Below are 107656 nucleotides of genomic sequence, written 5' to 3' on the forward strand. Positions count from 1 at the left end.
CAGGCAGCTGCTGACCGTCGTCGTGCTGCTTGTCGTCTAACGCCATGCTCATAGATTGTCCTCTCACTGATGAGCACCGGACTTACACAGACCATCTGACACCCCCCGGGAACCACTCGCCGCGGTATTCAAGCTGCGCCCTGGACCTGACGACACGCTGACGTGGACACTGCGCGCTGCACGCGACGGCGAACGACCACCCACCGATCGCGCAGCTCCGGACCTCGTAGCGAAGATCGCCCAACTGGACCCCCCTCCCAAGTCGGCCAACGACGCCGCGAACCGTATTGGCGGCAATCGACAGTCGGCGCTGGCGGCATACGGCGAGTGGAAGAGCGCGGGTGGTTCCGGTTCCGACACCGGTACTCAGAACCAGTACCGGTTGCCCAACGGCCCCGATTCAACACTTTCCACAGATTCAACGCCCTCCTGCCCCACGTGCCGATTCCCCATGTCCTTCCCGGCCGACCTCGCCGCCGGCCAACACATCACCTGCTGCAAGGAGAACTGAACCATGACCGACGACGAAATCCTCGCGAAGGCCAACGACATCGCGAAGCAGCACGACGCCGACCTCGATCTGATCGAGTCGGGAGCGGCGGCCGCCCGACAACTCCTCGCCGACCTCGAGCGGCACCGTGACGAGCAACCCGACAAGCTCGCCGAGATGCGGTCTCAGGCCGACACCGAACGGGACTGGGCCCGCATCAACGAACCGTGGTCATCGACCCTCGGAGCGATCCCCAGCTACCGTGTCGACGGCGAGACAGCCGAACTGCACGGCGTCCTGTCGATGCCCTCGATCGCGGCCAAGGAGATCTGGGGGGGCCGGCTCGCGTTCGACGTCGCCTCGTCCGACCGGCCCGCCAACGACATCGTCCAGGAATACTTCGGCGACATCCGCGACACCGACCATCTGATGTTGGTGTTCGCCGCGGCGATCGACACCCTCGCCGATCACGTCATCAAACCGATGCTCCAGGTCGTCGAGGAACGCGGCGGTGACTATGAGATGCGGGTGCGTCTCGCGGACGCCGCCCGCAATGCCTGGGCAACCCGAATCGGGACGGTGAGCGAATGAGCGCGCACTACGGCCGGTCCGGGAGTCCGTGGCCCACCCACCGTGCGAAGCAACGGGCACAACGACGCCAGCGCAACGCAATCGGCCGAGCCAACCCGCGACCGGAGGGCCGCAGAATCTGGGCGACTGCAGAGTTGAACTCCACGGTTGCCGATACCGGCGAACGCAGGCCGGAATGAGCCGCGCAACCGGCGGCCGTCGAGACGGCGGCGAGCTCGGTCTGCTGGCCGCGATCCTGCGGGGGATGCCGAACCTCCGCGGAGCGGCGTGCGTCGGGTCGCCAGCCCTGTTCGACCCGCGCGACCCGAACGAGGACCCCACCGACACCGCGTACCGGCACCAAGCCGCGGCCCGCATTTGTCTCGGCTGCCCAGCCCTCGACGCGTGCCGTGAGTGGTCGAGTTCTCAGCGTGGTCAGGAGTCGGCGGTCGTCGCCGCCCGGACACCGAAAGGCCCTGGACGACCAGGGTCGAGCATTCGGTGCGCGTGATGGTGACCCTGACCGCCGCGCAGGCGCAAACCGCGTTGTGGGCCATCGAAGAGCTACGTCGGCGGCGGCGACTGGTCGGGCAACCGGTTCCGCCGGCACTCGCCAACCTTCACCACCACCTCGCCATGTCCGCACACGGACCTTCACCCGAACTGGCTGCACCACAATCGAAGTCAAGACCCATCGAGGGGATCGACGCCCAGGAGGCGGCGACCATCCTCGGCATCACACCCCGGCACGCACGCCGCTTGGCAGCCGACCTCGACGCCCAACGCATCGCCGGCCGATGGGTCTACAACCGACACACCGTCACCGAATACGCCGAAGGAAGACACCACCAATGACTGCACCCGCACCCGCACCGCGCAAGGACCCACTATCCGCTCTCGTCGCCGGAGTCGAACAGATGCTCTCCGAACTCGACGACGACGCCTGGCAGCAACTCGTCGCCCGCGTCCGCCCACCCGCCGACACCGAACCGAAGACCACCGAACCGAAAGCCGCCGCCACCGACTACCCGGCATCCTGGGGCTACGGCGCGAAGGGCACCAAATGACCGCCACCGCAGCCGCCGGCGACATCGCCAACCTCGTCGAGCAGACCACCGCCCTCGGCGGCACCATCCCCACCGAACTCGTCGACATCATCGCCACCATCGACGCCGTCAACCACTGGAACCCACCCCAGCCCGCAGACCTCGCCTCCCTCTGCCGCCGCGGCGACCTCACCGCCGACAACGCCACCACAATTCTCGACGCCGCCCTCGTCCAACCCAACCGGCAACCCGGCGACCTCAAGATCACCGCCAAACACGAACTCACCCAACGGTTCGCACACGTCCTCGCCGGTCCTGCAGGAGACAAACTCGTCGAATCACTGCAACCGGCGTTTCAACAGGCGTGCACTGCAGTGGCCGACGCCACCAACCTCATCGCACCGGGCGACCGGGTCGACATCCTCACCGACGCCGACGACGACACCATCCATGCGTGGCGAACCATCGGCGAACACAAGGTGACCCTCGACCGAATCTCCGCGGTCATCGACATCCTCACCGACCGGTTCGAAGTCCTCGGAGTCCCGCAACCCTGGCACGTCGGCAACGCCATCCGCGCAGCCATGTACACCCCCAACGCCGACCACCTCGCCCTCGTAGCTCGAGCACTGCTGACGCCCAACGGGACCGGAGGTGCACGCGCCGGCCGATGGCACTCCGTCGCAGCCGCCCTCACCCTCAACACCCCCAGCACGGCCCGCGCAATCCTCGACACCGCACACCACGCTCACCTTGAACAGGTTGCCGCGGAACGCAACACCGTCCAGACGAACGAGGCAGCGACCCGACCCGGTCGCACCGCCGCCTGAAAGGACACCCGATGCCCAACGAATCGAAACCGCTGTTTCGGCCCGCCGCCGCCATCACCGCCCGAGCCACCGCCGCAGTCACCGGCAGCCGCCTCGTCGCACCCAGCGGCACCTACGACGGCAACTTCCCCGTGACCCACTGCGGCGACGGAGCCTCACCACTCGGAGTCGCGTCCGCCGACATCCCGTCCGGGCAACTCGGAACCCTCCTGCGCGAGGGCATCGTGCCCGTCACCGCAGGCGCCACCGTCACCGCCGGACAGTCCCTCCAATCCGACGCCCAAGGCCGCGTCATCCCACGCACCACCGGCCGAACAGTCGGCCTCGCAATCGCCAACGGCACCACCGGACTACCCACCTACGTCGCCCTCAGCATCACCTAGACCCCATCGGCATCGTGGCGTCAACCCGACCCAACGTCGGCAAGGCGCAGCCACGACCGCAACCGCGTTTCAGCGCGAGCCGCGACCTGCGCCACGATGCCGACCCTCAACACACAGGAGAACCACAATGCCGAAACCACACGGCAAGAACAACGACTCGAACATGCACATCACCGACGACAGCCGCGGCAAGTCCACAGCGTTCCCGGACACCTCAGCAGGTGACGAACCACCGTTGACGTGGGCGGCGCGGACGATGGGCGTACCAGAGTTCGCCGTCGGCGCAATGAACAAAGCGGTCAACGCAGCTGTCTCAGCCCTACCCGGGTTCGCCGACGGCGGGTACGTCGACCACATGCCCCGATCTCTCGGACTGCTCGCCGCCCCCACCCGACCACGAATGGCACACGAGTCCGCACCCGGTATTCCGTGCGCAAGCTGCGCCGCCGGGTACACCTACCCAATCCGGTAGCGCCATGCCCACCCACCACTGGGGCAACGGCTCTAGCCGACGCACCAGCACCAGCGACCACCGCAACCGCCGCCAGCGAGTCCTCAACCGCGACAACCATCAATGCCAAATCCGCACAGAACATTGCATCAACACCGCGACGATCTGCGACCACATCCGCAACGTCGCCAGCTTCGCCAACCCGGCCGACGCCGAAACCGACGACAACTGCCAAGCAGCGTGCGTGCCCTGCCACAACGTCAAGACACTCCAGGAAAGCGCCGCAGCCAAAGCCCGCAGACGAGCCCAACTCCGACTCCCCACCGAACCCCACCCCGGAGCCACACCATGACCACCCCAGGGGGATGGCCCAGCACCACCCACACGCCACAGCCGTGGAACTTAGCAATCCCGGGTGGCCGCATGCATGATGCCCAGCCCCAGACCCTAGGGCCTGTTGGCGCAGGTGGGAGGCGGTTGTGACCCCGCGGAAGACGCCCGGTTCGCGCCTGGTTGAGTCCCTGCGCGGCCTCCTCGAGGACGGCTACGAGTTCGACGAGGCCGAAGAGCATCTGCTATCGATGATCGAGTCTGAGGCTGATCGGGTGGCGGCGTTGCGTGCGGTCCTGGCCGACGAGCTCGCCAAGGATCAGGTGTCGACGCGTCGGGTGACGGAGCTGTCCGCGGAGATCCGACTCCTCGAAAAGCAGGTCGGTCAGTGGTGTGCGTCGTTGCGGCCGAAGCAGGCCGCGGATAAGTCGTGGACGCATCAGAAGGCGGCGAACGCGCGGTGGCGGGTGATCTCGTGAGCGACGACTACCCCGACCTGTGGAAGCCGGTAGCGGAACGTCGGCCTGAGCCGGCGCGGAGAGAGGTGTGGGCATCGACTGGGTCCGGACACCGATTCCCTCTTGTGACGGAACCTGGTCCCGGCTACCCGGCGTCGTGGGGTCACTCCCCGGGGCGTCAGGTCATCGACGGCGTCCTCGATGTCGATCAGGACGGTCACTGATGCCGCGGCGTGCGGGCGGCTCGTCGGAGCTACGCGATCTCCTCGCGGCGCATCATGCGTTCGAGCGTGAGCGGTGGGATGAGGCGGCGTTGCGGAACTGGGAGCGTCACCAGGGTTCACGGCCGCGCCCGGACCCTCGCGGTGTCAGTGAGTTCGAGCGGGCCCTTGCTGCCGGCGAGAATGTGGCGGTGTCGTCGGGCCAGTTGTTTCGCGCTTTGCTCTGGGCCGGGCGTACAGCGGAAGCGCGACGCTACGGGTGGAACGGACCAGGCTTCGGTGCCCAGTTCGTGGTGCGCGGCGCGCAGCTTGTCGACATTCCGGCGGACTGACGGATTTCAGGGGATGATCGCTCGGAGCAATCCGGTACCTCACGGCGGGAGCCCTTATGAGCGACGACAGTGCAGAGGTTCGGCGAGCACGCGTCGGCGCTGCGACGCAAGCTCTCGTGAACGCCGCCGTCAACGCATCCTCGGATGAGGACCACGCCCTGTTGGTCGGGTTGGAAGCCGGTGACCTGACTCGGGACGAACTCGTGATGGTTATCGCCCAGATGTCAGGAGTACTCAACCGGGTAGTTCGTGAATCTGGCTGGAAGGGCGACGGGTAGTCGCAACTGCGGGCAGGGAGTAGGACTCAAGCTGTCGTTGCTCGGAGGTCGGCAGGGTTGACGATGAACTCGGTCTCGCCCAGCCCTGTGCCGTCGCCTGTGCGGACACCGTCGTAGTAGGCCAGCAAGTCGCCGCCTCGCACCGTCGCTGTCCACAAGGTGCCGTTGCAGCGGTCACGAAACCACTCCGCGAGGGAACGGTCTGCGGTCCATGCCATGCGGTCGGCATCGAGTCCACCGCGGTAGAGGACGATCTCGACGGGCGGTATCGCGCGCTCGAGGTTGTGCCGGTATCCGACGGACTCGAACATGTCGATCCACTCCTCGCGGTCGAGGTAGTCCTCGGGATGCTCGGCCGAGACCCACGCATCGCGAAGCGCGGCTGCGAGTTCGGTGGTCGTCATCGACCAGGCGACTTCGCTGAGTATCGCCGGCAGATGGTTACGGCCGACTCTCTGCGTCAGTGTCTCCCAGTCGGTTTCGCCTTCGCTGATGGCTGCGAGGGCGTCGTCGTAGGTCAGGATCATTCTGGTTGCCTCCACTGCCTGGTTTGGAACACCCTACGGGCGTGCTGTGCGCGTTGCCCTCCACCCTTAGCTCCCGATCGACCATGACCCGATAGACCCTCTCGGCCACGACTTGTAGCACCAGGCCGAGTGGCGAGGTGTTTGGGTCATGGCACCCGTGGTCGCGATCCGTGGGTGGCGTACCCGTCAGGGGTACGACTGGGTTACTGACGGCAGGCTGGTTTTCGTCGGGCTCTGCGATGACGACGGGCACGCGGTCGAAGTCGGTTGCGTGCGTCGTGCCCTGGCCGGGAGTCGAACCCGGCACCCACGGTGATGAGCACCGCGGTTGACCGTCAGGGCTGGTGGGGTGTGCGCCAGACTCACCCCCTTGTGATGGGGGTGTTCCAGAAACCCGCTGTCAGTCGCGGTGGTAGCGGCAGTTCGCCAGATTGCGACATGGTCTGCCCGAGCGGGTCATCCGACCACACCGGGCCCGACGCACCTTCACCTGAAACTCGACGGGCAGCTTGCCGAGGTTCTCGTGTGCGGGCGTGGTGTATCCGGGGCACCTGTCGTCGTCATGGTCGGTGTCGAACAGCCACAGTCTTTGACTGCCACGAGTGCCGATCAGGGTGTGGAGTTCCCATCTGTTATCCATCGCCTCAGTGCGCGATTCGTCGAGGATGGTGTGGTCCTCGCCGTCGGCGTACTCGATCGGGAGACACTTCGGGCAGCATCGCCAGTAGTTCGGTGTGTCGAACACCTGGCCGCAATGCCGGCACCAGCGCCGGAGGATGAAGGCGAGTTGGTTGCGGTAACCGCGCTCGAAATCGTCGTTGTCGCGGAGAGTCATCGTGCTCAACATCTGTTCGGCGACGCGGGTCTTGTCGTCGCCTGATGCGGCCTGACGCTCTGCGAGTTCCTGCCGTGCGGCTCGGGCACCGGAGTCGTAGGCGCTCACCGGTCGAACCCCAGCCATGTCGCCACCGACGGCATGGGGGCGAGAAGATCGTCGACCTCGTCGCTCGTCGCGATGGACAGGGACTGAACGACGCAGCGGGCTAGTTGCTCGACGTCGTCACGGTCGTAGTCGACGGCTTCCTCGAGCTGCCACACCGCGTGACGCAGACTGTCGGCGCCGTCGCACTCCGGGTCTTGCTCATAGAGGTCCCATGCATGCCGGATCAGGGTCTCGGCGGGGACGGTCGTCGGCGCGGTCATGCGTGCCAACCAAGTTCGATGCACACCGCCATGAGACCGAGCGGGACGAAGTAGAAGGCCAGCGCCACAACTGCGGTGACGCAGGCGGATAAGGTGTGGGAACGGTTCACGGCGACCTCCGTGGATCGAGGCCCCGGCGGTGCTACGAACACCGAGCGGGGCCGACTTGTATGTCGGCGACCCGCTCGGACATTCCGCACGTATTCCGCACGAAACAAGAAAGGCCCGGTGGAAACCGGGCCTGACCTGCTATTTCTCTGCTCCCCCAACTGGACTCGAAGCAGTTGGGCGCGGACCGCATCATCGCGATGAGTCGCCACGCGGACCGCCAGGCGCTCGCGCGCGACTTCGGGGCGACCGACATCGTGGCCGAACGTGGCGACGAGGGCGTGGCGCGGATCAAGGAACTCACCGACGGTCTCGGCGCGCATTCGGTCATCGAAGCCGTCGGCACGCAGGAGTCGATGATGCAGGCCATCCGGTCGACCCGGCCCGGTGGCCATGTGGGCTACGTCGGTGTCTCGCACGACGTCGAACTCCCCGGCCTGGAGCTGTTCTTCTCCGGCGTCCACCTGCACGGCGGGCCCGCCCCGGTCCGACGCTTCCTCCCCGACCTGATCGACCTGATCTGGAAACGAGAGATCGATCCCGGCAAGGTCTTCGACCTCACCCTCCCGCTCGACGACGCCGCCGAGGGATACCGCGCCATGGACGAGCGCCGCGCGACCAAGGTACTGCTCACCGTCTGACCTCGGTCGGTACCCACGGCAAACGAAAGGTGTTCAGCATGAAGATCACTCGCAGTTCCATCGACACCGTCAAAGGACCCGCAGACTGGTTCACCGGCGACGTCTACATCGATGCGGCGGCCGCCTCGCCACCGCCGTCCCGGGTGTCGGCAAGCCTCGTCCATTTCATGCCGGGGGCGCGGACGCACTGGCACCGGCACCCGCTCAGCCAGACGGTCTTCGTCACCGAGGGAATCGGCCTGTGCCAGCGGCGCGGTGGCCCCATCGAGGTCATCCGCCCCGGCGATCGCGTCCTCTTCGAAGCCGACGAGGAGCACTGGCACGGAGCCGCCCCCACCCGCCTGATGGTCCACCTCGCGATCAACGAGGGCGACGACGACCACGATGTCGTGCAGTGGCTGCAACCGGTCACCGACGAGGAGTGCTCGCAGGCGCCGGATCTCGGGATCTGATCAGTCGAACTCGATGACGACCGGGCCCTTCGGGGTCGCCTGACACGTCAGCAGGTAGCCCTCGTCGATGTCCTCGGGTTCCAACGCGATGCCGTTGCCGTGGTCGACGTCGCCTGCGGTCAGGCGGGCCACACACGACCCGCAGTCACCTTCCCGGCAGGAGTACGGCGCGTCGACGTCGGCGGCGAGCAGTGCGTCGAGCAGCACGGTGTCCGAACCGCAGCGGACCGCGCGGACGTCACCGTCGATGTGCACGGTGACCTCGTGGGCGTCGGGCTCGTCGTCGTGTGTCGTGAGGGTGAACGGGTCGCCGGTCAACGACACGTACCTCTCGACATGAATCGCCTCGTGCTGCAGTCCACGCTCGCCGAGGGTGTGCTCGACGAGGTCCATGAACGGCGCCGGACCGCAGATGAAGGCCTCGCAGTCACCGACGCCGGCGACCACGTCGCCGATCGCGTCCGTGGTGGGTAACCCCCGGTCGGCCTCCAGCCAGTGATGCACCCTCAACCGCCCGGGATGACGCTCGGCCAGCCCGTCGATCGCCTCGGCGAAGATCGTCGACTCGCGGTCGCGGTTGGCGTAGAACAGGGTCACCGTCGTGTCGTGGGATTCGAGGGCCGAGCGCAGGATCGACATCACCGGCGTCACGCCGCTGCCGGCCGCGAACAGGTACAACGGGTGCGCCCAGGAGTGCGGCGTGAAAACCCCCGATGGCGGGATGACGTGCAGGGTCAGGCCGGGTTCGGCGTTGTCGCACAACCAGTTCGATCCATAGCCATCTCGGGTTCGCTTGACGGTGATCGCCGGGGCGGCGTCCACCCCCGGCGCGGTCGACAGCGAATAGCTGCGCGCAACGGAGCCGGTGCGCTCGCTCGGGATGCGCACGGTGACGAACTGTCCGGGCCGATAGTCGGTGCCCGCGGGGAAGTCCAGCACGATCGTGCGTGCCTCCGACGTCTCGTCGCGCACCGCGGTGACGGTCACGTCGACCCCGAGGGTGCGCTCGACGGTCGAGGTGACGGAGCGGGTCATGCCGTGGTCCTGGAGGTGAGCGGGAGAACGCGGTACCAGAGTTCGCCGAGCGCGGTGCCGAGTGCCTCGAGGCGTTCGCGTCGCGGTGTGCTGGCCGGCAGGCCGACGTGGATGTAGGCCATCTGTTCGGTGGCGCAACCCAGGGTCTCGGCGAGCAGCTCGGTGTCGCAGGCCTCGATGGTGCCGTTGGCGACGAGCCGGTCGAGCCAGCGTTCGGTGCGCCGCACGAAGTCGCCCCGCAGATTGAGCCAGAGCTGCTGGAATCCCCGGTTCTCGCTGGCCGCCGCCGCCTCACGGAGCAGTCGCAGCATGTGTCGGCTGCGGGCATAGGCCTGCAGATAGGTGGTGTTGACCTCGATCAGCGACTGCAATTCGCCCTGGGCGCGATCGGGACGCAGTCGTGCGTTCGCCAGTTCCAGCAGGGACGGTCGGAGCGCGGCGAGGAAGATGTCGTCGAGGCTGACGAAATGACGATAGAAGTTGCCCTGGGAGATCTCGGCGCGGTGCGTGATGTCGGAGATCCGGGTGCGGGTGTATCCGTACTCGGTGAAGCACTCGGTGGCTGCCTTGACCAGTTTGTCGCGCGTCTGCTCACCGCGCTTGTTCGCCCGTTTGGCCGGGGCCGCGGTGTGGTCGAGCAAACCGGCCGCCGAGTAGGCCGCGTCGATCCCGTCGTGCGTGTGTGCGTCCGGTCCGGTGTCGGTGCTCATCAGGCCCCCTGCAGAGATCGTGCGGTCATCAGCTGGGCCAGTGGATGCTCGGCCGGGAGCGCCTCGGGCAGATACGACAGCAGCTCCTCGACGTGCTCGTCGACGGACTGCTCGGCACCGAGAGCGTTACCGGCGTAGATCTTTCCGGTCGACCCGTCGACGGTGACAGTCTGCCCGGCGAGGGTGCCGGTCAGCCCGGTGCCGCACCCGACCACGCACGGCACTCCGATCTCGCGGCAGACCAGGGCTGCGTGCGACGTGGTGCCGCCGACCTCGGTGACTACCGCCACGGAGTCGAACATCGCGGGCACATCGGCCGGCGACGTGGAGGGACGGACGAGGACGACGCGCTCGCCGCGGGTCGCGGCGGCACACGCGTCGTCGGTGTCGGTGTACACGACACCGACCGCGGCGCCGGGCCCGGCGCCCGTGCCGGTGGCGAGCACGTCGGCGGAGATGTCCGCCGAGTTGTTCTGCGACAACGACTTCGCCTGCTCGGCGCTGATACGCCCGATGGCGTCGTCCCGGCTGATGAGTCCCTCGCGGACGAGGTCGACGGCGATGCGGACCGCGGCACGCGCGGAGCGCTTCCCCGAGCGGCACTGCAGCATGTACAACGTGCCGCTCTCGACCGTGAACTCGATGTCGACGAGATCGCGGTGTTCGTTCTCGAGCGTTTTCGCGATGGTGGCGAGTTCGGCGTGCAGGTGGGGCGAGTGGGTCCGGAAGGAGTCGATGCTCTCGGGTGTCCGCTCGCCGGAGACGACGTCCTCGCCCTGTGCCCGGGCGAGCCATTCGCCGAACAGCTCGGGTGCGCCGGTGGCCGGGTCGCGGCTGAACACCACGCCGGTCCCGGACTGATCGTCACGGTTGCCGAACACCATGGCCTGGACGGTCACCGCGGTGCCGCCACCCTCACCCAGTCCGTGGTGACGCCGGTAGGCGGCGACGCGTTCGTTGCTCCACGAACCGAACACGGCACCGATCGCCTCGCGCAGCTGGTCATACGGATCGGCGGGTGGTGCCGCGGTGGCGTCGCCGAGCACGATCTCGCCGTACCCGGCGCAGAACCGCTCCCAGGTGTCGAGCGCCCAGTCGGGGTCGCCGGTCGCCTCGGCGAGCTGGGCGGTCAGCTCGCGGGTGAGACCGAGGTTGAGCACGGTGTCCATCATGCCGGGCATGCTCTGGGCAGCGCCCGAGCGCACCGATACGAGCAACGGAAACGGACCGGCGCCGAATAGCTTTCCGGTCTGCTGCTCCAAGACGCGGAGCTGGCCGAGTACCCCCTCCCAGACGTGAATGGGAAGCTGACCGCCTCCTTCGGTGAACTGGGCGCAGACGGGCGTGGTGATGGCGAAGGCCGGCGGGACCGGCAATCCCAGCGACCGCATGCGGTTCACGCTGTAGGCCTTGCCGCCGAGCAGCTCTCGATCGGCCGGCGCGGTTCCGTCCAGTGCGAGGACAGCGGGTGTGGTCATCAGTGGGCCTTTCACTCGGCGATGTCGACCCGGGCGCGGGGTCGAGAGAGGGGAAGGGGGATGGCTGCGGCGCGCAGTGCGGTGAGACCGCCCTCGACGGGCACGTCGATGCCGTTGACCCAGGCGGCATCCGGGCTGAGCAGGAAGTCAATCACCGACGCCGACTCGGCCGCCGTGCCGTGACGGCCGACCATCGACGCCGATCGCGCGATGGCCTCCGCGCCCATCGACTGTTCGAAATCCGACAGGATTGGGGTGTCGGTCGGGCCGGGACTGACCGACAGTGCCCGAATCCCTCGGGACTGCAACGACGCCGACAGTGCGACCGTCCAGTCGACGACCGCGCGCTTGGAGGTGTCGTAGGCCGCGGGGCCGTCGATCTGCACCCGGGACAGCCAGGCGCGCAGTTCTTCTCGATCCCGTACGGCGAGCAGGCCGACGATGTCGTCGTGTGTCAGCGTGTTCCGGTGCGCCGCGATCGAGGCGACGTTGACGACGGCGCCGCCCGCGGACATCCGCTCGAGTGCACGGAACGTCAGGGCCCGCAGACCCAGGGTGTTGACCGCCAGGACCGTCTCCGCCGGGGCGGTGCCGGGGACCCCGGCGACATTGGCCAGCGCGTCGATGTGGTCGGGCAGCTCAAGTGCTGCAACCGCTTCCAAGTCGGACAGGTCTGTGAGAACCGAGTGGGCGCGGGCGTCCGGGCAGCGGGCGATGTCGATGGCGACTACTCGCGTGCCGGGTGCCCGATCGAGAAGTCGTTGTACCAGCGCGAGGCCGATGCCCGAGGCGGCTCCGGTGACGGCCACGGTGCGTGCGGCGGGTGTCGGACGTGTCATGCCATCACCGCCTGGATCTCGGTGAACTCGGCGATGCCCGCACTGCCCAGCTCACGTCCGTAGCCCGAGTTTCTGAGTCCCCCGAAGGGCACGGCCGGCCGTTCGCGGGTGCGTACACCGTTGACCTTGACCTGGCCGACTTCCAACTGGGTTGCGACTTCCAGGGCATGATCTCGGTCGGCGGACCACACCTCGGCCGACAGGCCGTACTGGCTGTCGTTGGCCAGCGTGATCGCCTCGGTGACGTCGCGGTAGTACTGCACCACCAGTACGGGGCCGAAGATCTCCTCGCGGACCGCGGCGGCGGTGGGGTCGAGATCGCCGAAGACGATGGGGGAGACGAACGAACGGGAGTCGCCGATGCCGAGACGCTGTCCGGTACCGGCGATCACCCGGGCGCCGACCCGGCGTGCCTCATCGATGCGGTCGAGAACTCGTCGCGCGTGCGCCGCGGAGGCGAGCGGACCGTGAGTGGTGTCCAGCGCGGTCGGGTCGCCGAACACGAATCGTCCGAGTGCGGCGTCGATCAGGGGCTCGATGCGGTCGGCGTGTGCGGCGGGCACCACGAGCCTACTGGTGGCGTTGCACGCCTGGCCGGAATTGACCAACCCGGACGCCAAAATGCGCGGCACCACGGCGTCGAGGTCGGCGTCGGGTAGGACAACGGCGGGGGATTTGCCGCCGAGTTCGAGTGTGGTGCGTGCCAGCGACTCCGCGGCCGCTGCGGCGACAGCCTTGCCACCGCGGACGCTGCCGGTGAACGACACGTGGGCGATGTCCGGGTGCGCGGCGAGAGCCTGGCCGGTGACCGGTCCGGTGCCGTTGACGATGGCGAAGGCACCCGCGGGGAGGCCCGCGTCGATGAAGCACCCGCGGACGAGGGCGGCGTCGAAAGGGGTTGCCTCGGCGGGTTTGAGAACGACGGTGCAGCCCGCGGCGAGTGCGGCCGCGACCTTCGCGATGATCTGATGCACCGGCATGTTCCACGGGGTGATCGCCGCCACGACACCGCCGGCCACGCGGCGCACGATCGCCCCGTCGGCGACCTGCTCCCAGGGGAAGCTCTCGGCCGCGTCCGCGGTCGCCCGCAGCACCGTCGCCGGCAGCGCCTGCTGTGTCGCGGTGGAAAGCGTGGTGGGCATACCCATTTCGGCGGTCACCAGTGCCGCGATCCGGTCGCCGCGTCGATCGATGAGATCGGCGGTCGCCCGCAGGACGGCGGCTCGCTGCGCCGGCGGCATCTGTGCCCACGCCGGCAGGGCGTCCGCCGCGGCGGCCACCGCCTCGTCGACGATGTCCTTCCCGGCTTCACGGGTCGCACCGATCTCCTGGTCGGTGAACGGGTTGATCACCGGGATCGGGGCGCCGTCGGCGAGATCCCGGTCTCCGATCAGGGCGGCCGGCCCGGTCCCGAGGCCGGTGATCCCGGCCAGTTCGCCGATCGCGCTCATCGAGTGGCCTCGATTCGGACCGGAAGAGTCTTGATGCCACGGAAGAAGTTGCTCTGCAACCGGTTCGGCGCATCGAGGACGGTGATGCCGAGTCCGCGCTCGACGAGGCGGGTGAAGAACAGACGTGCCTCCAGGCGCGCGAGGTTGGAGCCGAGGCAGGCGTGCGCGCCCCATCCGAAGCCGAGGTGCTCGTTGGGGAACCGGTTGCCGATGAATGTCTCCGGGTCGTCGAAGGTGCGCTCGTCGCGGTTGGCCGAGCAGAACCACATCACGACCTTGTCCCCCTCGCGGATTGTCTTGCCGTGCATCTCGATGTCGCGGGTGGCGGTACGGCGCATCGACAGCACCGGCGAGACCCAGCGGACCATCTCCTCGACGACCACCCTGATCTTGGCGGGGTTCTCGCGCATGAACTCCCACCACTGCGGATTCTCGGCGAGGACGTTGACGCCGCCGGACAGCAGGTTCCGGGTTGTTTCGTTACCGGCGACCATCAGGATCAGGTAGTAGGCGTCGAGGTAACCGCGGGACAGGGGTACGCCGTCGAGCTCGGCCGCGGTCAGCACACTGATGAGATCGTCGGCGGGGCATTCGCGACGCAGCTTCTCCAGTCCGCGGAAATAGTCGAAGACCTCGTCCCGTGCTGCCACCGCGGTCTCCGGGCCCTCGGAGTAGTCGGGGTCCTCACTGGCCATCTGGTTGGTCCATCGCAGCAGATTGGGGCAGTCCTCGAGCGGTGCGCCGAGCAGCCGCCCGATCATCACCAACGGGAGCTGCGCGGCTATGGACGCGACGAAGTCGATGCCGCCTGCGCCGGTGTGAGCGTCGAGCAGCTCGTCGATGACTGCGACGATGTCGCCTTCGAGCGACTTGAGCTTGACCGGCCGCACGTGCGGGGTGACGATCCCGCGCAGTTTGCCGTGCTCGGGCGGATCGACGTGGTGGATGCTGCGAGCGCCCTCGCCCTCAGCGCGTCGGCTGGCGATCTGCGTGCCCTGTGTGACGGTGAAGTCCTCGGCGTTGGAGGCCACGGCCTTGACGTCCTCGTAGCGGGTCACCGACCAGAACCCCGGCCCGTCGGGTTCGGTGTTCCAGTGCAACGGGTCCTGGGTACGCAGCCGCGCGAACACGTCATGATCGACACCGGCCGCGAACGGGCGGAGATCCATCAGGTCGATGTCGTCAGCGATGGTCATGTCTTCTCCAATGGACTCTCGTTTGTGACTGCACTTTCACTAAACCATAGTCTATGGTGTGTTGTGAACCACAACAATACAAAAGTCGAAGATTGCCTACCTGCAGCAACTGGCGGTTGCGGCCCGAGAAGGCAATGCGACTATTAATTCGCAAACAGGAGTGATGTGTACCCACCGTCCACTGCGCGTGCGTACCCCGATGCCGTCGCCTATGTCATGGCGGGGTCGGGGGAGCGCATCACCTACGCCGAACTCGATCGCCGATCGAACCGACTCGCTCGATTCTGGTGGTCGCGCGGCGTTCGTCCGGGCGACTCGGTCGTGCTTGTCCTGGAGAACAGTCTGGCCTGGCCCGTGGCAGTCGCTGCCGGGATGCGCAGCGGTCTGTACGTGACGCCGGTGAACTGGCATCTCAAGCCGGCCGAGCTTGCCGCCCTCATCCGGGAGGACCGCCCGGCTGCCATCGTCACCAGCACGGCGCTCGCGGCGCAGGTCGTTGCCGCGGTCGGCGACAAGAACCTGGATCGGACCGTGATCGTGTGCGCCGACGGCCCGGCGGACGGGTGTGTCGCGTTGGCCGACGCGCTCGCCGACCAGTCGTCCGAGCCCTTGGAGCGGGAGTTGCTCGGCGCGCGGGTGCTCTACAGCGGCGGAACCACCGGACGGCCGAAGCGGTTCGCTCAGCCGCTGCTCGGCGTGCATCCCGCGGATGCCCCGCGCCGGCACTCGGGCCTCGTCGACGAGCTCGGCGTCGGAGCCGACTCGGTCCTACTGTCGCCCGCCCCGAACTATCACGCGGCGCCGTTCACCTTCCAGCTGATCACGCTGGCGGCCGGCGGCACCGTCGTGTGCATGGAGAAGTTCGACGCCGCGGTGGCGATGCGAGCGATCACCGAATACGGTGTGACGCACTCACAATGGGTGCCGACCATGCTGATCCGCCTGTTGAACCTGCCCGACCGGGAGTCGATCGCACTCTCCCCGCGGCATCGGGTGGCCTTCACCTCGGGCGCCCCTTGTCCGCCGCATGTCAAAGAAGCGATCTTCGACTGGTGGGGTCCGGTTCTCCACGAGTACTACGGCGCATCCGAGGGATACGGGCACACCTACATCTCGCCGACGGACGCCCGGTCGCATCCGGGGTCGGTCGGTCGGCCTTTGGGTACCGCACGGGTGCACATCACCGACTCAACGGGCGCCGACGTCGGGCCCGGCGTCGAGGGCACGGTGTGTTTCGAGGCCGCCGACGGCCACGACAGGCCGGCCGAGGCCTCACGACCGGCGTTGAAGCAGATGGGCGACATCGGGTATCTCGACGATGATGGATTCCTCTACCTCGTCGGCCGCCGAGGTTTCATGATCATCTCCGGCGGGGTCAACATCTATCCCGAGGAGATCGAATCGGCACTGCTGGCGCACCCGGCGGTCGCCGACGTGGCGGTGGTCGGGGTGCCGGACGCCGAGTTCGGCGAGTCGGTCAAGGCGGTCGTCGAGGTGCGCCCCGGCGCGTCGGTGAGTGAAGACGACCTGATCGCCCATGCGCGCGAACACCTGGCGCACTTCAAGGCGCCCCGGTCCGTCGAGTTCACCACCGACTTACCGCGCCTACCCACTGGCAAGCTCGACAAAAGGCGGCTCGTTGATCGGTTCGCCTCCCCCGGGGCCGCGGCCGATCCGCGAACCGAAACACCCACGGCACCGGAAACTTCGACGATGTCCGAAGATCCGTCACAGCAAGGAGAAAGAGTATGACGACCGAGACCTCCACCGCCCACTTCGACGTGCTGCATGCCCTCAAGGTGAAGGGGCTCGCGACCGACGACACCCTGACCGCGCTGACCGGGCTCGACGCGGACACGCGCGACGCAATCGTCGGGGAGCTCGCCGACGCCGGATTCGTGATGCGTCGCGAGGGCGGCCGGATCTCGGGGACCATGATCACCCCGGCCGGGAAGGCCGAGCACGGGCGCCTGTCCGCGGAGTTCCCGTTGAACGAATCCGAACGTGCTGCGGTGGACACCTTTCACGAGGGCTTCGGGCAGATCAACGGCGATTTCAAGAAGGTGTGCGCCTCGTGGCAGATCCGCCCGGACGAGACCCCCAACGATCACGCCGATGCCAACTACGACGCATCCGTCATCGCCGATCTGGACCGGATTCATCACCGGATCGCGCAGGCGCTCGACGAGGTCGGCGCCGAGATCCCGCGACTCGGCCGCTACCGGGGTCGGCTGTCGGCGGCGCTGGAGAAGGTCCACGGCGGGGACACCGCCGCATTCGCGCGCCCGATGTACGACAGCTACCACGACATCTGGATGGAACTACACCAGGATCTGCTGCTGACCTCGGGTCACCAGCGTGGCGCGGGTGACGAGTGAGGGCCTGGCAGGGTTCTTCGTAACATCACGACGCCAGAGCCGCCCGTCATCCGATGCCGGGCGGCTCGAACGTCTTTCGCGGTGAGTCGGCTTTCTGTCGCCGGTGGGTCAGCGCAGTTGCGCGAGCCCGACCTCGTCGTCCCGCGTGATCGCCTGTCGCAGTGCGGTTTCCGCGTCACCCAGGGAGTCGTTGTCCGCTACGACCCCGCGCAGAGTGGTCACCGAGACATACCCGTCCGCCACTGCGGCGCTGTCGGTGCCGTCGCGGAACCCGCTCTGCCGCTCCTCGCGATTGATCAGCAGGCCGCTCTCGGTGCGGGACAGCCGCAAGGTGAACATGCTCCGGCTCGCCAGTGCGGACACCCGGATGCCGCGCAGTGCGGTGAAGTTGACGTCGGGAACGTTGACGTTCAACGTCATCGGGGCGGCAGGGGTTTCGGCCATCCATCCGACGACGCGCTCGGTCACCGCTGCCGCGGTGTCATAGCGGTGGTGTGGGGCGAACCCGCAACTGACCGCGACGCCGCTGACACCCGCCACTCGCGCGGCCAGCACGGCGCCCACCGTGCTCGAGAACAGGATCGACCGCCCGGTGTTGTGGCCTTCGTTGATCCCGCTGACGACGAGCTCGGGCGGCGGCCCGAAGGCGCCGGCGCAGAAAGCCACCGCGGTCAACGCAGGCGGACAGTCGAGAGCGAAGACCGGGGTGTCGCCGAGATCGGGGAGGCGGTGTTCGGTCGTGGCGATCAGTGCGCCGTCCTCGATCGTGCCCAGGGAACTCCCGCTACCGCTCCGCTCGGAGCTCGGCGCGCCGACGACTACGTCGTGTCCGGCGGAGATCAGCGCCGTGGCCACCGCGATCAACCCATCGGCGTCGTAGCCGTCGTCGTTGGTGACCAGCACACGCATCTGAACTCTCCTCCCGACAGCCCGTCCGGTACCGCGCCGTCTTGATGAATAGTGACTCACCCATCACATATATGTCCAGCCACGGTCGCGCACTGGAGGTAAAAGACGTGCACAGAACCTTGTGTTCGCGACTCGAATGGTTGACAACGTGAGTGGGGTCACACAATAATGTGACGCAGCGTTCGCTAACCACGAACTTGTGGTTACGAGATGCGGAAGCGGGCCGAGGACTCGGCCGCTCGCTCATGACCAACTGGAAGGACGCCGGACATGACCGCCTGGCCGATCTCGAATGAGACCTCGAAACTGTTCCCCCTGTACTCCCGCGCCAACGTCGGCGAGATCTTCCCGGACCCGATCACCCCGTTGAACGCGTCCCTCGGGTTCCAGCACACGCTGGAACCCGGATGGCGCGACGCGTTCGTGGCGTGCGGCGTCTGGGACGACGACCTCTACGACGACGCAGTGGCCTTCAACATCCTCCCGGCCTTCGGCAGCTACCTCTACATCAACATGTCGTTGATGCGGCTGTTCGGCGTGCGCGTTCCCGGTATGAGCGCCGAGGCCGTCGATCTGCAGTACTTCGGGGACATGCCCGGCATCCCGAGTTACGAGAGCGAGAAGCGCGACTTCGACGAGAACGCCGAGTACGAGGCGAAAGCCGGTGCCTGGCTCAACGAGCAGGTGCTCGGCGCGACCGACCTGGCCGCATACGACGTCGATCGCGACGAGGTCGACGAGATCCGCCGCACGCGACCGGACCTGACACAGCTGTCGGACGGCGAACTCGTCGAGCGGATGAACTCGTTCGAGACCCTGCTTCGTCGGCTCTTCAAGCACCACATCGAGGCCAGCCTGAAGTGCGGTGTCGGACTCGGTGCCATCGCGCAGCTGGCGGAGGCGGTTGGCAAACCGGAACAGGCACTCACCCTGGTGGCCGGCCTGGGCAACGTCGACTCCGCAGGCCCCTCGCTGCGGATGTGGGAACTGAGCCGTCAGGCTCAGCATCCCGATGTCGCAGCCCTGTTCGATGCCGGCACCAAGGGGCTCTACGCCAAGCTCAAGGCCTCGGAGTCGCAGGCGGTCGGCGCCTTCACCGCGCAGTTGGATGCGTTCCTCGCCGACTGGGACTTCCGTGGACCTGCTGAGTGGGAGATCCGCGCGATCACATGGGGCGTCGACCCCGACCTCGCCCTCGCGACGATCGAGACGATGCGCGACGTTCCGGATGAGGAAGCGCCAGAGGCCAAGTCGGTACAGCGGTCCGCGCAGCGTGACGCCGCCGCGGCGGCGATCCGGGAGATGCTCGCCGGCGACGCCGAGACCGCAGGCCAGTTCGAGGCAGTGCTGAACGCGTCGGCACTGTGGATGCGCGGCCGCGAACGTGGTCGCACGACAGCGGCGATGCTGATTCACGAATTGCGCCTGCCCGCACTGGAACTCGGCCGTCGCTTCGCGGACCGGGGTGCGATTGACGCGCCACGTCAGATCTTCATGCTCTTCGCCGACGAGCTGGCGAGTTTCCTCGACGACCCGGCGTCGTACCGCGACACCCTCGTCGAACGCGAAAAGGGGTACCTGGACCTGTTCGACCGCACCCCGCCGTTCGTCGTCGACGGCACCCCGCCGCCGGTCTCGGAGTGGCCGCTGCGGTCGGAGTCCAACGTTTCCGCAGCCTCCGCCGGCGACACCATCACCGGTGTCCCCGCGTGTGGAGGTGTCGCGCGCGGAAGGGCGCGGGTGCTGACCGAGGCCGCCGACCCGTCGGCCCTCGAGCCCGGCGACATTCTCATCGCGCCGATCACCGATCCGTCGTGGACGCCGCTGTTCGTCACCGCGGCGGCGGTCGTCGTGGACGTGGGCGCTCCCTTCTCGCATGCCGCGATCGTGAGCCGCGAACTCGGCATCCCGTGCGTCGTGTCGGCCACCGAGGCAACACGGCGCATCACCGACGGCGCGACCGTCGAAGTCGACGGGACCGCAGGCACCGTCACCCTCATCTGAAGTCCCATCTCGCTTTTCGACTCGGCCGGCCCCGAGAGAGCCAATCCCCTCGGGGCCGGCCGCTCCACCCGTGCGCACCCGAGGAGAGCGATGCACGCCTCTGACATCTGTCCCACCTGGCTCGACACCGTGCTCACCACGACCGGTACCAAAGACGGCACGGTGGCGATCACCGACGTCGCCACCAGCCCCATCGGTACCGGCCAGGTCGCCGACAGCATCCGGACGACGGTCAGCTACGCCGCACCCACGTCCGCCCCGTCGTCGTTCGTCATCAAGGTCACCTCCGACAAGGAGCAGAGCCGTGCGGCCGGCCGGAGTGAACTGAACTACCTGCGCGAGGTGCGCTTCTATCAAGAGATCGCGCCGAACCTGCAGGTCCGCGTCCCGCGCTGCTTTCACGGTGAGATCGACTCCAACAACACCGAATTCGCGCTCGTACTCGAAGACCTGACCCCGGCTCGGCCCGGGAACCAGCTCGCCGGGTGCACCGTCGGCGAGGTGCGGCTCGCGGTCGAGCAGGCTGCGGGCATCCACGGACCGTACTGGGGATCGGCGCAACTCGCCGGCACGTCGTGGCTCGACATCTCCGACACCTACTGGGCCCGCTTCACCGAGATGATGCCCGAGTGGTGGGCCGGATTCGTCGCCCGGTACCGAAACCGGTTGTCCGCGGCCGACATCGAACTCGGAACGGCCTTTACCGAGCGTATCGCCGATTACTACTCCGCACTGCGTACGATGCCGTTCACGATTCAGCACGGTGACTACCGGCCGGACAATGTCCTCTTCGATGCGGCAGGTGGCGACGTGCCCCTCGCGGTTCTCGATTGGCAGACGGTGATCTTCGCGCCCGGCGTCGTCGATGTCGCCTACTTCATCGGCGGCGCGCTGGATCCGGCGACCCGCCGGGAATCCGAAAGCGAGTTGCTCGCGCACTACCACCGATGCCTCGTCGAACACGGCGTCACGGATTACTCACTGACCGAACTGATGCGGGACTATCCGGTCGGCACCTTCCAGAACCTGGTGATCGGCGTCGCCGCCGCCATGCTCGTCGCGCGATCCGATCGGGGTGACGACCTCTTCACGGCCATGGTGACCAACTCGCTGGCGCATGCCCGCGACCACGATGCGCTCGCGCGGATCATCGCGCTGAGCGAGCAAGGAGCAGTGCATGTCTGACACGGTCACGCACGAGCATCGACCGCCGACCGGCACACCCGCAATCGGTACCGAACGACTGGGGTTCTATACGCTCGGCGGGCACGTCGCCGACCCACGGGACATGCTGGGAGAACTCGAGCACGCCGAGCGTCTCGGTCTCGGGCAGGCATTCATCTCCGAGCGGCTCAACGTGAAAGAGGCGTGTGCCCTGTCCGGGGCTGCCGGCGCCGCGACCGACCGCATCGGGATCGCCACGGCGGCAACCAACATCAACACCCGCCACCCGGCGATCACTGCGGCCTTCGCGACCACCATGCATCGCCTCACCCGTGGTCGCTTCACCCTCGGCGTCGGTCGGGGCCTGCGTCCCCAGATCGCGGGTCTCGGCCTCTCGCACACGACCACCGCGCAACTCGAAGAGTTCGCTCATCTGATGCGTCGACTGTGGCGTGGCGAGACCGTGACCGACTACGACGGGGCGCTGGGCCGGTTCCCGGCGATCAAGCTCGATCCCACCTTCGACGAGGACATCAGGCTGGCCACGACGGCGTTCGGGCCCGAGACCCTCGCCATGGCCGGCCGAGCCTATGACCTGGTGGTGTTGCACACCTTCTTCTCCGATGAGACGACGGCCCGAGTCGTACGCACCGTCAAGGACGCCGCGGCTGCGGCGGGCCGCGACCCCGACTCGGTCGAGGTGTGGTCGTGCTATGCCACCGTTACCGATGAACTCGACGAACAGGTCATCCTGAAGAAGACCGTCGGCCGGATCGCCACCTACCTCCAGGTCTACGGGGACCTTCTGGTGTCCACCAACAGGTGGGATGTGGCCGCGCTGAACAGGTTCCGGGAATCCGAGGTGGTGCGCGAGCTACCGGGATGGGCCGATGCAGTCGGGGACACCGCGACCTTCGAGCGCCTTCGCGACGTGATCCCCGCCGAGTGGCTCGACTGCGCGGCCATGGGGACGCCGCGGCACTGCGCCGAGAAGGTCCGTGCCCAGTTCGACCTGGGGGTCGACGGCGTGATCATGCACGGTGCGACCCCGACCGAACTCGACAGCACGGTCTCCGAATTCGTCGCTCTCCACAGATGACCGGCAAATCCCACCAGGACATAGGAGGCGCGTACCCGACGGTGCGGTTCGGACTCATTCACGGCCAGGAGTTCAAGACCGACGCTGTCGTCGTTCTGATCGAGGTGCCGGCCCTCGCAACCGAGCAGCACCTCGACGGTGCCGAAGCGTGTCACTCCCCCGCGCAACGATGCCTTCAGCCACGGTTGGTGGAAGAAATTGGCCAGCGGGTCCCCGCATTCTTCGCTGGGCTCGGTCGGCGGTGTCAGGATCTGCCGTCCGTCCACGCCGATGAAGCGTGCGGTCACACCCATGTGCATGCGTGCGGTGACCTCGTCGTAGAGACGACGAGGTCGTAACCACGGACGTCAGTGCTGGGGTCGGGGCTCATGGTGCGTCTGCGTGTGCGGCGAGTGCGGGAAGCAGTGTGTAGACGGCGGCGATCGACTTGCCAGCGGCCATCACCGTGGCGTCCGGACGAACGATCGCTGCGTGGACGTGGTGGTCGAGTAACCATCGTCGAAGAGGGTGGTCGTCAGAGACGACGAGGGTCGATCCACCGCGGCGCTCGATTTCGAAGGCTTGTTCCGGCGTCGGGGCATCGACAGCCACGATCTCAAAGCCCGGTCGACGATCGTCGAGACGACGTCCGTCGCCTGTCGTGATGGCATTGGGCATGAGCATTCCGGCCGGGTTCGCGGCGGTGTCCAGGCGCGCCCACCGAGGCAGACACCCTCCGGCCGCGCCGGTACGGACGTACCACGAATGTCGGAGCGGCGCCGTCGAACTGTCGGTCAGTCGCCTGGTGAGTCGCGGTGCCCGAGCGAGCACGGGCGCAACGATACGACGGATCATGTCGCCGGCGCGGCCGCCGCCGGTCATCGCGGCGCCGGTCGCCGTGGCGATCCGGATGAGGCCGGTGACGTGCGGAATGCGTTCCTGCTCATACGAATCCAACGTCGACGACGAAGCACCGCCGGACAGGACAGCCGCCAGCTTCCAGCTGAGATTCGCCGCGTCACGGATGCCTGCGCCCATGCCCTGCCCGATGAACGGTGGCGTCAGATGAGCAGCGTCGCCGAGGAGGAACACCCGCCGATCCCGCCAGCGCCTGGCGATGCGCGCCCGAAAGGTGTACTCCGCGGAGCGGATCAGAGTCAGATCAGAGACGTCGACACCGTTGAGCCAGGGTTGCAGTAGCGGCCTGACGCCATCGATGGTGCTGTAGTCGGCGGCACTCTCGTGCCACAGGAGCTGGAACTCCCACCGATATCGGGTGTCACCGATTCGCATGTACGTGGCGGCGCGGTGGGCATCGCAGACCTGCGTCACCCCCTCCCACTGTCGCAGATCGGCAGACGTCTCGATGTCGACGACGAGCCATCGCTGGCTGAATCCCAGATCCCGCCATTCGGCCGAGATCGCCGAACGGGTGACGCTTGCGGCCCCGTCGCAGCCGAGCAGGTAGCCACCCGAGACGGGAACGATCGGTTCACCGGTCTGCCGATCGCGACCAGTGAGTGTCACTCCCGTGTCGGACTGGTCGATTCCCTCGACTTCGACTCCCGAACGCACGGTGATCATGGACGAGCGCCGGGCGACGGCGGCGCGGAGCAACTCCTCCAACCGCGGTTGATCGAACATCGACGCGGCCGGGAAGCCGTGCGGACCAGACCCGGGATCGCGTGGGAACTCGGCAAGGACGTGCAACGACGATGTCACGAGACGGAGTCCGAGCGCAGGCCGGGAAATTGCCGCGAATTCCGGGCCCAGGCCGAGGCGGGCGATGATCCGGTACACCTCGTCGTCGAGGTGTACCGCCCGCGGCTGCGGGTAGACCCCGTCCCAGCGCTCGACAACGATCGACCGCACACCCAGGTCGGCGAGCAACGCCGCGGCGGTGAGGCCGGTGGGCCCCGCGCCCACGATCACCACGGGATCACTGCACGGACTCATCGAGCTCGTACCCGGGCCACAAAGCCGGTCGCGGTGAACGCGGTGGCGACGCCGACGACGGCGGCCGGGGCCGCGGACAGCCAACGATCACCGGTGCGCAGGTGCGCTGTGCATGCCCCGATCATCACCGCGCACAGCGACGCGGCGGCAGCCGCACCGATACGCGGATTCCGCTCGCCGGCAACGAGTCCGGTCGCGCCGGCGAGTTCGGCGACACCGATTAGCCGGAACTCCGGCACTGAGAACCCCAGGTGATGTGCGCGCTCGATCATGGGCGCGAGAGCCAGTACTTTCGAGACGCCGGTGAGGGTCAGGCACGCAGCGGCGCCGCGACCGGCCAGGATGTGGAAGTCGTTCATGCTCTGGGTGTTTCGGTGCGATCGGACCACTGCCACTGGATGGCGTAGGCGTCGAGCACCCGCGCGGCGAGGGATTCCTCACGCGGTCGATCGACGTTCGCCACCACCACGCCGTCGGTGATCTGGGCCCGCACCTCGGACTCGATACCGGCTCCGGCGAGTGCGACGCTCAACGTGGCCTGCGTCGCCTGAGCGCGCAGCGCGAGCTTGTACGGTTTGCCCACATCGGTGACCGGCAAAGCATCCACGATCGTCACCGCCTTGGGTGCGGCGGCGGCTTCGGAGACGCGTTCGGTTGCCCAGGCCCGGAGACCGTCGCCGGTCACCGTGCCGTCCGCACGCACGGTCACGAACGCCACGGGCACCTCGCCCGAGTGCACGTCGGGACGCCCGACCACACCTGCGCCGGTCACCTCCGGGTGTTCGAGCAGCACATCCTCGACCGCGCGTGGATCGATGTTGTGCCCACCACGAATGATGAGATCTTTCGCCCGGCCGGTGAGCGTGACGAAACCGTCGGCGTCGACCGAGCCGAGGTCGCCGGTGTCCAGCCAGCCGTCGCGGATGGCGCCTCCATCGTCGAGGTGAAAACCCGCAGCGGTGCGACCACGAACGTAGCCGGCGAAGACAGTGGGACCGGTGACGAGCAACCGCCCGGTGGATCCAGTCGGGACGTCATCCCACTGGTCGTCGACGGCTCGGATGTGCTGGTACGGCATCCGCTGCCCGACCGACCCATCGGGTTGGCCCTGCAAGTAGCTACGCACACTGGCGCAGGTGGCCTCGGTGAGCCCGTACCCCTCGAGCAGGGGGACTCCGGTGTGCGACTCGAAATCGCTACGCACCGCCGGCGGGAGCATCGATGCCCCGACGAGACATGCACGGAGGCTGGAGATGTCAGCATCCACCGGACACTGCGCCAGGACGGCATACACCGTGGGGACGGCGCTCATGCCGGCGATCCGCTGAGCCTGGACGAGCTGCCAGAACACTCCATACAGCGCCACGTCGCGGTAACCCAACGGCCCCGCCCACACCACGGTCTGTCCGCGGAGCATCGGCGCGAGCACGGTGACGATCAGTGCGTTGACGTGGAACAGCGGCAACGCGGCGAAGACGACAGAGTCCTCGTCGAGCACCGTGTTCGCCGCGATCATCCACGCGTTGCTGATCTCGTTGCGGTGGGTGTGAGCGGCGAGTTTCGGCACTCCGGTGGTGCCGCCGGTGTGGAACAGGGCTGCCACGTCGTCGGCGGTGTGATCGTCGGTGACCTCGGTCCGGGGGTGGTCGTCGGCGTCGAGGTAGGCGACCGCGATTGCATGCGCAAGGTTCGGCGGCGCGGGAGGCGCACCGGCACCAGTCGGTGGCAGGAGGAACACGGTGTCGACGTCGGTCGCCGCGAGGATGTCGGCGAGTCCACCGAACATCGCGGGATCGAGATCGGGGCCGGCGGCGATGAGGACCCGCGAGCCGGACCGGCGGATCAGCTCACCGACGTGGCGGGCATCCATGGCAGGGTTGATCGGCGCCGCGATTCCGGCGCGCTGGGCCGCGAGGAACGCCTCGATCAGTCCGGCACAGTTGGGCGCCAGGAGGGTGACGGGATCCTGTGGTCCCACGTCGGCGGCGCGTAGCGTCGCCGCGTGCCGGTCGACCGTCGCCAGGAGTTGAGCGTAGGTTCGATCGGTGGTCTGCTGCCAGCCGGCGGCATCCGGCATGACGCGGATGGCGGTTCGTTCCGGCCACAGCTGCGCTGCCCGGTGCAGTGCCTGATAGGTCGTGTCGGGAAGTCCTCGTTCGGACAGAGGGGTCAGTTCGATGTCGGCGAGATCGGCGGGGGCGTCATAGACGGGCCAGAGCGCGGCCTCTGCACCGGTCGTGGTCGCCCTCATGCCTCACGCACCACGGTGCGCTGGGTGCCCAGGTCGAGCGTGCCATCTCCGGAACGGATGTCGGCTTCGACGATGTCCCCGTGTTTGAGGTACTTGGGGTTGTTGGCCTGCCGACGGAAGAACGCTTTCCACTTCACGTGTGGGGGCAGGAGTGCGCCGATCATCTCGATGGGTTTGGGCGGAGCGGTGAGCGCGGTTCCTCCCGGGGTTCCGGTGAGCAACAAGTCGCCGGCATCGACCCGCTGGAACCGGGTGAGGGCGCGCACCGCTTCGAGAGGGCTGTAGATCATGTCCGCGACGGAGCTGTTCTGACGGGTGACCCCATTGACCCGCAATTGCAGGGTCAGTGTGGGGAACTTCGCCCACTCGCCGGGTTCGAGGAGCAGCAGCACCGGGCCGACCGGTGTGAACGACGGGTAGGACTTCGCTTCGTAGAACTGAGTTTTGGGCAGTTGCACATCGCGGGCAGAGACGTCGTTGGTGATGACCAGACCGGCGACGAGTTCGGCCAGCGATTCATTGTCCACCGTCGACCCCACGGGGAGGGTCTGACCGAAGACGAGGCCGATCTCGACCTCGTAGTCCAGCAGCGAAACCTGGCCGGGTTTGACGATGTCAGCGGTCGGGCCGCTGATCGACCCCGAGGATTTGCGAAAGAACGTCAGCGGAACCTTGCCGGGGTCCATACCGGAATCACGAACGTGCGAAACATAATTGGTCATCTGTGCGATCACCCGGCACGGCGCGGTGACCGGTGAGAGCAGCTCGAGTTCGGACGGGTCGACTGTCGGACCGTCACCTGACACGGACCTGGGAACCGCCGACCGGTCGGCGATCAGTTCGGCGGTCGTGGTGGCGGAGGTATCGATCCGACGGGCGCCGGCGGGCACCCTCACCCACCACGCCTCGTCGGTACGAAGGACGGAAAAGCTCATGAGCGTGCAACTTTCATCAGGCCGAGTAGGCGTTGGACATCGAACTCGTTCTCCGACTCGCGCAGCGACGTCAGGATCGCGGTGAACTCGCGTAGCGCCGCGCGACCTGGTTTCACGCCGAGGAAGTCGGCCGTCGCCGGAGGTCCCCACTGGTTGAGACCCGAAGCGGTCATCGGTGCCCAACCGGTGGCGACCGTGTGATCGAAGTGGTCGCCGTCGGTGAAGTGTTCGACGAGGAAACCGTCGGGATCGCGCCAGTAGTCGAAGATCTGACTGCCCTGAATGTGGCGGCCGACTCCCCAGGAGTGGGCGTAGCCGCGATCGGTCAGGTACTCACCGCCCGCTGCGAGGGCGTCGAGGTCACAGACCTGGTACGCCGAGTGCACATACCGGTCGGCCGGACCCAGCGTGAGGGCGAGCGTGTGATGGTCTGCCGGTTCCGGACCCCGGTCGCAACGCATGAAACTCATGACCGGGCCGCGTTCACGCTGTCCCGGGTAGTAGAGGAAGTCGCTGACGATCATGCCCAGGTTGTGCAGATACCAGTTGAGAGACTCCAGATATCGCGTGGACTGCAACACCACGTGGCCGAGCCGTTCGACGACCGCGGGAGCGCGCGGAGGACGTTGCGGGGTGTTGGTGCGGGTCTTGCCGTGCTCGAAATTGAAGGATCCGCGCACGGTTTGCAGTGGCATCGCCGGCCATTCGGTGACTCCGGCGACCACTCGCACCCGACATCCGCTCGGGTCGCGCGTCGTCACCGCACAGCCTCCGAGGAGATCGCCGAGCGGTTCCACTGGACGTCCCCACTCGTCGGCGAGGACGTGGAGGTCGGACTCGTCGTTCGCGCGGAACGCGACACCGGTAAATGCCGTTCGCGATGCCTGCCGCACGATCACGCAGGGAGAGCCCGCCAGCGCCCCACGCAGGTGAAGCTCGCGCGGCGTCTGGACCGTCGGACTGAACCCGAAGTCCACGGCGAAGGCTGCGGTACGCGCCAGGTCGGGCTTGTCGAATTCCAGCCAGGCGATGTCGCGGACCTTCACCAGCGGTTGCCTGCGTCGCCCGGGATGCTCGCCGGGCCGGGCCCCCTCGTCGGCGTGCAGACCTTCGTGTACGTCGTGCTGCAGTGGCATCGCGACTCCAGATCTCATTGATTGACGATATCGTCATATACGACGCATGCGTCAGTCAAGTACTTCTGACGCTTTCGTCAGTGGTGGGTATGCGACCATTGGGCCTCCTGTGGAAAGGAGTGGCCGATGGCCGAGGATGACCCCGCCGTGGCGACACGCGCCCAGCGACGTAAGGCGCAGACGCGGCGGTCACTCATCCGCGCGGCCCAGCAGCTGTTGGCCGAGGGTCGGACATCGGCCTCGGTGCTCGACATCACCACTCTCGCCGATGTGGGCAACGGGTCCTTCTACAACCATTTCGCGACCAAAGACGAGTTGTTCGAGGCCGCGGTGGTGGCCATCGTGGACGATCACGGCGAGTTGCTCGACGGTTTCACCGACGGCATTGCCGACCCGGCCGAGGCTTTCACGCAGAGCTTTCGCCTGACCGGACGTCTGCATCGCCGGTTTCCGGAGTTGAGCAAAGTCGTTGTCAACTACGGCTTGTCGATGCTGACCGCCTCCGATGCCGGTTTGCTTCCGCGGGCACGACGCGACATCGAGGCCGCGGTCGCCGGCGGACGGTTCGTCGCCCCCGATGTCGACCTCGCGCTGACCGTGGTCTCCGGGGCGACTCTGTCGCTGGCGTTGCTCCTCCTCGAACAACCCGAGCGTGACGACACGGTCGCAACCGACGCGGTCGCGGCTCACGTCCTTCGGGCCCTGGGCGTCCGCGAGGCCGACGTCCGCACGCTCATCGCGCTACCGCTACCGAGTTGGGACTGATCGCGACAGTCGACGGGTCGTCGTGGACGCCAGGTCGCGTGCACGAAGACAACATCAGGCGAAAGAGGCGCGGAAGCTCTCGAACCCCTGAAGACAGTTGTTGCGCAACGGCACCGGGTTCCTGACGGCGATGGTGTCGACTCGCTCGACCATGGCCCGCAGCAAGGTCTGCATCTCGAGTTTGGCCAATTGCATACCGACACAGGTGTGCACACCGTGGCCCCATCCGACGCTACTGCCACGCCGCAGCAGGGAGAAACGCTCGGGGTGATGGAAGTGCCGTTCGTCGCTGTTGGCTGCGGCGAACACCACGGCGACGCGGTCCCGGGGTCGCAGGCGTACTCCGCCGATCTGGGTGGGAACGGCCACCGATCGGGTGAAGACCCGGACCGGCGATGCCATCCGTACGGCTTCGACCACCGCGGTCGGAATCAGTTCCGGTTCTGCCCGCAGCTGTTGCCAGACTTCGGGATTGGTCCCCAGATTCCACAGCAACTGGCCGGTCGAGAGGATCGTGGTGTCCAGGCTCGGCGCGACGAAGTCGATGATCATGTTCTTCGCCTCGATGCGGCTGATCTCGCCGCGGTCGGCGGCATCGAGCACGGTCGCCGCCCACCCATCGGGTGTCACATGACGACGTCCGATCGCCACGGTGTAGAGAAACAGGCCCAGCGAGCCACGCAGAGACCGGAGTGCTCGCCGGTTCGTCGGACCCAGGCCATCGAACGTGGCCCGTCCCCACGTCAGCATCTGCTCCGGAGACACCTTCACCCGACCAATTCAGCCACCGCCTGAACAGGAAGGCGCGTCGCGAAATCGGCTATCCCGTCGAAGCTCTCGCGGGCCAGGAGCCTGTCGACGACCGCAGCCGCCTCCCGCTCGAGCGTAGGTAGCGACGGGCGAATGGCCCGCGAGGTCAGCGACTGCATCAGGATCATGCGACGGGTCATGTGCGTGTCGTCGTCACTGGCCAGCGTCGTGTAGTGCCCCAGAGTGTTGGCCACGGGGTTCGCCGCGACACCCCGCCCGCTGCGGAACGACGAGTCGTCGCGCAACGCCATTCGAACATCATCGAACCGCCCGATCGCGAGCACGCGATAGCGAGGAAGCCACACCACCGGCCCAGCGTCCCGGACGCGCTGGTACACCCCGTGCGGATCGTCGACAGCCTCATCGCCGTACAGATCGACATCAACGACCGGAGCCCCGCGATGAGTTTCCGTCGGCGACGAAGCACGCTGTCCCGTCATCTGCCCGCCTAAGTCGAGAACCGCGGCCGGCTGGCCTGCGTTATGGCCAAGTTCGTCATAGCTGACGAAATCATCATCTAGGTGAGGGCCGAGGTCAAGTCGTCTTCTCGCTGTAGGCGGGTACACCCACAGGCGGACCCGCCTACATCTGAACGACGACCGGCGGCCGACCTCGGATGGTGCTGTTCCGGGCCGACCACGTCACGAGAATCAACCACCGGGGCCGCTCGACGACCGCCACGAGACGGGCCGCATCGACATCGCACCGAGCGCGGCGCGAGGACTTGTCCGCAGTCCGAATCGCGTGGTTCCGCGCACCCCCGTGACGCGCCGTACTCGCGCGTAGCGATTTGACTCGTAAGAATCACACCGTCGAACCACCCCGCGCGTCCCGGATCGCCACTGAGCTGGGTCGGCGCGCTGTACCGTACCTGCGGACCTTCAACCGCACGACGACGACGTGAATGGAGCCGGTGTTGTTTTCTCGTATCGCCATCGTGAACCGAGGTGAGGCCGCGATGCGGCTCATCCACGCCGTTCGGGGCCTGTCGGAAGAGACCCGGCAGCCCATCGAGGTCATCGCCCTGCACACCGATGTGGATCGCAACGCCACGTTCGTGCGCGAAGCGGACGTCGCTTACGACCTCGGACCGGCGGCATCGAGGCCGTACCTGAACATGAAGGTGCTCGAACACGCCCTGCTGGAGACCGGTGCCGACGCGGCATGGGTCGGCTGGGGCTTCGTGGCCGAGGACCCGCTGTTCGCCGAACTGTGCGACCGCATCGGCGTCACGTTCGTCGGGCCGTCGGCCGAGGCGATGCGCAAGCTCGGCGACAAGATCGGCGCCAAGCTGATCGCCGAAGAGGTGGGCGTCCCAGTGGCGGCGTGGAGCCGCGGCGGTGTGGACACCCTCGACGAGGCGGTGGCCGCGGCAGCCGAGATCGGCTACCCGTTGATGCTGAAGGCGACCGCGGGCGGTGGCGGCCGCGGCATCCGGAAGGTCACCAGCGACGCCGATCTCCGCGACGCCTACACCCGCACCCGCGAGGAGGCCGAGCGTGCCTTCGGCAGCGGCGTGGTGTTCCTGGAACGGCTCGTGACCGGTGCGCGTCACGTCGAGGTCCAGGTCATCGCCGACGGTCAGGGCACCGCGTGGGCCCTGGGCGTGCGTGACTGCTCGGTCCAGCGCCGCAACCAGAAGATCATCGAGGAATCGGCGTCGCCGGTCCTCCCCGCGGACCGGGTCGCCGAGCTCAAGGCCTCGGCGGAGCGGCTCGCCGTCGCCGTGGGTTACCGGGGCGCGGCCACCGTCGAGTTCCTCTACCACCCGGGCGAGAATCTCCTCGCGTTCCTCGAGGTCAACACCCGTTTGCAGGTGGAGCACCCGATCACCGAGGCGACCACCGGCTTCGACCTGGTGCGCGCGCAGCTGCACGTCGCCTCCGGCGGACGGCTCGAGGGTGCGGCGCCGAGCGAGCGCGGACACGCCATCGAAGCCCGCCTCAACGCCGAGGATCCCGACCGCGACTTCGCGCCCGCACCGGGCCGCATCGACCTGCTCGAGCTGCCCGCGGGACCGGGTATCCGCGTCGACACCGGTGTGAGCGAGGGCGACACCATCCCCGCCGACTTCGACTCGATGATCGCCAAGATCATCGCCTACGGCCGCGATCGCGACGAGGCGCTCGGCCGTCTGCGCCGCGCGATCCGCGAGACCCGCGTCATCATCGCCGGCGGAGCGACGAACAAGAGCTTCGTGCTCGAGTTGTTGGATCAGCCGCAGGTGATCGACGGCAGCGCGGACACCGGCTGGATCGACCGCGTGCGCGCCGAGGGCGGCCTCGTCGCCAACCGGCACTCGGCCATCGCTCTCATCGCCGCCGCTATCGACGCCTACGAGGAAGAGGAACTCGTCGAACGGCAGCGCCTGATGTCGACGGCCTCCGGTGGCCGCCCGCAGGTGCAGCACGAGAGCGGGCGCCCGCTCGACCTCAAGCTGCGCGGCGTCGCCTACCGCGTGCGTGTCGCCGCCATCGGTGCTCATCGCTTCCGGGTCGTCATCGAGACGCCGGGGGAGACCCGCACCGCCGACGTCGACCTGGAGCGTTTCGACGACCACGCCGCGCAGCTCGTGGTGAACCGGGTCCGCTACCGCCTGCTCACCGACACCCATGGACCGATCCACCTCGTCGACGTCGACGGGGTCACCCACCGCGTCAGTCGCGACGAGGGTGGTGTGGTGCGCTCGCCCGCGCCGGCGCTCGTCGTCGCGACGCCGCTGCAGGCCGGTGACGAGGTCGACGCGGGCGCCCCCATCCTGGTGCTCGAGAGCATGAAGATGGAGACGGTGCTGCGCGCCCCGGTGCGCTCGCGGATCAAGGAATGCGCGGTGTCGGTCGGTACGCAGGTCGAGACCGGCGCCACCCTGATGCGACTCGAGCCGCTCGCCGACGACGCGGACGAGGCCGAAGAAGAAGTCGGCGCGACCGTCGACCTCGAACTGCCGGAGGAGCCCCAGGTCGACCCGACCGAACGCACCACCCGCAGTCAGGAAGACCTGCGCAGCCAGCTGCTCGGCTTCGACGTCGACCCCAACCACCGGACGCGACTGCTCGACGAATACCTCGCGGTCCGCCGGGCCGCCATCGACAGCGGACGTCGTCCGCTCGCCGACGAACTCGAACTCGTGACGGTGTTCGCCGACCTCGCCGAGCTGAGCCAGAACCGGCCGTCGCGGCACGAGGTCGGGGTCGAGCACGTGCACAGCGCGCGGGAGAACTTTCACACCTACCTGCAGAGTCTCGACGTCGAGCGCGACGGACTCCCCGCGGCGTTCCACGATCAACTGAGCCGCGCGCTCAGCCACTACGGCGTCACCGATCTCGAGCGCACCCCGGAGCTCGAGGCCGCGGTGTTCCGGATCTTCCTCGCGCTGCAGAACCCGAACGACTCGGCCGCGGTGATCAGCTCGCTGCTCCTGGAATGGCTCGACGAGCCGACCCCGCGCGACGAACTGCGCGACGCGGTGGGCACCGCCCTCGACCGCCTCGTCGCCGCCACCCAGGTCCGCTTCCCGGCCGTCGCCGACCTCGCCCGCGGCGTCATCTACGCCTGGTACGGCCAGCCGCTGCTGCTGCGCGACCGCGCCCGTGTCTACAGCAATGTGCGCAAGCAGCTCAAGTACCTCGACGAGAACCCCGACGCCGCCGACCGCACGAGCCGCATCGACGACATGGTGCGCAGCACCGAACCGCTCGTCCGGCTTCTCGGTCAGCGCATCGAGCGGCACGCCGACAACACGGTGATGCTCGAGGTGCTGACCCGGCGTTACTACGGCAACCGCGGCCTCGCCGACATCCGGATCCGGGAGGCCGGCGGGGCGACATTCGTGGTCGCCCAGCGAGATGCCGGTGACATCGCTTCGGCCGCAGTCGGTTTCGACGCCCTGCCGGCGACGATCGGCGGACTCGCCGAACTCGCCCGCGACACCGCCGCGGTCGATGCCGACATCTACCTGGCGTGGGAGCAGCAACCCGACGACTTCGACGTGCTCGCCGGGACACTGCACGACATCGTCGCCACCAGTTCGCTTCCGCCGCAGGTGCACCGCGTCACCATCACGGTCGCCGGCAGTGCCGATGCGCGGATGCATCACCACGTGACCTTCCGGCCGTCGGCGACGGGTATGGCCGAGGAACGCCTGATCCGCGGACTGCACCCCTACATCGCGCAACGCATGCAGATGGAACGGCTCCGCAAGTTCGACCTCACCCGACTGCCGTCGTCGGACGACGAAGAGGTCTACCTCTTCCGTTGTGTCGCACGGGAGAACGCGTCGGATCGCCGTCTCGTCGCCTTCGCGCAGGTCCGCGACCTGACCGCACTGCGCGACCAGGACGGCCGCCTGCTGACGCTGCCGACCGCCGAGGCGGCGCTCGCGTCGTGCGTCGACTCGATCCGGCGCGCGCAGCGCGGTTCCACCAACCTGTCCAGCGCCAACCGGATCATCATGTACGTGTGGCCGCCGATCGACGTCGACGCTGACGTCCTCGACGCGATCGCCGACCACATCCGCGGCACGACACAGGGAGTGGGGCTCGAAGAGGTCCAGCTCATCGCGCGTCGCCGCGACCGCGACACCGGCGAGCTGAGCAAGGTCTCGGTCCATTTCTCGGTCAACCCGACCGGCGGGTTCGACGTCCGGGTCGTCGACCCGACCGACGAGCCGATCGAACCGGTCGACGAGTACCGCCAGAAGGTGCTGCGGGCAGCCAAGCGCAACACGGTCTACCCGTACGAATTGGCAGCCATTCTGGGCGATTTCACCGAGTACGACCTCGACGCCGAGCAGCGTCTGGTGCCGGTCGACCGGGCCAAGGGTCGCAACTCGGCGGCGATCGTCGCCGGTGTGGTCACCACCCCGACCGAGAAGTACCCGCGCGGCGTCACCCGCGTGGTCCTGCTCGGCGACCCGACGAAATCGCTGGGCGCGCTGGCAGAACCGGAGTGCAGCCGGCTGGTCGCGGCGCTCGACCTCGCCGAGCAGATGCAGGTCCCGCTCGAGTGGTACGCACTGTCGTCGGGCGCGCGGATCTCCATGGATTCCGGCACGGAGAACATGGACTGGATCGCCCGGGCACTGAAGCGCATCGTCGAGTTCACGCAGGCCGGCGGTGAGATCAACATCGTCGTGGCCGGGATCAACGTGGGCGGGCAGCCGTACTGGAACGCCGAGGCGACGATGCTCATGCACACCAAGGGCATCCTGGTGATGACCCCGGAGTCGGCGATGGTGCTCACCGGCAAGCAGTCGCTGGACTTCTCCGGAGGCGTGTCGGCCGAGGACAACTTCGGCATCGGCGGATACGACCGCGTCATGGGCCCCAACGGCCAGGCGCAGTACTGGGCACCGAACCTCGGTGCGGCACGGGACCTCCTGATGGCTCACTACGAGCACACCTACGTGCTGCCGGGCGAGCAGACGCCGCGCCGCGCGATCACGAGCGACCCCGTCGACCGTGACATCTCCGACTACCCGCACGTCCTCGCGGGCAGCGATTTCACCACCGTCGGGCAGATCTTCTCGGCGGCCACCAACCCGGATCGCAAGAAGCCGTTCGACATCCGCACCGTGATCCGCGCCGTCGCCGACCAGGATCACCCGGTGCTCGAGCGCTGGGCGGGCATGGCCGACGCGGAGACCGCGGTGGTCACTGATCTGCACATGGGTGGAATCCCGTTGTGTCTCTTGGGTATCGAGTCACGGGAGGTGCCGCGCCGGGGATACACCCCCACGGACGGTCCCGACACCTACACCGCCGGCACGCTGTTCCCGCAATCGTCGAAGAAGGCGGCGCGCGCGATCAACGTGGCCAGCGGCAACCGACCACTCGTGGTGCTGGCGAACCTGTCCGGGTTCGACGGATCGCCGGAGTCGCTGCGCAAGCTGCAGTTGGAGTACGGCGCGGAGATCGGCCGGGCCATCGTGAACTTCAAGGGCCCCATCGTGTTCTGCGTGATCTCGCGCTACCACGGTGGCGCATTCGTGGTGTTCTCGAAGGCGTTGAACCCCAACATGACCGTGCTCGCCATCGACGGTTCGTTCGCATCCGTGCTGGGTGGTGCGCCGGCGGCCGCGGTCGTCTTCGCCGGCGATGTGGCCAAGCGGGTCAGTGCCGACGCGCGGGTGCGCGAACTCGAGGCCGAGACCGCACAGGCCACCGGTCCGGACCGCTCGCGGCTCAACGCCGAACTGGCCGACCTTCGACAGTCGGTGCGCGCGGAGAAGATCAGTGAGATCGCCGCCGAGTTCGACTCGGTGCACAGCATCCGCCGTGCCGTCGAGGTCGGCTCGGTCGACGCGGTCATCCAGGCCGACGAGCTCCGGCCCCAGATCATCGGTGCGATCGAGAAGTCGCCGGCGTGGGGTCGGCAGGACTCGCAGGTGGCCAGCTCCTAGAAGTCCTCTGCTTCCTGAGGTGCGCGAATGCCGCGCACCTCAGGAAGCAGGATCACCCGCGCTCGGCGATCTCCTTGATGGCGGCGAGGGTGGCCGGGATGCCCGCCAGCGCGGCGTCGCGACGCTGTTCGAGTTGATGCGATGCGTCGTCGCCGAAGCGTTCGGCGAACAGCTCGAACCCGGCCGGCTGCACGGCCCACGATTCGGTCAGCGTCGTCCCGTCGTCGTCGGGTTCGATCGTGTACGACCACCGCACGGCGTCGCCGTTGACCATCCAGGCGAACTCGACGGGCTCCTGTGCGGCGACCACCCGCGACTGGGTCTCCCACACCCGCTCGGGTGTCTCGTTGCGGCCGAAGAACCACGCGCCCACCTCCGGTCCGGTCGCGGGCTCCTTCCACCAGCACGCCTTGCAGATCGGGCTCCACTCGCCGGTGCGAGCGATGTCGGTCACCAGATCCCAGACCTGCTGCGGCGTGGCGTCGATGTGGATGGACTCGGAACGGGTGAATCGAGCACTGCGGTCGATGTCGCTGGTCGTCATGGGCCCTTCCTGCGGTCGCGTACCGACCATCCTAGGGAGGGCGCCGCTCAGGGCGCGATGGTCCGGTACCGGGACGGGCTGACCCCGAAGGTCCGGCTGAACGCACGACTGAAGTGCGACGGGTCGCGGAACCCGACCTGTGCGCAGATGTCGGCGACGCCCAGATCGCTCTGGACGAGCAGGTTACGGGCCCGGTCGAGCCGCCGGGCGTAGAGCCACGCCCGAGGTGTGGTGCCGGTCGTGCTGAACAGCTTGTGGACGTAGCGCACCGACATCCCGAGCTCTGCGGCCACCAGTGCGATGGTGTGGTCAGGATCGTGGAGGTGATCGGCCATCGCGTTCTGGACCGCGCGGAGGTCGGCGGCGTGTATCCGGTCGGTCGCGGTGCGAGGTGAGACCTGCTCGGTCATCGCGCCGGCGACCATGTCGAGGACCGCGCTCGCCACCGTGCTCGACGACGGCACGGAGACGCCCTGGACCTGGGCCGCGACATCGACCAGGAAGTTCGACACCAGCCGTCCGATGCCCGAGTCGACCGCGATCGCGCGGCCCGTCGCGTCGTCGACGACGTCGTGGGTTGCCCGCGCGATGAGCTGTTCCCGCGGGGCGCGCACGACGATCTGCTCGAACTCGGTTGCGCCACTGACGACGAAAGGTGCAGTGGCGTCGATGATCCCGAAGGCGCCGTGTTCCAGCAATCCGGTGCGCTCACCCTGTGAGATCGTCGCGGCCCCCTGGGTGATGAGGCACAGCAGATAGTCGTCGGCCGGATCGGATTCGATCATCGCCGGCGTGCGCACGACGGTGTGCGGATCGGCGCGGACCACGCTGACCGACAGGGCGCCGACGGGTCGGGCGACGATCTGTGCGGTGAACGGGCGTCGGTCCTGGGGCCAGTCGATGTCCATCTCGCAGAAGGTGGCGTCGAGGGCCTCGGCCCACCGCACCCGGCCCTCGGCACTCGCAAGCTCGCGGGTGCTCAGTTCCACGGATCCGGCGGTGCGCGCGGAGTCATCCATCGGTGCATTCGCAGTCATTCTCTCCCACCACCTCCACCCATAGTGTTCCAGATCACAAGACATCGCCGACGTGGCCGGCGGCATGACCGAACGAGCCGGCCCCAGACAACAGATATCCGGAACGACAACGGAGAGTCACATGACCGCAGTACAGCCCTCCCACGAGGTCACCCCGAAGTTCGTCGAAGAGATCACGATGGCCGAGCTGGAGGCCGATCCGTACCCCTTCTACGAGCGGCTCCGAAAGGAGGCGCCGGTGGCGTTCGTGCCGTCACTCGGGATGTACATCGTCTCGACCCGCGAACTCTGCATGCAGATCGCGAAGGACTCGGACACCTGGCCTGCGGTGATCTCCCCGGCCGGCGGACGCACGTTCGGCCACGGTGCGCTGCTCAACTCGAACGGCCCCGAGCATCGCGACCTGCGCGACATGGTCGAGCCGCATCTGCAACCGTCGGCTGTCGACGACTACATCGACGATCTGGTGCGTCCGTTCGCACGCGAACTGCTGGAGCGGATCGAGGACAACGGTTCGGCCGACATCGTCGCCGAGTACTGCGAACCGGTCAGTGTCCGTGCCCTCGGCGACCTGCTGGGCCTCGGAGATGTGAGCACGGACAAACTGCGGGAGTGGTTCCACAAGCTCAGCGGCTCGTTCACCAACTCCGCGATGACGCCCGACGGCGAGTTCGCCAATCCCGACGGCTTCGTCCCGGGGGACGAGGCGAAGGCCGAGATCATCGCGCACGTCGACCCCAAGATCGACGAGTGGATCGTCAACCCGGATCACAGCGCGATCTCGCACTGGCTCCACGACGGGATGCCGGAAGGCCAGACGCGCAGCCGCGACGTCATCTATCCCAACCTGTATGTGTTCCTTCTCGGGGCGATGCAGGAGCCGGGACATGCGATGGCGACCACACTCGCCGGTCTGTTCAGCCGGCCGGAACAGCTGGAGCGGGTCGTCGACGATCCCGGCCTCATCCCCAGGGCGGTCGGTGAGGGTATGCGGTGGGTCGCGCCGATCTGGTCGGCGGCCGCGAAGATCGCCACCGACGAGGTCGTCGTCGGCGGTGTGACGATCCCGCAGAACTCCGTGGTGATGCTGTCCTACGGGTCGGCGAATCAGGACGAGAACGCCTACGACGCCCCGACCGCCTACGACCTCGACCGGGCCGTGATCCCGAACATGACCTTCGGTGGCGGCGTCCATGCCTGTGCCGGAACCTATTTCGCGAACAACGTGATCCGGATCGCGCTCGAGGAACTGCTGGAGACGATCCCGAACATCGAGCGAGACACCGACCACGAGGTCAACTTCTGGGGCTGGGGCTTCCGCGGTCCCAAGGAGCTCCACGTGAAGTGGGAGGTCTGAGCCGTGACCAGCACACATCGGGTCCGTATCCAGGGCTCGGACACCCCGTTCGAGGTCGCCGACGACCAGTCGGTTCTCGACGCGGTCCTGCGTGCCGGGGAGTGGCTCCCGCACTCCTGCACGCAGGGAACATGCGGGACCTGCAAGGTGCGGGTACTCGACGGCCAGGTGGCGCACAATGATTCGCCCGCGTACACGCTGACGCCGGCCGAACGGTGTGCCGGCCTGGCGCTGGGCTGTCTGGCCACGCCGTGCTCCGACCTGGTCGTCGAACCACTGGGCACCGCGTCGGACGATGGCGCACCACGGCATCCACTGCGCGATTTCGACGGCACCGTCGTCGCCCTGGACGACATCGCCACCGACACGCGGCGACTCGTCGTCGAACTGGACGAACCGATGTCGTTCAACGCCGGTCAGTACGCGGAACTGCAGATCCCCGGTACCGGTCTCGGACGTCAGTATTCGATGGCCAACCCGCCGTCGGAACCGAAGCGCCTGGAGTTCCACATCAAGCGCACCGTCGGTGGAAGGGCAACGGACGGTTGGATCTTCAGCGCGCTGTCGGTGGGGGAGCGGGTGGAACTCCGTGGACCGCTGGGCCAGTTCCACCTCGTCCGCGAACAGAGCGAACCGGCCATCCTCATCGGTGGGGGCACCGGACTCGCCCCGCTCAAGTCGATCGCCCGTCATGTGCTCGATCACGGTCTGGTCCCCGAGTTGTACCTCTACCACGGTGGCCGACGCCGCGACGACCTCTACGACGTCGACTTCTTCCGCGACCTCGAGGCCGAGCACGGCAACTTCCACTACCGGCCCGTCCTGAGCGAGGAGCAATGGGATGGGTCGACCGGGATGGTCACCGACGCGGTCGTCGAGGACTTCCGGAGCTGTAAAGGGCTGAGCGCGTACCTGTGTGGCCCACCGGCCATGATCGAGGCCGGAGTCCGGGCGCTCAAACGTCGCCGGATGGCGCCCCGTCTCATCTTCCGCGAGGAATTCACCGTGGCGGCACCCGTGGCGACCACTGCAGCGTCGTGACATCCCGCTCGAACCCGAAAGGCAAGCCATGTACCGACTCACCGTGATCTACGGACACCCGCTCGACCCGGCAGCCTTCGACCGGCACTACGAGAACGAGCATGCCGAGCTGGTTCGCCGCATCCCCGGACTGCGGCGGTTCGCCGCAGGCAAATGCGAGTCCCTCGACGGCACCGAACCCGCCTCGTACAGTGTGGCCGAGCTGTACTTCGATTCGAAAGAGTCTCTTGGGCAGGCACTCGGCTCGCCCGAGGGGCAAACCGCGGCCGGCGATGTCGCGAACTTCGCCACCGGCGGTGCCACCATGTTGTTCAGTGACGAGTCGACGGTGGGGCCCTGAGATGGCCGCGTTGCAGACCGTCCAGAAGATCGGCCCGGTCCTGGATCTGTTCACCGTCGAACGTCCGGAGTGGGGTGTGTCGGAGGTCGCGGGTGAGCTCGGCGTCCCCCGGTCGAGCGCGCACGCGCTGCTGGCCTCACTGGTCGACATCGGCCTGCTCCAGTGCCGCGCCCGCGGCCGCTACCGCATCGGCTGGCGGGTCGTCGAGCTGAACCAGGCGTTGCAGGGCACGGTCGACGTCAAATCCTGTGCCGCACCGGCTTTGCAGGTGCTGTCGGAGAAGTTCGGCGAGACAACCCATCTCGCGGTCATGGAACGCTACCGGGTGATATACGTCGACAAGGTGCTCGGCAATCACGTCATCAACGTGTCCGGCGCCCGGATCGGCGCCCAACTCGACGCGCACTGCAGCGCGGTCGGCAAAGTACTCCTCGCGCACTGCGACCCGGCTCAGCTGGCCCGCAACGTGACCGACAAGCAGCTCCGGCGGTACACGTCGTCGACCGTCACGGACCCGGACGAACTGGCGGCCGAACTGAAGGGTGTGCTGCGTCGGGGTTGCGCCTTCGACCTGGCCGAAGCCGTTCCCGACGTGCACTGCGTCGCGGCTCCGATCCGCGACGAGATGGGGGTGGTCGTGGCGGCGATGTCGATCACCGCGCCCGCGACCAGATTCGTCCCGGCACAACACGAATTCCGGCGTGCGGTCATCGCGGCCGCCGCCGACGCGTCCCGCGCGCTGAGCACCTCGTCCGGCGACGAGTCCACGCCCATCCGCCTGCCCGAGCGCGAGGTCTCCGTCCTGCACGCGGTGGCGGGATGACCCCGCGATCGCCGTTCCTCAGCCCAGAAAGATCGTGCCTTCCATGACCGACCATGCCGACGACGCCGACCTCGTCCGCACCGCCGCCGAGGCACTCCTCGACGCCTACCGCCACCACACCACGATCGAACCCCTGGCCTCGCGGTTCGCGGGCCACCCACTGTCGACCGCGTACGAGATCGCGCTCGCGCAGGTTCAGGACTGGGAGAAGAACGGCGATGTGGTGAAGGGCCACAAGGTGGGGCTGGCCTCCCGTGCCATCCAACGGCAGATGGGTGTCGACCAGCCGGACTTCGGGCACCTCACGGCGAGCATGTTCCATCTCGAGAACGCCCCGATCCCGGCGGGCACCTTCATCCAGCCGCGCATCGAGCCAGAGGTCGCCTTCGTCCTCGCCAAACCGCTTCGCGGGCCGGGGGTCACGGTCGCAGAGGCCACCGCGGCCGTCGACTTCGTGCTCCCCGCACTGGAGATCGTGGACTCGCGCATCCGCGACTGGCGGATCGGCATCTTCGACACCATCGCCGACAATGCGTCGTCGGGCGGGGTGATCCTGGGCGGACGGCCGGTGCCGCTCGTCGACGTCGACCTGCGGATGGCCGGCTGCAACCTGCATGTGAACGGCGACCTCGTCGACACCGGCGCCGGTGGTGCGGTGCTGGGATCCCCGATCAACGCGCTGGTCTGGCTGGCGAACACAGTCGGGCCGCTGGGTGTCACCCTCGAACCAGGCCACGTGGTCCTGCCCGGTTCGATGACCGCGGCCGTGCCGGTCGCGCCGGGGGACACCGTGGTCGCCACCATCGCCGGACTCGGCAGCGTCACCGCGGTGCTGGCCGGCGCGTGAGTGCTCGTGTCCTCGAACCATCAGGAGAAGATGTGACAGACAAAGGAATCGACGATTGGAGTGCGGTTCGCGTCGCCGGCACGCTGCTCGCCGCCGAACACTCGCGGACGCCGCGGACCTCGATCCACCACGAGTGGCCGGGCCTGACACTCGACGTAGCCTATGCCGCTCAGGACATCGCGCTCGCCGATCGGCGCTCGCGCGGAGAGACCGTGACCGGAATCAAGCTGGGCCTGACCTCGCGGGCCAAGCAGAAACAGATGGGCGTCGACGAACCGTCGGTCGCCTGGCTCACCGACGCGATGGTGCTGCCCGCCGGTCTGCCGGTTCCGCGTGAGCGACTCATCCATCCGCGCGCCGAGCCGGAGATCGCCTTCGTGCTCGGGCGGCCCCTCACCGGTCCCGGTGTCACCGCGGCCACAGCACTCGCCGCGGTCGACCATGCGATGGCCGCGATCGAGATCATCGACAGTCGCTACTCGGGGTTCAAGTTCACCCTCGCGGATGCGGTGGCCGACAACAACTCCTCCGGCGTCTACGTGACGGGTCCGGTCATCCGAGATGTCGCGAACGTGGACTTCGGACTCGAGGCGTGCCTTCTGGAGATCGATGGCGACATCGTCGCCACCGCGACGGGCTCGGCGGTGCTCGGACATCCTGCCGAGGCACTGGCGTTCGCGGCCAACACCTTCGGCGCGCGGGGCGTCACCCTGGAGGCAGGGTGGGTCGTCCTCACCGGCGGCATGACGGACGCTGTGCCGGTCGAGCCGGGTAGCCGGGTCGCGGCACACTTCACCACGCTCGGCTCGATCACGATCGCGGGAGGGTGAGATGCCGTTCATCGATGTGACCATCGCCCAGGGGCGTTCACCCGACGAGGTGCGCGCGCTGATGCGCGAACTGACGGCGGCCGCCCACCGTGCGATCGGCGCGCCGATCGCGAACATCCGAGTATGCGTCCGCGAGGTCCCGACCACCCACTGGTCGGCGGGCGACGTCACCGTTGCCGAACGTCAGGCGGCGATCACGGAATCGTGAGGCGCGGGAGGAGCTGCTCGCTACTGTCCACGGGAACTGCAACAAATGGTCCCTGATTCGAAACCGCCGCTATACCTGCAGTCCGGCCGATGACCGGCAGACTTCAACTCGACCGATGGACTTCGATCGAAGTCTAGGAGTCGAGTTGAAGTCTGTTGGTCACGCGGCGCGTCAGCTCTGCTCCCTGGCCGTCCGGGTCGCCGACGTCGATCCCGAGAGTGTTGCGCCCGCTGATGATGCGTCGTTAAACACGGTGCACATGCGGGTGACCGAGCAGGGCAGAGTCGCGATCGCCGCGGACGTGACCGCGGTGATCGGGGAGAAGTCCTGTCGATGATCGACGAACGATCCTGCCCGCGGCCGGAACCCGACGGCGCCGAGGATCGTCGCAGTGTCGGATAACGCCGCGCCGACGGTTTGGAACTATTGCTGAATCAGGCGGCGGTCGGTGCGGCGATGACCACCGCTGGCGCGCCCCGCACCCAGGTGCTGGTGACCATCCCGGCCGACAACACCGATCCGGCGCGGCTGCCGTGGGTCGGTGCGGTCACGGCGTCGACGGCACGACGACTGTCCTGCGACGGTGGGGTGGCCGAGATCGTGCTCGACACCGAGGGCGTGCCGTTGCGGATGGGCACCACGAATCGGCTGTTCCCACACCACTTACGTCGAGCGATCATCGTTCGCGATATCTGCTGTGTGAAATGCGTTGCCCCCGCGGCGCATACGCAGGTCCACCGTCTCGTCCATAGGGCTGATGGTGGTCCGACTGATCTGGACAACGGGTGCTTGCTGTGTCAGCGCTGCCATACCCAGGTCATCACCATGGCTGGGAGGTGGTGATGGGTCCTGATCGGCATCCGTGGCTGATCCCGCCGGCCGACATCGACCCCCGACGGTTACCCCGGCCTGCCTACAACCGCCGCACCATGCGACTCGACGACGCCCTCGTGTAGTCGCCAACCCTAGAACCACCGCGCCCAGACTCTCCGGCGTCGACTCCGGCGCCACACGACCTTTGACAACTCCACAGGGTGGATGTGTCGGGCTCAGCGAGCCGCGCGGAGTGCGATCTCCGACGCCCGGACATCACTCGCCGGCTGGCCGGCGATGCCCCAGTTCTCCGGCGCCACCTCGACAATCTGTCCACGGACGCCCGAGCGTTCAACGTCCAGGTGCTCGACGACGAGGTCGGTGAACGCGGCCAGAAGTTCCGAACGTTGCTGCGGCGGACGGCCTGCGAGCACGATGGCGGTGAAATAGGGGGCTGCCGACCCGCCGTCGGCGACGAGCTGTCCGCCGACGGCGAGGTCGGTCGGGTCGTACTGCACGACGAAGGCGCGTACCCGCTCGATCGGTGAGTCGAGGATGCGGGAGTAGGCCGCACTCGCGGCGGTCAGCAGAGCGGCGCGCTGCTCGGTGGACGCGCTGCCGACGGGGATGTGGAAGTGTGCAACCGGCATGTTGGCTCCGTTCGGGAAGTGCCCGCGTCCGTTTCGGACCGGGCTACTGGATGCCGTGGCGAGTTCCGCCGTCGGCGTTGAGGACGCTGCCGTGCAGCACGGCGGCCTGGGGCTCGAGCAACATCTCGACGAGCCAGGCGATCTCGTCCAGTGTGGGCAGGCGACCCAGCGAGGTCTTGGCCGTGTACCTGTCCCAGATCTCCTGCGGCGCGGCCCCGGTCTCACGCGATTCGGTGTCGACGAAGGCGCGGAGCCGAGGGGTGTCGATGGGCCCGGGCGCGATGGTGTGCACGGTGACACCCCGGGGTCCGTAGAGTGCCGAGATCTGTCGCATCAGATTGAACAACGCGGCATTGGCGGTACCCGGTCCCGCGTCGAGGGGCCCCGGTTCGAGTCCGAGTGAACCCGCGACCGCTACGAACCGCGAGCCGTCGGCGAGATGGTCGCGGACTGCTCGCAGCAACCGGACGGTGCCGGCCACCTTGATGTTGGCCGCGGTGGCCAGCAGCGATGGCTCGATCGCGTCCGCGGAGCCGCGCACCGGGAGACCGGCCGCGAACACCGCGAGTCGTACGGGCCCGTCGAGGCAGGATCGGATCGCGTCCACGGACCAGTCCTCGGCGATGTCGGCCGCGCACGGGATGATCAGTTCGTCTGTTGCCGCGAGCTGTTCGAGTTCCTCGGCACGGCGCCCCACCGCGAGAACCCGCATCCCGCGTGCCACCAGGCGTCGTGTGAACACGGTCCCCATCGCGCCGGTCGCGCCGACGACCACACATGTCTCGGTTGTGGACACGGGTCCTACTTCCGGATGCGCAGGGTCACCGCACGGGGTTCGGTGAAGAACTCGCGTGAGTACTGGCCACCCTCACGGCCCAGGCCGCTGATGCCCTCACCGCCGAAGGGCAGCCGGAGATCGCGTTCGAAGAAGGTGTTGATCCAGACCGTGCCGGCCTTCCAGCGCGCGGCCATCCGATGAGCCCGATCGAGGTTCTGCGTGAACAGGATTCCGGCGAGACCGTAGGGGGAGTCATTGGTGATGCGCAGCGCCTCCTCTTCGGTGTCGAAGCCCAGAACCGTCTCGACGGGACCGAAGATCTCCTCACGTGCCGTGCGGGAGTCATTGGTCAGGCCGGTGATGACGGTCGGCGGATAGTAGAAGCCGCCCGCCCGATCGGGGTCGGTGAGTCGTTCGCCGCCGGTGATGATCTTGCCGCCTTCATCCTGCGCGAGTTCGACGTAGCTGTGCACCTTGTCGAGGTGACGCTGCTCGATGAGCGGCCCCATGAACGTCGTCGGGTCCTTCGGGTCCCCGACCACGAGCTTCCGCGCCTCCTCGACGAAGCGCTCGACGAACTGCTCGCGGATCGAGTTCTGCACCAGCAGTCGCGAACCCGACAGGCAGACCTGCCCGTTGCCGCCGAAGATGGCCCGAAGGGACATCGGCACGGCCACATCGAGATCGGCGTCGGCGAACACGATGTTGGCCGACTTGCCACCCATCTCGGCCGAGACAGGCGTGTGGTTCGCGGCGGCCGCCTGCAGGATCTTCACGCCCGTGGCACTCGATCCGGTGAAGGTGATGCGGTCGACGCGCGGATCGGAGGTCAGCGGTCCGGCGACGGCCTCACCACCGAAGCCGTGGACGACGTTGAGCACCCCGGGCGGCAGACCCGCCTCGAGCGCGATCTGCGCGAAACGGTTGGCGGTCAACGGTGTCTGCGGTGCCGGTTTGAGTACCACGGTGTTGCCGAAGGCAAGTGCGGGCGCGATCTTCCATGTCGCCAGCATCAGCGGCGCGTTCCACGGACTGATCGCGGACACGACCCCGGCGGGCGGGTAGAGGACGTAGGAGAGCAGATCGCCGTCCGGGTAGGCCTCGTTCGCGGCCATCGAGACGTAATCGGCGAAGAAGCGCAGGTTGTGGGCCACCCGCGGGATCTCGGCGTGCAGCGACTGCGTGATCGTCTTGCCGCCGTCACGGGTTTCGAGCTGTGCCAGCTCCTCTCGGTGCTCGTCGACGGCGTCGGCGACCGCATGCAGGATCGCCGCGCGTTCCTTGGGTGACATCTGCGGCCACGGCCCGTCGTCGAAAGCTGCTCGGGCAGAGTCGATCGCAGCGAGACCGTCGTCGGCGGTGCCGCGCGCCACCCGCGCGAGCAACGTGCCGTCATGCGGGTCGCGCGACTCGAACGTCGCACCGTCCGAAGCTGTGCGCCACTCATCCCCGATGAGGTGGCGGACCTCGGCGGTACCGTTCTGATCGGTGCTTGTCAGATGGCTGGAAAGAGTCATTGCGTCACACCTCTGCCGCGACGGGCGTCTCGTACGTGCGGCCCGCGAGTTCCGAGGCCACATCGATGATCATGTCTTCCTGGCCGCCGATCACCCCGCGCCGGCCGAGTTCGAGCAGGATGTCCCGGGCCGGGACCCCGAACTTCTTCGCAGCGCGCTTGGTGGGGTGGAAGAACGTCGAGTACACCCCGGCGTATCCCAGTACGAGAGCGGTCTCGTCGACGATCTGCGGCTCGGTCATCAGTGGGGCCACGACGTTCTCGGCGGTGTCGATGAGCGGGAACAGCTCGACGCCGGTGTCCCAGCCGGCGCGTTCGAATGCGCCGGCGAGGACTTCGGTCTGGGCGTTGCCCGCGCTCGCGCCGAGCCCTCGGAGCGAGCCGTCGATGTAGGTGGCGCCGTTCTCGGCGGCGGTGAGCGCGTTGGCGATCCCGACACCGAGGTTGTTGTGGGCATGGAAACCGATGTCCGCGGAGATCGCCTCGCGCAGTGCCGCGACCCGCTCGCCGGCCTGCCGCGGGACGAGCGCACCTGCGGAGTCGACGACGTACACGACGTCGGCGCCGTAGGAGTCGAGCTTGGCCGCCTGCTCGGCGAGTGCGTCGGGTTCGAGTTTGTGGCTCATCATGAGAAAGGTCATCACGGTGAGACCGTTCTCCTTCGCCCATTCGACAGGCTGCTGCCCGCAATCGGCTTCGGTGCAGTGGACGGCGACGCGGACGGTCGAGATGCCGGCGTCCACCGCCGCCTGCAGTTCGTTCAGCGTCGCGATGCCCGGTACGTAGAGGGCCGCGATGTCGGCGTTGTCGACCGCGTCGACGGCGGCGCGCACGTACTCGGGGTCGGTGGCCGCGGCGAAGCCGTACTGGACCGACGACGCACCGAGACCGATGCCGTGTGCCACTTCGATTGTCGGGACGCCGGCCCGGTCGAGGCCGGCCGCGATGGCGGCGACGTCGCGGGTGGTGAACCGGTGCGAGACACTCGACATCCCGTCACGCAGCGTCGTGTCGACGAGGGTGACCGATCGTGGCCCGCGGGCCGGGGACTGGCTGGTCATCGCAGTGCTCCTGTCTGAAGTGTCGCTGTCGCGGCCCTCTCCTGCGCCATCACCTCGGCGACCTGCACGGCGGCCGCGGTGATGATGTCGAGATTGCCTGCGTACGTGGGTAAGAAGTCGCCGGCGCCGACGACCTCGAGCATCACGGTCACCAGATCGCCATCGGTGTCGACGAGCTTGAGGGTGTAACCGGGGACGTAGCGCTGGACCTCGGCGACCATGTCGACCACGGCGCGTTCGATGGCCACGGGATCAGGGTTGCGCACTTTCGCATACACCGTGTCGCGCATGTTCATCGGCGGTTCGGCCGGGTTGATCACCGAGATCGCCTTGGCCCGGTCCGCTCCCGCGACCTGCGCCAGGGCGCGCCCCGTCTTCTCGCTGAACTCGCTCAGATTCTGCCGCGTTCCCGGACCCGCACTCGCCGACGCGATGGCCGCGACGATCTCTCCGTAGGCGGCGTCGGCGGCCTGGTTGATCGCGTGGAGGATCGGGATGGTGGCTTGCCCGGCGCAGCTCACCATGTTCACGTTGGGCGCGTTCACGTGTTCGCGGAGGTTGACCGCGGGGACGACGTAAGGGCCGACCGAGGCGGGCGTCAGATCGATCGCGGTGATCCCCGCGTCGGCGTAGCGGGGCGCGACGGCGGCGTGGACCTTGGCGGAGGTGGCCTCGAAGACGAGGTCGGGGGGCGAGGACTGCCGTAGCAACCAGTCCACGCCCTCGGCCGACGCCTCGAGTCCTTCCTCGCGCGCCCGGCGCAAACCCTCACTGGCGGAATCGATCCCGACCATGTGGACCGGTTCTACGTACTCGGACCGCAGCAGTTTGTACATCAGGTCCGTCCCGATGTTGCCCGATCCCACAATGGCGGCGGTCAACCGGCTCATCGCATGTCTCCTCTGCTCGTGCGCACGTTCGGTCTCGGTTGCCGTCGGCGTGCTCGACACCGAACCTAAGGAGCGGTTGCCGTCTCCGGGGCCAAGGCACGGGCAGTCCGAACGCGGAGCGCATCGGCGACACCGTTGTTCGGATATCCCGAATGGCGGTGACGGCAGTCACATCTCGTCGCCATGCTGAGGCTCATCAGCCAGCAGCCACCGAGATCCGGTGGCGCCCGATCCACAGGAGAAACGATGACCGAGAACGCCGCACGCTTCGATGTCGCGCACCTCGCCCGTGCCGAACTGTTGACCCCGAAGCCGCAGGAGACCCTCGACTTCTTCACCCGATTCCTGGGCATGTACGTCACCCGGCGCGAAGGCCAGTCCGTCTACCTGCGGGCCTACGAGGACCCCTACCCCTGGAGTCTGAAGATCACCGAGTCCGCCGAACCCGGGATGGGTCATGCCGGCCTGCGGACCAGCTCTCCGGAGGCGCTCGAACGCCGTGCCGCCTCGCTGCAGGGTGCGAACATCGACACCTCCTGGCACGAAGACGAATTCGGCTACGGCAAGACGCTGGCATACAAGACCGCCGACGGTCACGACTTCGCGCTGGTGTGGGAAGCCGAGACCTACGTCGCGCCACCGGAACTGCAGAGCAAGATCCTCACCCGGCCGTCGAAGAAGCCGTTGCAGGGGATTCCGGTCAAGCGCATCGACCACCTCAACCTGATGGCCTCGGACGTCACCGCGGTCAAGACCGAGTTCGAACGCCACCTCGGGTTCCGCACCACCGAGCGCGTCGTCGACGGTGATGTCGAGATCGGCGCCTGGATGAGTTCGAACATCCTCGGCCACGAGGTCGCCTGCATGCGCGACATGACCGGCGGGCGCGGCAAACTGCATCACCTCGCCTTCTACTACGGCACGGGTCAGCACAACATCGACGCCGTGGAGATGTTCCGCGAGTACGACATCCGCATCGAGGCCGGCCCGGACCGACACGGGATCACCCAGGGTCAGTTCCTCTACGTGTTCGAACCCGGTGGCAACCGCATCGAGTTGTTCGGCGAGTCCGGATACCTGCATCTCGATCCGTCCGCCGAGACGAAGACCTGGCAGATGTCCGACATCGACACCGGTCTGGCCGTCGGCGGTGCGAAGCTGCCGTGGGAGACCTACTTCACCTACGGCACGCCCAATCCGCTCCCGCTCGACGAGCACATCACCGCCTTCGCCGACTTCGGACCGGGCGGGCCCGCGCCGGAGGCCGAGGCGGTCGTCGAACTGATGCCCGACGAGATCGAGCACTCCCGTGCCGTGGCCGATGCGCCGGTCTGAGCCGGGTCGATCGGTTCGATCAGAACAGGAGACTCCTTGACTGTCATCGACATCACCAGGGTGTCGTCGTCCGACGACATGCCCGACCATCCGCCGCGGATCGCCGACACCCTGTACCACGACCTCGTGTCGCCCGAGGAGGTAGTCGAGGTCCGTCGCAGGGTTCGGCAGGTCGCGCTTCGCGACGTCGCGCCGGTGGCCGACCGGATCGCGCGGGGCGACGAGCGACTCGACGGCTTCCCACGTGACGTGTTCGATCGGCTGGCCACGGCGGGGATCTACCGCATCCCCTTCGCGGCCGATGTCGGCGGCGACGGACTGGCTCACCCGGCCACCGCGACGGCCACCGCCGTCGAAGAAGTGGCGTACTTCTCCAACAGCGTCGCCGCGATCTTCGACGTCCACTGCATCCTCGCGGGCAATGCCGTCAACCAGGGCACGCCGGAGCAGCGCCGCAGGTGGCTGGCCCCGGTCGTCGCCGGCGAGATCGTCGGCTCCTTCGCCACCAGCGAGCCGGCCGCGTCGAGCGATCTCTCACCCGAGGCGGTCCAGACCGTGGCGCACCGCCGCGGCGACGGATGGGTGCTGAACGGGCGCAAGCGGTGGATCACCAATTCCGTCGTCGCCGCGTTCGTCGTGGTCCTCGCTCGCACCGGTGACCGGCTCTCGACGTTCATCGTCCCGACCGACACCCCGGGGGTCCGGGTGGGTACGCCGGATCGCAAGCTCGGGAACAAGGGCCAGATTACCGCCGACGTGCACCTCGACGAGGTGGAGCTGGGGCGTGAGTCCCTGCTCGGGACCGAGGGCGGCGGGCTGAAGGTCGCCCTGCAGACGCTGACCTACGGACGTATCGGGATCGCGGCGGCGGGTGTGGGCATGGCGCAAGCCGCCTTCGACCGCACCGCTGCCCACCTGCGCACCCGGGTGGCCTTCGGCGAACCGCTCGCAGCCCGGCAGCACTGGCAGTTCCTGATGGCCGACCGCGCGACCGAGATCGCGATCTCGCGCGACCTGTACATCAAGGCCGCGATGCGGCTCGACGCCGGAACGCGCTTTCCCGAACCGGAGGCGGCGATGGCCAAGCTGCGCGGCACCGAGGTCGCGGTCCAGATGGCCCGCGACGCGGTCCAGGCGTTCGGCGGCTTCGGATTCACGCAAGAGCTCGGCGACGACGACTCGTCGGGTCCGGTCGAGGCCCTGTACCGGGACAGCAAGATCGGGGAGATCTACGAGGGCGCCAGCGAGGTACAGCGGTGGGTGCTCGCGCGGCAGATCTTCGGTCGCGACGTCGTGGGCTGATCGACGCGCTGACGACCTTCCGGGCCGTCGTCCACCCCGGTGGGCGGCGGCCCTTGGCGTCGCGGGACCAAATCGGGGCATGGTGGTGTTGTGCACGGTGACGCCCTCCGAGCGCCGTCGCTCGACGGAGCCGGGGGAGCGTCAGCAGGAGGAAACGTGAGCAACACCTACCGCAAGACCCCCGAGGCGTTGAACCGCCTCACCGACATCCAATACCGCGTCACCCAGCGTGACGGCACCGAGCGTGCCTTCGACAACGAGTACTGGGACAACCACGAACCCGGCCTCTACGTCGACGTCGTGTCCGGACAGCCGCTGTTCTCGTCGACCGACAAATACGACAGCGGCACCGGCTGGCCCAGCTTCACCAAGCCGATCGAGCCCGACGCGGTCGCCACCAAGACCGACCGCACCCTGTGGATGCGACGCACCGAGGTGCGCTCGTCCGGCGCCGACAGTCACCTCGGGCACGTCTTCGACGACGGGCCGCGCGAGGCCGGCGGACAGCGCTACTGCATGAACTCCGCCTCGTTGCGGTTCATCCCGGTTGGCGAGCTCGAGGCGGAGGGGTACGGCGAGTACGCCGGCCTGTTCGGCGGCACGCACACCACGAATTCCCACACCACCGATACCCAGGAGGAGAACGCATGACGACCGACCCCGGCCAGATCACCGTCCGTCCCGGCACCGAGACCGCGGTCCTCGCGGGCGGATGCTTCTGGGGGATGGAAGACCTGATCCGCAAGCAGCCCGGCGTCCTGGACACCCGGGTCGGCTACACCGGCGGACAGAACGACCACGCCACCTATCGCAACCACCCCGGTCACGCGGAGGCCGTCGAGATCGTGTTCGACCCGACCCAGACGTCGTATCGCGACATCCTGGCGTTCTTCTTCCAGATCCACGACCCGACCACGCGCAACCGGCAGGGGAACGACGTCGGCACGAGCTACCGCTCGGCGATCTTCCCGGTGACACCGGAACAGGAGAAGGTCGCCCGCGACACCATCGCCGACGTCGATGCGTCGGGGCTGTGGCCCGGCAAGGCGGTCACGACGATCGAGGAGCTGGGTCCGTTCTGGCAGGCCGAGCCCGAACATCAGGACTATCTGCTCAATTTCCCGAACGGGTACACCTGCCACTTCCCGCGCCCGGGATGGGTGCTGCCGAAGCGGGACGCGGCGTCCACGCGGTGACGCGCGAGGCCGGCTGACAGTGCCGACGCCCGTCGACGGTCATGCGACAACGACCGTCGACGGGTTCGTCGGCGTATGCTGGGGCGATGTAGCACTCTGCTACACACGCGCGGGAGGTGTGCGATGAGCACCGGTACGGACAAGGTGACCCGGCTGTCTGCCGCATTGGTGACCGATGCGGCCCGGGAGGGCGCGCGAGAGCAGCGGTCGGCGCGGCAGCAACTCGAACACTGGGCGCGTCTCGGGCGCAGCGTCTCGCAGCGCACCACCGCGTCGCGTCAGCGGGTCGAGGCCGCGCTGGCGGGCGATCTGTCGGGAGAGGTGCTGACCGCAGAGGAAGCCGTCGTCTACGACGCCGAGGTCGACGCCCATCTCGAAGCGCGGCTCGCGACCGACGACCACGTGGTTCGTCGTGCCTCGGCAGGGTTGTCCTCGGTGGTCGTCGATGACGCCGGACGGCTCGTCGAACACCGCCCCGACGGGACGAGCGTCATCCTCGAGCAGTGACTCCGCGGCTCGATCTGGTCGTCGGATGCAACGGCGCGGGTAAGTCGACGCTGGTCGAGCGTCATCTGCAGCCCCTGCTGCATGTGCCCTTCGTCAACGCCGACCTGATCGCCCGGCAGCGGTGGCCCGACTCCGCGGAAGCCCATTCCTACGACGCCGCCCGGTTGGCGGCGGCGACCCGCGACACTCTCATCGAGCGCGGCACCTCGTTCATCGCCGAGACGGTCTTCTCGCACCCCTCGAAACTGGAGCTCATCGAACGTGCGCATACCGCCGGATACCGAGTCGCGCTGCACGTCGTGATGATCCCCGAGGCTCTCGCGGTCCATCGCGTCCGATTGCGCGTGGACAGTGGCGGGCACGCGGTCCCCGAGGTCAAGATCCGCGAGCGGTTCCGACGCCTGTGGCCGCTCGTCCGGACGGCCATCGCGCGGAGTGACCTGGCAACCGTGTACGCCAACGAGCAACCGACCACGCGCATCGTCGCGCGGTACGTCGACGGTCTGGTCGCCGGCGTACCCGACTGGCCGGACTGGACGCCGGGTGCGCTGACGGATACGAAGGCACGATGACTTCCCTCGATCGAGCCGGCCGGCTTCTCGTCGTCGGCGCTGTCAACGTCGATCTCGTGGTGGCGACCGACCGTCTGCCGGGGCCCGGTGAGACGGTCGTCGGTCCGTCCGTGACACGTCACGGCGGCGGCAAGGGTGCGAACGCCGCCGTCGCCGCGGCGCGTGCGGGTGCCGGGGTGCGATATTGCGGCGCTGTGGGTTCCGACGACATGGGCGCGAGCGCACTCGCCGAACTGCGGGACTCCGGTGTCGACGTGACGGACGTGGACGTGCTCGACGGCGTCGCCACCGGGATGGCGCTGATCGTCGTCGATCCGCACGGGGAGAACCAGATCGCCGTCGGGGCAGGCGCGAATGCCGTCCTCGGCACCGACGAGGTCCGTGCCGTGGTCGACCGTGCGGCGGGCTGGGCCGGCTGTGTCCTCGTCAGCACCGAGATCCCGGCCGACGCCGTCGCCGCGGCGGTCACGACGGCCGCCGCCCGGGGTATCCGCTGCGTCGTCAACCCCGCCCCGGTGTTGCCGTCGACCGTCGACCTGATGGCGTCGGCGCCGGTACTGACGCCCAACTCCTCTGAACTGCGGGACCTGTACGGACTCGTCTCCGAGGGTGTGGCCGCGCCGGAGATATCGGCGGCCGAACAGGCGACGGCGGTCGCATCCCGAACGGGCGCACCGGTTCTCGTGACCCTCGGTGCCGATGGCGTACTGATCGCCGACCCCGCGTCCGAGGTGATCTCGCTCCCCGCCGGACGGGTCGCGCGGGTCGTCGACACGACCGGTGCGGGTGACACCTTCAACGGCGTGTTCGCGGCCGCCCTCGCCGCCGGGTCGACGGTAGTCGAGGCGGCGAGACGTGGTGTCGCGGCGGCGTCGCTGTCCGTCGCCGCGGTCGGCGCCCGGACCGGGATGCCGAGCGACGACGAGATCCGCCGCGCGATGTGAGCGGAACCGGCCGGGAGGGAGCCGCTAGCGGGTGGCCGGTTTCGGCCGTTTCATGAACCGGTGGTGGTCGTCGCTGGGCAGGAAGTAGTCGCCCTGCCCGCCCGCACGCAGCAGTGGTCGGGCGCCGGCCGTGTCGTAGGTCTGGTCGTCGCGCAACAGATGGGTGGCGATGTGGATCTTGACCACCTCGCCCAGCACCATCCAGGTGTCGACGAGGTCGCCTGCGGCCATACGTAATTGGAACGACTGGGTGGTTCGGCACTCGAAACTCACCGGACTCTCGCCGACCCGTGGCGGGGCCACGAGATCAGAGGCGAGGCGCGTCAGGCCGGCGACGTCGAACTCGTCCTCGCCGGCGGGCACCGCAGCCGAGGTGGCGTTCATCTGCTCGCCGAGATCGTCGGTGGCGAGGTTCCACACGAATTCGCCGGATTCGATCGCGTTCGCCGCGGTGTCCTTGTATCCGACGCTGGCGAAACCGACGATCGGCGGCGTGTAGTTGAAGAGGTTGAAGAAGCTGTAGGGAGCCAGGTTGCCGACGCCGTCGTCGGACACCGTCGAGATCCAGCCGATCGGCCGCGGCGCGACGATGGCATTCACCGGGTCGTGAGAGAGCCGGTTGCCCTGCGACGGCTCGTAGGAGTGGTAGGTCGTCATCATCGCCACGGTACGTCAGCCGTCACCCGTTCCATCGCCTGCGTAAGGTGAGGTGCGACCGACCACCGCGCACATCGACGATCGGGACCGCCGTGACCCTCTCCTCCGCCTCTGACCTGCGGACCTTCGCCAACATCCGGGACCTGGGCGGTATGCGGGTCGCCGGCGGCGGCGTCACCGCCGCCAACGTGCTGATCCGCAGCGATGCCCCGTATCCCGACGACGAGGACCCCGTCGGCCTGCCCTGGCCGCCGGCGACCGTCGTCGATCTGCGCGACCCCACCGAGCTGGGCCGGATGGCCGTCACCTGGCCGCCGAACGTTCGCGTCGTGCACCGTCCGGTGTCCTCGGGTGCCCGCGTCGACCGCCTCGCCGACACCGCGCTCGTCGAGATCTACACCGCGATGATGCGCACGGGCGGGCATCGACTCACCGCCGCGCTGAACGAGTTCGACTCCGAGGGCGCGACGCTCGTGCACTGCGCTGCCGGCAAGGACCGGACCGGGGTGATCATCGCGATCGCCCTGCTGTTGGCGGGCGTCGACGAGGAAGCGGTCGTCACCGACTATCACCGGACCGAGGACGGCATCGCCGGGGTGTTCGCGCGTCTGCGGTCCCGCAAGCGGATCCCGGCGGGCACCACGCTGGACGCCCCGATCCTGCGCACCCCGCGCGAGGCCATCGAACTCGTCGTCGGGGACGTGACCGGTGCGCGCGGCGGTGCGTGGGGATGGTTCGAGGAGCACGGCGGCGACGTCGACCACTTCCGGGGCTGGGTCTCGAGGTTCGTGCGTCCCGAGGCCGAGGAGGCCGGGCGTGACTGACGAAAACACCACGGATGCAGCGCAATTCAGACCGGATGTCGTGGCAGCCGTACTTGCACACATGAATGACGACCACGCCGACGACTCGTTACTGATCTGCCGTGTGCTGGGCGGGCGGCCCGATGCGGTCGCGGCGCGGATGACCGGATTCGACCACGAGGCAGCGACGTTCGACGCCACGGTTCCCGAGGGGGTCGTCGGGGTGCGGCTCGCCTGGGATCGCCCGGTCCGCGATCGTGGCGACGTCCGCACCGCGGTCGTCGCGATGTTCCTTGCGGCGCAAGAACGTTCGGGTACCTCTGCGCCCTGAGGGTCACGTGCTCCCGCGAACCATCAGTTCGACCGGGAGGCGGCGGGATTCGACGTCCCGCCCGGCGGCGAGGTCGAGGAGGCCGCGCACCGCGGTCTCGCCGATCTCCCGAGCGGGGGAGCGGACCGTCGTGAGCGGCACGGGGAGCTGGGCGGCCACCGGGATGTCGTTGTAGCCGATCAGGGCGAGGTCGTCGGGGATGCGGAGGCCGAGGTCGCGGGCGACACCGAGGACTCCGATGGCGATGGTGTCCGACACCGCGAAGATCGCCCGGGGACGGTCCGGACGATCGAGCAATGCGCGCCCGGCCGCCGTCCCGCCGTGAACCTCGAAGTCGGAAGCGACGATGCGGTCGTCGGACAGCGTGATCCCGGCATCAGCCAGCTGGGCGCGGAACCCGCGGAGCCGGTCGGTGGCCGTCGTGGCGTGGCCGGGTCCGCCGATGACGGCGAGGTCGGTGTGACCGCGCTCCAAGAGATGTCGGGCGGCGATGCGTCCGCCGCGCACGTCATCGCCGCCGACGAAGGGGAGTCCGGCCTCGGCGTGCCGGGTGAGGGTGAGCATCGGGAGGTCGCCGACCCGCAGGGACTCCACGAAGTCCCGGCCCGGCAGGTGTAATCCGCTCAGCAGCAGACCGTCGACCTGCCGGCCGACGAGGAGTTCGATGGCCCGTCGCTGAGCGGCCTCCTCGTCGGGCGGGGATGACAGCAGGACCGAGTACCCGGCCCGGGTGGCGGCCTGTTCGATGCCCTGGTAGGTCGTGGCCACGACGCCGTCGGTGAGGCGGGTCATCACGACCCCGATCGTGGTGGTTCGGCGGGTCCGCAGGCTGGCCGCCCACACATTGCGCTGGTAACCGAGTTGGTCGGCCACCTCCCGCACCCGCAGAGCCGACGCCGACCACCCGTCGGCGGGCTCGGACTGTCGCAGCACCCGGGAGGCGGTGGACACGTGTACGCCGGCACGCCGGGCGATCTCCTTCAGCGTGGGGGCGCGCTGACCACTGACCACGCTGATCCTCTCTCTTCCTGATTGACCCGATGGGCATCGAACACCTACCTTAGGCGATGCAAACGTTCGTGCAAACGTTCTCGTCGACGGCCCTCGGTCCGCGCGAGTCCCATTCTCGACGGAGGTCCGCCATGTCCCGCACCAGCACGTTGACCCAGCTCTTCGCCCTGGACTCGTTGCTCGACGCCGACGAGATCGCCATCCGTGACAGCGTGCGGGACTTCGCGGCGTCGAAGTTGCGTCCGCACATCGCCGACTGGTTCGAGGATGCCCGGCTTCCGGCCCGCGACATCGCCCGCGAGCTGGGCGGGCTCGGAGCGCTCGGCATGCACCTCGAGGGCTACGGCTGCCCCGGGATGAGCGCGATGTCCTACGGGTTGACGTGCCTGGAACTCGAGGCCGTCGACTCCGGCATCCGAAGTCTGGTCTCGGTGCAGGGCTCGCTGGCGATGTTCTCCATTCACCACTGGGGTTCGGAGGAGCAGAAGAACGAGTGGCTCCCGCGGATGGCGGCGGGCGAGGCGATCGGCTGTTTCGGCCTGACCGAGCCCGACTTCGGGTCCAACCCGTCCGGTATGCGCACCCACGCCAAGCGGGACGGCGACGACTGGGTGCTCAACGGGACGAAGATGTGGATCACCAACGGTTCGATCGCCGACGTCGCGGTGGTGTGGGCGCAGACCGACCTCGCCGACAGTCCCGGCGGCATCCGCGGGTTCGTCGTCCCGACCGACACGCCGGGGTTCTCGGCGCCGGAGATCACCAAGAAGATGTCGCTGCGCGCCTCGGTCACCTCCGAGCTCGTGTTCGACGACGTGCGCCTTCCCGCCTCGGCGATGCTGCCGAAGGCGGAGGGGCTGCGCGGACCGCTGACCGCTCTCGGCGAGGCCCGCTTCGGGATCATCTTCGGGGCGATGGGTGCCGCCCGCGACTGCCTCGAGGCGGCCATCGAGTACGCGCAGTCCCGCCAGGTGTTCGACAAGCCGCTGGCCGGCTACCAGATCACCCAGACCAAGATCGCCGACATGGCGCTCGAGGTGGGCAAGGGTCACCTGCTGGCCTACCACCTCGGCCGTCTGAAGGACCGCGGCGAACTCACGCCCGAGCAGGTCAGCACCGGCAAGCTGAACAGCACCCGCGAGGCGATCGCGATCGCCCGCGAATGCCGAACCATCCTGGGCGCGAATGGCATCACTCTGGAGTATCCGGTGATCCGGCACGCCAACAACCTGGAGTCGGTGCTCACCTACGAGGGGACCTCGGAGGTCCACCAGCTCACGATCGGGCGCGCACTCACCGGGTCGGCGGCGTTTCGCTGAGGCAGTCAGGCGCCTGGCGGTAACCACCGGCGCCCACGGAACGTGGCGCAGTGGGTTACGTTGGACGAGCACGCCGAACAATGCGCGTCCGTGGTCGTTCGCTCACGTCGGGCGTCGAAAGGGGTTCGACCATGACCGATCCGGCTGACGATGACGTTCACCGCAAGATCGCGGATCTGGCGCGTGAACTCCACGGCGACGACTCCGACGAGCAGGTTGCGAAGACGATCGTCGAGAACGCGCTGGTCGACATCCCCGGAGTCGCGTACGCCGGCCTCACCGTCGCAATCGACCGAAAATCGATCGCGTCGTTCGGGTCCACGCACGACGTTGCCGACGTACACGACCGTATTCAAGCGGAACTCGGTGAGGGACCGTGCATCTCGGCAGCGCTCGCCGATCGCATCGTCCGAGTCGACGACCTCGAGAACGAGCAGCGCTGGCCCGAATACCGCCGCCGCGCGCTCGTCGAGACGCCGATTCGTTCCGTCCTGTCGTTCCAGCTCTTCGCCGACACCACGTCGATCGGGGCGTTGAACCTCTACGCCGACGAGCCGTTCGCCTTCGACCTTCACGCCGAGGACATCGGCGTGGTCTTCGCGACGCATGCCGCCCTCGCGTGGAACAAGGTGAAGAAGGACAAGCAGTTCCACAGCGCCCTGGCCAACCGGGACGTCATCGGTCAGGCCAAGGGCATGCTGATGGAACGGTTCGACATCGACGCGGTGGCCGCCTTCGACCTGCTGAAGCGCCTGTCGCAGGACTCGAACACCAAATTGGTAGACATCGCGCGTCAGATCACCGTCACACGGTGACCTGACGCGACCCTTCGAGGCTCGTCGCTTGCGCTCCTCGCACCTCAGGGGGCAGGAGACCCGCTCCCTGCATCTCACGGGGCAAGGTTGGTCACTCGGTGACGGTGAACTCCATCGTTCTGGGCCCGACCTGATCCTGGGTCAGAGCGCGTCCCGCGTCCTCGATGGACTCGAAAGTCTTGACATACGGCGCCATTCCGCAGAGTTCGAGGGGGCGGGTCACCGCGCGGCCACCCACGACCACCACTGGGACGAATCGGCGACCGGCGTCGTCGATGAACGAACGCAGGAGCACCAACCCGACGGTCCCGAAGAAGTTCAGGCCCGAGAAGTCGAGGACGATGCCGTCGACGGGGCCGCCGATCACGCGGTCGAGGGCGGCGGCGAAGTCGGCCGCCGAGTCGCGGTCCACGCTACCCGAGAATCCTTGCACGCAATACGATTTCGGAGAAATAAGCTGATGCGGATGAGGTGTCGGCGCGGACTCCGCGGTGGGATCGAACGCCGAACGGAAGGTGGTCGAAGAGGTGAGAGCCATGATGTTCTCAATTCAGTCGAGTGCGTCTGGCCACGACCGTCACTTCTGGATCGGAAGCCTTGGTGCTGCGCCGAATAGGCGCCAGTACCCCAAGTTCACGATCACCCGGTAAGGGGGATTGGACGTGATGGTGGAAAGCGAGAAGGCCCTGGGCGCCCAACGCTTAGAACGCAGCTTCTACCTGAACCGCATCTCTTACCCTACGTTGCCAAGGCATCACCTACAAGGTTGTACCCACTTCGGCAGTTTCTATGCGGTCTGTTCCTGCCACGCGACGCCCTGACCAGCCGAGGGCCGCCGTGGCTGGACGCCGCCGGGCGACCGTGGTTGGCTGGACTCGGATATGCGTCGAACCCGGTGCGCACATCAGTCCTGTTCTGGATGCGGCACGAGGTCTGCGCATCGATCTCGAGCTGTCTTCGAAGTCTGGTGGTGAGAATGGCGTCGGGTGACCGGGGCGATCACGACGATTACAGTGATGTCCTTCCGGCTCTTCGGACCATGCACGAGGAGAAGGACGACGATCGTCGTGCCCGGCTGCGGGAGGACGTCATCGCGAGGTGCCTGCCCCTGGCAGACCATGTCGCCAGGCGCTTCTCGGAGCGCGGTGAGCCCATCGACGACCTGCGTCAAGTGGCGCGGATCGGTCTCATGCATGCCGTAGACCGTTTCGACGTCGAACGAGGCAACAATTTCCTGGCCTTCGCGGTCCCGACCGTCATGGGCGAGGTCAAGCGCTACTTCCGGGACAGCACCTGGTCCATCCGCGTGCCACGCCGGGCCCAGGAGGCGTCGCTCAACATCGCCAAGGCCAGTGAGGAGTTGCTGCAGTCCCTCGGACGGTCGCCGCGCCCGAGTGAGATCGCCCAGCACCTCGGGCTGCCCGTCAGCGAGGTGATCGAGGGCATGGTCGCCCGGTCGGCCTACACGGCGAGCTCGATCGATGCCGAAGCCGGTTCGTCGACCGACGGCTGGACGCTGGCCGACACCCTCGGCGACGAGGACGCGCGACTAGAACTGGTCGAAGAATTCGTCACGTTGCAGCCGGCCCTCGAGCGGCTGACCGAACGTGAGCGCACCATCCTCACGTTGCGGTTCTTCAAGTCCATGTCGCAGAGCGAGATCGCGCGTCAGGTGGGGATCTCCCAGATGCATGTGTCGCGCTTGCTGACGCGGATTCTCGAAACCCTGCGGTCCGAGGTCGTGGTCGACGAGGACGACACCGGGAACGAGAACGGCGGCGGTGGATCGCAGGCCGACAGCGAGCGTGCCGCGACGAAGGGCCGCGGCACGCCACGCGGGTTCACGGCTTGAGGATCACCTTGACCATTCCGTCGTCCTTCTTCTGGAAGGTCTCGTAGGCCTGCGGGGCCTCGCTGAGCGGTAGTTCGTGGGTGGCGAAGGTGTCGACGCCCAACGGGTCGTCGTCGGTCAGCAGCGGCATGATGTCGTCGACCCAGCGCTTCACGTTCGCCTGACCCATGTGCAGCCGGATCTGCTTGTCGAACATGGTCAGCATCGGCAGCGGGTCGGCCGCGCCGCCGTACACCCCGGAGAGCGAGATCGTGCCGCCGCGCTTGACGATGTCGATCGCTGAGTAGAGCGCACCCAGCCGATCGGTACCCACCTCCGACATCGCCTTGCGGGCGACGGCGTCCGGCAGCAGGCCGACGACGCTCTGCAGCGCCTTGTTGACCGGCGACCCGTGGGCCTCCATCCCGACAGCGTCGATGACCGAATCGGTACCCAGTCCCCCGGTCAGGTCGCGGATGGCGTCGCCGACGTCGTCGACCGCGTCGAAGTTCACGGTCTCGATGCCGCGGGCCTCCGCCCGGGCGAGTCGCTCGGGCACGCGGTCGACACCGATGACCCGCGCTCCCTGGTGCGCGGCGATGCGGGCAGCCATGTCGCCGATGGGGCCGAGGCCCAGCACCGTGACGGTTCCGCCCTGGGGGATCTCGGCGTAGGCGACGGCCTGCCAGGCCGTCGGCAACACGTCCGAGAGATAGACGAACCGCGAGTCGGGCTTCTCCAGCGGCACCTTGATGTGGGTGAACTGGGCCTGCGGCACCCGGAGGTACTCGGCCTGCCCACCGGGCACGGAGCCGTAGAGCTGGGAATAGCCGAACAGCGCGGCGCCCATCCCTTGCTCGGTGACGCGGGTCGTCTCACACTGCGTCATGAGGCCCTCGTTGCAGAAAAGGCAAGAGCCGCAGGAGATCTGGAAGGGGATGACCACACGGTCGCCGACCCGCAGGTCGCCGGTGTCGCTGCCCACCTCCTCGACAATCCCCATCGGCTCGTGCCCGAGGATGTCGCCCGCCTGCATGAACGGACCGAGAACCTCGTAGAGGTGGAGGTCCGACCCGCAGATGTTGGTCGAGGTGACCTTGATGATGGCGTCGGTCGGTTCGATGATCTTCGGGTCGGGCACCGTCTCGACCGAGACGTTTCGCTTGCCCTGCCAGGTCACTGCACGCATTCTCTAGGCCTTTCCGTTGTCGGCTCGACGCTCTTCGCGAATCTCCTCGAGGCGGTCGTCTCGTCCTCGTTCACTCTTTCCGGCGTGTTCCACCGGGAAGTCGTGGAACCGCTCCTCATAGCGTTCGGCTTCCTCGGCGGTGGTCTCGGGCTGGATCGGGTCCTGATGGGCCCGATCGCCGTCCCGGGCTGCGCGACGTCGCAGCAGGACGCGGCTGCCGATCAGCAGTCCGATCGCGAGCAGACCCATGACGACGGCGCCGACCGCCAGCCACACCGTCGCATCGCGGTCGCTCGCACCGGCGGCGATGGCGATGCCGGCGAGCACCAGCATCAGTCCGAGGCAGACGAAGCCGAGTAGGCCGACGGCCTTCAGTCCTCGCGACTTTCGTGCCGGGCGCCGCGCGATGGCCTCACGCGACGCGACTTCTCGTTCGGGTGTCAGATCTGGCATGGTGCACTCCCTGCGCTGTCTGGTCGGGGCTCGGTGGCCGGCGTGCTCGACACCGGCCTCGGTGCGGAGGGTTTACCGCGAGCGGCCGACGATGAAACGTCGCCTCGCCGCGACCGCGGTCGTTCATGGGACGGATGGAGACGTGAATCTCATCGAGTCATGATCTGGGTAAACGCTCTGCTAACGTGTCGACACGTGTTCGGGGGGCACGTTCAGCGCGGCAAGGTCCTCCGGCCGCGGTTTGGAACACGGAATCACGGGGCACTCATGACCAGACCAGCCGAGATCGGCACCACCAATCAACGGGCGAAGAAGACTCATTTGATGACCGATTCCGACGCGACGTCCCAGCTATCGATCGACGGCGGTACGCCGACGGTCCTGCGGGTTCCGGCCGCCACCGATCGCCTCGCACTGGTACGTGCTCTGGTCGAGACCGCGCTGTACATCGACGACTGGGCGCTCGACGACGTCATCGACGCCAAGGTGGCCGTGGACGAGATCTGCTCACAGATCATCTCCGCCGCCGCGGAGGAGTCGTCCATCGAACTGACCCTGCACATGTCGTCGCAGGGCGTGATCGGCGAGATCCGAGGCGAGCTCGTCCCGGACGTGACCCTGAAGCAGTCGACCTTCGGATGGCGGATCGTGCAGACCGTCACCGACACCCACACGATCTCCTACGACGAACCGCTCCCGGGTGCCGCCTCCCGCGGCGTCGTCATCGGGTTCTCGAAGTTCCGTCGCTGACCCGGAGCCACTCGTCGCCTGCGGTGTCGTAGGAGACCAGGCCGCGGTCGGCGAACGCGCGCAGCCACCCCTCCATGGGCCAGGTGCCCCATCGCCGATGAAACACCCGTGCGTTGCGGAGGATGTCCGCGAGGTGTTCGACCGGCGGGTTCGAGACCGGATGGTGCTGGTGGTAGGCGTGTGCGCCACCAACCCAGGCGATCCGAAACCCGTTGTCGCGCGCGGACATCGCGAAGTCCGTGTCCTCGCCGCCGTAGCCGCGGTAGCCGGGGTGGAAGCCGCCGAGGGCGAGCCAGTCGGTAGTCCGGACGGCGAACGACAGCGACCAGAAGAGCATCAGCTCCGACGAGAGTTGTGTCTGCCCGGTACCCGGTGACGGACGCGCCGGGTGCGGATCGGTGAACCGGGCGAGCTCGCGCGCATCGAAGGTCGGCTGGTCGCAGGGGAGGTAGGTGACCGGGCCGCAGTAGAGGACTTTGAAGTCCGGTGTGGCCGTGCAGGAGCGGAGGTAGCGCTCGAGCATGTCCGGGCCGGGGATGCAGTCGACGTCGAGGAACACCAAGAGCGAGGCCCCCGCGGTCATGGCGGCCGTGGCGCCGGCGTTCCGGGCATCGGCGAGTTGCAGGGTGTCCGGGTCGTCGTTGGCGAACCGGATGACCTCCACCGGGTGACCGTCGGTGACGGATGTGATGTCGGGGTCGTCCATGGCCACCACGAAGTGCAGGTCGGGCCGCCGGGTCGAATGGGCGAACGCCTCTAGTTGTCGTCGAAGGTGGCGGTGCCGCCCCGACACGATCGTGATGACGGCGACCACCTCGGGGACGCCGGTCATCGGTGCGCGACCGCCTCGATCGCCCGCGCCGCACGTTCGGCGGCGCCGGCGGTGTGCCACCGCGACCACTCCGGCGACGAACTCCCGGCGGTGTCGAGGATCGAGCGCCAGCGTTCGGTGGACGGCCATGACGACGTGACGAGAGCGAGTTCGGAGCGTGCGAGGGTGTTGCCGGTTGCCCGTTGTTCGGCGAAGGGTCGGTCCTCGGGGATGACCACCGCCGGGCGCCCGGCCGCGGCGGCGTCGGCCACGCTTCCCTGACCCGCGCCGATGACGGTCACCCGCGCACTGCACAGGAAGGGCCACGGGTCGTCGACCCACGTTCCGAAGGCGGGTCCGAGCCCGACGACGGTGTGCTCCGGGAGCTCCTCGCCGAGTGTGGTCGCCGGATGCGGGGCACCCGGTACCCCGCCCGCGCCGGTGACGACGAGGATGTCGGCGGCGAAGGTGGGGTGGGACACGGGGAGTCGTCCGTCGAACCGCGAGATACCGCCGGTGAAGACCGTTTTCGGCAGATGCTCCCGGAGCCAGTCCGGTTGATACAGCTCGGCGGGCCAGGGCGCGATGATCGCATCGGCCGCCCGGTAGGCGAGCTGATGCGGCAGATCGTCGCGAACGCCGGGCTGCGCCGTCACGATCACCGGCACGCCCATCAGCCGGAGGAACAAGGTGACCTCCACCGATACGTCGACGACGACGGCGGCCGGTCGGCGCGTCTCGACGAACTCGGCCAGCTGCGCCATGCGTGTGCGTAGTCCGCCATCGTGCTGTGGGGCCCAGTGCAGCAGGCCGCCGGCGTCGACGTCCCGCGGCTGCGGGTCGGAGTCGTCGCGCGCGAGCGTGATCACCTCGCTGAACACCGGGGCGGTCAGCGACGCGCTGGTCAGCGCGACGACGTCGGTGCCGAGGTGGCCGGCGACAGCGGTGGCCCGGGAACAGTGTCCGCGGCCCTGGTGGTGGACGTAGTAACCGATCACACCCCGACCTCCCGGGCGAGCGAGGAGTCGGCCAACGGCCGCCCGGCGACCAGATCGGCGTAGATGTCGAGGTACCGATCGATCATCGCGATGTCCGAGCAGTGGTCCTCCGCGCGCCTACGTACGAGGCCCCGGTCGAGGGTGAGCGCATCGTCCACCGCGAGGGCCAGCGCGTCGATGTCGCCCGGAGGCACGAGGACGCCGGCGTGCTCGCCGACGATCTCGGGGATACCGCCACGGGCGAAGCACGCCACCGGGGTGCCGCAGGCGAGGGATTCGGCCACCACGAGGCCGTAGGGCTCGTCCCACACCGGGGTCACCAGGGTCGCGCCGCAGGAGCCGACCAATCGCGCCAGGTCGTGCTGGTGGAGGTGTCCCTCATAGTGGACGAGCCCGCCCAGCGACGGGGCGATCTGTTGCTCGAAATACCTTGTGTCGCTGATGGGTCCGGCCAACCGGAGCCGACGACCCGCGCGCTGGGCGGCCTCGATCGCGAGGTGGGCGCCCTTCTCCGGTACGAACCGGCCGAACCACACCAGGTCGTCTCCGCCGGGGCCGGCGGGCCAGCGGTCCAACTGAACCCCGTTGTGCACCACCGGGATATCGCCGAGCACATGCGACCAGGACTGTGCCGTGTGCCGACTGACGGCGACACAACGCGTACCGGGCGCAAGGGTCAGGGCCGACTCGATCCACGGCGTCGGCGGGGTGTGCAGCGTGGTGACCATCGGGGTCTCGACGGCCGGACCCATGGCGACCGGGAGGTAGTGCAGGCTGTGATTGTGGATCACGTCGTAGTCGCCGGGATTGTTCGTGAACGACAGCATGAGCGACAGGTACGCGTGATGATCCTGCAGTGCTTCGAGTTGGGGCATCGACACATCCGAGCGTGCGGCCGCGGAGGGCTCGAACAATTCGCCGCGCAGGCGATCCGAGTCGACCGGTAGATCGCTGCCCGCGCCCGCGAACAGCGTGACCTCGTGACCGGCGAGGGTGAGGGCGCGAGTGAGATGCCAGACGTGGGCCTCGAGTCCGCCCGCGAACGGCTGGGCGATCGGGTAGCGGCTCGACGCGACGATGGCGATCCTCAACGTGTCACGCATCCAGAGCCCTGGTGTAGAGGGCGGCGTGCTGTTCGGCGAGCGACTCGCGCTGCGCGCGCCGGTCGGGCCATGAGGCAGCCGCGGGACGAGCCGAATAGGCCTGTGCGAGCGCAGAAACGAGTGAGTCCGGATCGAAGGTGTCCTCGGTGAACCCGAAGGACAGGCAGTCCTGCTGCTCGCGGTAGAAGCCGCAGCTCGGCGCGATCACGGTGGTACCGAGATCGTGGCAGGCCTCGAGCCACCCGGAGTGGGTTCCGAATCGGTACGGCAGTACCGACACGGACACGCTCCGCAGATAGTCCCACAACTGATCGTCGGTGAAGTACTCATGCACGAGCACGCGGGCATAGGGGTGCCGGGAGAGTGCCAGCGCAGTGGTGCCGAAGTCCGGGTTGTACGCGTGCTTTCCGGGGACGAACACCTCGTCGTGCAGGTTGATCTGAACCGTCATGTCCGGGTAGTCCGCGGCCGCCTCGAGCAGGGTCATGATCACCGGCAGCGGATCCATGTTGGCGCGAATGCTCTTGGCGTGCACCCCCACCACGAAGTCGTCGGCGTGCGGCGCGCGCGGACCGAATCGGCCGGGCGGCACGACATGCGGGTGAGGCAGCACGGTCGCCTCGCGCTGCCAGCGGCGCGCGATCTCCCGGGAGACGCCGGGGGTCAGGGTGATGACCTCATCCGCCGCCGGTACGAGGAGGTCCAGGACCTCCTCGTGGCGTCCCGGTTCGGCGTGGTGCGGATTGCGCAGATCGTGCAGCGTGTACACGAGTGGTTTGCCGTGGGTGCGCAGCTCGTCGATCACCTTCGACATCTCGGCCGGCTCGACGGCGTCGAACCCGAAGTGGAGGTGGAAGACGTCGAACTCGTTGTGGTTGCGGGCGATCCACGCGGGGTCGAGCATCAGCGGGGGCCACCAGCCGCCCGGCACCTTGGCGCCGTCGGCCGGAACCGGGTCGGGCAGGCGGACGACCGAGACCGGGCCGGAGTCGAGCCCGCTGACCGTCCCGTTCAGCGGCGACAGGTGGCGGACGTACACATGGGAGTGCGGCACCGACGCGACGCGCACGCGGGTCGCACCGCCCCTCCGCGAACCGAGGCCCGCCGACATCGTCGACAGACCTCGTGTCGTGTTCGACCCCGTTGTCTCGAGGGTTGCTGTTCCGCCTGGCTGCGCACTGCTCACTGCCACATCCGTTCACTAGGGTCGCAACGGCTGTGTTCTCAACCGGGCCTGCACGATCGCGGCTTCGGCGAGCCGCAGATGACTGCCGGTTTCCGGCACCTATCTCGTGCCGGTCCGGATACCCCGGAATGTCGGCGGTGAAACCGCCCGTGGACGCGATGAACGGTGGTGCGTCGGTGCTACTTCGAGGACGAGGCGTTCTCGTTGTCGGAGCGGTGTGCGTTGAGCAGCAGATGGTCGAACGACTGCCGGACCGGGTCCGGTAGCACCACGTATCGGTGGACGCCGGTGACGATCGACCGCGCGAGCTCGTTCACCTTGACGTTGGCCGTCTGCGAACGCCAACGCATGACCTCGAACGCGCGATCGGCGCTCACGCCGTAGGCCAGCGAGATCATGCCCTTGGCCTGCTCGATGACGCCCTGGTGCTCGCGGAATCGCGCGACGTGCTCGTCGACGCGGTCCTTGACGGCCTTCTCCTCGATTGCCGTCAGATCGAGATAGAACCCCTCGGCGCCGATCACGGCGCCGGATTCGTCGGTGAGTTGCTGCGACACCACCGCGACGTGGCGGACCTCACCTTTGGTGTCGACGATGCGATGACGGCTCGAGAACGGGATCCGGCGGTCGAGCATCGTCGCGAGCAGCTCTTCGAACGACTGCCGGTCGTCCGGGTGCTTGTGCCCCGCGATCAGCTCGGTCGTCGGAGTGACCTCACCGGGCCGGTAACCATGCATCTCGGCGACCTCGTCGGACCACTCCCATTCCTGGGTGTCGAACAAGAACCGGAAGCTGCCGACGTGACTGATACGGGACTCGCCGGCGGTGTGATCGTTGGCGTCTGTCACCCTCACCCCTACAAACCACAAATCAACAGGAATGCCAGCGGTCTCGGGCGAAAGATGAGCTTACCTGGCTGGCGCATCCGGCGGGAATCGACCCGGCGCGTGTCCCGGGGCAGGACTCGCGGAGATCGTTTCGATGGCGTGTCGGCCGGGTATGTGCGGTACCCCGGGCCGGCGGTGAAACCCCGACCCCGACCGACACCGATCTCGGCTACAGCCAGGAGGACGAGAATGAGTACCGACAACGTGGGCGACAGTGCGACAGCGGCATCTGAGGGCATCAACCCCGATCTGACGTCGACAGCCGGTTTCGAGGATCTCGACGAGGACCGGCTCGGTCAGGACCCGCTCGAGGAGGGGATGGACCCGCCCGAGGACTGGTCGGCCAGTGATCGGACCGGCACGACCGCCCGGGAACAGCGGGAAGGGGAGTCCCTCGACGAGAAACTCGACCAAGAGATCCCCGACCAGAACCCCTGACGACGTCCGCGCCCCGGTCCGCGCCGATGTTTCCGCACGCTTCTCAGCGGGCACCATCTCGACCATGAGCGACGAGAACCCCGAGCACGAACCGAAGACGATCTCCTACCCCGGTGAGACCGACGAGATGGGCGAACGCCCCCGGGACGAGATGCGCGACTATCGCGGCCGCGATCTGCTGGCCGGCAAGACCGCCCTCATCACGGGCGGCGACTCGGGTATCGGTCGCGCGGTCGCGGTCGCCTTCGCCAAGGAGGGCGCCGATGTCGCCATCGCCTACCTGGAGGAAGACAACGACGCCCGCCACACGGTCGAGCTCATCGAGGCCGAAGGACGGCAGGCCCGCGCGTACCGCGGCGACCTCGCCGACCCGGCGCACTGCGCCGACATCGTGAAGCGGACCGTCGACGAGCTCGGCGCATTGGACATCCTGGTGAACAACGTCGCCTATCAGGAGATAGTGGACGACTTCCTGGAGCTGACGCCGGAGCAGTGGCGACGCACCTTCGACGTCAACATCGACAGCTTCTTCCACACCACGCGAGCGGCGGTGCCGCACCTGACCGGCGGCGGCGCCATCATCAACACGTCGTCGATCAACGGTCTGCGTGGCAACGACAGCCTCATCGACTATTCGGCGACCAAGGGCGCGGTGCTGGCCCTGACCTACTCGCTGGCGCAGGCGCTGATGGAACGGAAGATCCGCGTGAACTGCGTCGCGCCGGGCCCGGTCTGGACGCCGCTGATCCCGGCGACGATGCCGGCCGAGGCGGTCAAGGACTTCGGCACCCAGGCGCCGATGGGACGGGCGGCCCAGCCCGACGAGATCGCGCCGTCGTACGTGTTCTTCGCGGCCGAGCAGCTCTCGTCGTACTACACCGGCGAGGTGCTGGCCCCGATCGGTGGCGAGACCCTGCCGGGGTAGGCCGTCGGGTCAGGGCACCGGGAGCGGCGCCAGGCTGTTCCCGCGCGGCAGCGAACCGCAGTTGCTCTGTGTCGGGGCACCCGCGAACCGCTCGGTGAGGTACTGCAGTGCCAGCGGTTCGAACGGGAGGAACGCCTCCTGATGGGTCAGGCCGTTGAGCTGCCGGTAGGTGATGTCCACGCCGCGTGAGCAGTACTCGTTCGCCAGGCCGATCACGTCACCGGTGATCATCAGGGTGTCCCCGATCGCGTTGTAGTGGCCCACCGCGAGAAGCATCTTCGTCGACGGGGTGCCCGACCGTCCCATGATGTTGTCGTTGATCGCCCGCACCACCTGCGGCACGTCGAGCAGGCCGGCGTACGGCGGCCTGACCATGTCCGCGCTGGTGAGTCCCGGATACTTAGACGCGAACTCCGAGATGCACTCGTCGCTGACGTCCTGGGCGACCTGTCGGCCGCGGGTCGAGAGGAACGTCGAGGTGTCGAGCCGGTAGGTCCGCTGGTAGGCGACCACGAGCGCCGGGATGACACCCGCCCACTTCGCACTTCCGTTGATGTAGGGCAGGTTGTGCGCGAGGTCCACCGGCAATCCGCCCGCGGCGGCGCCGACGATGTTCAGTTCGGGCGCGTAGCGCGGCGCGACCTCGGCGCCGAACTGCGTGGGGATGGACCCGCCGGAATATCCGACGAGGCCGACCGGGGTCGACCGCGGCAGCCGCAGGAACGACTGTGCGGCGCGGACGCCGTCGAGTGCGGCATAGCCCGACTGCCGGCCGATGGTCCACTGCAGCTTCTCGCCCTCGTAGTCCGGGACCACGACGGTGTACCCAGCGGCGAGATAGCCTGCGATGACGCCTTGTTCGGCGGTTGCGGTGCCGTTGGTGTAACCCCCGCTGAGCGTGTACGACGGATCGCACTGAGACCCGAGCGCGTCGTAGGCCATGTGGTACGAGACCAGGCGCGTCGGGCCCGGGATCAGCGGTCGTAGCACGGTCGCGACCGTCACCACGCTCCCGCCGAACTGGTCGGTGGTGCGATAGAGCACCTGGGAGCCGGTGATCGGGGTGGACATCGTGGGCGTCTGGAACCGCATGGGACGGCTGCGGAGCACCGCTCCGGGAGCCACGCCCGACAGTGAGGCGTTGTAACGGTAGAACGGGTCGGCCGACGGCAGTGGCGAGCCCGGCCCGGGTGCGGCCTGGGCGGGGGGCGTGCCCGCGAACACGCCGAGCAGCACGCCGACAACCACACCGATGACACCCACGCGCAGCCAACTCGTGCGCACCCCGAACGACATGGCTCATCTAAGCACCGAATGGGTGTCTGCGTCAGCGATCGAGCAGGCGGATGTCCGTTTTCGGCTCTGTCACCCCTACGGTGTGCGGGTGGGCAGGGCAGGAGTGAGCAGACCGACCAAGATCGCATGGACGGCCCTCGCGGCCGTCGTCGTCGTCCTCGGTGTCGCGGTACTCATCGACCGCGAACCCGCGCCTGCCCCGGCGGACACCGCCGTCGCGGCCGATCTCGTGGTGCGCCTGGACAGCCACCGCCTAACGTCGCCGGAACGTGAGCGGGCGCGTTTTGTCGAGTTCCTCGACTTCGAGTGTGAGGCCTGTGGCGCGGTCTACCCGATCATCGAAGATCTCCGGCGCACCTACGGCGACCGGATCACCTTCGTGGTCCGCTACTTCCCGATGCCCGGGCATCTCAACGCCGAGCGCGCGGCCCGCGCCGTCGAAGCGGCTGCACAGCAGGGCCGATTCGAGCAGATGTACCAGCGCATGTTCACCACCCAGGCCCGATGGGGGGAGCAGCGGGCTCCCGCCGACGACGTGTTCCGTGGTTTCGCGATCGATCTCGGGCTGGACATGACGGCCTTCGACGCCGCGTACGACAGTCCCGCCACGCTGGAGCGGATTCGTGCCGATGTCGCCGATGGGTTGGCCCTGGGCGTACAGGGCACCCCTACGTTCTTTCTCGACGACCAGCGCTTGGTGCCGACCACCGTCGACGACCTGACCGGAGCGCTGGAACGGGCGGCCACCGGCTGAGGCTACGGGCGGGGGAGACCGTGCGGCACCGACCGGGACTGAAACATGGGATGTTAGGTTGTTTGCGTGTCCGGACAGATCACCCCACCTCGCCGGACGAGCGAGCTCGTCGTGCAGCGCATGCAGGAGTTGATCGCGGACGGCACCTGGCCCCTGGGCGAACGGATCCCCGCCGAGCCCGAGCTCGTGGCGCAGTTCGGCGTCGGCCGCAACACGATCCGGGAGGCCGCCCGGGCCCTGGAACACGCCGGCATGCTCGAGCCCCGGCGGGGCGACGGCACGTATGTGCGCGGCCGGAGCCCACTCGCCGGTGCGATCGCGCGGACCTCCGCGCCGTCGGAGCTCCGGGATCTGCTCGAAGTGCGACGTGCTCTCGAGAGCGAGGCCTCGGCCGGTGCGGCCGCCCGGGGCGACGCCGCCGACGTCGAACGTCTCCGCCTGTTGCTGGCGCGCACCGAGGACGCGATGGCCGACGGTGACCTGGATCGATACACCGAGGCGGACATCGCATTCCACGCCGAGCTCGTCGTCGCGTCCCGCAACGCGCTGCTCATCGCGATGTACGACGGAATCGCCGAGGCGATCGCCCGTACTCATCCGTCGGTCTTGCGACGTCCGCTGGCCGAGCAGTCGCACCCGCGCGGTCATCGAGATGTCGTCGACGCGATCGAGCGCGGCGACGCCGACGCAGCGCGCGCGGCGGTGTACGCCTACGTCGACTCCACCGAGGTGTGGGGATGAGCGCGCAGGCGCTGTCCACGCGCGAGAAGTCCGCCGTCGGGGTCATCGTCACCGCGGTCGGAGTGATGTTGGTCGCCGCGAACCTGCGACCGGCCGTGGTGGCCGTCGGACCGCTCATCGGGGTGATCTCCGACGACGCCGGCTTCAGCAGCGCCGTCGCCGGTCTGCTGACCGCGCTGCCGGTGCTGTTCTTCGGGATCTCGGCGCCGGTGGCTCCCCGTCTGGCCAACCGGTTCGGCATCGAACGGGTCATCTTCGGGGCCCTGCTCGTCTTGATCGTCGGCATCCTCGTCCGGCTCATCCCGTCGCCGGCCGCCCTGTTCGGGGGTTCGGCGGTCATCGGCGCCGCCATCGGCACCTGCAACGTCGTGCTCCCGGCGCTGATCAAACGCGACTTCGCGCACCGCTCCGGGCTCATGACCGGCCTCTATTCGATGACTCTCTCCGGCGGGGCGGCGGTCGCGTCCGGGGTGAGCGTGCCGATCAACGACGCACTCGGCGGGGACTGGCGGCTGGCGTTGGCCGCGTGGTCGCTGCTCGCGCTGGTCGCCGTGGTCGTCTGGATTCCGCAGCTGCCGCTGGTTCACCGGGTGACCTCGGCGGCGCCGACATCGTCGTTGCTGACGAACCCGATCGCGTGGGCGATCACGGTCTTCATGGGCACGCAGTCGCTGATCTTCTACACGTTCGTGGCCTGGCTGCCGCAGTACCTCGTCGACGCCGGCATGTCGCCGTTGCGGGCGGGTGCGGTCCTGGCGTCGGCGCAGGTGGTCGCCCTGATCATGTCGCTGGTCGCGCCGATCGTCGCCGGCCGCTTCGCCGGTCAGCGGGTGGTGACCCTGTCGGTGATCGCGGTCTGCGCCGTCGGCTTCGTGGGTCTGCTGAGCACTGATGTCTGGCCGGGATTCTGGGCGGCCTGTGTGATGGTCGGGCCCGGTTCGTCGATCAGTCTGGCCCTTCTCTTCATGGTGCTGCGCAGCTCGGGATCCGAACAGACGGGCCAGGTGTCCGGGATGGCGCAGTGCGTCGGCTACCTGGCGGCGGCGGCCGGCCCGATCATCATCGGCGCCATCCATGACGTCACCGGCTCGTGGACTCTGGCCATGGCGGTGCTCGGTCTCGTGCTGGTGCCCCAGGCGCTCTCCGTCCTCGGCGCCGCCAAGGACGTCAAGATGACCGGTTGACGAGGTCTGCGCCGGGACCCGGACAATTCGTCGCACAGTCGGTATCGGTCAGCCCTGACCGCTAATCTGTCGCCATGCATTGTGTGGTCGTGGGTGGGGGACTGGCCGGACTGGCGTCGGCGGTCTGGCTGTCGGAGGCGGGGCAACGCGTCACCCTGCTCGAACGGCGGGGTTCACTCGGCGGACGCACCATCTCGATGCCGCTGCACGCCGTCGACGACGTGCCCGACAACGGGCAGCACGTCTTCGCCAGCGGGTACGAGCACCTTATGCGCTATCTGGACAGCGTCGGTACGCGGGAGCACGTGGCCTTCCCGGGTCACATGACGGTGCGAATGCCCGGTGGGGCGACGCGCCGATCGGCGTTCACCGGCCTGCCCGGACTGCGGGCCGCGCTCGGCGACCTGCCCGGGGTGACCGGCCTCGACCGGTTGCGCACGGCGCGTGCGCAGATGAGGTTGATACGGCAGGCATTTCGGCAACCCGACTGGCTCGACGAGGTCACCGCCGACGAGTGGTTCCGTCGCATCGGACTGCCGCAGTCGGCCCGGGATGCGTTGTGGGACGGCATCGTCATCGGCCTCACCGGCGACAAGCCCGACATCTCCTCGGCCAAGGTCCCGGCCGATCTGCTCGTCACGGGAGCCCGCCGGGCGCGCGAGACGCGTACGCCGATCTCGATCGGGTATCCCACCGTCGATCTCGACACGTTGTTCATCGACGGCGCCGAGAAGCGCTTCGCCGACGCCGGTGTGGAGGTCCGACACCGGGCGGTGGTCTCGTCGATCGACGTCACCGACGGGACGGTGAGCGGGGTGACGCTGGCCGACGGCGAGAAGATCGCAGCCGATGCCGTCATCTGCGCGGTACCGGTGTGGAGCGTGAAGGGTCTGCTCGACCAGGTGCCCGGGCACGAGCGGATCTATCGCGCCGTCGAGAACCTGACCCCGGTGCCCATCGTCAGTGTGAACCTCTATCTCGACCGCTCGATCGGGATGACCGACTGGGGCGAGATCCTCTACGGCGGTGAGGGAGTGCTCGAACAGGTCTGGGACCGCCAGCGCATGCACGGGCGCGAACCACGCGACAACTACTTCTACTCGACGACGGTGTCGGCGTCCTACGATCTGATCTCGAAGACGAACGCCGAGATCACCGAGATCCAGATGGACATGCTGCGCCGCTACTTCCCGCAGGCGGCGAACGCGCAGGTGGTCCACAGCCACGTGGTCCGGATGCCGAAATCGACCTTCGCGCAACGACCCGGGACCGCCGGCCTCCGCCCAGACCAGCGCACCGAGGTCGACGGCCTCGCCCTCGCCGGTGACTGGACCCGCACCGACTGGACCACGACGATGGAGGGCGCGTGTCAGAGCGCGGCGCGGGCCGTCGACATCATCCTGGAGTTCGCCCGGCTCGGTTGAGTCGAGGACTTTCTCCGCGGCGCATACCAGCATGGTTGCGGGGGTTTGTCGTCCCTGGCAGGGTGCACATATACGGCCGTTTCCCGAAGGGCGTGCAGAACTCCGCGCCGCGGACGCCGTACCTCGCGACGCGTCGTCGTGCGACGGTCGCGCACAACACAATCACCTTGCCTGCCGCCGGGGCAGAACTGCTCCGCGAGCGGCCCGCCGGATGAGGGAAAGGATCGTTGCGATCGTGGTAACTCACACAGCAGCCAGAACTCCAGAAGCCGCCGATGTCTCGCCCGGCGCGCAGTCGACGAGCACACCCGTCGACGTCTACCGCACCCGGCTCGCGCAGCGCAGCCAGATCGAACCGCGCCCACACAACACCGTGTGGGGGAGCATGGGAAACCCGGGCCCGCTGTCCGCGCCCGAACTCCGGCACTATGCCGATCGCGGATACCACACGGAGACAAACATTCTCTCGGACGCCGACATCGCCGACTGCCTACGCGAGGTGGAGTCCATCACCGAGCGGCTCGGCGACGACGATCGGGTGATCCGCGAATCATCGAGCGGGCAGGTGCGATCGCTGTTCGCGGTGCATCAGCTCAGTGACGTCATCGCCGAGATATGTTCGCGTGAAACGATTGCCGGGGTGGCCCGGCAGATCCTCGACGACGACGTCACGATCCACCAGAGCCGCATCAACCTGAAACCCGGGTTCGCGGGCGGTCCGTTCTACTGGCACTCGGACTTCGAGACGTGGCACGCCGAGGACGGCATGCCCGCCCCACGTGCGCTGAGCGTCTCGCTGGCCTTGACGCCGAACCACACCACCAACGGTCCGCTGATGATCATCCCGGGATCACACCGCCGGTTCGTCAGCTGCGTGGGCGAGACACCTGATGACTACCACCGGGAATCGCTGACGTCGTATCGGCCGCCATTCGGGACACCGGAGGAGGAGGATGTCGCGAGCCTCGCCGACGAACTGGGCATCGACACGATCACCGGCCCCGCCGGGTCCGCACTGTATTTCGACTCGAACTGCATGCACGCGTCCGGCGGGAACATCACGCCCTTCCCGCGCAGCAATCTGTTCGTCGTCTTCAACGCGAAATCGAACGCCCTCCAGGCGCCGTTCGGCGGGACCGAGCCACGCCCGGATCATCTGGCGCACAGGTGAGTTCGTCGTCCCCTGCTCCCTGAGGTGCGAGCGGCACGGCCCTGCTCCTTAACCCGAGAGAACGACCTGCCCCCTGCTCCCTGAGGAGCGCCCGGAGCTTGCGGAGGGCGCGTCACGAAGGGTCCCGTAACGTGTCTCGCCAGACCCTTCGTGACGCTCGCAAGCTCGCTCCTCAGCTCAGGGAGCGGAGGGGTCACAGGTGAACGACCTTCAGAACCCCGTCGACGAGCCCAGGTCCGGGGCCGGCCCGGCGAAGTAGTGCTCACCGTCGAAAATGGCCGGCAGGCCGGCGGCCAGGTAGGTGCCGATGCCGGGCTGCTCCAGCTCGGTGAAGAGCGGATTGCGCTGCAGAACACCTGATTCGACGACCTCGTCAAAAGTCCGGTAACGCTCCCAGAGCACGGAGGTCTGCGCCAGCGCGGCCTCGACCTCGACAGACGTGTGTCGCGCGAACCACGCCGCGAACAGCGGTGTGAGGACACCGCGGTGAATGTACCGGTCGTCCTCCCTGACGAAGTCCGCTCCCAGCGCCCGTTCGACGGCCGCGACCGCCTCGCCGGTCCCGGTCATCTCGACCAGCCCGCGGAAATGCCGCGGGGTCAGGGCGACGAGCATGAAGCGAGAGTCATCCGCGGTGACGAAATCGGTTCCGTAGGTGCCGTATACGTCGTTCCCGGTGGCCGGTCGGGTGTCGCCACTCAGCTGCGGTTCGGTGAGATAGCCGAGCGTCCCGGCGATGGCGAGAGCGGTGTCCTCCAGGGGCAGGGTGATCTGCGCCCCCATCCCGTTCTGGTCGCGGCGCCGGACGGCGGCCGTGATCGCCAGTGCGGCATAGAGGCCGCACGCGACATCCCACGCCGGCAGTACGTGATTGACGACGCCGGCGTAGTCGGTGGGGCCGGTGATCGACGGGAATCCGAGTGCCGCGTTGACTGTGTAGTCGACTCCGGGAGTGCCGTCGGTCCGGCCGAGCAGTTCCAGGGTGATGACGTCGGAGCGCCGCGCCGACAGCGTCTCGTGACTCATCCACGACCGTCCGCCCGCGTTGGTGACCAGGATTCCGCCGCCCGGCCCGCTGTCGATGACAAGATCCTGGATCATTCGCTGTCCCTGGGGGTCACGGAAGTCGACGGTGACGGACTTCTTGCCGCGGTTGAGCCCGGTCCAGTAGATCGAGTTGCCGTCATCGGTGACCGGCCAGCGGTTGATGTCGGCGGCCCCGCCGATTGGGTCGACCCGGATCACCTCGGCGCCGAGCTGCGACAGGGTCAGGCCGCACAGGGGTGAGGCGACGAAGCTCGACACCTCCACGACGCGGAGGCCTTCGAGCGGACGGGGATGCGAGCTCATGCGCGGAAACTCCTGGAGTGGAATGGGGGATTCGGCAGACGATCAGGCCATCAGGACGCGGAAACGCCAGTCGAGGACCTCGCGATCGGAGTCGTCGCCGTGTGCGACGACGGTGGAGCGCAGGCGCAGGACGCCGCCGGCGGCGAGCGGCGTCGCCTCCTCGACGAGGATCGTCGAACTGAGGGTGTCGCCCTCGTGCACCGGTCCGGTGTGGTCGCACGAATCCCAGCCGGTCACCGTCACCAGGTTCGGCAGCGCCCGGTTCGCCTGCGCGAGGGCCAGTCCGATGGTGTGCCCGCCGTAGACCAGCCGACCGCCGGCGGCCGCACCGGCCACCCGCTCGTCGTGGTGGGTGGCTGCGATGTTCAGCGAGAGCCGGGCGAGTTCGGGTGCGCTGGACACCACGTCGGCGCTGGAGGAGAAGGCGCGTCCGGCAAACTCGGATGAGAAATGTTGTCCGCGTGCGGATTCGCGATAGGTGTCGAGGTCCCATTCGGGGATGAACGGTTGCGCATCGTCTCCCGGTCCGATGGTGCTCAGGTCGTCAGCGTGCACGGTCCGCCCGGGATCGGCGTCGGGTGACAACGGCAGCATCGCGCACCGGTAGAAGTCGAGGACGGTGACGCCGGTCTGATCGGTGGTGACCATGTGGAGCGCGGCGAGCCCGGTCGGCGCACGTCCTGGCTTCGGTGTGTTTTCGCGCAGCCCGACCACTTCGGTGACGGTCGTCAACGTGTCGCCGATCCGGGGGTGGCTCAGGAACCGCAGGCCGCGGTAGAAGAGGTTCGCCTTCACGTGGTGGGTGGCCAGCGTGGATTGACCGATCGCGACGTCGGTGACCAGGCCGGGATGGGCGAGGACGCCACCCACCACGCGATCCGAGAGATGGGCGTCGAGCGAGAGTCGAAGGCGGTCACCGAGAATCGCTTGGTGCGTCGCGGCGAGACCGGATGTCAACGTGAGCGACGGCGCGTCGTCGAACAACTGTCCATGGGACAGTTCGTCGAAGAACGGGCCGCCCACGGCGACCGGCTCGGACGCGCTCATTCGGACGCAGCCTTGGCGAGGACGCGCCGCGCGGAGACGGCGAGCGCCTCGTCGAGCATTCGGCCGTCGAGCTCGGCCGCACCGGCACCCGCGGCGGCTGCCTGCTCGAGTGCGTCGAGCACCCGTCGTGCGTCCTCCACGGCGGCGGCGTCCGGGGTGAAGATGTCGATGGCGGACTGCAGTTGAGCCGGATGGATCACCCAGGTGCCGTCGAAGCCGAGGTCGCGGACCCAGCGCTTGGCGTCGCGGAAGGTGTCGTCGTCGGCGATCGTCAGATGCGGTCCGTCGATGACGTCCACGCCGGCCGCGCGCGCGGCGAGCAACACCGAGTCCTGGACGACGTGCCACGTCCGCATCGGCAGGTCGGGGCTGCGTCCCAATGATGCGGCGAGATCGGCGTAACCGATGAGGACGGCATCGAGCCGGTTTGTGGCCGCGCAGATGGCGCCGGCGTCACGGATGCCGCGCGGTGATTCGAGCAACGCCTGCAGGCGGACCGACGCTCGGCCGAGCTGCTCGTCGGCCGACCGGAGGTCGGCGGGCGAGTCGGCCTTCGGCAGCACCACCGACGTCAGGTTCGGCATCTGGGCGCAGGCGGCGAGATCGGCGCCGGCCCAAGGCGTGTCGATCGCGTTGATGCGCAACGAGATCGCGCGGTCGGCGCCGAACTCGGCGACCAGGTCGGCGGCCGCTGCGCGTGCGGAGTCCTTGTTCGCCGGGGTCACCGCGTCCTCGAGGTCGAGCACGACCTCATCGGCGATCGAAGCCAGCGCCTTGCGGGCCTTGCGGTCGTCGGAGGCGGGCGCGACCAGGACGGCTCGTCTTCTCTGCACGGTTGCTCCAGGGGTCGAGATCAAATGTGCGGCCATATGTGATGCGGTTCCGGTTGTATCAGACCGCGCCGAGCTTTGGGAAGTGTTGACAGGTCCGACGGGGATCGACAAAATGGCCGTACAAATCCGCCGTAGATCGTAGGGGCACCGTCATGAGCTCACTTTCCGCCGAAGAGGCATTCCTGGTCGACACTGTGCGGTCCTTCGTCGACCGCGAGGTGAAGCCGTCGGTCCAGGAGGTCGAGCATGCCAACGAATATCCCGAGAAGTGGATCGAGCAGATGAAGCAGATCGGCATCTACGGGCTGGCGGTGCCCGAGGAGTTCGGCGGTTCGCCGGTGTCGATGCCGTGCTATGCGCAGGTCACCCAGGAACTCGCGCGCGGCTGGATGAGTCTGGCCGGCGCGATGGGTGGGCACACGGTTGTCGCGAAGTTGTTGACGCTGTTCGGCACCGACGAGCAGAAGCTCGAGTACCTGCCGCGGATGGCGACCGGTGAACTGCGCGCCACCATGGCGCTCACCGAACCGGGCGGCGGGTCGGATCTGCAGGCGATGTCGACCGTGGCGAAGACCGATGGCGACGAGCTGGTCATCAACGGTGCGAAGACCTGGATCAGCAACGCCCGGCGTTCCGGGCTGATCGCGCTGATGTGCAAGACCGATCCCGGCGCGCAGCCGCGCCACAAGGGCATCTCGATCGTGCTCGTCGAACACGGACCCGGGCTGACCGTGTCACGCGACCTGCCCAAGCTCGGCTACAAGGGTGTCGAGAGCTGCGAGCTGTCCTTCGACGGTTACCGCATCCCGCAGACGGCGATCCTGGGCGAGGTGCCCGGCAAGGGATTCGGTCAGATGATGAAGGGCTTGGAGACCGGTCGAATCCAGGTCGCCTGCCGAGCGCTGGGCGTCGCGACCGCGGCACTCGAGGACTCGCTCGCCTACGCGCAGCAGCGGGAATCCTTCGGACAGCCGATCTGGAAGCATCAGTCGATCGGCAACTATCTCGCCGACATGGCGACCAAGCTCACCGCAGCGCGCCAGCTGACCTGGCACGCGGCCGAACAGTACGACCGGGGTGAGCGCTGCGACATGGAGGCGGGGATGGCCAAGCTCTACGCCTCCGAGGTGGCGATGGAAATCGCCCTGAACGCCGTCCGCATCCACGGTGGTTACGGGTACTCCACCGAGTTCGACGTCGAGCGATACTTCCGGGACGCGCCCCTGATGATCGTCGGCGAGGGCACCAACGAGATCCAACGCAATGTCATTGCGGCACAACTCGTGTCGCGCGGCGGGATCTGAGCGGCACGCCGTCGTCCGGCGGGAGAGTGGGTTTCATGCGCGAGTCCGAGCAGTCCGCACCTGCGTACAAGACGTTGGCCGCGGAACTGCGCGAGCACATCGTCGCGGGCAGATACGCCGGCGGTGTGCGGCTGCCGACCGAATCCGAGCTCTCCCAGGAGTACGGGCTCAGCCGGCAGACCGTCCGCCGCGCGTTCCTCGAATTGGTGAGCGAGGGCTCGGTGTACCGCGTGCCCGGCCGGGGAACGTTCGCGACCGAGACCGCGGGTCAGTACCTGCGCCAGCTGGGTTCGATCGAGGACCTCATGAACCTGTCGACGGACACCGAGATGCAGGTGCTCGAATCACCCTCGCGCCGCGTGGATCTCGAGGCAGCGGGTCGCCTGCGACTGGACACCGACGTGGTGTACCGCATCGTCTTCCAGCGATTCCACGACGGTGTCCCTTTCGTCGTGACCACCGTGTGGTGGCCGGAGTCGGTCGCACGCCTGGTGATCGACGCCCCCGAGGTCGAGGCCGGAGCGCGCAGTGACCACACGATGATCGGCCTGCTGGAACCTCACCTGGTGCACCCGATCGAGGAGTGTGCGCAGTCGATCACCGCCACCGTCGCCGATGCCGAGACCGCCGCCCGGCTCGGATGCCCGGTGGGGCACACGGTGCTCCGGGTGGACCGGTTGTACACCGATTCACGCGGCCGGGCAGTCGAACTCGCGGTCAGCCACTTCCTTCCCGAGCACTACACGTATCGGGTGACGCTCCGTCGCACCGCCGACCCGCGGCCGGAGTGAGCCGGCGCCCTCTGCTCCCTGGCGAGCGCGACCCCCTGCTCCCTGAGGAGCGCGACCCCCTGCTCCCTATCCGAAAGAACGACATAGCCATTGCTCCCTGAGGTGCGAGGAGCGCAAGCGACGAGCCACGAAGGGCTTGGCGACGTATCTCACCAGGACCCTTCGTGACGGCCTCCGCAAGCTCCGGCCTCCTCAGGGAGCAGTTGGTGGCTCGCTTCGCTCGCACCTCAGGGAGCAGTTGGTGGCTCGCTTCGCTCGCACCTCAGGGAGCAGTTGTTGGCTCGCTTCGCTCGCACTTCGAGGAGTAGTGGGCACGCGCCCTCTAACGAAGCGGTACCCCTGTCAGCCCCGAGCCGGGAGGGGTTGCTCCTCCGGCACATTCGACGATCCGCGACGCGAGGGGATGGTCAGTGTGATCGCCATGCCGACGAAGGCGGCGGCCGCGGCGACGAGGAAGCACCAGGTGAACGTCGACTGGTCGGGCACCTCGGTGCCGCCGAGCGAGATCGTGGCACTGGCCAGGATCAGTGCCATCACGGCGGAGGCGACGGTGGTGCCCAGCGAACGCATGAGTCCGTTGAGTCCCACGGCGGCACCGGCTTCGGTGGCCGGCACCGATCCCATGATCAGGGTCGGCATCGCCGCGTAGCCGACCCCCACACCGATGGCACACACGATCGAGGCCAGCATCAGCTTCCAGGCCGCGTCCATGAGGAAGAAGGCGAGCAGGTAGCCGCATCCCAGGATGGCGGCGCCGATCGCCAGGGTGATCTTGGCGCCGATCCGGTTGATGAGGATGCCCGAGATGGGCGCGAAGATCATCATCATCAGTCCGCCAGGCGCCATCCACAGGCCCGCGGCCAGAAGCGACTGTCCCAGACCATAACCGGTGGCCTCCGGGAGGCGCAGCAGCATCGGCAGCACGATGGACTGGGCCATCATGCCGAAGCCGATCGCCGCGGCGGCGATGTTGGTCAGCAGGACGGCGGGCCGTGCGGTGGTGCGCAGGTCGACGAGCGGCTCACGCTGGCGCAGTTCGAAGAATCCCCATCCGATCAACACCAGGATTCCGCCGATACCGAGTCCGAGTGTGGCGCCGGACGTCCAACCCCAGTCGTTCGCCTTCGAGACGGCGATGAGGAAGGCGGACAGTCCCACGGCCAACCCGATCGCTCCGGAGACGTCGATGCGTCCGCCCGCGGCGTCGTTCACGCGCGGGACCAGGACGAGGACTGCGACCGTGACGAGGACGCCGAGACCGGCTGCCACGTAGAACAGGGCGTGCCAATCCCAGGTCTGCACGATCCAGGCCGCCAGCGGTAGGCCGATCGCACCGCCGACGCCGAGCGTGGCACTCATTGCGGCGACGGCCATCGAGGTGATCCGGGGCGGGGTGATCTCGCGGATGAGGCTCATGCCGACGGGGATGAATCCCATGGCCAGACCCTGCACGCCGCGTCCGATGATCAGCGGGATGAGCGAGTCGCCCAGCGCGCAGATCAGCGAACCGAGGGTGAGCAGTACCGCACTCACCAGGAGGACCCGCTGCTTGCCGAACATGTCGCCGAGGCGTCCGGCGATCGGCATGGCCACGGCGGCGGCGAGCAGGGTCGCGGTGATGATCCACGATGCGTTGCCGATCGATGTCCCGAGCAGACGGGGCAGGTCGGGCTGGATCGGGATGATCAGCGTCTGCATCAGCGAGGCGACCAGGCCGCCGAAACACAACACCACGACGCTGCCGATCGCGCCGGCGGGTGCCTTCTCGACCGCGTCGGACGCGTCGTCGGTCAGCTCGGGCGCGGAACCTCGTACTTGGCTCATGGGGGAGACCTCCTTCGAGGTATGCAGCATACATATGTAATGTACACAAGCAAATCGGACAGTAGGTTGTCCATGTCGACAGATGGAGGAGAGATGTCGGAGGACCATGCGCCCTGGCAGTCGCCGGTGCATCGTGACCTGGCGCAGGAGTTGCTGCGGATGTCGCGACGTCGCAGCCTGGTGCATCCCGCCGTCGGCCTGGAACGCTCGGCCTTCGCGATCCTCTGGATTCTCTCCGACGGTCGGCCGCGGACGTTGCGGGAGCTGACCGCCGACCTCCAGCTCGAGCAGTCGACGGTCAACCGGCAGGTCAACGCAGCCATCAAACACGGCTACGTCGAGCGGTTCGAGGTCGAGGACTCGCTGTCGAAGATGATCCGCCCGACCGAGGCCGGGCGAGAGGCGTTCCGGCGCGACGGCCTGCTGCGTGCCGAACGGCTCGAGCAGGTCTTCGCCGATCTGGCCCCGGGCTCGCCGCAGGCCCTGCTCCACGAGCTGCGTGCCTTCAACGACGCCTACGAGCGGACCCAGCACCGGCACGGTGCGGCCGATGAATCCGACCGCGGGAAAAGGGGATTGGCGTGACCTCGGCCGGCACATACGTGGTGACGGGCTCGGCGTCGGGGATGGGTGCGTCGGTGGCCGCCGCCTTGCGCGCGGACGGTCACACCGTGATCGGGGTCGATCAGCGCGATGCCGACGTCGTCGCCGATCTGTCGACACCCGAGGGCCGACGCCGCGCGGCCGACGAGGTCCTCGCCCGATCCGGCGGGCAACTCGACGGGGCCGTGCTGGCCGCGGGCATGGGCCCCGCGGCCGGGACGGGAGCGGATGATCGTCGAGGTCAACGTGTTCGGGGTGACCGAACTGCTGACCGCCTGGCGTCCGGCGCTGGCCGCTGGGGCGAAGGCGAAAGTGGTTGTCTTCGGTTCGAATTCGACGACGGTCACGCCGCTGGTCCCCAAATCCGCCATCCGACGCCTGCTGGATGGCGACCCCGAGGGGGCCGTCCAGGTGATCCGACGCCGGCGCGGCGTCACGGGCCCGGTGGCGTACGCGTCGTCGAAGATCGCGGTCACGCAGTGGCGCCGCCTGCACGGAAGGCGACCGAATGGGCCGGTGAGGGCATCCGGGTCAACGTCCTCGCTCCCGGGCCGGTCATGACGCCGCTGTTGCAGTCGCAACTCGACGGTCCGCAGGCCGGGCACGTGAAGTCGTTTCCGGTTCCGGTGCGCGAGTACGGAACTCCTGACCAGCTCGCCGCCTGGGTCATGCTGATGCTGTCACCGGCGGCGGACTTCATGGCCGGCGCGGTCGTCACCGTCGACGGTGGAACCGACGCCCGCATGCGGGGACGGGACTGGCCGTCGCCGCTGCCCCCGCGGGCGATACCCCGGTTCCTATGGACGATGTATCGTGCCCCCGACAGGGCATGGTCGCCGAGTACTAGAGGCCGGCCCGCTCGAGCGCCTCGTCGAACTCTTCCGACGCCTGCTTCTCGCTCTTGCCGTCGTCGAGCGCCTGGCGATAGACGGCGAACAGTTCCGCGCCCCGCTCCACATAGGCCTGCGTCCATCGCTCGGCGTCGACACGCCAATAGCCGATGACGTCGTACGACCGGCGGTCCCAGCGAAGATTGCCGCGCAGGTGCTTGCGGATCGCACGCGACTCCGCCGCCTCGCCGGCGAACCAACAGTATGCGCCCGAGGTCGGCAGGGTGAGTCCGCAGACCGTGTCCGCGAGACGGCTCGGCGTGCGGGAGTTGCCGCCGACCAGCGTGATCAGCTCGACGTCGCGCTCGGGCAGATAGGCCAGTTCGGTCGGGGCGGGCACCTCGACCACGGCGGTGACACCGTCGGTCGACGGCAGTTCGTCGAGGATTCGGGCCAGGGCGGGGAGTCCGGCCAGATCGGCGGCGAGGATCAGGCGTTCGACGCCGGCGGGTGGTGCGTACCAGCACCGCGCGTGCGTCATCACCACGTCGTGCCCCGCTTCGGCGCGCTGGGCCCACAGCGTTGCAGGGCCGGCGGCATGGATGACGAAGTCGACGACCATGGTGCCGGCGGAGTGGTCGACCGAGCGGATCGAGTAGTTGCGGCCGTCGGGTGCGGGGTCGGTGTCGTAATAGGCCCACGTGCCGTCGCGACATTCCATATCCGGTGTGACACGCTCGGGGTCGTGTGGGAAGTAGATGCCCACGGCTTCGTCGGCGCCGCCGGGTAAGCCGAGTCCTGGCAGATCGTTCACGTCGAAGACGATGCGACGCAGGTTGGGCGTCAGGTCGGCGACGTCGGCAACGCGTGCTCTGGAATAGCCCATGAGGTAACCCTAACCTGAGTCGGGCTGGACCCCAGTTACTAGGATATGCAACCATCGAAGAACTGTCGGTGTGGAGAGGAGTTCGCCCGTGTCGGAACCATCGGTCTTGACGGAGGAGAACGGGTCGGCGCGGTCGCTGATCCTGAACCGTCCGAAGTCCATCAACGCGATCGATCACGAGATGGTCGGCTCAATGGCCGAGCACCTCGCGGCCTGGGCCGCCGATGACGCGGTCGAGGCCGTCGTTCTCTCCGGCGCCGGTGAGCGGGGCCTCTGCGCCGGTGGCGACATCGTCGCCATCCATCGCGACGCGTCCGCGTTGAGCGGTAATCCCGAGTCGACCGATCGTGACGCCGAGCAGTCGCCGTCGGCGAGGTTCTGGTTCGACGAATACCGTCTGAACGCGCTGATCTCGGGCTATCCCAAGCCGTATGTCGCGATCATGGACGGCATCGTGATGGGCGGCGGTGTCGGGGTCTCCGCGCACGGCGACATCCGCATCGTCACCGACCGTACGAAACTCGCGATGCCCGAGGTGGGTATCGGCTTCGTGCCCGATGTCGGTGGTACGCATCTGCTTTCGCGCGTTCCGGACGGGCTCGGAACCTACGCCGGCCTCACCGCCGGTCACCTGCGCGGCGCCGACGCCATCGCGATGGGCTTGGCCGATCACTTCGTCCCGTCGGAGTCGCTGCCGGCGTTCCTCGCCGTGATCGGCGAGTCGGGAATCGAGGCGGCACTGTCCGCGCACGCCGTCGACGCGCCGGCTTCCGAACTCGCCGAACATCGCGGATGGATCGCGGAAGCGTTTGCGGCCGATTCGGTCTCGGAGATCGTCGAACGATGCCGCGCGGTGGGTTCGCCCTTCGCGGACAAGACCGCCGACGCGATCGAGGCGAAGAGCCCGACTGCACTGGCCGTCACCCTGCGTTCGCTGCGCGAGGCAGCCGGCGACGCGACCCTGGAGGACACCCTGGTGCGCGAGTATCGCGTGTCGGTGCGTTGCCTGCTGCATCCCGACATGGCCGAGGGCATCCGCGCCCAGGTCATCGACAAGGACCGCGATCCGAAGTGGGCCACGTTCTCCGGGGACGCCGTCGACGCCTTCTTCGCGCCACTGCCCGACGACCTCACGTTCCCGACCGTCTGACCGAGACCTTCCCCGGGTGGGAGTCAGCCCGTAACATCCCGCCCGTCACCGAACCGAAAGAGGACTGACCGTGACCGAACACCAGACCATCATCGTCGAGACCAGCGGCCGGGTGGGCATCATCACCCTCAACCGCCCCAAGGCACTGAACGCCCTCAACACCGAGCTGATGAACGAAGTGGTCGGTGCCGTCCGGGAGTTCGACGTCGACCAGGGGATCGGCGCCATCGTGATCACCGGCTCGGAAAAGGCGTTTGCCGCGGGTGCCGACATCAAGGAGATGTCGTCGAAGTCCTACGCGGACGTGGTCAACGAGCAGTTCTTCGGTGCCTGGGATGAGCTGTCGCGGGCGCGCACGCCGATCATCGCCGCCGTCACCGGCTACGCCCTCGGCGGCGGCTGCGAGCTCGCGATGCTGTGCGACACCATCATCGCCGGCGACAACGCCGTCTTCGGTCAGCCCGAGATCAACCTCGGCGTCATCCCCGGGATCGGCGGCTCGCAGCGTCTCACCCGCGCCGTGGGCAAGGCCAAGGCGATGGACATGGTGCTGACCGGCCGCCAGATGAAGGTCGACGAGGCCGAACGCCTCGGCCTCGTCTCGCGCGTCGTTCCCAAGGAGGACTGCCGCGCCGCCGCCATCGAGGTCGCCGAGGTCATCGCCTCGAAGTCGCTGATCGCGTCCGCCGCCGCCAAGGACGCGGTCAATCGCGCGTTCGAGTCGAGCCTCGTCGAGGGTGTCCGCGCCGAGCGCGCGCTGTTCTACTCCACGTTCGCGACCGACGACCAGACCGAGGGCATGGCCGCCTTCGTCGAGAAGCGGGACCCGAACTTCACACACCGCTGATCCGAGACATTCGCAAACCCACCTCTTTTCGGTGTTTCCACCCCCTGTTTGGTGGGTGGATATACCGAAAAGGGGTGGGTTTGCGGCGTTCAGGAGAGTGTGCGCAACACCGCCAGGACCCGGTCGACGAGCGGGGACTGGGGCCCGTCGGGGAACGCGACGGCCAGTTCGACCTCGTCGTCGGTGTCGAGCGGGCGGTAGACGACGCCGGGTATACCGAGCGCTGAGGTGGGTTCAGGGACCAGGGCGACCCCCACCCCCGCGGCGACGAGTGTCACCAGCGTCGACGTCTCCTCGACCTCGTGCCGGACGCGCGGGACGAATCCCGCGCATCCGGCGGCCGCCGACAGGACCCCGTGCATGACCGACTTCCCGCTGCCCGCGTGCACGATGAAGTCGTCGCCGCGCAGAAGGGCGAGGTCGACGGGCGTATCCGATGCGCCGTGGGCGAGCGGATGATCGTGGGGCAGAGCGACGATGAGGCGGTCGCTGCGGATCGACTCGACCCGCAGTCCGGTGGTGTTGATGGGCATGCGCAGTAAGGCAAGGTCGATGTCCCCGGACTCGAGCGCGGCGATCTGGGCCGGTGCCAGCATCTCGCCGCGAACGTGGACGTCCACATCGGGCAGTTCGTCGCTCAGTGCGCGCACGAGCGCGGGCAACAGCGAGTAGGTGGCCGAACCCACGCACCCGATCGCGAGGTTGCCCTGCCGCCCGTCGGCGATCCGTTGCGCCTGTCGTGCAGCGGCGTCGACCGAGTCCAGGATCGCGACGGCTCGCTGCAGGTAATCCGCACCTGCCGGGGTCAGCTCGACACGACGCGTCGACCGGGCCAGCAGTGCGACACCGAGCTCGTCCTCCAGCTGGCGGATCTGCTGAGACAGCGGTGGCTGGGCCATGTGGAGCCGCTCGGCGGCCCGGCCGAAGTGCAGCTCCTCGGCGACGGCGCGGAAGTAGCGCAGGTGTCGCAGTTCCATGGAGTCAGTCTAGAGCGTTGATATCTGCTCCATATCAAATGCCGGGATATGGATACTTCTGCATATCGCTGTTGCTTCCTAGGGTGGACTCATGGCATCTCTCACCACGGACGCGGGTACCGACATCGTTGTCTGTTCGCCACTGCGTACCCCGGTCGGGCGCATGGGTGGGGCGCTGTCGACCGTGCCCGTCACCCGACTGGCCACCGACCTCCTTCGCGAACTCGTCCGGCGCACCGGACTCGAGGAGGGTGATGTCGACGACGTGATCCTCGGGCAGGGCTATGCCAACGGTGAGTCGCCGGCGCTCGGTCGCATCGCGGCTCTGGACGCCGGTCTCGGAGTCGGCGTACCCGGAATGCAGATCGACCGTCGCTGCGGTTCCGGGTTGCAGGCGATCCTGACCGGGGCGTCGATGGTCGCGACCGGCGGTGCGCGCCTCGTCGTCGCCGGTGGCGCCGAGTCGATGTCGACCGTCGAGCACTACGCGCTGGGTCTTCGGTCGGGGATCAAGCAGGGTGGCGTGGAACTCCGCGATCGCCTCGACCGCGGGCGTCTGACCGCGGGCGGCGAGTCACACCCGGTTCCGGGCGGGATGATCGAGACCGCCGAGAATCTCCGTGCGCGGTACGGCATCTCGCGGACCGAGCAGGACGAGTTCGCGGCCCGATCCCACGAACGGGCGATCGCGGCGCACGACAGCGGCCGCTTCACCAGCGAGTTGGTGCCCGTCACCATCCCGGGCCGACGCGGCCGTACGGACACCGTTGTCGACCGCGATGAGCACCCGCGAGCGGACGCTACTGCGAAATCGCTTGCAGCGCTGCGTCCCATCAGGCTCAAGATCGACGGCGAGTCGACGGTCACGGCCGGAAACGCCTCGGGCCAGAACGACGGTGCGGCCATGGCTGTGGTCACCACACGCGCCGAGGCGGAGCGCCGCGGACTGGAACCCCTTCTCGCCCTGCGTTCGTGGGCCGTCACCGGTTGCGAGCCCGAGGTCATGGGCATCGGCCCGGTCGGGGCCACCGCCGCCGCCCTCGACCGCGCCGACCTCACGCTCGACGAGATCGACCTCATCGAACTCAACGAAGCCTTCGCCGCCCAGGTGCTCGCCTGCCTGGCGGAGTGGAAGGTCGACCCGACCGATGAACGACTGAACCCCAACGGGTCCGGGATCTCGCTGGGTCATCCCATCGGAGCCACCGGCGCCCGCATCCTCGCCACCGCGGCCTACGAAGCGCGCCGGCGTGACGCCCGATTCGTCCTGGAGACGATGTGCATCGGCGGCGGACAGGGACTCGCCGCTATCTTCGAGGCGACCCGATGAGCGCGCAGGTGCACGCCGTCGTCACCGGACGTCCCGACGGACCGGCGGTCGTACTGTCCAACTCGCTGGGTTCGACGCATCGGATGTGGGATTCGCAGGTCGCCGCGCTCGAAGAGCGATTCCGCGTGGTGCGCTATGACACCCGGGGGCACGGCGATTCGCCGGTGCCACCGGGGCCGTACTCGATCGATGAGTTGGCCGATGACGTCATCGCGCTGCTGGACCGCTTCGACCTCGAACGAGCACACCTCGTCGGGCTGTCGCTCGGCGGGATGACCATGATGCGCGTCGCCGCACGCAATCCCGAACGAGTGGATCGGCTGGCCCTGCTGTGCACGGCGGCGTATCTGCCACCGGCGCAGGGCTGGACGGACCGTGCCGCACTCGTGCGCGCCGACGGCACCTCGGCGGTCGCCGCGGCCGTGGTCCAGCGGTGGTTCACTCCTGGCTACCTCGCCGCGAACACCGAAGCCCGACAGCAGTTCGAGGCCATGGTCGCCGCCACTCCTGCCGAGGGATACGCGGCCTGCTGCGAGGCGATCGCCGCCATGGATCAGCGATCCGACCTGTCGTCGATCATCGCGCCCACACTGGCGATCGCCGGTGCCGATGACCCGGCGACACCGCCGGATCTGTTGCGCGACATCGTCGATGCCGTGCCGAACGGCCGCCTGCTGGTGGTCCCGGACTCGGCCCACCTGGCCAACGCGGAACAAGCCGACACCATCACTCCCGCACTCATCGAACATCTGGAGCAGCAATGAGCACTCGCGACAGTGCCGCCACGGCGACGGTCGTCGGCCGGCCCGGCGGCCCGACCAAACTCGCGGCGTCGGCCGCCGAGGCGGTCGCCGACATCCCCGACGGTGCGAGCATCGCGGTCGGCGGCTTCGGGCTGGCCGGCATCCCCGGCTTCCTGATCGACGCGCTCCTCGAGCAGGGGGCGGCGAACCTGACCATCGTCTCCAACAACTGCGGAGCCGACGGTGCGGGTCTGGGTCTGCTGCTGGAGGCCCGGCGCATCGATCGGGTCGTCGCGTCCTACATCGGTGAGAACAAGGAGTTCGGCCGCCAGTTCCTGTCCGGCGAGGTCACCGTCGAACTCACCCCTCAGGGCACCCTCGCCGAACGCATGCGCGCCGGCGGTAGCGGGATCGGGGGGTTCTTCACCCCCACCGGTGTCGGCACGCTTGTCGCCGAAGGCGGACTGCCCTGGCGCTACCACTCCGACGGCACCATCGCGGAGGCGTCGCCGCCCAAGGAGGTGCGGACCTTTCACGGTCGGGAGATGGTCCTCGAGGAGTCGATCGTCACCGACTACGCACTCATCCGGGCCGCGGTCGTCGACACGGATGGCAACTGCAGATTTCATGCTGCCGCACGCAATTTCAATCCGCCGGCGGCGATGGCCGGGCGCATCACCATCGTCGAGGCGGAGAAGGTGGTCGAGGTCGGCGAGCTCGGACCCGACGAGATCCACCTGCCCGGCATCTTCGTGCAGCGGATCGTCGAACTCGCCCCGGAGCAGGTCGCGCGCAAGGGGATCGAGAAGCGCACCGTCCGTGAACGTCCCACCGCATCGCCGTCAGCCTAGGAGTGCCGACATGACCTGGACCCGTACCGAGATGGCCGCCCGGGCCGCCCGCGAACTCACCCCCGGTGACTACGTCAACCTGGGAATCGGTTTGCCCACCATGATTCCGGACCTCATGCCCGACAACTCCGGCGTCCACCTGCACGCCGAGAACGGCATCCTCGGCGTCGGACCGTTTCCCTACGACGACGAGGTCGACCCCGACCTCATCAACGCCGGCAAACAGACCGTGTCGGTCCTGCCCGGGGCGTCGTACTTCGATTCGGCCACGAGCTTCGCGATGATCCGCGGAGGCCACGTCGACGTCGCGGTCCTCGGCGGCATGCAAGTCGCGATGAACGGCGACCTGGCCAACTGGATGGTGCCGGGTGCCCTCGTCAAGGGCATCGGTGGCGCCATGGACCTCGTCAACGGCGCCGGCCGGGTCATCGTGCTCATGGATCACGTCACCAAGAAGGGTGAGCCCAAGCTGCTCGAGGGCTGCGCGCTCCCGCTGACCGGCCGCGGCGTGGTGAGTCGCGTGATCACCGACCTCGGTGTGTTCGACATCGCCGGAACGGGATTCGACGTCGTCGAGTTCGCCCCGGGCGTGGACCTGGGGATGGTCGAGGACCGGACCGGTGCGCCGGTCACCGACCGCACCGCCGCCTACGCGACGGCCGGAGCATAGATCGCCTGCAGGTACACACGCACGGTCGACGGAGTCTGACGCACGGTCGACGTCACCGGCGGGTGGCTGCGAGTTCGGCGCGGGACCGCACACCGAGCTTCGCGTAGATCCGGGTCAGGTGGTACTGCACCGTCTTCGGTGAGATGTAGAGCTCGGCCGCCACCTCCCGGTTCGACAGGCCGCGCGCGACAAGGGCGGTCACTGCCTCCTCCTGCGGCGTGAGTTCGGCGGCACCCTTTGTGGCGGTGTGGTTCTCACCACGCGACGTCGCGAGACCGCCCGCCTTCAGTTCGCGTTCACAGCGTTCGACGTAGGTGGTCGCGCCGAGTGACAGATACAGGTCGCGGGCAGTCCCGATGACGGCGTCGGCGACCCGGCGCTTGCCCGCACGTCGCAACGTCTGGCCGTAGGCGAAGTTCACCCGCGCCTGGTCGTAGCGCAGGCCGAGACCGTCGAGGAGTTCGATGCCCTCCTCGAAGGTGCGCCGTGCTCCGTGGATGTCACCGGTTGCGCCGAGGTGGCGGCCGCGCGCGTACTTCATCCGGGCTGCCGACGACCGGTGGCCCCGCTCGGCGGACCGGATCTCGTAGCGTCGCAGCAGATCGTCGGCGGCCTCGTGCCGTCCCTCGAGGACCAGTGCGTTGGCGAGGACGTCGACCCACGGCCACAGGCCCGGCTCGGACAGGGCCGGGACGGACTCGGCCATCGCGACGAGCGGCGTCAGTATCCGCCGGACCTTGCCGTAGTCGGCTGCGGCCTCCGCCAGTTGGGCCCGGGCCAGCAGGTCCGGTATCCGCATGATCTCGTAGTCGCCGATGGAGGTGCTGCTCTGTGCGATACTTCCATGCGCGTCCTCCCAGTTCCCGCGCAGCGAATAAATCTGGCTCGCAGTCCAGTTGAGCAGGGGCGTGGTGAGCGCGATGCCGCTGTTGCGGGCGAGCGCGCGGCCGGCCTCGACGCCGCGCAGCGCATCGTCCCAGTCGCCGGTGAGGAACTGGACCCGGGCGAGCCAGGCCAGCGCCCACAACGTGATCCGGGTGGAGCCACCGAGCTGCGCCATCGACACGGCGGTTTCGAGATCGGTACGCGCAGCGTCGATCTCGTCGAGGCCGAGTTCGAGCCAACCGCGACCCATGATCGCACGCTGCGCCTGCGCGCCGTATCGAACCCGTTCCGACACCGTCTGGTACTCGGCGCGTGCGGCATCCGGGTGTCCCGACCAGGCCAGTCCGAGTCCACGGATGACGGCGGCCTCCACTCGGGCGGCCGATCCGGCGTCGGCCATCGCGTCCGCGCGATCGGCCCAGTCCACCAACTCGGTGCCCTGGCATCGGACCAGGTTGTGCAGGACGAAACGTTGCGCGATCAGGGCGGCGACATCGGGCTTGCGCTCGACGTTGACGATCGCCCACGCCCGGTCGAGACGCAGCTGTGCCTCCGCCGACCGGCCCCGCAGGATGGCGAGGTACGCCAGGGTCGCATTGCGCAGTGGTGTCTCGCGCAGGCTCTCCACGGTCGGTACGAGGGCGCCGGCACCGGTGCAGTCGCCAGCGGCGAGGAGCGAATCGACCGCGAGCGTCACCCGTGTGTCGCGCTGCAACGGATCGGGGGTGAGCCGGCCCGCCTGCCCGTACAGCCCGGCGGCCTCGGCCCACGCACCGTCGGCGCCGCGGGCGCGTGCCAGGTCGGTGAGGGCGTCGGCGAGGGCGGCGTCGACCGTCGAGGTGGCCGCGACGCGGTGATGGAGCTGTCGGGCAGGGTCGTCGACGAGGTCCGCAGCCCGACGGTGGGCGTCGCCCACGGTCTTCATGCCGAGGACCTCGAGGACGGCGGCCCGCACCAGGGGACCCGCGAGACGCGGTTGCGCCTCCGCGGGTGTCAATGCCCTGTCGTCCGTCACCAGACCGGTTGCGCGCGCGTCGTCGATCGCGGCCAGGGGGTCGGTGATCCCGGCGAGCGCAATCGCGGTGGCGAGGGGCTCGGCCGGGTCGAGGATCGCGAGCGCTTCGATGAGCGCGCGAGCCGAGGTGCCGTTGTCCGGCAATCGCTTCCGCACCATCGCGACGACATGGGCCGGCGCGGGCAGTCCCACGCCGGTGCGGGACCAGGTGCCTGGCGGGGCCTCGTCGAGCAGGGCCACGATGTCGCGGGGATTCCCGCCGGTTTGCCGGGCCAGTTCCTCCCGCATCGCCGGGTGCAGCACGATGCCGCGCTGCGCGGCGAGGTCGGCAGTACCCGTTGGGTCCAGGCCGTCGAGTCGTAGCTCGTCGAGTGCGTTGCCGACGAGCCGGGCGCCCGGCCGAGACATGGTGAGGACGACCAGGATTCGGCGATCCCGGTGTTCTCGGGTGAGTGAGACCAACGCCTGCAGTGACTCCTCGTCGGCGAGGTCGGCGTCGTCGACGGCTATGAGTCCGGCGGTGTCGCCGGGCACCTCGGTCGATGACTCTGCAGGAGTGGTGACCGCTGCGAGTAGTGCGTCGAGCAGGTCGTCCGGGGTCGGGTCGGCAGCGGTCGCGGGTGTGGCGTCGGGCCGGTCCTGTACCAGCTGCCGGATGAGTGCGCCGGGCGTGTGCGCTCGCCACGGTGAGACCGCGGCCCACAACGTGGAACCGGTTGTCGGAGCGGACAGCCGCCGCCGGACCAGGTGCCTCAGCAGCGTCGACTTGCCGATTCCGGGATCTCCCGTGACGGCCAGAAAACCCGACTCCGACACGGCGTCGAGCCGCGAGAAGAGCAATTCGATCTCGCGGTCGCGGCCGACGCACCCGCCGGTGACCATCATCGGTCCATACTAGTCAGCAGCTCAACCCTGATCGCCGCCGGCGACGGGCAGCACGGTCCCGGTGATGTACGACGCCTCGTCGGAAGCGAGAAAGCAGATGGCGGCCGCCTGCTCGTCGAGCGTGCCGTACCGGTGCATCGACGACGACGCGATCGTCTGGTCGATGTGGGCCTGATACCACTGTGACTCGATCTCGTTGCGCGGCTCCGGTGTACCGCGTGAGATCCGACGCGGCGGTGCCTCGGTGCCTCCCGGCGCCGTGGCGACCACTCGGATCCCGTCGTCGGCGTACTCCATCGCCAGTGACGCGGTCAACGCGTTCACCGCCCCCTTCGCCGCCGAGTACGGGATCCGGTGAATGCCTCGCGTCGCCGCCGAGGAGACGTTGACGATCACCCCGCCCCCGGCGCGTGTCATCGACGGCAGGACCGCCCGGCACGCGTACAGCGTCGTCATCAGCGACCGGTCGATCTCGGCCCGGATCTGCTCCTCGGTGAACTCGACAAACGGTTTGAAGTTGATGGCGCCGCCCACGTTGTTGATCAGCACATCCACCCGACCGTACGTGGACAACGCCTGCCGGATCACCGACTCGGCGCCGCCGAAACCCTCCAGGTCGGCGATGGCGGCTGCCGCGCCGGGACCGTTCGCGTCGAGATCGCGGGACACCTCGGCGACCAGTTTCGACCGGTCGGCGAGGACGACCCTGCCGCCCTCGGCGCTGATTCGCCGGGCGGTCTGCTCGCCGATCCCCTGTGCGGCACCGGTGATGACGACGACCTTGCCGGCGAACCGGCCCGGGGTGACGAAACGCGGTCGACGCGAAACCGATTCGTCGGCCATCGCTCGGCGCATGGTCTGCTTCGACCGGTCGGCATGCGCGGCGATCAATGCCCGTGCCGCGTCGTGGTCCCCGGCCTCGAACGCCGAGACGATATCGATGTGGTCCTGGGCGCACAACGGGTGACACCAGGTCGCGTTCCGTAGCACCTCACTCATGCGGCCCTTGACGCCGAGCGCCTTGTAGGCCTCGAGCAGGTGATCGTTACCGGTCTGGGCGAAGAGATAGTCGTGGAACGCGGCATTGGTCTCGGTGTACTCCGCGGCATCGACGAAGCGATCACCGTCCACGTACGGCACCGTGGCGTCGGCGAGCAGACGGTAACCGGCCAGCTGTTGCGTGGACAAGCGCCCGAACGTCAGCTCGAGGGCGCCCAGTTCCAGTGCGGCCCGGGCCTCGAACAGGGCATCCGACTCGTGGATCGCCGGATGCTCCTCGCCGATCTGGTAGCCCTGCGAACCGACGACTGCCGGTCCCGCGACGGTGTCCCCGACGGTGGGCGTTTCGGTCGGCACCTCGGGCACCGCTGCGTGCAGCGGTTCCAGGCTCGACGACGCGAACACCTCCTGACCGGCGATCGACCGTGCCGGACCCGCCGGATGCGACGCCGTCGGTCGCAGCAACCCCGCATCGGAGTCCAGTCCGCGGTCATCGGATTCGCTGTGCCACACGACCTGTCCAGCGATCCGGACCAGTGAATCGTCGCCGGCGACCGACGGACGTGCACCCGACCAGGCCGCCATGTCTGCGGCCGGGAGAGTCTGCTGTCCGGCGATCGACCGGGCGTTCGCGGCCACGATGATCGGGTCGTCGGCGTCCGGCGCGGACGAGTCGGACGCCGCGGTAGTCACCCGGGCGGTTTCGTCGGTGAGCACCTCGGTCTCGTCGACTGTGCCGTCGTCGGCACCGGCCTCCGGACGCGCCGCGAGCGCGAACTTCTCGTAGTAGAAGCCCGTCGGCGCGATGCCGGCCTGGGCGACGTGCTTGCGGACCGACTCCACCATCGGCGGCGGACCGCACAGGTAGATCGCGACATCCCCGTCGTAGAGATGGGCCGGCTCGATCAGGCTCATCACGTAGCCCTTGTTGACCGCGGAACTCGCCGGGTCCGAGACACAGTGGTCCCACGTCAGACCGGGCAGCTGCTCGGCGAAGAACTCGATCTCGTCGAGGGCGACCAGATCGGTGTCGGTGGACACCCCGTAGATGAGGTGGACCTTGCGACGGCTGTTGTCGGCGTGCAGCTTCCGCAACATCGACAAGATCGGCGCGAGGCCGGTGCCGCCGGCGAGCAGCAGCACGGGGCGGGTGGCCTCGCGCAGGAAGAACGATCCGTGCGGACCGGTGAACGCGATCTCCTCGCCGCGCGCGGCGCGGTCGGTCAGGTAGGTCGACATCGCGCCGCCGGGACTCAGCTTGATGAGGAAGACGAGACGGTCCTCGTGCGGGCCGTTGGCAAACGAGTACGACCGGGACACCGGGGTGCCCTCGCCGTCGTCGCTGCCGGGGATCTCGATGTTGACGTACTGTCCGGGCAGGAACGCCAGCTCCCCGCGGTTCTCGATCCGGACCTCGAGACGCATGGTCGAGTCCGAGAGTCGATCGAGTTCGACGATGGTGCCGGTGAATCGGGACGCCTGGGTCTTGGCGACATCGGAGGTCGCCGGGATCTGCAGCACGAGATCGGACTTTGGTTTCATGCAACAGGGGAGCGCATAGCCCGCGGCGGACTCGTCGTCGGAGAGCGCGTCCTCGATGTACACCCCGCCGTCGAAATCGCCGGACTCGCAGAACGACTTACACGTTCCACAGGCCCCGTCGCGGCAGTCCAGCGGGATGTTGATCCGCTGACGGTAGGAGGCGTCGGCGACGGTCTGGTCCTCGCGGCACGAGATGAACCGCGTGACACCGTCTTCGAAGGACAGCGCCACCTGATGGATGGTGGCCTCGCCGTCGGGGGTTCGCAGGTCGGCGCCGACGCCGTTGTCGGTGGTGACAGTCATGGACGGGTCCTAGAAGTGGTAGATGTCCACCACGTGGTGGATGTAGTCGTTCTTCAGCACTATCGTCTTGCGCCGGATCAACGGCTGCTCGCCGGAGAAGTCGATCGTGTAGAAGGAGGTCCCGTAGTACGGGTCGACCGTGTTGTACCGGAAATACATGGTGTGCCAGTTGAACCGGACGTCGACGAGATCACCGCGCCGTTCGATGACCTCGACGTTGCCGATGTTGTGGCTCGTCCGGGGTTCGGGCAGTGAGGTCGCCGACGACCGCTCGGTGCGGATGCGGAAGACCCGGTCCTCGAGGCCGCCCTTGTTGCCGTAGTAGATCAGCGAGATCTCGCGGTGCGGGTTCTCGGTGAGTCGATCACGGTCGTCTCAGGCCGGCATCCAGTACACGACGTCGTCGGCGTAGCAGTCGAGCCACTTCTCGAATTCGCGGTCGTCGAGGTAGCGGGCCTCGCGGTACAGGAACTGCTCGATCATGTTCTGGGTGATGAGCTTTCCGCCGGTGGATATGCCCGACCCGGCGGGATCGACAGCGGCGGAATTGGTCTCAGCGGTGGTCATGGTGCTCTCCTTCAGGGCGGTGGGCTGGGCGGCGGTCTACTGGGCTGGGGCCGCTGCTTGTTCGGCCGCCGCCTCTTCCTTCGCGGCAGCTGCGCGCATCCGCTCGAGCCAGTAACCGTGCTGGACCGGGTAGAGCCCCTCGTCCTCGTTCTTGACGCCGGCCGAGATGACCCCGGTCATGCCCAGCGATTCGGCGACGGGATCGGGACCGGTGAGCCAGTGCTCGGCACCGCGGCTCATGTCGTTCCACGGCGCGGCCTGCGCCCGGAACGTGAGCTGGCACGACCGGAACTCCTCGAGGTCGTCGGGAGTCGCCATCCCGGACGCGTTGAAGAAGTCCTCGTACTGGCGTATACGGTGAGCCCGCGCGGAGTCGCTTTCACCCTTGGGTGCGATGCAGTAGATGGTGACCTCGGTCTTGTCCGGCGCGATCGGACGGAAGTGGCGGATCTGCGTCGAGAACTGGTCCATCAGATAGACATTCGGGTACAGGCATAGATTGCGCGAACCCTTCACCCATGAACTCGCCCTTGGCGTCGCCGTGGATCTCCTTGAGCTGCTCCATCGAATCCCACAGCGGACGGTCCTGTGGATTGGCCGCCCAGGTCCACAGGCACAGATGACCGTTGGGGTAGGACCAATAGCCGCCGCCGGACTTTCCCCAACCGCCGGCGTCGAGTGCCTTGGTGTCGTTCTTCGACTCCCCGGTACTGCGACGAGACGTGGTGGCCGCGTAGTTCCAGTGGGTTGCGGTCACGTGGTAGCCGTCGGCGCCGTTCTCCGCCTGCACCTTCCAGTTGCCGTCGTAGGTGTAGGTCGACGCGCCGCGGAGCACCTCGAGGCCGTCCGGCGACTGGTCGACCAGCATGTCGATGATTAGTCGGGTGTCGCCGAGATGCTCCCCTAGCGAGGCGACGTCCTCGTTGAGGCTGCCGAACAGGAAGCCGCGGTAACTGTCGAAGCGGGCGACCTTGGTCAGGTTGTGCGAGCCGTCGACGTCGAAGGTGTCGGGGTAACCGGCCCCATCGGGATCCTTGACCTTCAGAAGGGTCCCGTCGTTGCGGAACGTCCAACCGTGGAACGGGCAGGTCAGTGTCATCCGGTTGTCGGTCTTGCGCCGGCAGATCATCGCGCCGCGGTGCGCACAGGCGTTGATCAGGCAGTGCAACTCGCCGTTCTTGTCGCGGGTGATGACGACGGGCTGCCGGCCGATGTAGGTGGTGAAGTAGTCGCCAGGTTCGGGGACCTGGCTCTCGTGTGCGAGATAGATCCAGTTGCCCTCGAAGATGTGCTTCATCTCCAACTCGAAGATGTCCTCATCGGTGAAGATCCGACGGTTGGCGCGGTAGACACCGGCGTCTCGGTCGTCGACGACCGCGTCGTCGAGGACCGAGTTCACATGATTCAAGTGTTCCGATACGGACGCGGTCATGGTCGTATACCTCCGGGAAGTGGGCTGCTCTCTGCACTGTGGCAGCACGTGGTGGCGATCACACCCGGGTAATTGCCAGTCCTGGCCAAGCAGCCTATTGATCAATGGCCTCAATCAATTGCCGCAATTTGTGTCTTTGTCATGTATGGATCGACGCTCTACCGTGAGACGTGTCCGCGGTCACAACCGCGGTGTCGATCAGTACGAGACGAGGCGGGTCATGGAGCTACGGCACTTGCGGTACTTCGCCGCCGTGGCCGACACCTGTCATTTCGGGCAGGCAGCGGAGTCGTTGCACGTGGCACAGCCCGCGCTGTCGTACGCAATCCGCCAGCTCGAGGCCGAGCTCGACGTCACCCTGTTCACGCGGACCACCCGTCAGGTGTCGCTCACCCCGGCCGGGCAGTACCTCAGGGCCCAGGCCGAGCGAATTCTCGCCGGCGTGGACGAAGCCGTGGACGGCGTGCGTCGGATCGCCGCCGGCCGCAGCGGCCTCGTCCGGGTCGGTATCACCGGTATCGCCGCGTTCTCCCATCTGCCGCGCATCGCGCGGGTCGTCAAGCGGGAGTTGCCCGATGTGGATCTTCGTATCCAGTCCGACATGCTCACGCCGGGCCAGTGCGACGCCCTGCGCGCCGGCACCCTCGACCTCGGGATCCTGCGCCCGCCGGCGATCGGGGAGCACATCGACACGACGGTCATCGATGTCGAGCCGATGGTTCTCGCGGTGTCGGTCGATCACCGACTGGCCGCCGAGCCCGTGGTCTCCGTCGCCGACCTCCGCCACGAGCCGTTCGTGCTGTACGACAGCCGGGACTCGGCCGTCAACGACGCCGCGATACGGACATGTCGCGCAGCGGGTTTCGTTCCCCACCGGGCGCACCAGGCGCCGGGTACCGCGGTGCTGCTGGCCCTGGTCGCCGCCGGGCTGGGGGTCGCCCTGCTCCCGGCCTCGGTGCGGTCACTTCCGCTCGACGGTTTGGTGGTGCGCGACCTCGTCGATGCCGACACCGTCGAGGTGGCACTCGCCTGGCGATCGGGTTCCGACGACCCGGTCGTCACCGCGGTCGCCGACGTCATCGCCGCTGCCTTCGCCGATTCCGCCTTCGCCGATTCCGCCGCAGAGTCGCGCGACACCCAGCTTGCCGACCACCGTTCCGTGAGGACCCGACTGGGTGCTCGATCTGGAGAGAAACCGTGAAAATCACCGCTGTGGAGGCGATTCCGTTCGCCATCCCGTACTTGAAGCCGCTGAGGTTCGCCTCCGGCGAGGTGCACGCCGCGACCCACGTGCTGGTCCGGGTGCACACCGACGCCGGCGTGGTCGGCGTCGCCGAGGCGCCGCCCCGCCCGTTCACCTACGGCGAGACCCAGGACGGCATCATCGCCGTGATCAAGGGCATCTTCGCGCCCGCGGTCGTCGGCCTCACCTTGCTCGAGCGTGAGGTGGTCGCCGCCCGGGTGGCTCGCACGGTCGGCAACCCGGCCGCGAAATCCGCTGTGGACATGGCGATCTGGGATGCGCTGGGCAAGGTCCTGGGGTTGCCCGTGGGGGACATGCTCGGCGGTTACACCGACCGGATGCGCGTCAGTCACATGCTCGGTTTCGCAGAGCCGGCCGCGATGGTCGCCGAAGCCGAGAAGATGGTCGACATCTACGGGATCCGCACCTTCAAGGTGAAGGTCGGACGTCACCCGGCATCCCTCGACACCGCGGTCGTCCGCGCGCTCCGCGAGCGGTTCGGCAGCGACGTCGAACTCTACGTCGACGGCAATCGGGGCTGGACCGCAGCCGAGTCGGCGCGAGCCATGCGGGAGATGGCCGACCTCGATCTGCTGTTCGCCGAAGAGCTCTGCGACGCAGCCGATGTGCTCGGTCGCCGGTGGCTGGTCGAACAGCTGCCGGTGCCGTTCATCGCCGACGAATCGGTGCCCACGCCGGCCGACGTCACCCGCGAGATCCTCGGCCGGTCGGCGACCGCCGTCAGCATCAAGACCGCGCGGTCGGGTTTCACCACCTCACGCCGCACGCATCACCTCGCCGAGGGGTTGGGCGTCCCGGTCGTCATGGGCAACCAGATCGACGGACAGATCGGGACGGCGTGCACGCTCGCCTTCGGCAGCGCCTTCGAGCTGACCTCGCGCTACGCGGGTGAGCTGTCGAACTTCCTGGACATGAGCGACGACCTGCTGACCGAGCCGTTGCAGATCCGCGATGGCCACCTGCACCGTTCGACCGCGCCGGGCATCGGTTTCGAGATCGATCCGGACAAGCTCGACCGCTATCGCACCGACAACTAGACCCGCACGCCCACAACACGTCTCGTGGCAGCCCCGCGAACCCAGTAGCAAGGAGAAGAACATGACCACCACCGAGCATCCCCAGGAAGTCGCCACCGCCGCGGCGTCCGGCGCCTCCGCCACCGAGCGGTTCCACGCGGACAAGTCTCCGTTCGAGGCAGTGAAGGACACTGCGCCGGAACGTGTCTCGGCCCTCATCAACGAGGTCCTCGCGGGCGTGCACGAGGTGATCCGGAAGCACAAGGTGACCTACGACGAGTACAACGCGCTCAAGGCGTGGCTCATCAACGTCGGTGAGGACGGCGAGTGGCCGCTGTTCCTCGACGTCTGGGTGGAGCACGTCGTCGAGGACGTCGCGACCTCGCATCGTCAGGGCAACAAGGGCAGCATCGAAGGCCCGTACTACGTCCCGGACGCTCCGGAACTCGGCGCCAAGGGCACTCTGCCCATGCGGGACAACGAGCCCGGCGATCCGTTGGTGTGGACCGGCCAGGTCCGGTCGTGCGACGGCACCCCCCTCGCCGGCGCCACTGTCGAACTCTGGCACGCCGACGACGACGGCTTCTACTCGCAGTTCGCGCCGGGAATTCCGGAGTGGAATCTGCGCGGCACCTTCACCGCCGATGACGAGGGCCGCTTCGAGATCACCACCATCCGGCCCGCGCCGTACATGATCCCGACCGATGGCTCGTGCGGGAAGATGATCTCCGCGGCCGGTTGGCATCCGTGGCGTCCCGCGCACCTGCACCTCAAGGTCTCGGCACCGGGCCACGAGCAGCTGACCGCACAGCTGTACTTCCCGGGCGACCCGCACAACGATGACGACGTCGCCAGCGCCGTCAAGCCCGAACTGGTGCTGGACCCGAAGGACGACGGCAAGGGCGGCTTCACCATCTCCTACGACTTCGTGCTGGATCCGGCGAAGTAATGCTGTTCCACGTGCGGATGGACGTGTCCATCCCCGACGACCTCGACCCCGACGTCCGGGCCGACACGGTCGCCCGGGAGAAGGCGTACTCGCAGGATCTACAACGCGCCGGCAAGTGGCCGCACATCTGGCGGATCGTCGGGGAGTACTCAAACTACTCGATCTTCGACGTCGAGTCGAACGACGAACTGCACACCCTGCTGTCAGGTCTGCCGCTGTTCCCGTACATGCGGATCAAGGTCACCCCACTGGCAACCCATCCGTCGGACATCAACGGCTGACGGCCGCTGCTCCTCGAGAAGCGAGCCCGCCCATCTGCTCGCTAATCCGAAAAACAGCAAAACACCTGGTCCCTGAGGTGCGAGGAGCGCAAGCGACGAGCCACGAAGGGCTGGTGAGATACGTTGCTACACCCTTCGTGGCTTGCTTCGCTCGCACCTCAGGCAGCAGGGGTTGGGTCCCTATCGCTCCTCGCACCTCAGGGAGCAAGGGGCTGGGACCTGCGGTTATGTGGTTCTTTCGGATCAGGAGGCAGGCGGCGCCGATCGCAGCGTGAGGATCGTGATCTCCGGCGGCGTGAGGACACGGACCGGCGGGCCCCAGGCGCCGGCGCCGCGGGTGGTGTAGATCGTGGTGTTCCCGATCTGGTCGAGCCCGGTGATCGTCGGCTGCTGGGCACGGACGAGGTAGCGGATGGGCCAGAGCTGGCCGCCGTGCGTGTGCCCGGACAGCTGGAGGTCGACACCCAGATCCGATGCCTCGACGGCCTGCTTGGGCTGGTGGGCGAGGAGCAGGGTGAAGTCTTCGGGAGACGTTCCCGCCAACGCCGCCGGGAGGTCGGGCTCGTACGGTTCGGGGGCGGTGGCGTCGTGGACGCCGGCGAGTGTGATGGTCGCGCCGTCGACCTCGATGGGCGCTCGTGCGTTGCGCAGCGTGCGCACGCCGAATTCCTCCCAGACGTCGAGCCACCGGCCACCGTCGTCGGCGTAGTACTCGTGGTTGCCGCTCACACCGAAGACCCCGAGAGGCGCATCCAGATCCGCGAGGGGTTCGAGGGTGTCGCGGACGTTCGGGATGGTGCCGTCGGTGAGGTCGCCGACGAGGACGACGAAATCCGGCTCCTGCTCGTTGACGTCGTCGACGACGCGCTGGGTGAACGACGCGTCACGGGCCGGGCCGACGTGCAGGTCGGAGATCACCGCGATGCGCGTTCCGTCGAACTGCGGCGGCAGGCTCGCGAACGTGGCGTCGACGTCGACGACCTGGGGGCGAGATGCTTCCCACACCCCGTAGCCGGTGACCCCGAGCGCGACCACCACGATCGCGGCCGTGGCGACCCGGAGCTTGCTGAGCCGACGGGCCGCGAACGAGGGGTTGTCCTGCACTCCGGATCGACGTCGCCGGATCCAGCGGACGATGTGTGCGGCGAACGACACGAGGCCCACCACCGCGAGGCCGAGGAACAGGTAGAAGACGGCGGCGAGCCAGATCAGCCCGATCGTGCCGATGGGCCGCGCCCACGACGGGTCGAGCACCCGTCCGGTGGCGAAGCCGATGAGGGCGAGCGCCCACAGCACGACCAGCGCCACGTCGGCGATGATCGACCAGGGGCGCGGCATCGCGGTCGCGCGGACCATGCGCCGATGCAGCCAGAACGTGATGAGTCCGAAGACGACGGCAGGAAACAACGCCACGGGATGGACTCCTGAGGGTGGTGACGGCAGGGCGACGGAGGGCCAGGTGCCCGGTCATGGGCGGATTGCCCCATTCTGCCATCGGTTCGCGTTGGTACCCTCGCCGCCATGGCCGAGGTCCTCATCACCCCGCTCGAGCTGGCCGAGATGCTGCTGGCGACTCCGCCTATCCTGCTGGACGTGCGCTGGCAGCTGGGCGACTTCGATGGTCGGCACGCCTATCGCGAGGGTCACATCCCCGGTGCGGTCTACGTCGACCTCGACTCCGAACTGGCGGCCCCGCCCTCCGGGCCGGTCGGCGGCAGGCATCCGCTGCCCGACGTCGCCGACCTCCAGGAGGCGGCCCGGCGATGGGGGATCGACGACGCCGTCCCGGTGGTGGTCTACGACGACTCCGGCAACCTCGCGGCCGCGCGCGCCTGGTGGCTGCTGCGGTGGGCGGGTGTCGCCGACGTGCGACTTCTCGACGGCGGCCTCGCGGCGTGGCGTGCCGAAGGCCTGCGCACGACGACGGGCGACGGCGGTCGGCCGCGAGCGGGCAACGTGACCCTGAGCCCCGGACACCTGCCGGTCGCGACCATCGACGACGTCGCGGCCGGGCCGGCACACCTGCTCGACGCCCGGGCCGCCGAACGCTATCGCGGCGACGTCGAACCGGTCGATCCGCGCGCCGGCCACATCCCCGGGGCGATCAGTGTCCCGACGGCGGACAACGTCGACACCTCCGGCCGCTTCCGTCCGGCGGAGGAGCTACGACGCCGGTTCGCAGATGTCGGTATCGACGGCGGGGCCGGCTCCGATGTCGTCGTCTACTGCGGTTCCGGGATCAATGCCGCGCACCAGATCGCGGCGCTTGCCATCACGGGGATCGACGCCGCGCTGTTCCCGGGTTCGTTCTCGCAGTGGTCGTCGGACCCGGAACGGCCGGTCGCCGAGGGCGACCGGCCGTGAGGCGAGAGGAGCGCAAGCCGCACCCTCTGCTCCCTGAGGAGCGCCCGGAGCCTGCGGAGGGCGCGTCACGAAGGGTTTGCCATGCACCTCGCCAGGACCCTTCGTGGCTCGTCGCTTGCGCTCCTCGCACCTCAGTATCTGCGGCCTGGCGGCCGTCGTGGGGGTCGAAGAGTTCGTGCTGGTCACCGGCGCGTGGGGGGTCGATAGTGGAGGGGTGGGATGCGGTGACCTTGAATTCCTCCCTTGTGCCGAAGAGCCAGTACCTCAGTGTGAGGCGCGGGGCCTGCCACGGGAATCGTGGATTGTTGCTATGAGCACGCGGATTAGACTCCTGCATTTTGTTCGCCCCGTCCGCAGCCCACTTTTCGAGGACTCGAAAAGGAGACCGAGATGGAAGTGCTGCATGCCCGATGTGCCGGGATGGATGTGTCGAAAAAGGATGTGAAAGTCTGTGTCCGAGCGGCTAGTCCGGGCCGAAAGACCCTGCAGGAGACCACGACCTGGTCGTCGATGACCGGCGACATTCTGCGGCTGCGGGATCATCTGATCGCCGAGCAGGTGACGTGTGTGGTCATGGAAGCCACCGGCGACTACTGGAAACCGTTCTACTACCTCCTCGAAGACGCCCCGTTCGA

Annotated in this window: 104 protein-coding genes and 6 pseudogenes; 64 read left to right on the forward strand and 46 right to left on the reverse strand. The window is 68.0% G+C overall.

From position 1 onward, the window contains the following. Positions 1-514 precede the first annotated feature (514 nt). The 11 genes from KB201_RS18210 (at position 515) to KB201_RS18260 (ending at position 5389) form a co-directional block, all read left to right on the forward strand. On the forward strand, positions 515-1081 hold the full coding sequence (locus KB201_RS18210; protein WP_211540054.1) for a hypothetical protein: 567 nt from the start codon (positions 515-517) through the stop codon (positions 1079-1081). A gap of 175 nt (positions 1082-1256) precedes the next feature. Then, positions 1257-1571, forward strand: a complete 315-nt coding sequence (locus KB201_RS18215) for a transcriptional regulator (protein WP_211540056.1) — start codon at positions 1257-1259, stop codon at positions 1569-1571. Beyond that, entirely contained in the window at positions 1571-1915 is a 345-nt protein-coding gene (locus tag KB201_RS18220) for a helix-turn-helix domain-containing protein (protein WP_211540058.1), read from the forward strand. The genes KB201_RS18215 and KB201_RS18220 overlap by 1 nt, the downstream gene beginning before the upstream one ends. Then, positions 1912-2127 carry a hypothetical protein gene (locus KB201_RS18225; protein WP_211540059.1) on the forward strand — a complete coding sequence of 72 codons (216 nt, stop codon included), beginning with the start codon at positions 1912-1914 and terminating at the stop codon, positions 2125-2127. Before KB201_RS18220 ends, KB201_RS18225 begins: the two co-directional genes overlap by 4 nt. Beyond that, positions 2124-2936 (forward strand): hypothetical protein, encoded by an 813-nt coding sequence (locus tag KB201_RS18230; RefSeq protein ID WP_211540060.1) that lies wholly within the window; start codon positions 2124-2126, stop codon positions 2934-2936. The genes KB201_RS18225 and KB201_RS18230 overlap by 4 nt, the downstream gene beginning before the upstream one ends. Positions 2937-2947: 11 nt before the next feature. Beyond that, positions 2948-3319: a DUF2190 family protein gene (locus KB201_RS18235; protein WP_211540061.1), complete on the forward strand. Its 372-nt coding sequence runs from the start codon at positions 2948-2950 to the stop codon at positions 3317-3319. 127 nt (positions 3320-3446) lie between these two features. Beyond that, a complete protein-coding gene (locus KB201_RS18240) occupies positions 3447-3791 on the forward strand; it encodes a hypothetical protein (protein ID WP_211540062.1) in 345 nt (114 codons plus the stop codon). Positions 3792-3795: 4 nt separating this feature from the next. Then, a complete protein-coding gene (locus KB201_RS18245) occupies positions 3796-4122 on the forward strand; it encodes an HNH endonuclease (protein ID WP_211540063.1) in 327 nt (108 codons plus the stop codon). Positions 4123-4249: 127 nt separating this feature from the next. Beyond that, positions 4250-4579, forward strand: coding sequence for a hypothetical protein (locus KB201_RS18250; RefSeq protein ID WP_211540064.1), 330 nt, complete (start codon positions 4250-4252; stop codon positions 4577-4579). Positions 4580-4781: 202 nt separating this feature from the next. Beyond that, positions 4782-5111 carry a hypothetical protein gene (locus tag KB201_RS18255; protein ID WP_211540066.1) on the forward strand — a complete coding sequence of 110 codons (330 nt, stop codon included), beginning with the start codon at positions 4782-4784 and terminating at the stop codon, positions 5109-5111. Between the two features lie 56 nt (positions 5112-5167). Beyond that, the gene (locus tag KB201_RS18260) at positions 5168-5389 is read left to right on the forward strand and encodes a hypothetical protein (RefSeq protein ID WP_211540068.1); all 222 of its coding nucleotides are present in this window, start codon (positions 5168-5170) and stop codon (positions 5387-5389) included. 26 nt (positions 5390-5415) lie between these two features. Here the strand turns inward: KB201_RS18260 and KB201_RS18265 are convergent, their stop codons facing one another. The 3 genes from KB201_RS18265 to KB201_RS18275 form a co-directional block, all read right to left on the reverse strand. Further along, positions 5416-5916, reverse strand: coding sequence for a hypothetical protein (locus tag KB201_RS18265; protein ID WP_211540070.1), 501 nt, complete (start codon positions 5914-5916; stop codon positions 5416-5418). Between the two features lie 400 nt (positions 5917-6316). Continuing rightward, the gene (locus KB201_RS18270) at positions 6317-6877 is read right to left on the reverse strand and encodes a hypothetical protein (protein WP_211540072.1); all 561 of its coding nucleotides are present in this window, start codon (positions 6875-6877) and stop codon (positions 6317-6319) included. Next, positions 6856-7119 carry a hypothetical protein gene (locus KB201_RS18275; RefSeq protein WP_211540074.1) on the reverse strand — a complete coding sequence of 88 codons (264 nt, stop codon included), beginning with the start codon at positions 7117-7119 and terminating at the stop codon, positions 6856-6858. Before KB201_RS18275 ends, KB201_RS18270 begins: the two co-directional genes overlap by 22 nt. Positions 7120-7367: 248 nt before the next feature. On the opposite strand from KB201_RS18275, the pseudogene KB201_RS18280 reads away from it, so the two are divergent. Continuing rightward, positions 7368-7868, forward strand: a pseudogene (locus tag KB201_RS18280) (zinc-binding dehydrogenase); the annotation flags it as partial. A gap of 38 nt (positions 7869-7906) precedes the next feature. Further along, positions 7907-8320 carry a cupin domain-containing protein gene (locus KB201_RS18285; protein ID WP_078113791.1) on the forward strand — a complete coding sequence of 138 codons (414 nt, stop codon included), beginning with the start codon at positions 7907-7909 and terminating at the stop codon, positions 8318-8320. Here KB201_RS18285 and KB201_RS18290 read toward each other — a convergent pair whose 3' ends face one another. Genes KB201_RS18290 through KB201_RS18315 form a run of 6 tightly spaced genes read right to left on the reverse strand, consistent with a single transcriptional unit; the run spans position 8321 to position 15029 of the window. Continuing rightward, positions 8321-9355, reverse strand: coding sequence for a ferredoxin--NADP reductase (locus KB201_RS18290; RefSeq protein ID WP_058249686.1), 1035 nt, complete (start codon positions 9353-9355; stop codon positions 8321-8323). Further along, on the reverse strand, positions 9352-10065 hold the full coding sequence (locus tag KB201_RS18295) for a TetR/AcrR family transcriptional regulator (protein WP_058249687.1): 714 nt from the start codon (positions 10063-10065) through the stop codon (positions 9352-9354). Before KB201_RS18295 ends, KB201_RS18290 begins: the two co-directional genes overlap by 4 nt. Then, complete coding sequence (locus KB201_RS18300) at positions 10065-11543, reverse strand: pyruvate, phosphate dikinase (protein WP_058249688.1); 1479 nt, start codon at positions 11541-11543, stop codon at positions 10065-10067. Before KB201_RS18300 ends, KB201_RS18295 begins: the two co-directional genes overlap by 1 nt. Before the next feature lie 11 nt (positions 11544-11554). Beyond that, entirely contained in the window at positions 11555-12382 is an 828-nt protein-coding gene (locus tag KB201_RS18305) for an SDR family oxidoreductase (RefSeq protein WP_078113741.1), read from the reverse strand. After that, the gene (locus KB201_RS18310; RefSeq protein WP_058249690.1) at positions 12379-13833 is read right to left on the reverse strand and encodes an aldehyde dehydrogenase family protein; all 1455 of its coding nucleotides are present in this window, start codon (positions 13831-13833) and stop codon (positions 12379-12381) included. Before KB201_RS18310 ends, KB201_RS18305 begins: the two co-directional genes overlap by 4 nt. Then, entirely contained in the window at positions 13830-15029 is a 1200-nt protein-coding gene (locus KB201_RS18315) for a cytochrome P450 (protein ID WP_058249691.1), read from the reverse strand. Before KB201_RS18315 ends, KB201_RS18310 begins: the two co-directional genes overlap by 4 nt. 165 nt (positions 15030-15194) lie before the next feature. On the opposite strand from KB201_RS18315, the gene KB201_RS18320 reads away from it, so the two are divergent. Both KB201_RS18320 and KB201_RS18325 read left to right on the forward strand, forming a co-directional pair. Beyond that, positions 15195-16781, forward strand: coding sequence for an AMP-binding protein (locus KB201_RS18320; protein ID WP_078113742.1), 1587 nt, complete (start codon positions 15195-15197; stop codon positions 16779-16781). After that, positions 16778-17407: a hypothetical protein gene (locus KB201_RS18325; RefSeq protein WP_058249693.1), complete on the forward strand. Its 630-nt coding sequence runs from the start codon at positions 16778-16780 to the stop codon at positions 17405-17407. Before KB201_RS18320 ends, KB201_RS18325 begins: the two co-directional genes overlap by 4 nt. Positions 17408-17515: 108 nt before the next feature. On the opposite strand, the gene surE is transcribed toward KB201_RS18325, so the two are convergent. Beyond that, positions 17516-18316, reverse strand: coding sequence for a 5'/3'-nucleotidase SurE (gene surE / locus KB201_RS18330; RefSeq protein WP_058249694.1), 801 nt, complete (start codon positions 18314-18316; stop codon positions 17516-17518). Positions 18317-18586: 270 nt separating this feature from the next. Between surE and KB201_RS18335 the strand changes: the two genes are divergently transcribed. The 3 genes from KB201_RS18335 to KB201_RS18345 all read left to right on the forward strand — a co-directional run bounded on the left by KB201_RS18335 (position 18587) and on the right by KB201_RS18345 (position 22583). Next, a complete protein-coding gene (locus KB201_RS18335; protein WP_078113743.1) occupies positions 18587-20320 on the forward strand; it encodes a PEP-utilizing enzyme in 1734 nt (577 codons plus the stop codon). Positions 20321-20410: 90 nt separating this feature from the next. Next, positions 20411-21505, forward strand: coding sequence for a phosphotransferase (locus KB201_RS18340; RefSeq protein ID WP_058249696.1), 1095 nt, complete (start codon positions 20411-20413; stop codon positions 21503-21505). Further along, positions 21498-22583: a TIGR03857 family LLM class F420-dependent oxidoreductase gene (locus KB201_RS18345; RefSeq protein WP_165629530.1), complete on the forward strand. Its 1086-nt coding sequence runs from the start codon at positions 21498-21500 to the stop codon at positions 22581-22583. Before KB201_RS18340 ends, KB201_RS18345 begins: the two co-directional genes overlap by 8 nt. A 366-nt stretch (positions 22584-22949) precedes the next feature. On the opposite strand, the gene KB201_RS18350 is transcribed toward KB201_RS18345, so the two are convergent. Genes KB201_RS18350 through KB201_RS18370 form a run of 5 tightly spaced genes read right to left on the reverse strand, consistent with a single transcriptional unit; the run spans position 22950 to position 28840 of the window. Continuing rightward, positions 22950-24518 carry a bifunctional 3-(3-hydroxy-phenyl)propionate/3-hydroxycinnamic acid hydroxylase gene (locus tag KB201_RS18350; protein WP_078113746.1) on the reverse strand — a complete coding sequence of 523 codons (1569 nt, stop codon included), beginning with the start codon at positions 24516-24518 and terminating at the stop codon, positions 22950-22952. Next, positions 24515-24877 (reverse strand): DoxX family protein, encoded by a 363-nt coding sequence (locus tag KB201_RS18355; protein WP_078113747.1) that lies wholly within the window; start codon positions 24875-24877, stop codon positions 24515-24517. Before KB201_RS18355 ends, KB201_RS18350 begins: the two co-directional genes overlap by 4 nt. After that, positions 24874-26769, reverse strand: coding sequence for an acyl-CoA synthetase (locus KB201_RS18360; RefSeq protein WP_078113748.1), 1896 nt, complete (start codon positions 26767-26769; stop codon positions 24874-24876). Before KB201_RS18360 ends, KB201_RS18355 begins: the two co-directional genes overlap by 4 nt. After that, a complete protein-coding gene (locus KB201_RS18365) occupies positions 26766-27704 on the reverse strand; it encodes a fumarylacetoacetate hydrolase family protein (protein ID WP_078113749.1) in 939 nt (312 codons plus the stop codon). The genes KB201_RS18360 and KB201_RS18365 overlap by 4 nt, the downstream gene beginning before the upstream one ends. Further along, on the reverse strand, positions 27701-28840 hold the full coding sequence (locus KB201_RS18370; protein ID WP_078113750.1) for a VOC family protein: 1140 nt from the start codon (positions 28838-28840) through the stop codon (positions 27701-27703). The genes KB201_RS18365 and KB201_RS18370 overlap by 4 nt, the downstream gene beginning before the upstream one ends. A gap of 126 nt (positions 28841-28966) precedes the next feature. On the opposite strand from KB201_RS18370, the gene KB201_RS18375 reads away from it, so the two are divergent. Next, a complete protein-coding gene (locus KB201_RS18375; RefSeq protein WP_078113751.1) occupies positions 28967-29605 on the forward strand; it encodes a TetR/AcrR family transcriptional regulator in 639 nt (212 codons plus the stop codon). Positions 29606-29659: 54 nt separating this feature from the next. Here KB201_RS18375 and KB201_RS24980 read toward each other — a convergent pair whose 3' ends face one another. Further along, positions 29660-30376 (reverse strand): cytochrome P450, encoded by a 717-nt coding sequence (locus tag KB201_RS24980; protein ID WP_242697039.1) that lies wholly within the window; start codon positions 30374-30376, stop codon positions 29660-29662. Further along, positions 30373-30666: a hypothetical protein gene (locus KB201_RS24985; RefSeq protein ID WP_249145998.1), complete on the reverse strand. Its 294-nt coding sequence runs from the start codon at positions 30664-30666 to the stop codon at positions 30373-30375. Before KB201_RS24985 ends, KB201_RS24980 begins: the two co-directional genes overlap by 4 nt. A gap of 653 nt (positions 30667-31319) precedes the next feature. Here KB201_RS24985 and KB201_RS18385 point away from each other — a divergent pair. Further along, a complete protein-coding gene (locus KB201_RS18385) occupies positions 31320-36815 on the forward strand; it encodes a carboxyl transferase domain-containing protein (protein ID WP_078113752.1) in 5496 nt (1831 codons plus the stop codon). A 52-nt stretch (positions 36816-36867) separates the two neighbouring features. On the opposite strand, the gene KB201_RS18390 is transcribed toward KB201_RS18385, so the two are convergent. After that, positions 36868-37359 (reverse strand): SRPBCC family protein, encoded by a 492-nt coding sequence (locus KB201_RS18390; protein WP_078113753.1) that lies wholly within the window; start codon positions 37357-37359, stop codon positions 36868-36870. Between the two features lie 47 nt (positions 37360-37406). Beyond that, positions 37407-38396: an AraC family transcriptional regulator gene (locus tag KB201_RS18395; protein ID WP_058249702.1), complete on the reverse strand. Its 990-nt coding sequence runs from the start codon at positions 38394-38396 to the stop codon at positions 37407-37409. A 121-nt stretch (positions 38397-38517) separates the two neighbouring features. On the opposite strand from KB201_RS18395, the gene KB201_RS18400 reads away from it, so the two are divergent. The 8 genes and pseudogenes from KB201_RS18400 to KB201_RS18435 all read left to right on the forward strand — a co-directional run. Further along, positions 38518-39753, forward strand: coding sequence for a cytochrome P450 (locus tag KB201_RS18400; protein ID WP_065632478.1), 1236 nt, complete (start codon positions 38518-38520; stop codon positions 39751-39753). Between the two features lie 3 nt (positions 39754-39756). Then, positions 39757-40794: a 2Fe-2S iron-sulfur cluster-binding protein gene (locus KB201_RS18405; protein ID WP_078113754.1), complete on the forward strand. Its 1038-nt coding sequence runs from the start codon at positions 39757-39759 to the stop codon at positions 40792-40794. Positions 40795-40822: 28 nt separating this feature from the next. Beyond that, a complete protein-coding gene (locus KB201_RS18410) occupies positions 40823-41134 on the forward strand; it encodes an EthD family reductase (RefSeq protein ID WP_078113755.1) in 312 nt (103 codons plus the stop codon). 1 nt (position 41135) lies between these two features. Then, positions 41136-41957: an IclR family transcriptional regulator gene (locus KB201_RS18415; RefSeq protein ID WP_078113756.1), complete on the forward strand. Its 822-nt coding sequence runs from the start codon at positions 41136-41138 to the stop codon at positions 41955-41957. Positions 41958-42000: 43 nt separating this feature from the next. Further along, positions 42001-42804: a 2-keto-4-pentenoate hydratase gene (locus KB201_RS18420; protein WP_078113757.1), complete on the forward strand. Its 804-nt coding sequence runs from the start codon at positions 42001-42003 to the stop codon at positions 42802-42804. 32 nt (positions 42805-42836) lie between these two features. Beyond that, the gene (locus KB201_RS18425) at positions 42837-43634 is read left to right on the forward strand and encodes a 2-keto-4-pentenoate hydratase (RefSeq protein ID WP_091344194.1); all 798 of its coding nucleotides are present in this window, start codon (positions 42837-42839) and stop codon (positions 43632-43634) included. Position 43635: 1 nt separating this feature from the next. Further along, positions 43636-43842, forward strand: a complete 207-nt coding sequence (locus KB201_RS18430) for a tautomerase family protein (protein ID WP_058249708.1) — start codon at positions 43636-43638, stop codon at positions 43840-43842. 184 nt (positions 43843-44026) lie between these two features. Further along, positions 44027-44798: pseudogene (locus KB201_RS18435) on the forward strand (DUF222 domain-containing protein); the annotation flags it as partial. Positions 44799-44891: 93 nt separating this feature from the next. On the opposite strand, the gene KB201_RS18440 reads toward KB201_RS18435, so the two are convergent. From KB201_RS18440 to KB201_RS18460, 5 genes are read right to left on the reverse strand one after another with little or no spacing between them, the layout of a single operon-like run. Further along, a complete protein-coding gene (locus KB201_RS18440) occupies positions 44892-45305 on the reverse strand; it encodes a tautomerase family protein (protein WP_068970813.1) in 414 nt (137 codons plus the stop codon). 43 nt (positions 45306-45348) lie between these two features. Next, positions 45349-46101 (reverse strand): SDR family NAD(P)-dependent oxidoreductase, encoded by a 753-nt coding sequence (locus KB201_RS18445; RefSeq protein WP_068970814.1) that lies wholly within the window; start codon positions 46099-46101, stop codon positions 45349-45351. A gap of 5 nt (positions 46102-46106) precedes the next feature. Continuing rightward, positions 46107-47600 (reverse strand): aldehyde dehydrogenase, encoded by a 1494-nt coding sequence (locus KB201_RS18450; RefSeq protein WP_205333369.1) that lies wholly within the window; start codon positions 47598-47600, stop codon positions 46107-46109. A gap of 4 nt (positions 47601-47604) precedes the next feature. After that, positions 47605-48660, reverse strand: a complete 1056-nt coding sequence (dmpG, locus tag KB201_RS18455) for a 4-hydroxy-2-oxovalerate aldolase (RefSeq protein ID WP_205333370.1) — start codon at positions 48658-48660, stop codon at positions 47605-47607. Then, positions 48657-49550, reverse strand: a complete 894-nt coding sequence (locus tag KB201_RS18460; protein WP_078113761.1) for an acetaldehyde dehydrogenase (acetylating) — start codon at positions 49548-49550, stop codon at positions 48657-48659. Before KB201_RS18460 ends, dmpG begins: the two co-directional genes overlap by 4 nt. A gap of 246 nt (positions 49551-49796) precedes the next feature. Here KB201_RS18460 and KB201_RS18465 point away from each other — a divergent pair, with 246 nt between their 5' ends. The 7 genes from KB201_RS18465 (at position 49797) to KB201_RS18495 (ending at position 55406) form a co-directional block, all read left to right on the forward strand. Beyond that, a complete protein-coding gene (locus KB201_RS18465; protein WP_211540075.1) occupies positions 49797-50885 on the forward strand; it encodes a VOC family protein in 1089 nt (362 codons plus the stop codon). Positions 50886-50963: 78 nt separating this feature from the next. Then, positions 50964-52187: an acyl-CoA dehydrogenase family protein gene (locus tag KB201_RS18470; protein ID WP_211540087.1), complete on the forward strand. Its 1224-nt coding sequence runs from the start codon at positions 50964-50966 to the stop codon at positions 52185-52187. 156 nt (positions 52188-52343) lie between these two features. Then, complete coding sequence (gene msrB, locus KB201_RS18475) at positions 52344-52838, forward strand: peptide-methionine (R)-S-oxide reductase MsrB (protein WP_078113764.1); 495 nt, start codon at positions 52344-52346, stop codon at positions 52836-52838. After that, on the forward strand, positions 52835-53383 hold the full coding sequence (gene msrA, locus KB201_RS18480) for a peptide-methionine (S)-S-oxide reductase MsrA (protein ID WP_078113765.1): 549 nt from the start codon (positions 52835-52837) through the stop codon (positions 53381-53383). The genes msrB and msrA overlap by 4 nt, the downstream gene beginning before the upstream one ends. Positions 53384-53506: 123 nt before the next feature. Then, complete coding sequence (locus KB201_RS18485; protein WP_078113766.1) at positions 53507-53890, forward strand: hypothetical protein; 384 nt, start codon at positions 53507-53509, stop codon at positions 53888-53890. Beyond that, positions 53887-54462, forward strand: coding sequence for a zeta toxin family protein (locus KB201_RS18490; protein WP_078113767.1), 576 nt, complete (start codon positions 53887-53889; stop codon positions 54460-54462). The genes KB201_RS18485 and KB201_RS18490 overlap by 4 nt, the downstream gene beginning before the upstream one ends. Beyond that, positions 54459-55406, forward strand: coding sequence for a PfkB family carbohydrate kinase (locus tag KB201_RS18495; RefSeq protein WP_078113768.1), 948 nt, complete (start codon positions 54459-54461; stop codon positions 55404-55406). The genes KB201_RS18490 and KB201_RS18495 overlap by 4 nt, the downstream gene beginning before the upstream one ends. A 24-nt stretch (positions 55407-55430) precedes the next feature. Here the strand turns inward: KB201_RS18495 and KB201_RS18500 are convergent, their stop codons facing one another. Then, entirely contained in the window at positions 55431-56063 is a 633-nt protein-coding gene (locus tag KB201_RS18500) for a flavin reductase family protein (protein ID WP_078113792.1), read from the reverse strand. Between the two features lie 92 nt (positions 56064-56155). Here KB201_RS18500 and KB201_RS18505 point away from each other — a divergent pair, with 92 nt between their 5' ends. Together KB201_RS18505 and KB201_RS18510 are read left to right on the forward strand one after the other, a co-directional pair. Beyond that, a complete protein-coding gene (locus KB201_RS18505; RefSeq protein WP_078113769.1) occupies positions 56156-56887 on the forward strand; it encodes a tyrosine-protein phosphatase in 732 nt (243 codons plus the stop codon). Next, on the forward strand, positions 56880-57197 hold the full coding sequence (locus KB201_RS18510; RefSeq protein WP_078113770.1) for a DUF2470 domain-containing protein: 318 nt from the start codon (positions 56880-56882) through the stop codon (positions 57195-57197). Before KB201_RS18505 ends, KB201_RS18510 begins: the two co-directional genes overlap by 8 nt. Positions 57198-57200: 3 nt before the next feature. Here KB201_RS18510 and KB201_RS18515 read toward each other — a convergent pair whose 3' ends face one another. Continuing rightward, complete coding sequence (locus KB201_RS18515; protein WP_078113771.1) at positions 57201-58208, reverse strand: LacI family DNA-binding transcriptional regulator; 1008 nt, start codon at positions 58206-58208, stop codon at positions 57201-57203. 131 nt (positions 58209-58339) lie between these two features. On the opposite strand from KB201_RS18515, the gene KB201_RS18520 reads away from it, so the two are divergent. Next, the gene (locus tag KB201_RS18520) at positions 58340-59527 is read left to right on the forward strand and encodes an acyl-CoA dehydrogenase family protein (RefSeq protein ID WP_078113772.1); all 1188 of its coding nucleotides are present in this window, start codon (positions 58340-58342) and stop codon (positions 59525-59527) included. A gap of 131 nt (positions 59528-59658) precedes the next feature. After that, positions 59659-60342, forward strand: coding sequence for a GAF and ANTAR domain-containing protein (locus KB201_RS18525; RefSeq protein WP_078113773.1), 684 nt, complete (start codon positions 59659-59661; stop codon positions 60340-60342). A gap of 91 nt (positions 60343-60433) precedes the next feature. Here KB201_RS18525 and KB201_RS18530 read toward each other — a convergent pair whose 3' ends face one another. Beyond that, positions 60434-60880 (reverse strand): STAS domain-containing protein, encoded by a 447-nt coding sequence (locus KB201_RS18530; protein ID WP_078113774.1) that lies wholly within the window; start codon positions 60878-60880, stop codon positions 60434-60436. 438 nt (positions 60881-61318) lie between these two features. On the opposite strand from KB201_RS18530, the gene KB201_RS18535 reads away from it, so the two are divergent. After that, positions 61319-62194: an RNA polymerase sigma factor SigF gene (locus KB201_RS18535; protein ID WP_078113775.1), complete on the forward strand. Its 876-nt coding sequence runs from the start codon at positions 61319-61321 to the stop codon at positions 62192-62194. Here KB201_RS18535 and KB201_RS18540 read toward each other — a convergent pair. Together KB201_RS18540 and KB201_RS18545 are read right to left on the reverse strand one after the other, a co-directional pair. Next, a complete protein-coding gene (locus KB201_RS18540; RefSeq protein WP_078113776.1) occupies positions 62184-63362 on the reverse strand; it encodes a zinc-dependent alcohol dehydrogenase in 1179 nt (392 codons plus the stop codon). The two genes, KB201_RS18535 and KB201_RS18540, sit on opposite strands and share 11 nt — an antisense overlap. 3 nt (positions 63363-63365) lie before the next feature. Continuing rightward, entirely contained in the window at positions 63366-63815 is a 450-nt protein-coding gene (locus tag KB201_RS18545) for a hypothetical protein (RefSeq protein ID WP_078113777.1), read from the reverse strand. Between the two features lie 324 nt (positions 63816-64139). Here KB201_RS18545 and KB201_RS18550 point away from each other — a divergent pair, with 324 nt between their 5' ends. Beyond that, complete coding sequence (locus tag KB201_RS18550; protein ID WP_058249946.1) at positions 64140-64565, forward strand: hypothetical protein; 426 nt, start codon at positions 64140-64142, stop codon at positions 64563-64565. Here the strand turns inward: KB201_RS18550 and KB201_RS18555 are convergent. The 5 genes from KB201_RS18555 to KB201_RS18575 all read right to left on the reverse strand — a co-directional run bounded on the left by KB201_RS18555 (position 64537) and on the right by KB201_RS18575 (position 69511). Then, entirely contained in the window at positions 64537-65397 is an 861-nt protein-coding gene (locus tag KB201_RS18555) for a glycosyltransferase family 2 protein (protein ID WP_211540077.1), read from the reverse strand. The genes KB201_RS18550 and KB201_RS18555 overlap by 29 nt on opposite strands. Then, on the reverse strand, positions 65394-66374 hold the full coding sequence (locus KB201_RS18560; protein WP_211540079.1) for a hypothetical protein: 981 nt from the start codon (positions 66372-66374) through the stop codon (positions 65394-65396). The genes KB201_RS18555 and KB201_RS18560 overlap by 4 nt, the downstream gene beginning before the upstream one ends. After that, complete coding sequence (locus KB201_RS18565) at positions 66371-67477, reverse strand: glycosyltransferase family 4 protein (RefSeq protein WP_211540081.1); 1107 nt, start codon at positions 67475-67477, stop codon at positions 66371-66373. Before KB201_RS18565 ends, KB201_RS18560 begins: the two co-directional genes overlap by 4 nt. Beyond that, positions 67470-68588, reverse strand: a complete 1119-nt coding sequence (locus tag KB201_RS18570; RefSeq protein ID WP_211540083.1) for a glycosyltransferase — start codon at positions 68586-68588, stop codon at positions 67470-67472. Before KB201_RS18570 ends, KB201_RS18565 begins: the two co-directional genes overlap by 8 nt. Before the next feature lie 254 nt (positions 68589-68842). Beyond that, the gene (locus KB201_RS18575) at positions 68843-69511 is read right to left on the reverse strand and encodes a PAS and ANTAR domain-containing protein (RefSeq protein ID WP_058249731.1); all 669 of its coding nucleotides are present in this window, start codon (positions 69509-69511) and stop codon (positions 68843-68845) included. Positions 69512-69739: 228 nt separating this feature from the next. Here KB201_RS18575 and KB201_RS18580 point away from each other — a divergent pair, with 228 nt between their 5' ends. Continuing rightward, positions 69740-69988 carry a hypothetical protein gene (locus tag KB201_RS18580; RefSeq protein WP_065632504.1) on the forward strand — a complete coding sequence of 83 codons (249 nt, stop codon included), beginning with the start codon at positions 69740-69742 and terminating at the stop codon, positions 69986-69988. Between the two features lie 64 nt (positions 69989-70052). Continuing rightward, complete coding sequence (locus tag KB201_RS18585) at positions 70053-70913, forward strand: glucose 1-dehydrogenase (protein WP_058249733.1); 861 nt, start codon at positions 70053-70055, stop codon at positions 70911-70913. A gap of 9 nt (positions 70914-70922) precedes the next feature. Here the strand turns inward: KB201_RS18585 and KB201_RS18590 are convergent, their stop codons facing one another. Continuing rightward, positions 70923-72209 carry a lipase family protein gene (locus KB201_RS18590; protein WP_211540084.1) on the reverse strand — a complete coding sequence of 429 codons (1287 nt, stop codon included), beginning with the start codon at positions 72207-72209 and terminating at the stop codon, positions 70923-70925. Between the two features lie 103 nt (positions 72210-72312). Between KB201_RS18590 and KB201_RS18595 the strand changes: the two genes are divergently transcribed. The 5 genes from KB201_RS18595 to thpD all read left to right on the forward strand — a co-directional run bounded on the left by KB201_RS18595 (position 72313) and on the right by thpD (position 77483). Then, positions 72313-72963 carry a DsbA family protein gene (locus tag KB201_RS18595; protein WP_205333379.1) on the forward strand — a complete coding sequence of 217 codons (651 nt, stop codon included), beginning with the start codon at positions 72313-72315 and terminating at the stop codon, positions 72961-72963. Between the two features lie 66 nt (positions 72964-73029). Continuing rightward, complete coding sequence (locus KB201_RS18600; protein ID WP_078113786.1) at positions 73030-73704, forward strand: FadR/GntR family transcriptional regulator; 675 nt, start codon at positions 73030-73032, stop codon at positions 73702-73704. Beyond that, positions 73701-74888, forward strand: coding sequence for an MFS transporter (locus KB201_RS18605; RefSeq protein ID WP_165629551.1), 1188 nt, complete (start codon positions 73701-73703; stop codon positions 74886-74888). Before KB201_RS18600 ends, KB201_RS18605 begins: the two co-directional genes overlap by 4 nt. A gap of 74 nt (positions 74889-74962) precedes the next feature. Continuing rightward, the gene (gene hpnE / locus KB201_RS18610) at positions 74963-76312 is read left to right on the forward strand and encodes a hydroxysqualene dehydroxylase HpnE (RefSeq protein ID WP_065632508.1); all 1350 of its coding nucleotides are present in this window, start codon (positions 74963-74965) and stop codon (positions 76310-76312) included. 235 nt (positions 76313-76547) lie between these two features. Beyond that, positions 76548-77483: an ectoine hydroxylase gene (gene thpD, locus KB201_RS18615; RefSeq protein ID WP_065632509.1), complete on the forward strand. Its 936-nt coding sequence runs from the start codon at positions 76548-76550 to the stop codon at positions 77481-77483. Positions 77484-77693: 210 nt separating this feature from the next. Here the strand turns inward: thpD and KB201_RS18620 are convergent, their stop codons facing one another. The 3 genes from KB201_RS18620 to KB201_RS18630 are packed head-to-tail and all read right to left on the reverse strand — an operon-like array spanning position 77694 to position 80749. Beyond that, complete coding sequence (locus KB201_RS18620; RefSeq protein ID WP_065632510.1) at positions 77694-78833, reverse strand: CoA transferase; 1140 nt, start codon at positions 78831-78833, stop codon at positions 77694-77696. A gap of 42 nt (positions 78834-78875) precedes the next feature. Then, positions 78876-79880, reverse strand: a complete 1005-nt coding sequence (locus tag KB201_RS18625) for a MaoC family dehydratase (protein WP_065632511.1) — start codon at positions 79878-79880, stop codon at positions 78876-78878. Continuing rightward, positions 79877-80749, reverse strand: coding sequence for a CoA ester lyase (locus KB201_RS18630; protein WP_065632512.1), 873 nt, complete (start codon positions 80747-80749; stop codon positions 79877-79879). Before KB201_RS18630 ends, KB201_RS18625 begins: the two co-directional genes overlap by 4 nt. 116 nt (positions 80750-80865) lie before the next feature. Here KB201_RS18630 and KB201_RS18635 point away from each other — a divergent pair, with 116 nt between their 5' ends. Together KB201_RS18635 and KB201_RS18640 are read left to right on the forward strand one after the other, a co-directional pair. Next, on the forward strand, positions 80866-82017 hold the full coding sequence (locus tag KB201_RS18635; protein ID WP_065632513.1) for an acyl-CoA dehydrogenase family protein: 1152 nt from the start codon (positions 80866-80868) through the stop codon (positions 82015-82017). Positions 82018-82052: 35 nt separating this feature from the next. Further along, complete coding sequence (locus KB201_RS18640; RefSeq protein ID WP_211540085.1) at positions 82053-82808, forward strand: GntR family transcriptional regulator; 756 nt, start codon at positions 82053-82055, stop codon at positions 82806-82808. A gap of 342 nt (positions 82809-83150) precedes the next feature. Here KB201_RS18640 and KB201_RS18645 read toward each other — a convergent pair whose 3' ends face one another. Further along, the gene (locus KB201_RS18645; RefSeq protein ID WP_078112740.1) at positions 83151-84632 is read right to left on the reverse strand and encodes an MFS transporter; all 1482 of its coding nucleotides are present in this window, start codon (positions 84630-84632) and stop codon (positions 83151-83153) included. 93 nt (positions 84633-84725) lie between these two features. On the opposite strand from KB201_RS18645, the gene KB201_RS18650 reads away from it, so the two are divergent. Further along, entirely contained in the window at positions 84726-85217 is a 492-nt protein-coding gene (locus tag KB201_RS18650; protein WP_065632565.1) for a MarR family winged helix-turn-helix transcriptional regulator, read from the forward strand. A gap of 41 nt (positions 85218-85258) precedes the next feature. Next, positions 85259-86082: pseudogene (locus KB201_RS18655) on the forward strand (SDR family oxidoreductase). Here the strand turns inward: KB201_RS18655 and KB201_RS18660 are convergent. Continuing rightward, positions 86079-86951 carry a siderophore-interacting protein gene (locus tag KB201_RS18660; RefSeq protein WP_058249747.1) on the reverse strand — a complete coding sequence of 291 codons (873 nt, stop codon included), beginning with the start codon at positions 86949-86951 and terminating at the stop codon, positions 86079-86081. The pseudogene KB201_RS18655 and the gene KB201_RS18660 overlap by 4 nt on opposite strands. An 88-nt stretch (positions 86952-87039) precedes the next feature. On the opposite strand from KB201_RS18660, the gene KB201_RS18665 reads away from it, so the two are divergent. Both KB201_RS18665 and KB201_RS18670 read left to right on the forward strand, forming a co-directional pair. Next, positions 87040-88101, forward strand: a complete 1062-nt coding sequence (locus KB201_RS18665; RefSeq protein ID WP_078112739.1) for an enoyl-CoA hydratase/isomerase family protein — start codon at positions 87040-87042, stop codon at positions 88099-88101. A gap of 70 nt (positions 88102-88171) precedes the next feature. Then, complete coding sequence (locus tag KB201_RS18670) at positions 88172-88948, forward strand: enoyl-CoA hydratase (protein ID WP_058249749.1); 777 nt, start codon at positions 88172-88174, stop codon at positions 88946-88948. A gap of 89 nt (positions 88949-89037) precedes the next feature. On the opposite strand, the gene KB201_RS18675 is transcribed toward KB201_RS18670, so the two are convergent. Continuing rightward, complete coding sequence (locus tag KB201_RS18675) at positions 89038-89925, reverse strand: LysR substrate-binding domain-containing protein (protein ID WP_078112738.1); 888 nt, start codon at positions 89923-89925, stop codon at positions 89038-89040. Positions 89926-90016: 91 nt separating this feature from the next. Between KB201_RS18675 and KB201_RS18680 the strand changes: the two genes are divergently transcribed. The 4 genes from KB201_RS18680 to KB201_RS18695 are packed head-to-tail and all read left to right on the forward strand — an operon-like array spanning position 90017 to position 93519. Then, on the forward strand, positions 90017-91255 hold the full coding sequence (locus KB201_RS18680; protein ID WP_078112737.1) for an acetyl-CoA C-acetyltransferase: 1239 nt from the start codon (positions 90017-90019) through the stop codon (positions 91253-91255). Further along, the gene (gene pcaD, locus KB201_RS18685; protein ID WP_078112736.1) at positions 91252-92019 is read left to right on the forward strand and encodes a 3-oxoadipate enol-lactonase; all 768 of its coding nucleotides are present in this window, start codon (positions 91252-91254) and stop codon (positions 92017-92019) included. Before KB201_RS18680 ends, pcaD begins: the two co-directional genes overlap by 4 nt. Beyond that, the gene (locus KB201_RS18690) at positions 92016-92849 is read left to right on the forward strand and encodes a CoA transferase subunit A (RefSeq protein WP_078112735.1); all 834 of its coding nucleotides are present in this window, start codon (positions 92016-92018) and stop codon (positions 92847-92849) included. The genes pcaD and KB201_RS18690 overlap by 4 nt, the downstream gene beginning before the upstream one ends. A 10-nt stretch (positions 92850-92859) precedes the next feature. Beyond that, positions 92860-93519, forward strand: a complete 660-nt coding sequence (locus tag KB201_RS18695; protein ID WP_078112734.1) for a 3-oxoacid CoA-transferase subunit B — start codon at positions 92860-92862, stop codon at positions 93517-93519. A gap of 52 nt (positions 93520-93571) precedes the next feature. Here the strand turns inward: KB201_RS18695 and KB201_RS18700 are convergent, their stop codons facing one another. The 4 genes and pseudogenes from KB201_RS18700 to benA form a co-directional block, all read right to left on the reverse strand. Then, a complete protein-coding gene (locus tag KB201_RS18700) occupies positions 93572-96304 on the reverse strand; it encodes a LuxR family transcriptional regulator (RefSeq protein ID WP_078112733.1) in 2733 nt (910 codons plus the stop codon). Positions 96305-96325: 21 nt separating this feature from the next. Beyond that, positions 96326-99148, reverse strand: coding sequence for a benzoate 1,2-dioxygenase electron transfer component BenC (gene benC / locus KB201_RS18705; protein ID WP_078112732.1), 2823 nt, complete (start codon positions 99146-99148; stop codon positions 96326-96328). 9 nt (positions 99149-99157) lie between these two features. Beyond that, positions 99158-99715, reverse strand: a pseudogene (benB, locus tag KB201_RS18710) (benzoate 1,2-dioxygenase small subunit). A 36-nt stretch (positions 99716-99751) separates the two neighbouring features. After that, positions 99752-101147, reverse strand: a pseudogene (gene benA / locus KB201_RS18715) (benzoate 1,2-dioxygenase large subunit). Positions 101148-101367: 220 nt separating this feature from the next. Here benA and KB201_RS18720 point away from each other — a divergent pair. The 4 genes from KB201_RS18720 to catC all read left to right on the forward strand — a co-directional run bounded on the left by KB201_RS18720 (position 101368) and on the right by catC (position 104657). Then, on the forward strand, positions 101368-102348 hold the full coding sequence (locus KB201_RS18720) for a LysR family transcriptional regulator (protein ID WP_078112762.1): 981 nt from the start codon (positions 101368-101370) through the stop codon (positions 102346-102348). Next, positions 102345-103448 (forward strand): mandelate racemase/muconate lactonizing enzyme family protein, encoded by a 1104-nt coding sequence (locus KB201_RS18725; RefSeq protein WP_078112731.1) that lies wholly within the window; start codon positions 102345-102347, stop codon positions 103446-103448. The genes KB201_RS18720 and KB201_RS18725 overlap by 4 nt, the downstream gene beginning before the upstream one ends. Positions 103449-103509: 61 nt before the next feature. Further along, positions 103510-104376 (forward strand): catechol 1,2-dioxygenase, encoded by an 867-nt coding sequence (gene catA, locus KB201_RS18730; protein ID WP_078112730.1) that lies wholly within the window; start codon positions 103510-103512, stop codon positions 104374-104376. Continuing rightward, positions 104376-104657: a muconolactone Delta-isomerase gene (catC, locus tag KB201_RS18735; protein ID WP_165629568.1), complete on the forward strand. Its 282-nt coding sequence runs from the start codon at positions 104376-104378 to the stop codon at positions 104655-104657. Before catA ends, catC begins: the two co-directional genes overlap by 1 nt. Positions 104658-104900: 243 nt before the next feature. Here the strand turns inward: catC and KB201_RS18740 are convergent, their stop codons facing one another. Then, positions 104901-106070, reverse strand: coding sequence for a metallophosphoesterase (locus tag KB201_RS18740; RefSeq protein WP_211540086.1), 1170 nt, complete (start codon positions 106068-106070; stop codon positions 104901-104903). 108 nt (positions 106071-106178) lie between these two features. On the opposite strand from KB201_RS18740, the gene KB201_RS18745 reads away from it, so the two are divergent. Both KB201_RS18745 and KB201_RS18750 read left to right on the forward strand, forming a co-directional pair. Beyond that, positions 106179-107021, forward strand: a complete 843-nt coding sequence (locus KB201_RS18745) for a sulfurtransferase (RefSeq protein ID WP_065632580.1) — start codon at positions 106179-106181, stop codon at positions 107019-107021. A 390-nt stretch (positions 107022-107411) separates the two neighbouring features. Next, positions 107412-107656: pseudogene (locus tag KB201_RS18750) on the forward strand (IS110 family transposase); the annotation flags it as partial.

It is taken from the genome of Gordonia sp. SCSIO 19800 (assembly GCF_018132775.1).
In the GTDB taxonomy this organism is placed as follows: domain Bacteria; phylum Actinomycetota; class Actinomycetes; order Mycobacteriales; family Mycobacteriaceae; genus Gordonia; species Gordonia hongkongensis.

Coding starts and splice junctions, on each gene's coding strand:
- catC (WP_165629568.1), top strand. CDS start 104,376: ATGCTGTTCCACGTGCGGATGGACGTGTCCATCCCCGACGACCTCGAC.
- catA (WP_078112730.1), top strand. CDS start 103,510: ATGACCACCACCGAGCATCCCCAGGAAGTCGCCACCGCCGCGGCGTCC.
- KB201_RS18675 (WP_078112738.1), bottom strand. CDS start 89,925: ATGGAACTGCGACACCTGCGCTACTTCCGCGCCGTCGCCGAGGAGCTG.
- KB201_RS18255 (WP_211540066.1), top strand. CDS start 4,782: ATGCCGCGGCGTGCGGGCGGCTCGTCGGAGCTACGCGATCTCCTCGCG.
- KB201_RS18565 (WP_211540081.1), bottom strand. CDS start 67,477: ATGCGTGACACGTTGAGGATCGCCATCGTCGCGTCGAGCCGCTACCCG.
- KB201_RS18680 (WP_078112737.1), top strand. CDS start 90,017: ATGGCATCTCTCACCACGGACGCGGGTACCGACATCGTTGTCTGTTCG.
- KB201_RS18695 (WP_078112734.1), top strand. CDS start 92,860: ATGACCTGGACCCGTACCGAGATGGCCGCCCGGGCCGCCCGCGAACTC.
- KB201_RS18550 (WP_058249946.1), top strand. CDS start 64,140: ATGACCGATTCCGACGCGACGTCCCAGCTATCGATCGACGGCGGTACG.
- KB201_RS18210 (WP_211540054.1), top strand. CDS start 515: ATGACCGACGACGAAATCCTCGCGAAGGCCAACGACATCGCGAAGCAG.
- KB201_RS18635 (WP_065632513.1), top strand. CDS start 80,866: ATGAGCTCACTTTCCGCCGAAGAGGCATTCCTGGTCGACACTGTGCGG.
- KB201_RS18415 (WP_078113756.1), top strand. CDS start 41,136: ATGGCCGCGTTGCAGACCGTCCAGAAGATCGGCCCGGTCCTGGATCTG.
- KB201_RS18440 (WP_068970813.1), bottom strand. CDS start 45,305: ATGCCGGTTGCACACTTCCACATCCCCGTCGGCAGCGCGTCCACCGAG.
- KB201_RS18525 (WP_078113773.1), top strand. CDS start 59,659: ATGACCGATCCGGCTGACGATGACGTTCACCGCAAGATCGCGGATCTG.
- KB201_RS18590 (WP_211540084.1), bottom strand. CDS start 72,209: ATGTCGTTCGGGGTGCGCACGAGTTGGCTGCGCGTGGGTGTCATCGGT.
- KB201_RS18350 (WP_078113746.1), bottom strand. CDS start 24,518: ATGAGTCCGTGCAGTGATCCCGTGGTGATCGTGGGCGCGGGGCCCACC.
- KB201_RS18270 (WP_211540072.1), bottom strand. CDS start 6,877: ATGGCTGGGGTTCGACCGGTGAGCGCCTACGACTCCGGTGCCCGAGCC.
- KB201_RS18540 (WP_078113776.1), bottom strand. CDS start 63,362: ATGCGTGCAGTGACCTGGCAGGGCAAGCGAAACGTCTCGGTCGAGACG.
- KB201_RS18385 (WP_078113752.1), top strand. CDS start 31,320: ATGGAGCCGGTGTTGTTTTCTCGTATCGCCATCGTGAACCGAGGTGAG.
- KB201_RS18410 (WP_078113755.1), top strand. CDS start 40,823: ATGTACCGACTCACCGTGATCTACGGACACCCGCTCGACCCGGCAGCC.
- KB201_RS18360 (WP_078113748.1), bottom strand. CDS start 26,769: ATGAGGGCGACCACGACCGGTGCAGAGGCCGCGCTCTGGCCCGTCTAT.
- KB201_RS18310 (WP_058249690.1), bottom strand. CDS start 13,833: ATGAGCGCGATCGGCGAACTGGCCGGGATCACCGGCCTCGGGACCGGG.
- KB201_RS18230 (WP_211540060.1), top strand. CDS start 2,124: ATGACCGCCACCGCAGCCGCCGGCGACATCGCCAACCTCGTCGAGCAG.
- KB201_RS18295 (WP_058249687.1), bottom strand. CDS start 10,065: ATGAGCACCGACACCGGACCGGACGCACACACGCACGACGGGATCGAC.
- KB201_RS18530 (WP_078113774.1), bottom strand. CDS start 60,880: ATGGCTCTCACCTCTTCGACCACCTTCCGTTCGGCGTTCGATCCCACC.
- KB201_RS18345 (WP_165629530.1), top strand. CDS start 21,498: ATGTCTGACACGGTCACGCACGAGCATCGACCGCCGACCGGCACACCC.
- benC (WP_078112732.1), bottom strand. CDS start 99,148: ATGACTGTCACCACCGACAACGGCGTCGGCGCCGACCTGCGAACCCCC.
- KB201_RS18265 (WP_211540070.1), bottom strand. CDS start 5,916: ATGATCCTGACCTACGACGACGCCCTCGCAGCCATCAGCGAAGGCGAA.
- KB201_RS18645 (WP_078112740.1), bottom strand. CDS start 84,632: ATGAGCCAAGTACGAGGTTCCGCGCCCGAGCTGACCGACGACGCGTCC.
- KB201_RS18545 (WP_078113777.1), bottom strand. CDS start 63,815: ATGCCAGATCTGACACCCGAACGAGAAGTCGCGTCGCGTGAGGCCATC.
- msrA (WP_078113765.1), top strand. CDS start 52,835: ATGACGACCGACCCCGGCCAGATCACCGTCCGTCCCGGCACCGAGACC.
- KB201_RS18535 (WP_078113775.1), top strand. CDS start 61,319: ATGGCGTCGGGTGACCGGGGCGATCACGACGATTACAGTGATGTCCTT.
- KB201_RS18495 (WP_078113768.1), top strand. CDS start 54,459: ATGACTTCCCTCGATCGAGCCGGCCGGCTTCTCGTCGTCGGCGCTGTC.
- KB201_RS18275 (WP_211540074.1), bottom strand. CDS start 7,119: ATGACCGCGCCGACGACCGTCCCCGCCGAGACCCTGATCCGGCATGCA.
- KB201_RS18355 (WP_078113747.1), bottom strand. CDS start 24,877: ATGAACGACTTCCACATCCTGGCCGGTCGCGGCGCCGCTGCGTGCCTG.
- KB201_RS18340 (WP_058249696.1), top strand. CDS start 20,411: ATGCACGCCTCTGACATCTGTCCCACCTGGCTCGACACCGTGCTCACC.
- KB201_RS18390 (WP_078113753.1), bottom strand. CDS start 37,359: ATGACGACCAGCGACATCGACCGCAGTGCTCGATTCACCCGTTCCGAG.
- KB201_RS18470 (WP_211540087.1), top strand. CDS start 50,964: ATGCCCGACCATCCGCCGCGGATCGCCGACACCCTGTACCACGACCTC.
- KB201_RS18420 (WP_078113757.1), top strand. CDS start 42,001: ATGACCGACCATGCCGACGACGCCGACCTCGTCCGCACCGCCGCCGAG.
- KB201_RS18290 (WP_058249686.1), bottom strand. CDS start 9,355: ATGACCCGCTCCGTCACCTCGACCGTCGAGCGCACCCTCGGGGTCGAC.
- KB201_RS18400 (WP_065632478.1), top strand. CDS start 38,518: ATGACCGCAGTACAGCCCTCCCACGAGGTCACCCCGAAGTTCGTCGAA.
- KB201_RS18375 (WP_078113751.1), top strand. CDS start 28,967: ATGGCCGAGGATGACCCCGCCGTGGCGACACGCGCCCAGCGACGTAAG.
- KB201_RS18720 (WP_078112762.1), top strand. CDS start 101,368: ATGGAGCTACGGCACTTGCGGTACTTCGCCGCCGTGGCCGACACCTGT.
- KB201_RS18315 (WP_058249691.1), bottom strand. CDS start 15,029: ATGACCATCGCTGACGACATCGACCTGATGGATCTCCGCCCGTTCGCG.
- KB201_RS18650 (WP_065632565.1), top strand. CDS start 84,726: ATGTCGGAGGACCATGCGCCCTGGCAGTCGCCGGTGCATCGTGACCTG.
- KB201_RS18570 (WP_211540083.1), bottom strand. CDS start 68,588: ATGTCGGCGGGCCTCGGTTCGCGGAGGGGCGGTGCGACCCGCGTGCGC.
- KB201_RS18660 (WP_058249747.1), bottom strand. CDS start 86,951: ATGGGCTATTCCAGAGCACGCGTTGCCGACGTCGCCGACCTGACGCCC.
- KB201_RS18485 (WP_078113766.1), top strand. CDS start 53,507: ATGAGCACCGGTACGGACAAGGTGACCCGGCTGTCTGCCGCATTGGTG.
- KB201_RS18460 (WP_078113761.1), bottom strand. CDS start 49,550: ATGAGCCGGTTGACCGCCGCCATTGTGGGATCGGGCAACATCGGGACG.
- KB201_RS18325 (WP_058249693.1), top strand. CDS start 16,778: ATGACGACCGAGACCTCCACCGCCCACTTCGACGTGCTGCATGCCCTC.
- KB201_RS18300 (WP_058249688.1), bottom strand. CDS start 11,543: ATGACCACACCCGCTGTCCTCGCACTGGACGGAACCGCGCCGGCCGAT.
- KB201_RS18555 (WP_211540077.1), bottom strand. CDS start 65,397: ATGACCGGCGTCCCCGAGGTGGTCGCCGTCATCACGATCGTGTCGGGG.
- KB201_RS18240 (WP_211540062.1), top strand. CDS start 3,447: ATGCCGAAACCACACGGCAAGAACAACGACTCGAACATGCACATCACC.
- KB201_RS18260 (WP_211540068.1), top strand. CDS start 5,168: ATGAGCGACGACAGTGCAGAGGTTCGGCGAGCACGCGTCGGCGCTGCG.
- KB201_RS18235 (WP_211540061.1), top strand. CDS start 2,948: ATGCCCAACGAATCGAAACCGCTGTTTCGGCCCGCCGCCGCCATCACC.
- KB201_RS18605 (WP_165629551.1), top strand. CDS start 73,701: ATGAGCGCGCAGGCGCTGTCCACGCGCGAGAAGTCCGCCGTCGGGGTC.
- KB201_RS18450 (WP_205333369.1), bottom strand. CDS start 47,600: ATGACTCTTTCCAGCCATCTGACAAGCACCGATCAGAACGGTACCGCC.
- KB201_RS18690 (WP_078112735.1), top strand. CDS start 92,016: ATGAGCACTCGCGACAGTGCCGCCACGGCGACGGTCGTCGGCCGGCCC.
- KB201_RS18580 (WP_065632504.1), top strand. CDS start 69,740: ATGAGTACCGACAACGTGGGCGACAGTGCGACAGCGGCATCTGAGGGC.
- KB201_RS18630 (WP_065632512.1), bottom strand. CDS start 80,749: ATGGCCGCACATTTGATCTCGACCCCTGGAGCAACCGTGCAGAGAAGA.
- surE (WP_058249694.1), bottom strand. CDS start 18,316: ATGCGTGTGCTGGTCACCAACGACGACGGCTACGACGCCGATGGGTTG.
- KB201_RS18585 (WP_058249733.1), top strand. CDS start 70,053: ATGAGCGACGAGAACCCCGAGCACGAACCGAAGACGATCTCCTACCCC.
- dmpG (WP_205333370.1), bottom strand. CDS start 48,660: ATGACCAGCCAGTCCCCGGCCCGCGGGCCACGATCGGTCACCCTCGTC.
- KB201_RS18285 (WP_078113791.1), top strand. CDS start 7,907: ATGAAGATCACTCGCAGTTCCATCGACACCGTCAAAGGACCCGCAGAC.
- KB201_RS18370 (WP_078113750.1), bottom strand. CDS start 28,840: ATGCCACTGCAGCACGACGTACACGAAGGTCTGCACGCCGACGAGGGG.
- KB201_RS18225 (WP_211540059.1), top strand. CDS start 1,912: ATGACTGCACCCGCACCCGCACCGCGCAAGGACCCACTATCCGCTCTC.
- KB201_RS18700 (WP_078112733.1), bottom strand. CDS start 96,304: ATGATGGTCACCGGCGGGTGCGTCGGCCGCGACCGCGAGATCGAATTG.
- KB201_RS18245 (WP_211540063.1), top strand. CDS start 3,796: ATGCCCACCCACCACTGGGGCAACGGCTCTAGCCGACGCACCAGCACC.
- KB201_RS18640 (WP_211540085.1), top strand. CDS start 82,053: ATGCGCGAGTCCGAGCAGTCCGCACCTGCGTACAAGACGTTGGCCGCG.
- KB201_RS18365 (WP_078113749.1), bottom strand. CDS start 27,704: ATGAGCTTTTCCGTCCTTCGTACCGACGAGGCGTGGTGGGTGAGGGTG.
- pcaD (WP_078112736.1), top strand. CDS start 91,252: ATGAGCGCGCAGGTGCACGCCGTCGTCACCGGACGTCCCGACGGACCG.
- hpnE (WP_065632508.1), top strand. CDS start 74,963: ATGCATTGTGTGGTCGTGGGTGGGGGACTGGCCGGACTGGCGTCGGCG.
- KB201_RS18625 (WP_065632511.1), bottom strand. CDS start 79,880: ATGAGCGCGTCCGAGCCGGTCGCCGTGGGCGGCCCGTTCTTCGACGAA.
- KB201_RS18335 (WP_078113743.1), top strand. CDS start 18,587: ATGACCGCCTGGCCGATCTCGAATGAGACCTCGAAACTGTTCCCCCTG.
- KB201_RS24985 (WP_249145998.1), bottom strand. CDS start 30,666: ATGGCGTTGCGCGACGACTCGTCGTTCCGCAGCGGGCGGGGTGTCGCG.
- KB201_RS18520 (WP_078113772.1), top strand. CDS start 58,340: ATGTCCCGCACCAGCACGTTGACCCAGCTCTTCGCCCTGGACTCGTTG.
- KB201_RS18305 (WP_078113741.1), bottom strand. CDS start 12,382: ATGACACGTCCGACACCCGCCGCACGCACCGTGGCCGTCACCGGAGCC.
- KB201_RS18215 (WP_211540056.1), top strand. CDS start 1,257: ATGAGCCGCGCAACCGGCGGCCGTCGAGACGGCGGCGAGCTCGGTCTG.
- KB201_RS18395 (WP_058249702.1), bottom strand. CDS start 38,396: ATGACTGCGAATGCACCGATGGATGACTCCGCGCGCACCGCCGGATCC.
- KB201_RS18620 (WP_065632510.1), bottom strand. CDS start 78,833: ATGAGCTCGCATCCCCGTCCGCTCGAAGGCCTCCGCGTCGTGGAGGTG.
- KB201_RS18465 (WP_211540075.1), top strand. CDS start 49,797: ATGACCGAGAACGCCGCACGCTTCGATGTCGCGCACCTCGCCCGTGCC.
- KB201_RS18500 (WP_078113792.1), bottom strand. CDS start 56,063: ATGACGACCTACCACTCCTACGAGCCGTCGCAGGGCAACCGGCTCTCT.
- KB201_RS18745 (WP_065632580.1), top strand. CDS start 106,179: ATGGCCGAGGTCCTCATCACCCCGCTCGAGCTGGCCGAGATGCTGCTG.
- KB201_RS18430 (WP_058249708.1), top strand. CDS start 43,636: ATGCCGTTCATCGATGTGACCATCGCCCAGGGGCGTTCACCCGACGAG.
- KB201_RS18220 (WP_211540058.1), top strand. CDS start 1,571: ATGGTGACCCTGACCGCCGCGCAGGCGCAAACCGCGTTGTGGGCCATC.